The organism is Paenibacillus sp. J22P15 (assembly GCF_056269345.1).
On sequence record NZ_JBWDNT010000003.1, the window covers coordinates 1 to 115343 of the forward strand.

The following is a 115343-nucleotide window of genomic DNA, read 5'->3' on the forward strand; positions in this document are numbered from 1 at the left end:
TGCTCAATTAAATCACTCGGCAACGGAATCTTTAAAAATGGCATCCATTGTCATCACTACACTTCCTATAATGTGTATTTATCCTTTTATACAAAAGTACTTTGTCAAGGGTCTTATGGTCGGCTCAATAAAAGGATAATTGATGAAATTTACCAATAAGGAGAGATTTATCATGAAAAGATTTTTGGTCTTATTTGTAGCTATCATGATGTTAGTTGCAGGGTGCAGTAAGCCAAGCGAATCTGCCAAAACCACAACGTCACAGACATCAGACCCGAATGCCACCGAACAAAAAAATAGCGAAAAGCCCATTGAAGTTTCTTGGTTTTTTAGTTCTAATACCCCATACACTGGCGACGAAGAAATTTTTAAGACAATTCTAAAGTACACAAATATTAAAATCAAACCCGTTAGCGTAGCCCGTGCAGACTATACACAAAAATTGAATACCATGTTAGCATCTGGATCACTACCCGATTTGATGACATTACCAAGAGATAATGCGGACCGTTATGGTCCACAAGGAGCATTCTTAGATTTAACGCCTTATATGGAAGCAGGGAAGCTTGATCATTACAAAGTGATGTTGGAAAAATATCCACCTGCCATGGATCTGACTCGTTCGCCTAACGGCAAATATTATGGCGCCCCAAGAATGTATGATGTGCCATATCGTGCCGACGAAGTTATGTTGGGGAGGACTGATATTTTTGCAAAACACAACTTATCCACGAAGTTCGAAACCTTTGACGATTTATACAATACCTTAGTTGAACTGAAGAAACTCTACCCAGATTCTTACCCCTATTTTGTAAGATGGGGTACGCCTCACTTAATAGGTAATCAAGCTTACTATAGAGGAACGAGCACCTCTTTCTATCTTGACCCAGAACAAGAAAGATATGTATACGGTCCAGAAAGCCAAGCCTACAAGGATACGTTGGTTTACTTGTATAAATTGTATTCCGAAGGCTTATTAAATCCCAACTTTGCTACGATTACAGATGATGAATGGAATGAACTGTTAGCTACAAACAAAGGTTTGGTGACCTTTGACTACCCGCAAGTTGGCGACGAGATTGTTAAACAAATGGGAAGCAAAATTCCAGAGGGCTTTGAATTTACGGCTATGCTTCAACCTGCATACAACAATACAAGAGTTGGTACCGGTGTTTTAAGCGGCTATTTCTCAAGCTACAAAGTGATTTCAAATCAATCTAAATACAAAGATGAATTGGTTAATTTTTTGAATTGGATGTACAGCCCAGAAGGTGTCGATGCCATGCAATTTGGTATCGAAGGCGAATCTTATCAAAAGAATTCCGATGGTACTGTGAAATTTTTGAAGGATTTTCAAACTTCTGCTACACCAAATGGTTCCATCAAGAATGCGGGGCTAAATAACCAAGACCTTCTCAACGTTGTAAATCAAACTGCTATTAATACTTATGAGTTAAATGGTGCTGCCATGAAAAAATCGGTATCATTTTTGGAAGAAAACCAAGCATTCGGCAAGGCGGTCTTTGATGCAAAATTCAACGATACGAATGCGAAAAAAGAATATACCGACCTCAAAACGGCTATTGATACCTACGTAGAGGAAGCTTCGGTAAATGTGATTATCGGTAAGAAAAGCATTGATACCTGGGATGTAGAAGTTATTTCACAGGTTAAAAAACTTGGCTCTGACCGAGCACTGGAACTAATCAATAAAGCCTATGACGAGACTTTTAAGAAATAATGGATATAACTTGAGTTGAACGAAGGAGCGTGACTTCTCACGCTTCTTGTTGTAATTGGATTACGTTTTCGTTTTAGATAAAAATGGATGATTTCTAAAAATGGAGGTCTACGAACAATGAAAAGAAATGTTACAGAAACTGCAAATGGATGGATTACCGACAATGGAAATGGCACCTATACGAATCCAATCATGTGGGGGGACTATCCGGATAATGATGTGATAAGAGTTGGCGATACATACTATATGTCTTCAACAAGCATGCATGTATTTCCAGGCTGTCCTATTATGAGCTCCAAGGACTTGGTGAATTGGGAATATGAAAGTTATGCCGTTGAAAGAATGGAAGGCGACGAGTACGATCTTATCAACGGAGATGTTTATGATGAAGGTCCATGGGCAACGAGTCTAAGATATTATAACGGAAAGTTTTACCTCATGTTTAATATTAATCGAGATGCTGCATATGTAAGTATTGCAGATCAAGCAAGTGGGCCTTGGTCACTCTATAAACTAGAAGATGAACTTTATGATCCGGGCTTATTGTTCGACGATAACGGAAAAATATATGTAGTCCATGGACAAGGGGAACTGTATCTTAGCGAGTTAGAGATCGTGGATGAAGAAACAGGCCAATTATCGATCATATCCAAGCGAGAACCAGGCGCCAAAAGAAACGGCAAAAAGATCTATTCTTACCCATGTCCGGGTCATCGTTACAATGGGTATAACGAGGGAGCCCATGTATATAAAATAAATGGCACTTACTATATTCTAACTACGCCGATTTGGAAGCATGGTTCAAAAAAAGAAGTGGCGGTTCGAACCAAAGATTTAGCGAACGGACCTTATGAAGTCGAGGATATTATGGCAAGCTTTATGAATTTCTGGGGGAATGGAATTCATCAAGGGGGGATTGTCGATGTTCCTCAGGAAGACGGTACCTCGGAATGGTGGGCAATCATATTTCAAGATAGATCTAAACTTGGAAGAGTACCGACCCTGCAGCCAGTTATATGGAAGAATGGCTGGCCATACATGGGGCTGGTAGATGGCGAAAAAGCTGTTGTTACATATAAAAAGCCTAATATACCGAATCTGGAGCATATTGAACCGAAGGCACTTCCATCTTCTGATGACTTTAGCACGAATAAGTTAGGGTTACAGTGGCAATGGAATCACAATCCGGATAACAGTAAATGGAGTCTTGAAGAAAGACCAGGATATATTAGACTTAAAACTTCAAGTGTAACGGATAACTTAACCTATGCGCGAAATACGCTTACGCAGAGGATAGTTGGCCCAGACTGTATTGGAACTGTTAAGTTAGATGTGAGCCATGTGGCCGATGGTGATACGACTGGTCTGTGCTTAATGCAAAGAGATTTTACCTTTATTGGGATCAAAAATGAAGAGGGCCATAAATCTATCGTTATTAATGATAATACGACTGAACATGTATCCGTGAATTTGTCTGCAGGTATTAAGGACGTATGGTTAAGAGCAGAGACTCCAAGGCACGAATATAGAATGGAGTTTTCATATAGTTTAGACGGTATCCGTTTTAAACAACTTGGTGGAAGATACGATATGCGTTACGGTACCTACGTCGGAATGAGATTTGGAATTTTTAACTACGCAACAATAAAGCTTGGCGGATATGTAGATGTAGATTCCTTTGAACTGACAACCTCAGAAAATCAGGGCAATCTATTTGGGATAAATAGAAGAATCGATGCTGCACGCTACGATGATCAAACGTTTGTTTCGGATAAAGAACTCCAAATAAACCCAAGAACAGAATGGATATGCGATGATCCAAACCGTGAATATGATCTATGTATATCGAATCTAAAAGACGGAGATTGGTTGCAATATGATCAAGTCGATTTTGGTGCCGGCGATGCGGAATGGTTTAATGCAAGAGTAGCAAGTTCATTAACCGGAGGAACGATTGAGGTAAGAATTGGTCACATGGATAGTGATTTAATAAGTACACTTCATATTCCCAATACGGGTGATATAAATAAGTATGTAAATATGAAGAGTGACCTTGCAAAACAAGTTACTGGAAAGCAAAAAGTATATCTTGTGTTTAATGGTGCAAGTCAAAATATGTGTAAACTTAACTGGATTATGTTTGGTTCGGGAGAATTTCCTCAGATACCTTCTGTTCCAGAAAATTTGACTATTGTGAGCAAAAGTGAGTCCATTCTAAATATAAAATGGGACGATTCACCAGGAGCACTGCATTACGACATTATGTTTGATGACAGAGTAATAAGTAATGTTACTAGTGAATTCTCGCAGTTAGGTCTAGTACCACGCTCTAGTCATACTGTAAAGGTAAGAGCTAGCAACTTTGCAGGGTATAGTGAATGGAGCAATGAAGTTAAAGTTGAATCCGCAATGTAGATTTTATGACGATACGTTTAACGCGATGGACAGTAGGCACCCCCTGATATCTCTTTTACCGTCCACATTACCATTCGGGGTCATTAAAGGAATCGACATCAGGAACGGCGAATTCAGATTATGGGTACAAAAGGTGAAATTCGCGGCGAGGAAGGCAAAATTACGGTTATGGATTTCGTTACCCACGAAAACACTGAGATTCAAATCCCAGAACAGACGTCGGGGCATGGGGGTGGAGACAGCGGCATTGTCGGAACTTCCTGAAGGAAGTGTCCGGCTACGATGGTAGCGAGAGCCTAACGTCCGCATCGGCTTCGGTACGCAGCCATCTTATGGCGTTTGCAGCGGAGCAATCCCGTTTAAATAATGGCCAATCGATTGAACTTGATGATTTCTATAAGGAGCTATTCGTTCAAGTGTGAAAGTATTAGTTGAAAACTGTAATGATAGAGCAAGAGAGTGTTTGCTGTAGATAAATGAACGGAGGCTAAAACTATGTCAACATTTGTTGTGGAAGGTAACCAATTTGTTTTTGATGGCAAGCCGGTCAGGCTAATTTCAGGTGCAATCCATTATTTTCGCGTTGTTCCCGAATATTGGCGAGATCGTCTGATGAAACTGAAGGCTTGCGGCTTCAATACGGTAGAAACCTATGTACCGTGGAACTTGCACGAGCCAAACGAAGGACAGTTCAACTTTGAAGGCATCGCCGACATCGTCAAGTTTATCGAGACGGCAGGTGAATTGGGGCTGTATGTGATCGTTCGTCCAAGTCCGTATATTTGCGCAGAGTGGGAATTCGGCGGATTGCCGGCTTGGCTGCTGGCCGATCCGGGCATGCAGTTGCGCTGTTTCCATCAACAGTTCATCGATAAAATTGATGCCTATTATGACGTCTTGTTGCCGAAGCTTGTTCCGCTGCTCTGCACGAATGACGGGCCGATCATCGCGATGCAAATTGAGAACGAATACGGCAGTTACGGCAACGACGATCAATATCTTGAATATTTAAGAGAGAGTAAGATCAAGCGTGGTATCGACGTGCTGCTGTTCACCTCCGATGGACCAGGAGATTTCATGCTGCAAGGCGGTATGGTGCCGGGTGTGTTGGAGACTGTAAACTTTGGTTCCCGGCCAGTGGAAGCTTTCACTGAACTGCGCATTTATCAGCCGGACGGACCTATCATGTGCATGGAATTTTGGAACGGCTGGTTCGACCATTGGTTCGAGAAGCACCATACACGCGATGTCGCCGAAGTGGCGAAAGTATTCAACGAAATGCTGGCGATGGACGCTTCGGTCAACTTCTACATGTTCCATGGAGGAACGAACTTCGGTTTCTGGAGCGGCGCTAACGACGACGGCACGTATATGCCGACGATCACAAGTTACGACTACGATGTGCCGATAAGCGAATCTGGCGATTTGACGGACAAGTTCTATGCGGTACGCGAGGTTGTATCCAAATACGTCGACCTCGGACCGCTAGAGTTGCCTGACCCGATCAAGAAGAAAGCATACGGTCAAGTGAATATGTCGCAGCAAGCTTCGCTGTTCGAATCACTCAACAAGCTGTCGACGCCGGTGCAAAGAACTTGCCCGGACCCGATGGAGTTGCTGGGACAAAATTACGGCTTCATCTTATACACAACGAGGATTTCGGGACCGCGCAAAGAAACACGGCTGAATCTGCAGAATGTACACGATCGGGCACAGATCTTTGTCGACGGTGAGTTTAAAGGAGTTGTCGAGCGCTGGAGCAAAGACGCAGAGCCAATTACTTTCAGTATACCGCCTGAAGGAGCAACCTTGAGCGTGCTCGTCGAAAATATGGGACGAACCAACTATGGCCCATACTTGCGAGACGTTAAAGGAATTACGGAAGGGATCCGCTTCGGGGCGCAATTCCTTTACCATTGGACAGTTCACACGCTACCCCTGGAAGATTTGTCGATGTTAGAATATACATCTAGGGAAATGGAATGCGATGGCAAGCCGACCTTCTACAAAGGGACGTTCCAAGTGGATGAGATGGCAGATACGTTCCTCGAGCTGAAAGGCTGGAACAAAGGCGTCGCGTACATCAACGGTTTCAATCTTGGCCGGTATTGGGAAACGGTAGGGCCGCAGAAAACGTTGTACATCCCGGGACCTCTTCTCCGTAAAGGAGAGAACGAACTCGTGCTGTTTGAGCTACATGGTCCCCAAGAGCCGGTAGTTACACTTCGCGACAGCGCTATTCTAGGGTAACATACAAAAGGATGGAGGGCTGATTTGATCAGCACTTCATCCTTTTTTTTACAATCCTATAATAGTGGATATCCACGCATCCTGTTTGGCTTCAATTGCAGGTACGGACGGCAAAACCAAGATCGCATCTCCAATCGTATTTAGAATAACAAGGATGGTAAATTGACGTATACCGATTTTGCCTTTTTCGAGCATCTCCGTTGACTTCCTTTCTGAACCGTTCGATTGTCTCCCCAAGCCGAGCCTAGCTCATTTTGTGATTGTTCCTTTTTTTCGTATTATAGCCACGACTAACAACAATAGCGGTAGAAGAAGCCCTATTGTTAGCAAATGAGGCTGGTCACTGTCCGTTCATATGTAACATTGGGGTACATGATTAAAGAAGTGACCACTAATATTATGCCTAACGGCAATGAAAGCAGCCGGTATTCTTTTATATGTAACGTTTGCGCAAGTCCTAATACAGAAGCATAAAAATAGTAAGTTGTTTTGAAATAGAGAGTAATAAACCATAGTGTAGCGAGTATGGCTTCTATGTATTGAATAAAACCTCCCACATTGACTTTTCTCGCTAGCACATAACTCGGGTACAAATTCCTTGTCAGAAAGTTTCTTAAAAAAACAAAAAAGCCGAAGCGCCAAGAAGGAAACTAAAACTTATAATAAAAGAAACGAGTTTACCCAGCCATTTTCCTAACAGTATTTCATTTATTTCAACCAAAGTCTTCGAGGGAAACCGGGCACAAAGGGTGTTATACAACCATATAAGCAATAATCCAATCATTAATCCAACGCATACGGGAATCCAAGCATCTTGTTTGGCATTAAAAACTAGACCTGATGGTGCGTTTAAGATCGCACTCCCAATTGTAAATAAAGTGACGACGATTATAAATTGACTCGTCGATATTTTCTTATTCCCCTGCATGGACTTTCACCCTTTTCATTCAACACTCACAAATATGATGTACCTAATGCATAAACGCTCATGCTATGGAGGGCGATTCTTCCTTATTTCAAGGCGCTCTCTAAGAAATCACTAAACGGTCGGTAAATGACGGTCAACCAGTCGAGGGGGTTCGGAAGCTTAACATGTAAACTCAATGATATGCTTAAGCCGATTCCTATTACGAGCAAGGCTGAAAATACCCACAGTTCCTTTATTAACTGCTTTCTGAATAACGCAGGGGCTTCGAAGATGAAGATGGCGGCGGCTGCCGCGAGAATTCCTAAGATCGCCCACATGCTCGACTACTCCTTCATTTCCTGCAGGAAAGAATTCGATACGGTCCCTAAGCGTCGGGTCTTTATATCCGCATTCACACTTACCTGCAAATCGTTGGTAAAATACTGGTCCCAATCCTTTTTCAACTTCGCCCATGCCTTGGGATCGGCACGATGAATAGCTTCACCGAATCCGAAAATGTCGACTTTATACTTCTTTTGTACTGTTTCGATCGTGTGTTTGACAAGCTTCTCAACTTTTTGATTCGCTCTCTTATCCAATTCGTCTATCGTCTCCGTCTTCGTTAAGTCGACATTGCATTCCACATCCTGCACATTTTGTTCGATTCGAATATGGATATCAATTTTGGGATGGCCGTTTTCTACTTTTCCTTTCACTTTTGTTTCCGAGCGGATCAACTCGAATGATATTTTACCTCCACCGGGACATGCCAGAACACCGATGGTACGTTCCACTTTTTCCTTGATATAGCTGTACGTTTTGCTTTCCTTTTCGTTAAGCCAGCCCAATAGTTTATCTTTTTTAAAAACTGCGATTCCCGTGTATTGCAAATTAGCTGGAGAATCGATTTTTTCCAGATTTTTATTGCTCGCACCTTGTTTAGGATCGCCCTTAATCTGGATGGTGCTCAATACCGGATGTTTTCCTTCACTAATGAGATCAGACAACAACTCATCCAAATGGATGGGAACGGTAGGTGCCCAAATTTTATTAGAGACCTCAAGCGATTTAAACATTTTATTCGCCGGGAGTTTTTCCAAGGGGGTTAAGAACCCCAATATTTCTCTTGCTGTCGTTCCCTTTGATACAGCAACGTAAAAGTCTGTTCGGAACTCGTGGTACCTCGACAGGAAGTCAAGCGTATCGCGGATGCCTTCCCTCGCCAACTGTTCCCCTAAAATAAGCATCCGAGTATGTGAAAAATAGAGTTGCCTTGGGGCAACCGTTGCCATTCTTCTGACGGCCTCAGACACCGTATCTCCTCTCGCATTATACATCACGGACGGCGTTCGACCGCTGCTTGGTTTCTTTGAGGATACTTCACTCGGATCGATGACTTGGACGGAGAGCTCATATTTGCCCCCCACTTTATCAATACCGATAGCTCCCACAATGGCGAGATCATTGAGCTCACGGCGGCTCCAGCATCCGGTCACAAACATCAGCAGGATAAGAACAAAAGATAACAAGAACGTGTTTCGTTTCACGGTACAACTCCTTCTTATAACATTCGACCCTCATTCTCGCGGTTCTGGTTTCGGAGGCGGAGTATTTTTTCCGCGATTCACATTCGTCTGATTGATGAGGCGAGGGCGGGAAAATAAGGTCCACCTTGGCAACCGGATAACAGCATCCTTTTGATCAGCAGGTACCATCGGAGCAAAAGGACTCATATAGGGAGCCCCAAACGAGCGAAGACTGCACAGATGGAGCAAGATCGCAATGAATCCGACAATAATCCCAAACAACCCAAAGGAAGCGGCAAGCGCCATCATCGGGAACCGAAGAATGCGGAAGGCGTTGGACATGCTGTAGGAAGGAAATACAAAGCTGCTAATGGCCGTTATGGCGACAACGATGATCATCACTGCCGATACAATTCCCGCCTCTACGGCCGCCTGTCCAATGACCAAAGTTCCGACGACCGATACCGCAGGACCAATCGTTCTTGGCATGCGAAGACCGGCTTCCCGTAAGATCTCGAAGGACAGTGCCATGATCAGCACTTCGATGATGGCGGGAAAGGGAACACCTTCCCGCTGTGCCGCCAAACTGAGCAGCAGAGGTGTAGGCAGCATTTCCTGATGAAACGTCGTAATCGCGACATATAGTGAGGGAGCCAGTAACGTGATCATCACACCGATGTAGCGAAGGATTCGAACAAGGCTGCTGATATCCGCACGCTGGTAATAATCTTCTGCGGCATGTAAGAAGGAAATAAACAAAGCCGGGACGACTAGAACGAATGGGGTTCCATCTACCAGAATGGCGACTTTTCCTTCCAACAGTTCGGCTGCAATGACATCCGGGCGTTCCGAATTGTAAACGGTCGGAAAAGGAGTGAATGTTTCGTCTTGAATCAATTCTTCGATATAGCCGCTTTCCAGGATACTATCGATGTCGATCCGGTCCAAACGCGTGCGAACTTCTTCGACCACGCTTTCACTCGCTGTTCCTTTGATGAACATTATTGCTACACTGGTTTTGGTCACCCGTCCGATTTGTTTGGTTTCTAACCATAGATTCGGGTCTTTAATTTTGCGCCTAAGCAAGGCGGTATTCGTGCGCAGCGATTCGGAGAACGCTTCGCGCGGTCCCCGAATGACGGATTCGGTCGAAGGTTCGGTTACCCCGCGGTCTTGCCAGTCCTGTGTACTGGCCGCTACTCCTATCGCATGCCCGTCCAGCAGGAAGACGACCTCTCCGGACAAAATCGAATGGCATAACGTATCAAAATCAGTAACATCTTTGATATCGCCGATCGTGAGGGCGTGGTTCTTCAAAACTTGTATGGCTTCAGGAGGTGATGAAAGCTGCTCAGACGCACCAGTAATATCCAGCATCACCGATTCCATTATAAAATCGTTGATTCCTTTTTTATCCGCCAAGCCATCGGCGTAAAATACCCCCAACAGCTGATTTCCAGATTTCATGTGAACCTCACGGACGATGATATCCGTACTGCTGCCGAAAGTATCATGCACCTTTTGTATGTTTATTTTAAGGCGTGATTGCAGTGGCTCTTTCTCATTTGTCGTCTCTGTTGTAGAGATTTTCGCAGACATCCGTTTAGAAAATTTCATGATTGTATCCTCGGCCGTTGGGTTTGTAACCAATTATTACTTGTGTATAAGAGTTTTAGTCATTTTAAGATAGCCGTTTCTTACGATTAAAGATCTTCGTTGCTCATTTGTTCCGTTATCCAGTGCTGCACATGATACAATCGATGATCGAAAGCTTGTTGAAAGAATCCAGTCAGTCGATATTGGGAAAAATGTGCTTTTTTCAAGTTGGTAAGCGCTTCTTGATAGGAAGAAAAGCCAATCTTTTGAAAAAAAATCACTCAAACGTCAGTTTAATATGTTCAGGATTCTTCCAATAGTTCATCGGGACATTAGAAAATTCCCAAGGTTGAAAATGACCGGGATACGCTGCGTTTATGACATGATAAGGTGAATCTCCAAACATACCCGAAATACCACCCAGTCCTCCTTGGGATACCATTTAAAGCGCGCATTATTCGGCTGTACCAATGATTTGGAGAAACCGTCTCGTTTTTCTTCACATGTTCGTGACCAAATTTTCTTCATCAAATCAATTCCAGTTATCGCCAAAGATAATATCTTATATTCGCTAGTGCGGAAAATATCGTACGAAATACGCGTTTATCTAAATGAGCGTGTGAAAACCCCTTCTGACATTTTCACTAAAGTGAGTCCTCCTAATGGACGGCTATTAAAAAGGTTTTACGTAAGCAATCGAACGGGCTCAGGAAAGCACTAAGAATATATGGTATCGTAGGGCACTTTTCTTTTGCTCAGGTGGAGCCACAGATAGATATTGTGATCGAAAATACCGATTGAAGAATGTATTTTACAGAATGCACAATCTGTTAAATGGGTGAAATGCTTACGAGTAGTCGGAAAGACGGCTGTCAGTAAGCATTTTTTAGTTATTTATCTTCATTTGGTAAATGGCTTGCGCCTATATGTACAAAAATGTTTGTGGCTGAATGCCAGCAGGATAAATATACGAAAAAGCTGACGACGACCGCCTATCTCAAGTTATTTCTGCTTGCGCAGTTGCAAAACCGCGAAGGCTTGCGACATATCGCCGATGATGTCCTTTGCGAGAACTTGCAACATGAGCTCGTCCTGACCTCCATCTCGGCGGCGCAGCTCAGTCGCAAACATAAGCAAGTCGATCCCGAACTGCTGCGGCACGTATTCGAACAATTGGCCACACGTGTTCTATCGCGTCTGGGCCCGCTAGCTCATCGACTCAACAACAGGGACGTTGTGCCTGCAGAAACAAGTGGGCCGAGTTCCGCAAGACCAAAGCGGGCATCAAAATACATATGCGTCTGGCCTTTGTTGGCGAACAGGAGGTCATCCCGGAGAAAGCGACGGTTACCGTAGCCAAGAAAAATGATCGCACCCAGATGAATGAACTCGTTCATGAACCGGGCGTAACATACGTCTTTGATCGCGGTTATATCGACTATGCGGTATTTGATCGCTATTGTCGGGACGGTGTTCGAAGAAAATAAAGTATTAGACTGGAGTTGTTGATTTGACGCGGTTTTTGAGTTTGAAATTCGTCAGCTTTCGGACGTTCTAGCTTAATGGAAACAACTTGCGTGTATTCTAACATCTGAATCCACTCCTATTTATGATATTAGAAAATCCACAACATCATAATGGCTGTGATTTTCAAGTTTGTATCTATAATTGATATAAGGGAGTAAAAGAAAAAGCCGAGCAAGATCAGGTTTGAATGCCTGAAATCAGCTCGGCTTGTAGTCGGACTTTATAAGTTTTATGCAATGTTATTGATAAAAAAGATATAATCATCAAGTGCGGCAATGAATAACAGGAGGTGCTTGAACATGAAGGTCATTCTTGGTTTTATTATGTTTGTTTTGTATGCGCTGGTGACGATGTTTGGGTTAGGTCCGTTGTTGTTTGCCGACGGTAGCCAAAAAGAGCGCATGATCACCCTTGCTGTTGTGATGATCATCTATGTCGCATTAACGATTATCACCTATGTTATATTCCGCCAAAAAAAATAATGAGCGACAGAATGATTACCGCAATTGAATCTGCCTCTTAATGTTAGCAGAAAATAAAGTCCTAGACTGTCGCTGTTTTATTGAACTAACGTTCCGCGTTAGCTTAATCACGTATTGAAAATCGAATGTAGAATAACTTACTTGAGATTATAGAGAATCTCCGTTTCAAGCTTTGATTCATCCTCATTCCAATGTCCGTATATCTCCAATATCGGAGCCTCATGGTGTACTCCTAGAGCTTTTATAGTCGATTGTATGCTCCTATAAGTTTTGTCTAATTCACTATATGGTCCGATGTGCTTACAATAAGCATATTTTTGAAAAATAACATCCCTCGTTACCAATAATGAATCTCCTTTAGGCGGAGAGATCAGCTCGATCCCAGCAAATATACTGTGATCAATATCATATACATGATTTATTCCTGTATGAGAGAGTTCTTTGATTTTTACTTCCTTCCAAACCTGATCCAGCAATTCAAAAATCGTTTCACTATACGCTTTATTTTGATCATGAAGTTTAGAAACGCCGAACAGTGTAAAAGTTTTACTTTGATTTATTATGACAGTCTCCATTATTACCTCCCCTTATCTCGTTTATTTGGTAGCCTTAACGAATACTTCTTCTTTATTCTGCTCCTCTTTCCTCTAAAATTGAATTAAAATTGTTGTTATTGCGCTATTCTGCCCTTTAGCTTAACAAAGAAATGGAGCAGCTGCCGTAGCAAACTGCTCCTTGATTGTTCTACTATCGTACCCGTTAGTTGAATAACGACAAAATCATTCATCTGTTGTGTCGATACCCAATCCACTAATTTGAATTTTCAGACGGGATGGGCGGCGCTGACTCATATCGCCAGGCTCGGGTATAAATTCCTTGTTTTTAAGCCGTGATTCGAAATAATCTTTTTTGACAACTTCTATTTCTTTCAACATTTTGACCATTGTTGTGCCAAAAGCATGACATCCAGGAACCTGCGAATTCGAGAGTATTCGTGAGAAAAACCTTATTCTCCGAGGGAGCGTAATGGGACGTTACCAGTCTAATACTTTATTTTCTCAGTCTAATTCTTTATTTTCTTTTAACAGACGGCATTTTTATTCGTCACGCGGCTCAAAAATAATACGCACATTGAGCCTTTGGAAGAGCAGGAGATCCCGGAGGACAGTCCTGTTGCCGCCGATGTTCTCGTTCGAATCGGCTCACAGCAGAAGAAAATGAAGCATACGCTGCGGATGATTCAAACGGAAGATTCACAAGGCAATTTGCTCTTTCTGGTAACCAACCGATTCGATCTGACCTGCGATGAAAACAGTGAGATGTACCGCTGCCGCTGGGCCATCGAGACATTCTTCAAGTGGATGATGCAGCTAAAGAAAAAACCCAATCGAACATCGAGAGGGCGGCAACGAAAACGAACCAAGTCTTGATGGATAGGAACGTCTGTTTCAACAAAAAGTGAACAGAATTGCATAAATCAACCCAATGGACAAGTTACCTTTAAGAGCTGTCCAACCTTTTTCATTTCTCCCTGAAATTACGTTTTCTGAATATTCGCTATTTTAGAGCATCGCGATTTTATGCAACGCTAGTGTTCTCTGGTATAACACCATCAGTGATATCCGACTATTAAAATTCGAAGATTTAACAATTTTTTGTAGTCCAATTTTGTTAAGAAACGGTGTTAAACTGTTTTTTTTGTGTATTTAGATCGTTAATTTTCGATTTATGATGGGGACATCAAATTCATAGCCGCCACGTAAAGGAGAATGCTTTTCATGCACGCTTGATTCGATACGAATCAAGAGTATGATACGTAATGGATTTGATCGTTTCAGCGGAAGAATACGGGAACTTAATCTACGAAAGGAGGTAAAGGAGTTTGATCAGAATAAGAACGTTAAAAAGATAACTTGTAAGCGTTTTCTAAAAATAATTAGAACGGCTTAAAATGAAATTAGAATAGAGCAAAATGATCTTACAAATACGATTCTACACGGAGGTATCTATGAAAAGATTACGTAAAATCCTACCCGTCGTCGCGGCAACTGCAATGGTAGTTGCAAACTTTGGAGCCAGCGATGTTCTCTTTGGATCTCATGTATATGCAGCTCAAACGAATGTCACAGCAACCGAAGCAGCATCACAGACCTATACAATTGATGCAGGGAAAATGACAATCACTATGAATGAACAGGGTCAAATTATCCATATGGTAAGCAAAATCGATGGAACAGATTATGTAGAACCAAATCATTTGGCACCACTGATTAAACTTATAGCAGACGGTACTGAGCTGGGTACTGATGGTAAAGAATTGCTGCCGACAGCTGTTACATTTGACCAATCTACATCTACATATACTTTTAAATTTACAGACAAGAACACTAATGACGTACAGGTTGATGTCAAGGTAGTGTCAAAAGCGACTTACGCTACATTTGAAGTGACAAATATTACTCAAGGTGCCGGAGTCGATGTTCAAGCCTTATGTTGGGGTCCGATTAGTACAAACATCACGCAGACCCTCGCAGAAACAGCAGGTGTTGCATACGACGACAATTTTGGAATCGGTTTGCACTCACTCAATGATAAGACAATCGGCGGATGGCTGCATGAATATCCAAATCTCGGATATTCCTACACGACAGGATATAAAGGATATGGCACCGCTGATGGTCCACAGAGAATGGGTTATGATCGTAACATAGGTTCAGCTACGCCTTGGGGTACTGCACTGAGAGCATACACCTACGATTATACAAAAGTTAGATACAGACATAATGGTGGCTATCTTCAAGGCTCAATACAACCGATACCGGTATTAGACACAGCTGATGGTAAGCTTATAGGTTCAAAAGTTGCTTTGTTTGGCTCTAGCAACAGCAACATTTTGAATACGCTTTCCGATATCCAAATCGGAGAAGGGCTGCCTCACCGACTTGTTAATGGTCAGTGGCAGAAAACGGCACAGGCATCCAGTCAAAGCTTTTTAGTAACAAATGACGGTTCAATTACCCCAACAAGTGTTAGCACATTAAATAATTATGCCAACGCTGCAGGATTAAATTATATTTATCATTTGCCGAATGCTACAGGTCCATGGGTAACCTACGGAAATTACCAATTTAGTTCAGGCTTTGGCGGTTCTGACACAGGAGCGAAAGCCATTGTGGACAAAGCTACAACTTTGGGAAAAAACATGGGTGTGCATACCATTTCAAATATGGTACAACCTGGTGATCCTTGGATAACTACACGAGATCCCGGTCTTGGAAGAAACAGATTGGTAGGCCTTACGCTTGCAAACCCGATCACTTCAACGGATACAACGATTACAATTAACGGAAATTTCGACAACGTACCAGACAGCAAATTTAAAAATAATTCATACATGCAAATTGACGATGAGTATATCCAATATTCAAGTGTAATGAAATTGGACAACGGTTCGTGGAGCCTTACAGGAGTCAAACGTGCTCAACTTAGCTCAACAGCTGCAAACCATTTGGCAAATTCGTATGTATATCAAATGTATGGTGCCGGATATGCCGGATTGATAGCAAACGATAAATTGTCACTGGACATTTCAACCAGATTAGCGCAAGCTTCAAACAATACCGGATTAAAGTCAATGTCTTTTGATGGTTTTGAAGAAATTCAATGGACTGACTATAGCGATTTGACGGTTAATAAATTTTCAACTAATTTCTTCAATACTTTGAATGATTCAAACGACTTTATTAATGAAAATAGTAATCTATATTCCGGTATTTGGGATGCTACTAGCAGAGTAAGCTGGGGCGAAGCCTATACGGGTATGGATTATGCATATGCAAACATGGCATACATGAAACGTAATTTCATGCCTGTGATGTCCGGGTGGAGCTATGCCGGTAAGCTGACTACTATGGCGAAGCTTGAGTATTGGCTCTCAAAGATGGCAGGCTGGAATGGAGGAACAGGTATTCAGGCTACTTCAGGCCAATTGTCTTCGTGGAATTCTGGAGGACAATTAGCTAAAATTAAGATGTGGGAAACTGCCAGAAATATGGGCGCTTTCACGGAATACCAAAAACAGGAATTGCGTGATACCGGCACATTTTGGACATTATCACAACCGGTCGCAGGTGTTAATAAATGGCTTCTGCAACAAACTGACAGTAACGGAGTTGTTATGGCAGGCACTGCGGAAGATGTATTTGTTGGTCAAGTAGATAATAGACCGTTAAATATTGCACTAGACAAATCGGTTAGAATGATGTCTGACAAAAACCTCAGATTTTCATCCCCATACTATGGCGAAGCATCTGGTCTTACAGACGGTGATAAAATTGGTAACATATCAACTGCTGAAAAAGCTCCGGCTTGGGTGCAAGTTGACCTTGGAAAGGCATATGATCTCAATAAAATTAAATTGATGCATGACGTAAAAACATATCATGACGTTATCATTCAGCTTTCCAACGACAAGACATTTACTACCGGAGTTACAACAGTGTTTAATAATGACACTGACAATTCCACTGGACAGGGGATTGGAACGGATGCGGAATATGCTGACACTCAAGCAGGAACAGCGTACGATTTCCGTACCAACTCAAACATTCCATATTCAGCAGGAAAGACTGTGGACTTCTCAACTACCAATGCAAGATATATCCGTGCTTGGACAGGAACTTCTACAACCGGCACTGCTCCAGTTTGGGTTGAATTGCAAGCATATGCAGCTAACCCTGTTGAAAAACCTATAACAAAAACTACAACAGATGATGCTGCTGGCACAACACTCAGAACAGGTTCGACTGTTCGCTTGATTGATGATGTTAGAGATACTTTTATTTACTATACAACAGATGGATCTGATCCAAAAGACTATACAAAAACACAGCTTTACACAGGAACTCCTATACCTGTAACCGATGGAATGACCTTGAAGTACGTTGCACGTACAGACGGACACCAATTCAGCGAGGTCCAAACAAAAACCTTTACAATTGATCCTGCCAAGACTGCGACTGTAACATACATGGATGGTACAACTCAGTACGGTACGCCACAGATACTTGCAGGTACAGAATCAACTGTTGCATCCATGAATGGAGGTACAGGCAGCTTACCAGGAAATCCGACAAAAGCCGGATATACCTTTAAAGGTTGGTTCCAAGGAGTAAACGCATCAGGATTGTCATTTAACAAAAATACGATTGTAAACGGCGACATGACTGTGTACGCAAAATGGCTAGTGAATGCGCCTCAAATTTCTGATATACCGGTGCCCACCCCGATTATAGGAATAATGAAGGGTTCAGGCAAAACTCCATTTGACCTTAAGCTGCCTACAACGGTTACAATAAACACAGATGCAGGGCCGTTGACTGCAATGGTAAATTGGAATGTTAAAGATTCAAGCTATGACCCGACTAATATGAACGACCAGACTTTCGCTGTCAGTGGTAATGTAGAGTTGCCAATGGGTGTTCAAAACAATGGTGCTGTTTCGTTGACAACAAGTATCAGTGTGTCGGTAACTGAAAATCTTCCACCATTGACGGGCATTATCGATCCTGCGCCGATCACCGAGGTCGCGATCGGAACGCCGAAGACAGCAGCGGCGCTTGACTTGCCCGGCAAAGTAACCATTACATTCGGTGCGTATAAGTTGGATGTCCCGGTGACGTGGGATGTCAGCAGCGCCCAATACGATCCGACGGCGATGAAGGGTCAGACCTTCACAGTACCAGGAACCGTAACTCTGCCTGACGGAGTGTTAAATCCGAACAACGTGCCATTGACAACAAGAATTACAGTAACTGTGAATAAAATCCCAGTAGGGACCGCCACAGTTACCGTATCATCGGTTAGAGATAAAAATGGTAATCCTAATGGAGATAATCAAGATACCCGTTACTTGGGTGAAAAAGCAATTGATGGTGACAAGAGCACAACATGGGCTGCCAAACAGAGTGATAAAAGTCCGTGGATTCAACTTGATTTCGATAATCCTATTGCCGTTAAGAAAATTAACCTCATTGACAGGGGTCACGATGTGAACCAGATTGTAGAAGGGTTATTGGAATTTAGCGATGGAACAAGCCAGGTAGTGAAAGATCTGAAATGGGCAGGGCAACCTGACAATATCATTACTTTGGAACAAGCCAAGACCATAACATCGGTTAAATTCACAATCGATCCAGACAAGAAATACACCCAATCTGGGGCAGAGCGCGGCTTGGCAGAGTTTCAGTTGTTTGCAGATGATACAGACAATACGGAGCCGAAGCCAATCCTAACAGCTTCGGGAGACGCCAGCGTCATTGCAGGTGAGACATTCGATGTGACCTACACGCTCAGCAATGTTGCAGAACACGTGTATGCGCTGGATCAAACGATCCATTATGATCCATCCCAAGTAGAATTCCTCTCAGTCGAAGCTTTGCAAAGCGGATTTTCGATTGTTGGACAGAAAGAAGGAGAAGGTGAGGTTCGCATTCTGATGGCAAGTTCGGGGTCCGGAAGTGCAATTAAGCACACGGCTCCTGTATTGAAACTGAACTTCAAAGCCAAAGAGGCTAGTCAAAACGTAACGAGCCCCATCTTCTTAACCGACGTAGCTGTTGCGGGTGCTGGCGGAAACGAAACGACGGTGAGTAATGGTTCTGCGTACACGATTCAAATTATCGCTGTGGATAAAGCGGCATTACAAGCACTGGTTACGAACGCGCAAGCATCACATGATGCGGCAGTGGAAGGCAATGAAGACGGCTTGTATGCGATTGGCTCCAAAGCGCAATTGAAGTCGGCTATCGATGCGGCTCGTGCGATTGCGAGCGATTCAAATGCGACTCAGCAGCAAGTAGATGATGCGAAAGCCGCATTGGAATCGGCAATGCAAGAGTTCGAAGCGAAGAAAATAACGGCAGATATTAACGGACAAGGCGGTATTACAATCGGAGACCTGGCTATTGTTGCAGGTGCATACGGCAAGCAACAAGGTCAAGTGGGCTGGAACGCGAATGCGGATGTCAATAAAGACGGCAAGATTGATATCGTAGATCTTGCAATCGTAGCCAAAGCGATCTTGAAATAAAAATATTCTTGTAAAATGTTGAAAGGATAGACTGTTCAATTGATCGCATTAGAGAAACACAAGTGCAGTGGTCGAAATTACAAAAACGCAAAGAAGTCCCTAGATTTTGGGGACTTCTTTGCGTGTTTCCTAGGATGATTTGGGGTCCCCGCAAGCTTGGATCGCATTAAAGATATGATGAACGACATCGACAAAGTAATCCAGATCAGCTCCTTTTGTTCTTTAATATGAGAAATGTTTAAAAATCGTAGTCGGCCTGCTCTGGGATTTGGAGGATTATTAGGATATAGTTGTTTACGAAAGCATCGGAGATTGTTATGTTGACAATGTCAACGGAGAAAAGAAGGGATATAGGACAGCAATACCAGATAGAAATCGTAGGCGAAGCCAGCAACGGGGGAAGTCGCTCTATTTCTTATTGGAGGTAGTTAGATTTTGATAAACTTTATGAAACGGTTCAATCACTCTTTGTTCGCGAAAGTTTTAATCGCCGTAATTGTGGTTCAATCCATCCTCATCGTGATCGGAGGACAGCTTAATATCGTTCGCGTTGACCGGTTCATTCAGGAACGGGATTACGAATTCGCCAGAAAGGACATGCTCGATGTCCGGGATGCCTATAACCATAAATTAAAGCAGATTCGCTCGAATGTCTTCTCTTTGTTTTTTGAATCCAATCAAAGCGAATCCATCCTTGAGAAGATCAAGAAATTCAAGGGAACGACCGAAGTCGACGATTTGCGGCTGAAAGCCGAAATCGAGCAATTTTTGCAATCGATGGCTTACACGGACGAAAATACAAGCTCCATTTTGTTCGTCAGGAGCCAAGACGAGGCGAAGTTCGCGTTCGTCAGATACTTCGATCCTAGCCAGATGCCCTCTTTCCGATCCATGCTTTCATTCAAAGAAGAAGAGTTCATAAAAGTATATCCGGTAGAGCGGAACGGCACTGGCGTAACGCCTCAAAACGATATTCTCATTTTCGTCTTGAAGGTAAACGATCCGAATGCGTATGAACAAAGCCAGTCGGCCGGTTACCTCATCGTATGCTTGGATGCCGGATTTTTGCAAAAAGGCGGCGATCATCTCCGAACTGATTCCATTCTTGAATTAAAAAACGCCAACGGCACGATCTGGATGTCCGGGAGTTCCGTTCCTTCGGATGTCGAACGAACCGATATCGAAGCGATCAAAGGCGGTCACGAGCTCTATTCCATTACCAATGTCCATAATACAGGTGACGACATGGTATTTACGATGATGAAATCCAAGAAAAAACTGATCGAAAATATCTTCGCTATGAAGAAAAACCAATGGATTACGTTAGCGGCCATTATCGTTTTAAACGTTTTTGTAGCTTTTTATATCTCGAGAGCGCTTTCAAAGAGGGTGCAATCGTTAACCCGCAATATGAGGAAATATAGTCCCGGAGAATATGTTCAGCCGATTCCCTTACAGAAAGACGACGAATTCACGATTTTGGAGGATACCTACAATCAACTGATCCTCAAGCTATCGGAATACATACAGAAAGAATATGTTCTCGAGCTTAAGTCGAAGGAAGCGGAGCTCCTTCTGCTGCAATCACAGGTCAACCCGCATTTCTTGTCCAATATGCTGGAAATCGCACGGATGCAGGCGATGAAAGAAAACAATATGGAGTTGTCGGATACGATCTATCGATTGAGCGAATTGTTCAGGTGGAACATTCGAAACAAAGAAACGCTCGTGACTTTGTACGAGGAGCTGTACTACGTCGAGTACTACTTGAAGCTGCAAGAAATTCGTTTTCCGAAAATTCGATTCAGCATTGATTTTCCATCCTCGTTGCAAAATGAACGCATCGTGAAGTTTTCCGTTCAGCCGATCGTAGAGAATATTTTTAAGCATGCCATGAATAAAGGCAAAGAAGTCGAAATTCAGATCAGGATAAGGGAAGTATCCAGAAGGATCCAAGTAACCGTATCGGATAACGGAAAGGGCATTATGCGAGATGATTTGAACCGGCTAATAGCCAATATTCAAAAGCCGTTACTCGATTCGAAAGAAGCTCCGTTCGTAGGAATCATGAACGTGCACGCAAGACTTCGACTCCTTTTCGGAGATCCGTTCGGATTGGAAATCAATAGCTCGATAGGAGAAGGGACCATAGTGACGTTACATATTCCGAAACTTGAGGTGATCGCATGAGCTTATTTACGAGGAAAGTTATCATCGTCGATGACGAGCTCTTAATACGGGAAGGCTTGCATTCCATGCTGGATTGGGAAAGCCTGGGCTTCGAAGTGGCCGGCTTGTTCGAGGACGGAGAAGATGCATGGCAATTTCTCCAGACTCACAAAAAGATCGATGTCGTCATCACGGATATTCAAATGGACGAATGCACGGGACTCGAGCTGTTAAGAAGGATAAGAACCTCCGACATGCGGTCAAGAGTTCTGATTATCAGCGGATACGATGAGTTCCGTTACTTGCGCGAAGCTATGATGATGGGGATAGACAACTATCTATTAAAGCCGATCAATAAGGACGAATTAATCGGTTCCCTTGAGCAGATTCAAGAAGGTTTACTTATGGAATACCGGAAATCAAGGGAGTTGTACGAAGGCACGCAGCTCATGAAAAACAATCTGCTGAATCAAATCGTATTGAACAATTACTCCATTCGGGATGTTGTCGAAAAGTGCGAGATGCTGGGCATCGGTATTCATGAGGAAGGGTTTCAGGTCGTCGTTATGGATACGATCGCGAGGCAAAAAAACGTTCCGCTCTTGGAAGAGAGACAGCTAACCGAGTTTGCCATTCGCAACGTTGCGCAAGAGACGATCGGCAGTGACGAAAAAGTATACGTATTCGGCAATCAAACTAATCAAATCGTCTTTCTGTTCGCCGGAACGAACCGGTCCGGACAAGCCGCGATTAATAAGAGGATGGAAGAGACCGCCACTTTGATTGCAAACGTCTTGAAAATCCAGGTCGTCGCTTTCATTGGCAAGCCCTGTGTGACTTGGAGAGATATTCATCGCTCCTATCAAAGCGCGATGGATCAGTACGATTATCGCTATTTCGTCGAATCCGCCTCGGTCATCGATTATACGAAGAAGGACCGAGAATCCATAAAAGAAGCACTTGCCAAAGAGCTGGGCTTCGAACCATTGAATCGGCTGCTTGAAGAGCAGGAGTACGATGATGTTATATCACAGCTGGAGTCAATCGGGACGCGGCTGCAAGAAATTCAGGTGCCGGATCTCCATCTGATTCGCTCCGTCTTCGTCGATTTCGCTTTGTTATGCATGAGCCGGCTCCGGCAAATGGAATTTGAGATTCTTGAGCACGTCAGCCACTTTCCGAAGTCTGTGGACGCGTTGTTTCAAGTCGATTCCAAGGAAAAGCTGTTCGAGCATTTCATGAGCTTAGCGGGTACGTTGCTTCATACGCTTCAAAAGCTAAAGACGAATCGAAATACGAGCATCGTTGATAAAGTAATCAAATACATCGATAACTACTATATGGAAGGCTTGAGCTTGCAGCAATTATCCCAGCAGTTTCATATATCCGCACCTTATCTGGGTAAGCGCCTTAGGATCGAGCTAGGCCGGCCGTTCAACGAGTATTTGCATTGTGTCCGAATTAACAATGCGAAAAACCTTCTGCTCATTACCGATTTGAGCGCCAAAGAGATTGCCGAAAAAATCGGTTACGTGGAGCCGAATTACTTTTACAGTCACTTCAAGAAGATCACCGGCAAATCGCCAATGGAGTTTAAAAAAGGAATTTAGAAACTGCGTTAGTTTTTAGAGTCGATCATTAATTCATGCACTTTTGGCCTCCGGGCGGGGGATTTATTATTAATCATGTAAGAACCAACACTAGACAGGGGGTAATCAATTGAAAAAATTCATGCTTATGGGCTTAGCTTTATCCCTTACGATCGTCATGGCCGGATGCGGCAAGTCGTCTTCCTCCAATGACCCTTCGAACGCGCCTGCGGCTCCTTCGGCGTCGCCTTCCGAGGCTGCGGCGGAAGCTCCTGCTTCCGAACAACCAGCCGAGTTGAACGTGCTCGTGTTCGAAACGCCTAACCTGACAGCGGCTTATTGGGATGCCGCGATCAAGAGATTCACGGACAAGCACCCGAACATCAAAGTGAACAAAATCGTATCTCCAGACGTCGACCGCACGAAATATGCGAAGCAATTGCTTGCGACGGGCCAATTCCCGGACGTGCTAATGTCGGTAACCGTGCAGGAATTCCTGGCCTCCAAGTCGCTCATGGCTTTCGAAGACAAATACGTGAAACAAGTACCGGGCGCGGAATCGATGGCGATCGACGGTAAAGTGTATCTGTTGCCATGGGGCGCACAAACGATCTCTTACATTTACTACAACAAAAAAATGTTCGAAGAGGCGGGCGCGACTGAGCCGAAAACATGGGCGGAATTCGTTGACGTCGTGGGTAAACTGAAGGCGGCCGGCGAAACGCCACTGCTATACGGCGGTGCCAAGGATCCTTGGTCCACGACTTTCCTGCTGGACGGCATTATCAGCACGGACGTCTATAGCAAAGAGCCGAACTGGGTAGACAAACGCAAAAATGGCGAAGTGAAATTTTCCGATCCGCTCTTCAAGAACGCCGTTCAGAAATGGAAGAGTCTCGTAGAAACCAAAGCCTTTAACGATGACGGATTGGCTATCAGTTATTCCCAACTGCAAGACGCGTTCTTGAAAGGCAAAGGCGCTATGTATCCGATGGGATCTTGGTTCATCGCGGCGGCCCTCGGGCAACAGGACATCGATGTCGGCGTATTCCCGATTCCGACGGATGACGGATCGATTGTTACGCCGTATTCCGTAGGCGGACCTGCTTCCGTCAGCGCAACGACCAAATATCCGGAAGCGGCGCAAATGTTCGCAACGGAGTTCGTATTGGATCCCGCAACCGTACTCGATGTCGTGAAATCGGACTCCTTGATTCCATTAGAAGGCCAAACCGTCGATTACGCTTACCCGCCATTGTTCCAAGAGGTTATCGATATGAGCGGTCAAGGCACGAAGGTTAACGCTTTCGGATGGGAGAATGGCGATGCAGCCATGCTTCCTGGAATGGTCGACGAATTCAACAAAGCCGCGCAGAACATGATTCTCGGCAAACCCGTCGATTCGGAATTGGCGGCGCTGGATAAGAAATGGGATGAAATCGCCTCGCGCACGAAGTAAATACGACTATCCATGAACAAGTAGAATAGGAGAGGAGAAACCATTCTCTTCTCCTTATTTTTGAACCAATGAGGTGAAGACACTGAAAAAAAAATGGTCCGACTTCTTACTCTTCGTATCCCACGGCCTAATTATTTATCTCGTATTCGTCATTTTGCCGGTTTTCTTTTGCGTGTACTACAGCTTCACGAATTTTAACCCGCTGTTCCCGGATTTTAATTGGGTAGGGATCGATAACTATAAAGCGCTGGCCAAAGACGGCGAATTCGGACATGCCATCGCCGTGACGTCCATGATCGCGCTTCTTGTTACTTTAGCCTCGAACGGATTGGGGCTGCTGTCCGCTCTTCTCGTGAATTTCAAAGGCTGGGTGTATAACGCCTCCAGAACCATTTTTTTTACGCCTCAAGTATTGAGCCCCGTGATTGTAGGCTTTATCTGGTCGATCATCCTTACCGATGAGGGCGTTCTCAACAAACTGTTGAGTTACACTGGCATAGAAGGTACGAGCTGGCTCGCGAATACGAGCATTGTCATCTACTCCATCATCGGCGTTATCGTATGGCAATCGTTAGGCTTTTGCACGGTCGTCTTCTTGGCTACGCTTCAAAGTATTCCGAGCGACCTGTATGAAGCCGCCAAAATAGACGGTTGCAACCGCTGGCAAAAGTTCAGGCATATTACGTATCCGCTGCTGGCACCGGGAATTACGATCAATACCGTCATGCTTCTGATCTCCAGCTTTAAAGTGTATGACCATGTCGTCGTATTGACGAATGGGGGTCCCGGCACGACGACCGAGACGATCTCGCTCAAAATCATCAACATGGGCTTCGTCGAAAATCAAATGGGTTACGCTTCGAGTATGGCCGTTGTTCTGTTTTTGCTTATCGGAGCCGTTTCCGTCGTCGTCGTCACCTTATTGAAACGCAGGGAGGTTGAATATTGATGACGTCCAAATTATTAGCGAATGCGCATAAGCTGTTTACGATATGCGTGACGTTCGCGTTCTTCCTTCCCCTGTATCTCGTGCTTATTAATGTGTTCAAGGAAAATGACAAGATCATGGCCAATCCGCTCGGTTTTCCGACTCGATTCACGCTTGAAAATCTTAAAGGCATCATCTTAAGGCCCGATCATCTATTGTTTACGAGCATGTGGAATAGCGTCGTCATTACCGGGGCTTCTCTGCTCGTCATCATCGTTTCCTCGTCCATGGTTGCTTATTATTTGGTTCGCAACGACAGCAAGAAGACCAGGCTGCTGCTGCTCTTTTTCCTGTTCGGGCTCATGGTGCCCACGACAATCATATTGATTCCGGTCGTAAAAGTATTGGTCGCGGCGCATTTGATGAGCTCGAAGATTGGCCTTATCGTCTTTTATATGGGCTATTATGTTCCTTTCGGCATTTTCATGTATTCGGGGTTTATTCGGACCATCCCGCGAGAGTTGGACGAAGCGGCATCCATCGACGGCTCCGGTACGTTTAGAACGTTCTGGAGAATTATTTTTCCGCTGCTAGGACCGTGTACCTCGAGCGTCATCATTTTCATCGGTTTGTGGGTTTGGAACGATTTTTTGAATCCTCTCATTATTATCGGACCGATTAAAGGAACGACAATAACGGCGGGCATCTATCGCGTCATCGGGCAATTCTCGGTCAACTGGGGCCAAATGTTCTCGATGATGTTATTGGCTTCGCTGCCGATTATCGTTATGTACCTCGCGCTGCAGAGACAATTCGTCGAGGGAATAACCTCCGGCTCTTTGAAGGGATAACAGGAAGGATGAGGAACGATGTCTAAAATCAAAGAAGTGCTCGTGCTGCACCATAGCCACCTGGATGTAGGTTATACGACTGCGCAGCCGATCTTGCTGGAAATGCAAGCTCGATATATCGACCAAGCGCTGGACCTGTGCGAGATGACGGAGGAGTGGGAAGAGTTCAACCGCTTCCGGTGGACCTGCGAATCCACCCTTCCCGTCCTGCGCTGGCTCGAAACGGCAAAGTCCGATCAGATTGAGCGTTTCAAAAAATATTTGCACAACGGCCAAATGAGCATTTCCGCGTCCTATATGCATATGACGCCGCTTTGCACAGCCGAAGAGCTAGCCAGAACACTTTATCCGATCCGCCGTCTGCAGACTTTGCTCGACTACGAGATAAAGACGGCCATTCACCATGACATTAATGGTCAGCCATGGCCTTATGCACAGTTGCTGCTGGATGCCGGCGTTCAGTTTTTCATTATGGGCATTAATGTTCATTTCGGCGGCGTTCCTTTCAACAGACCGAACGCCTTTCATTGGGAAGCTCTAGATAGCAGAAAATTGCTGACCTTTAATGGCGAACACTATTCGCTGTTCAGCCAAATTTGCGATGTCAACGCCAAAGACACGAACATAATGGCCGAAGGGCTGTCCAAATATTTGCGCAAAATCGAAGCGAACCCTGAATATCCGTTCGACTTCGTTTATTTGACTGCGACGAATTTGCCGCTCTACGACAACAATCCGCCGGATCGGGAATTGGCGGAACTACTGAAAAAGTGGAACAGTGAAGAGCGCGGAATCCGGATTTCGTTCGTCACCCCGGAACAATTGTACGCCAAAGTTCAAGAGCATGCGGCGATACTGCCGACCTATGCCGGGGATTGGACGGATTATTGGAACTTCGGCTCGGCGAGCTCCGCCAAAGAAACGAAGCTGAACCGCCACACGAAGCAAGGCATGAAGGCGGTCGAGCTGCTCGATGCCTTCGGACGGGAGGAAGACCGTTCTTTCTTCGAGCTTAAGAAGCAAGCTTGGAATCAAATCCATTTGTATGACGAGCACACATGGGGAGCTTTCAATTCGGTATCGGAGCCGGATCAATTAAGCGTCGAGATTCAATGGATGCATAAAGCCCATTACGCTTATCAAGCGAACAGCTTGACAGGCCACTTGCTGAACGTTCATCTGGAGAAGCTGGCGAACAATCGGTTGCAATCGGAAGAACCGGAAGGCTTGATGCTTGTTAATCCGTCTTCCGTCGCCGTGACGCACGACATCCGCATTCCATCCAGCTTTCGGATACCGGGAAGACATCTTGGCGCCGATCGGATGCGCCATGTCCTCATGAATAGCGATGTCCATCATCAAGGGAAGAGCTATGGAACGATCGAGCTTCCTCCCTTCAGCTGGCGTAAATTACCGTTCCATACGATGAGGGAAGCGGATTGTTCGACGGATGTTCAGGCGGACGGCGGTACAGTCGGAACGGAAGGGGAAGGGCCTTGGTTCCGGGAGATTACTTTGCAAGAGGGGACGATCGTTACACCGTTCCATACGCTCCGCTTCGACCCTCTGACGGGCCGGATAACGAGCTTGTTCGATAATCAGCAAGGATGGGAAGTGCTCGATTCATCCAGCCCGTGGACGTTGTTCCAATACGTGCAGGAAACGGTCGATCCCATTTATCATCAAAATAATCGCAGCGCTATCTTTCCTAGAGACGTCGATAGAGGAAACAATAGCTTGACTGATTGGAACCATAACTGGAAGGCGAAGAGACAATCGTATACCCGGTTAAATTCCTGCCGTGTCGAAAGAAGCGCGCATAGCGCCACCTTGATTCTGAGCTGGGACGCGCCGGGCGTTGAGCGGTTGGAGCAACGGTACACCTTCTTCAGCTACAAACCGGATATTGAAATGAAGGCCTCTTTCTACAAGCAAGACATTACGACGCCCGAGGGCACCTATTTCGCGATCCCGTTGAACCTGCAAGCGTGGCGCAGCCACTACGATACAGCCGGACAAATGGTCGAATTGGATGCGCAGCAGCTGCAGGGCGTGTGCAGGGATTATATCACGGTGGATAAAAGCGTTTCCGTATACGACGGACGGCATGGCGTGACGATGAGCTGCCCAGATGCGCCGCTCGTGCAGGTGGGGGACTTCAACTTCGGCAAAGAACAGCAGACGATCGAAAAGAAGGAGAACCCCTTATTGCTGGCTTGGCCGATGAATAATTATTGGGACACGAATTTCCGTGGCCGCCAACCGGGTTTTGTCGAGTTTGTATATACTTTATCAACCTTCCAATCCTTCGATCCGGTAATCGCGGCGATGTCGACCGCGAGAGCTTCGGCTTCCGTATACGCAACGCCGGTTGTCGATTGCAAAGAAGAAGAGGCCGGCCAATTCATTCGAATCGAAGGTAACGGCGTTCAAGCCTTCGACGTGAAACCGGCCGAGGAAGGCAACGGGATTGTGGTGCGCCTGATCAACGGTACGGATCATAAGAGGGAGTATCGGCTGCAGTTTCCGAATCGAAAGATCAATAAGGCGTTCAGAACCGATACATTGGAGCAAATTCAATCGGAAGTTGCGGTTGTCGGTATGGATACTTTGGAGGTCACGCTGGAGTCCAGGCAAATGCTGCATTTGCTCGTGACGTTCGAATAGTCGAAGCGTTGTTGCCCGATGGAGAAATTCCATCGGGATTTTTTCGTTGTTTAGAAATGATGCAAACTTAAGCGGATTACAGATCTGAATACGAAAGTTATTACAAGCATTAGAATTTAGATTGAATCGTTAATTTCTGTACTATTTTTAAAACTTGTCAAATTTTATTATAAGAATTGAAATACTAGGTTCCGCAGATAGAAGAGCATGGTAACAAAGGAGGGTACCAACAAATCGATGCACAAGTTCACGTATTCCGCGCCTTGTTGATTTAATCGTAAGTCAAAACCAATCAAGAGGAGGATATATTATGAAACTGTCAAGGACACTGAAACGCCTCGGTTCTCAGTCGCTGATCCTTAGTCTTTGTTTAAGTGCGACGGTCGGGAGTGGGAGTTTGCCATCCGCGCTGGCGGCTGACGGCATCGACGCAGTGGAATCAGGCGATGTCGTTCCGGGAACGCAATTCGCAGCAACAGCGGGTACCGACGACTGGAGAAACATCAGTGAGATCGTAGGCAATATCTACGGAGAATGGAACGGCGACAGTTACAGCGGCGCTTATTCCGACAAAATGCCCAACACGGCGCTGCTTGGCAACGGCGATGTGGGAATAACATCGGCAGGGGCGAAAGGTCAAAAGACGTTTCTAGTCTCAAAATCAGACTTCATTTCAGCGGGAAATCTGCTTGGCGTACATAATAGCGGGGACAATCTAACCAAACCTCTGCCCATCGGCGGTATTACGATTCAGCAGAAATCGATTCAGGGCGATAAATTGAATTTAGCCCCGACTTATAAAGCTGTCACCGCAAGCAGCGACTACGAAACCTTCTATCCAGCGACCGCGGTAAACGGCAATATGCTGACGTCTTCAAGCGGCTATGGTTGGGTGACTAAGGTCGGCAGGACCCACTGGCTGGAGCTTGAGTATGCTTCGCCGATTACCGTGCAACGATGGGTAGTCAAAAACGACGGCGCAGTACGCAGCGGCTTCAGTATGAACAATACGAGCAAATTCCGCTTGCAAGTCAGCGAAACGGGCGGCCCGGACGCTGTATGGACGGATGTGTCCGTGGTCGAAAACAACACTAATGATGTGTACGACGCGAACCTGAACGCTCCGGTCACCTCTGCGCACTTCCGGTTGTACATCACCAACCCGCTGCAGCAGAGCAACACAGATTCCAATCCACGTGCCAGAATCGGACAGTTTGAACTCTATGAGCGTCCTCAGCAAACAACACCTGTTCAAGGGAATCCGAACATAGCGTTGAATCGGCCGGTGAAGGTTGACGATTCCTTGTCCGGCTTTGGTCCGGAGCTGCTGGTTGACGGCATATCTAATGATGTCAATAAGAAATGGTGCACCACAAATCTTGCGACCCCGCACTGGGCGATCATCGATTTAGGAAAGCCTACGTCGATTGCCAGTTACAGTATGTATAACGCAAGCTTGGCGGGTGAATCTATCTCTCGCAACACCAAAGATTATGCGCTGCAATACTTGCCTGACGAGAGCGCCGTTACCTGGGACAATGTCACGACGCAGAGTGGTTGGGTCGACATGGACTCTGTAACAGGCAACAACAACGATATTGTAAACAGAAATCTAGCGGCTCCGGTCACGGCGCGCTATGTGCGGCTATTGGTCACTAAAGCATCTGCTGAGGCGGGCAAAGAGCATGTGCTGCGTATTCATGAACTGGAACTCTACAGCAAACCTCTCAGCAGTACTCCGACATACGAGAAGCAGGATATTTTAAACGCGGAGATCCAGACCAAGCTGAGTATCAGCGGCGTGAATCTGTCTATGCAAACATGGCTATCTTCTTCGAAAAACCTGTTGGTTACAGAGCTCACGTCTTTGGGATCCGAACCGGTGGATCTGGAGGTGAACACTTGGGGCAAGGCGGACAAACATAATTACCCGGCCACTGCAGACAAAGTTGACGGATACGCGGTAGCCACCAGGACGACGTTCAACAACGCGCCGCTTAACCCGAACTCATGGACGTCGAAAGCGGCTCTTGCAACCAAACTGCTGGGCACCGAAAGCACGGTCTCTGCCGACAGTTTGAAAGGCACGAGTACCACAGCGTTTACGCTGGATGCCGGTCAGACGGTACAGATCGTTACAGCGATCGGCGGCGGCGGAAAGACCTACGACGCAAAGAACAATCTGCTCATGACCGATCCGGTCTCGGAGGCGAGCGCTCTGCTGTCGCCGATCAACGGCTCTCAGGAGCTTGAGACCTTGCGGGCAGATCATCAAAGCTGGTGGAAAAAGTTCTGGTCTGCCTCATACATTAACATCCCGGACTACGCCGACGTACAGAAATACTACTACGGAGCACAGTATCTCCTTGGCAGTACCGCCAGATCCGGAAAACTTGCTCCGGGACTTTATGGGGTATGGCACACCACCGACAATCCCAGCTGGTCTTCCGATTACCATCTCAACTATAACTTCATCGCCACGTTCTACGGAACCAACTCCAGCAACCGCAACGACCTATCGCTGCCAGCCGGAGAGGCGATGTTGAGTTTTGTGCCCGAGGGCATGAGACGCGCTGCGGACTCGAATCAGCTCAGACGCATCAACGAAGGATATGTCAACAGCCGTCCGGATCTGCAAAATGGAATCGCTGACGCGATTTTGTATCCGGTAGGTATTGGACCGTGGGGCACTGTCATGGACGATAGTTACCACTCAGAGGCGCTCAATGCGGCTTACAGCAGCCATCCTTTGATTGAATACTATCACTATACACAGGATGAAACATATCTGGAAACCTACGTCTATGACTATCTGAAGAAATGCGTGAACTTCTATGACACATGGCTCGATAAGACGGGCGACACGTATACCTTGTACGCTGGTTATAACGAGGGTTCGTGGGCGAAAAACCCCGCGGTGGAACTTGCGGCGCTCAAGAATGTCTTGTCTGAGTTGATTGCCGCCAGCGTCACGCTCGGCAGAGACGTGGATCAAAGGGCGCACTGGCAGAATCTTCTTGATCACCTCGCTCCGCAGCCAACCAGTGTTTGGAATGGCAAGCAGGTCTATGCCCTCGCGGAAAAGGAGTGGAAGAACGGGCAGTGGGTGGATCTGGCCAATCCTGTCCCGGGTGACGGAAATATCATCCCGCTGGACATCGTTGTCCCGGGCGGTCAACTGGGTTACTACTCCTCGGATAGCGAGCTGCAGATCGCCAGAAACACGATCGACGTATTCGGAACCAGGGCGTGGAGTCAGATCAACAATTTCCCAAGAATCTTCAACGACGCGGTTCGCACCAGATACCCCGCGGATGCTGTATTAGGAAATATGACCAACACGATCAGAGCTCAGATACAGCCTAATCTGCGCATCAGTGATGGTGTGCACGGCGTGGAGAAGATCGGCGCGACCGAAGCGATCAACAGCATGCTGCTTATGAGTGACCAGGGCGTTATGAAGGTGTTCCCGAACTGGGTGAGCGGAAAGAACGCGTCATTTGCCAGACTGCGAGCGCCGGGAGCTTTCGTAGTGTCCGCTGCTTACGACGGAGCGTTGAACGAGGTGCAAAGATTGACTATTAAGAGTGAGGCTGGCAAACCGTTGACCGTCGCTTCTCCCTGGACTGAGGGTGTCGATGTCTTTGACTCATCTGGCCATAAGATTGAAACCACTATTGGAACCGCTCCGAACTGGGCAAGCGAAGCCACTGTTACCTTTAATACCGTAGCCGGAGAGACATACACTTTGCGCAAGCTGGTTCCGGAAAATACGAAGCTGGCGGCCACAATAACCGGACCGCAATCCGTGCAGACGGGCGGCTCGTTTAAAGTGAAGTACGGATTAAGCAAACTGTCGCAACAGATTTTTGCCCAAGATATTACGATTGAATACGACGCGAATCTCTTTGACTTTAAGAATGCCGCCTCATTAATTGAAGGGGTAGGCATTGTGGAGACGAAAGAACTGTCGGCCGGTGTGATGCGCTTCATTATCGCGAGCGAAGGATCGGCGCATGCCGTCGCGGAGGATGCGGATATTCTGGAGCTGACGTTCGAAGCGAAGGACGTGACGAGCAGCCAGATGGGAACGATCGCCGTTTCCGAAGCGTTATTGGGCGACGGCAGCGGGCTGGAAATCGAAGCCGAACCGGCGGCTATGCAAATCGAGGTCACGCAGCAGCCGGGCATGCCGGGCGACTTTAACGGGGATGAGAAGGTAAGCATTGGAGACTTGGCGATGGCAGCCGCTCATTATGGCAAAGACAAGGAAAGTCCGGATTGGAATAATGTCCAGAAATTCGATCTGCATAAGGACGGTAAAATCGACATTATGGATCTTGCGAAGATTGCATCTCTATTGATGGAATAATAAGATCCGTTGATGGTCAGAGAGCTTGGGACGAGATTCGGTTCGGCAAGATGCATTGGATCAGCCGAGCCGGCGTGACGCATATGGCGCTTGCGGTCGTGGATATCACGCCGCAAGCGACAGCCTAATAACTTCATTAGTTAATATAGTTGTGTCGCTCACGACCCTATAATAAGCGTCGTAAAATGAAAACGCTTTATTTCTAGTCTAATTTTAAAAAATTCATAGTTCGACGGAGGTGAAGGGAAATGTAACTTAGTATCTGGCTATTGGAGCTAAGGACATTGATACGCTCTTCGCCATCTCATTAAGCTATTTGTAATAAAAAATTTTATTACGGGAGGAATAGTGAATGAGTAAATATTATAAACAAATCATGTCATTCATAATGGTGTGCGCACTAATGGGTTCAGTAGTAACAGGATTTACTCCGATTGCCGTGCAAGCAGCTGCATTAGAGAATCGCAGTGAATCTGTGAAGGCTATAGTTGGGTCTATTAAGTCCCAATACACAACACCTCCATCTCTTTCGCAGAAAAGAGGCATCCCAGATGGACCGCTTCTCGGAAATGGCGATATTGCAGTTGTTTCAGGAGGATCGCTTAACAAACAAGCATTTCACATTTCTAAAAGCGATCTAAGCCATAACATTAAATATGTAGGTGAGTTGGATCTAGATTTTTTCGATGGAGTTGAGAACCTGGCAACCGGTGCAGTTGCAACGGCTAGCAGTTATGCGAATTTTGGAGCAGCAGGTTCTTTTCCACCATCTATGGTGGTTGATGGAATCCTCAATATAAATACAGATAAAGAGTGGGCATCTAACCCGGGTACAGTGGATGCAACTCATTGGCTGATGCTGAATCTCAAAGAATCAAAAACCGTGGAGGCAATCAAGATTTATCACGACGGTGCCCTGCGACCAGAGCAAAATAAGCTAATTGTAAATACTAATAAATTTAAAGTGCAGTATTGGAAGGGGACAGGAATACCAACGGGCAGTGAAGCCGCTGATTCTGCTGACTGGGTAGATATGAAAGAGTATACAGACAACACAGATGATATTAACCTTATTTCTCTTGAAACAGCTGTTAATTTTCAATATATGAGATTATATATTACACGAAGCGGTAAGAACGCAGATTTTTGGCAAGGAGCTCCCAACAACCGTGCACGAATTCACGAGATTATGCTGTTTGAATCATCCCAATCAGTTGAAAATCCGGTGGATAAGACTTTATATTCTCAAACGCAGAACATATTAAAAGCACAGGTAGAAGCGGTGTTGCCTATTACAACCCAAAGTACTGTTTCAACAACCTCTTGGACAACAGATAATGGAAATTATCTTATTACCCAATTATCTAGCATCGAAGGAGCCCAGCAACAAGTCAAGCTGACTCTAAAGGCTATGGTCAACGGTGGAAGAGTAACCAGTGCAGGAATATTGGATGAAAATAAAGGGGTATGGGTAACCAGAAAAGCAGACGAGACAGTGACAGTGGCATCAAAGGTTATTGGCGCTGATGTAACTGATATACAGTCTAACGCTTCTAGCCAGGGCACCCTGCGCTTTACATTGCCCGCAACAGGGAGTGTGTATGTGATAACAGCAATCGGAGGCGGGAAATTCTCTGCTAAGTCAACTGACCAAGTTATTGAAGAACTGAACGCTATTGCAGACAAATCTGATATTGACAGGTTGTATTCTTTTCATCAGGATTGGTGGGAGAAATATTGGTCAAAATCTTATGTTCAGCTCAACGACGAGCTCTTGATGAAGTACTACTACGGATCCCTTTATGCTTTAGGAAGCGGCTCTAGGGCAGGGGGAGCAGGCATGTCTATCTGTGGTCCTTGGCGTGTAGATGATTCTGATTTGTGGGGAAACGACTACACCACTAACTACAACTTTGAAGCACCGTGGTGGGGCGCTTATTCCAGCAACAGGTATGAAACAGCCATTCCGTATTATGAAGGCGCGCTTAGGGGTTTGCCAGCGGCAAAAAATTATGCAATCCAAAAGGGCTTAACGGGAGCTTTGTATAAAACACAAATTAAACAGTGGTTCAATTTATTTTATGATTGGCAGCAAAAAAGCAATGCAGCCTATATTTTAACAAGTTTTATATGGAATTATCGCATGACCTTGGATGATGATTTCTTAGTTAATACCGCTTGGCCGTTATTAGATGCCACAGCAGAGTTTTGGGAAAACGATAAAAATCTAAAATATAACGCTACCACTCATTATTATGAGGTGATGAATGCTGCAGCTCGTGAAATTACTTCGGATGGTGGAACCGCACCTGACAAAAACTCAGCTACAGATTTAGCACTTATCAATCAATTATATTCTTTTCTAAGTGATGAGGGGGTATTATCTGCACTTCGGGCAGGAGGTATCACAATTTCTGATTCCAGAATGGAAATTTGGAAACATCGCGCAGAAAATCTTGCCCCGCTGCCAACCGTTCAGTTCCAAGGGCAGACTACCTTTAGTGAATCAGAGACTTTGGCTCGAACTGGAAAAATGAGTTTGATGGGCCCTGGGGATAACCCTGTTGTTCTTGATGCGGTATTTCCGGGTAATTATCTAAGTCTAGCCTCTGACCCGAATCTGCTGGAAATCGGAAGAAATACCGTCTCGATGCTCAATAGTGGAAATAATCCAACATGGTATCAGGCCAATGCATTCACACGTATCTTTACCCAGGCCGCCAGAGTTGGATTTGACGGTAACACTATTCTACAAAAACTTAAAGATAGATTAGATGGTTCAGCTCATTATGTAGATGCAAACAATGATGTCGAAAGCTTTAGGAACAATTTGACCATTAATCCCAATCAACATGGCATCGAAGGACTTGCAGCGCTTGAAGCGATTAATACCATGCTCATGCAAAGTCATGACGGAGTAATCCGTTTATTCCCCGTATGGCCAAAGAATCGTAATGCAGAGTTTGTTGATTTAAGAGCCTTTGGCGCATTCTTGGTTTCAGGTAGCTACGATTCACAACTAGGAGAAGTAGTATCTGCCAATATAAAAAGCGAAAAAGGCAAGCAAGTTGTGGTTCAGTCCCCATGGGCATCAGGCATGGTAGTGACCGATAGCCATAATTCACCTGTAGAGATCACCTCGAAAACTGAAGATCATACAGGATTTACTTTATACACGTTCAAAACAGACGCGGGTGAAACATATACTTTCACAAAGCTTAATACTGACCCGAATATAGCAGCGGTTGATGGTGCACTTGCAGCACTAGCATTGAGTGATACAAGCGCAGTTATGGGGGATATCAGCTTGCCAGTAGCGGGTCTAAATAACACCGTTGTAACTTGGTTGAGCTCGAATGACGCTTACATCGGTCATGATGGGAAGCTGCTCGTTCGTCCAACTGCGGCGCAAGGTGATGTCACGTTGACGCTTACGGCGACGGTAACGAAAGGCGCGGTTAGCAAGACGAAAGTATTTAATGTAACGGTTAAAGCGGAAGCTGTGACTCCGACTCCGGATGCGGCCACGATAACCGGACCGCAATCCGTGCACACGGGCGGCTCGTTTAAAGTGAAGTACGGATTAAGCGAACTGTCGCAACAGATTTTTGCCCAAGATATTACGATTGAATACGACGCGAATCTCTTTGACTTTAAGAATGCCGCCTCATTAATTGAAGGGGTAAGCGTTGTGGAGACGAAAGAACTGTCGGCCGGTGTGATGCGCTTCATTATCGCGAGCGAAGGATCGGCGCATGCCGTCGCGGAGGATGCGGATATTCTGGAGCTGACGTTCGAAGCGAAGGACGTGACAAGCAGCCAGATGGGAACGATCGCCGTTTCCGGAGTGATATTGGGCGACGGCAGCGGGCTGGAAATCGAAGCCGAACCGGCGGCTATGCAAATTGAGGTCACGCAGCAGCCGGGTCTGCCGGGCGACTTTAACGGGGATGAGAAGGTAAGCATTGGAGACTTGGCGATGGCAGCCGCTCATTATGGCAAAGACAAGGAAAGTTCGGATTGGGATAATGTCCAGAAATTCGATCTGCATAAGGACGGCAAAATCGACATTATGGATCTTGCGAAGATTGCATCTCTATTGATGGAATAATAGGGGATCCTGCCAAACAAAGAGGTCCATGTGCAGCGCATGGACCTCTTACTATGTACGCTCAGCATGGGCGTGAGATACGAATACTTAACAATTTTTTAGGAGGTGGTGCTTACGGATTGAAATGACCGTTAATTATCGCAATAGACGTTGTGCGATCATGTCGTTATTTGGCCTGCAAAATACATATACACAGGTATCGTCATGATCGGTTTGAGGAGGGATCAGTATAATCTAGTTTTACCAATAACATGGTTTGGAATCTTGGCGCGAAAGTTGCTAGAGAGAGTTGTGAGTAAGCACCTTAAAATATGGAGGTTTTTTCTAGTGAAAAGAATTTTATCATTTACCCTCGTATTAACGATGATGATCGGTATGTTATCGAGCACTGCATACGGTAACTCCTCATTGCCCGCGAACGAAGGATTAAATGCCCCTCCTCTTATGGCATCGATTACATTCGATAATCATTTAAAAGACGATGCCAATCCGGACCAACCGTTGGAAGCGCATGGAGATTATAGTTTTGTAGACGGTGTATTATCCGGGACCAATGCTCTGCATTTAGAAAGCGGAAACGGTAATTATGTCGGAACCGCGAGCAGTATGAATGTAGGTGAAGAAAGCTTCTCCGTATCCTTCTGGTATAAGGGCGATACGAACAATAATCAGGTCATCTTATCCAACAAGGATTTTAGCAACGGCTCTAACGCAGGCTGGGCGATTTACACATCCGCCAATTCGGTCAACATGAACTTTGGATTCCCGACGGCAAAAGTAAAGAACATTTCCTTTGGACGTAACACGTTTGACGCTTCCGATTGGCGCTACGTGACTTTTGTCGTAGATAGAGACAAAATGCTCGCGTCGCTTTATATTGATGCTTACAAAATGGCTGAAACATCGCTGAGGTACGGATCTTTAGATACGTCGAATCCATTGCATATCGGCAGCGACGGACTCGGCAACCACGGCGGCAATGCATTCGATATCACCGATCTGATGATTTGGAAGGGCGCAATCGGCAGTGATGCGATTCAAGCGAATTACAACAGCTACGCCGGACATGAAGTAGATGTGAACGCGCTTAACAACGCAATAGCCGAAGCCAATACCATCTTGGAAGCCGGTCTCGGCAACGGCTTCAGCCAAACCGATTTTGATTATTTGAACAAGGTTCATGATTATGCAAATACGGTTGCAACCACGCGAACCGTAAAATTTTATACACAGGAAACGATCAATTATTACGAACGTGAATTAAACAACGCGATATTCATCTACCAAAAAAGCAATAAAACAGCAACTCCTCCCGATCTAAATGTAACGGTGAACAGCGACACGGAAATCAGCGGCAATCCCGCGGCAATCGCGCGCGTGGAAGAAGACTTCAGAAAAGCGATGGGCGTATTCCCGCAGTCCGATGTCATGTTGATTCCTGGCGACGTTACCGGAGGTAACAATGCCGGTGAATATGTGTGGATGGGCGAGATGAAAAAGGTGTACGAAAAGCTTCAAAATGAGGGTTTATTTGATAAAACAGAGTTGTTGATGGTTAGAGGCAACCATGATATGGGCGGCGCCGAAAACTTAATACCTATCGGTTCGGCGGGCGCGTGGAACGAAGCTACGCAATCGTACGATAACAATTTCTTTAACTCTGCTTATCGGGTCAAGGTAAAAGGATATAATATCGTCGGATTTGACGCGAATTACAACAATCAGAATACAGTAGGGAAAGCCAATAATTATCTCAAGACCATTACAGAAGAAGCAGATTACGATCCGACAAAACCCATATTTGTCATGTCCCACTTCCCTATAAGTGGAACCGTGTGGTCAGAGAGATGGAGCAGCGCGGGAAGTAATGCTGTTGGTAAATATATTGCCGACAATGATTTGTCACAGGTCGTATATTTTTCTGGCCATACGCAATACGACCCGACCGACGAACGCTCTCTCTATCAAGGTTCGGCTACGTATCTCGATTCCGGTGCGTCGTCCTATTCTAGTTACATCGATCCCGGTCCGTACGGCGGATATATAGAAGGATCGTACATTAATTATAAAACGACGCCTCGCATCGTGAATTTCTTAGAGGTGTACGGTCCAAAAATTATTATCAAACAGTATAACTTAAGTACTAATGAATTTGTAGGCATACCTCGTGTCGTAAACTCTGGCAGTGGCAGAAATGCCTTTACTTATAGCCAGAAAGATATAAGAGAACTCATACCTCCGCAGTTTGATGAGCAGATTAAGCTTGATTCCGTCAAGAGCAACGAAGTTAATTTTACAATGAAGCAAGCAGATGATAATGTACGCGTGTTGGAATATAACGTTGAGCTTCTCAACAAGCTCACGGGGGATGTGGACAAATCGTTCAACAGCCTTTCGCTGCCGCTGGACAACCCATTCGATGTATATAGGCAGTATAAGATTCCAGGTTTATTGCCGAAAACACCATATTTACTCAGGGTATTCGCCGCGGATTCCATGTATAACCGTTCGCATCAGGATATTGAATTTACAACCGAGGGTGCGAAATTAAGCAGTATTACTGCTCCTGCAGCGGTATATGCGAGCAATGGATCGCTCAAAACTGCGACAGGTCTTGGATTGCCCATAAAAGTAACTCTTGTAACCGATGGAGGAAATGTGGACACAAGTGTGAATTGGGATTTAAGCGGCGTTAGCTACGATCCGGCTATCAAGACGGTTCAGACCTTCTCGGTTCCAGGGACCGTAACCCTGCTTTCCGGAGCTGATAACCCGGACAACGTGCCATTGACAACAAGCATTGACGTAACTGTTCTTGCGGCTGGAGAAAGATCTTTAATCCTAGACAAAGCCCAGTACATGAAAGGGGAAGCCATTACCCTATCCTATTTTGGAGCAGCATCAAATGGGAAGGATTGGGCCGGCATCTACAGAACCGGAGCTGTTCCTCCAGGTGCCGGTGTATCGATCAATTGGAATTATTTAAGTCCTGGCAACGGGAGAGTGAGTTTAACCAGCGGGCTGGCCCCAGGTATGTATGATGTGCTCTTTTTGCTCAATGACGGTTATACGGTAGTGGATCGCAAGTCATTCGAAGTCGTTCAACCTGTGACGTTAACGAGCATAACAGAGCCCGCGGCCATCCAAGGATTGGCTAACGGAACAGAAAAGACTACGGCAGCTCTTGGCTTGCCTTCCACCGTGGAACTGGTTACCGATGGAGGAAGTAAGAATGCCAATGTGACATGGAATGTAGATGCTGCAAACTATGATCCATCTCAAAAGATAGAACAGACCTTCACGGTAAATGGAACGGTAACCTTGCCTGTAGGTGTGACAAATCCGAACAACGTAACATTGACAACTAGCATCAGCGTAACTGTGCTGTCTGCGCCAACAATGCCTCAGTCTACATTGACAGGTTTACAGCAGGTGAGCCCTGGTCAAACCTTCAATCTGACGATGGGATTGACCAGCGTAACAGAAAGTGTATACGAGCGAATGTATGCCCAAGATTTGACGCTGCACTATGATCCAGCGGATTTGCAATTCGATTCGGTTACATCGTTGAAAGATGGATTCCAAGTCATTGACCAAGAGGAGACAGCGCCGGGTCAAATTCGGATTATTACTGCAAGCGTGGAAGCAAACCAAGGGGTACTTGCCCAAGGCGATCTGCTCTCATTCCAATTTACGGCCAAATCTGTGACTCAGGCAACCAATATGACGACAATTTCTGTCGACAATGTTGTGATTGCCAATGGACAGGGGAATGAACTGCAGGTCGGCGGAGCCTCCCACGAGATACAAATTAGTAAACCTGTAGACAAGTCACTTTTGACCGCTTTGATCGCAAGCGCTCAGGCCAAGTACGATGCAGCAGTGGAAGGCAATGAGCACGGCCAGTATGTGAATGGCTCCAAAGCGCCATTGCAGTCGGCAATCGATGCGGCCAAAACGACTGCAAACGATCCGAATGCCACTCAGCAGCAAGTGGATAGTGCGAAAGCCGCATTGGAAGAGGCCATTCAAGTGTTTGACACCAAGAAAATCAATGCGGATGTCAATGCAGATGGAAAAATTTCTATTGGAGACTTGGCTATTGTTGCAGCGACTTACGGCAAACAACAAGATCAGGCGGGATGGAATGAGAAAGCGGATGTAAATCATGACGGTAAGGTGGATATTGTAGATCTTGCAATCGCAGCTAAAGCGATACTGCAATAAAATTACTATGAAAATGTTTGGGTAAAAAGTCTATGAGAGGAATATCTATTGTCTTCCTCTCATAGACTTGCTCCATTCTATGAAAAGAGGCACAACAGATGACCTTACGAACTATCCTATCCTTGTTAATCATCGTATTATTTTTCGGGACTTCTACACCTGTACTAGCGCATTCTGAAAGTATGGGTTACTCGGCGATAGACGTTAAAGGAAACGAGATTAACTATGAACTATTTTTTGATCAAAGAGACTTGCTTGTGCAATTTGATGCCAACAAGGATAATAATATGGATAACGAGGAACTGTCCTCACAAAAGGAAGGCATCGAAGCGTTTTTACAGAAAGATCTTCGAATAGATGTCGATTCACAGCCCTTGACGATGGAATTGTTTTCGATGGAAGCGGTAACGAAAGGTGTCACAAGAGGCGTAGTGTTGCAATTAAAATTTACTGCCGATGAAGCGATCGAACAATTTTATATGCATTACAATCTGGTGTATGAAGATGCGCCCTTTCATAAGAGTATACTCTCAGTCCGTTCAGGGGATTTTTTCTATCAGGATATTCTTGAAAATAATAGAAAAGATATTCAGGTAACCTTGCCTCTGTCCGAGATTGGCTACTCTATGGGCTCTGTCCTGTGGAAATACTTTTTACTTGGAATCGAACATATTTTAATCGGCTATGATCATTTGCTGTTTTTGTTAGCCTTAGTATTAATCACACCTCGCTTTAAGGATGCGTTGAAGATTGTTACCGCGTTTACAATTGCCCACAGCATTACCCTTTTTTTGGTGGCGTCAGGCCGGATTCACGTCATTCCGTCTTGGGTTGAAGTCTTGATTGCCCTGTCGATCTGTTATGTGGCAGTGGAAAATCTGTTTGTTCAAAAGGCGAAATGGCGGTGGATATTGACAGCCTTATTTGGCCTGATTCACGGCATGGGCTTCGCTGGAGCGCTGGCCGAAAGAGGACTTCCAGAGCACAATCTGCTTGGCTCACTCTTGACGTTTAATTTAGGTGTGGAAGCGGGCCAGCTAATGATCCTATGCCTATTGCTTCCAAGCTTGATATGGCTGCGAAGATTCCCATGGTATCGTAAAATGATGATCTCAACGTCTTGCCTTATTTTTGTACTGGCATTTTATTGGTTTATACAAAGATTGTAATGAGGCATTAGTTGAACAATTTAAGAGAGCCAGCAGTATTCTTGCTTATACAGAGCGTCTGGAGGCATAGCAATTCGGTTATTACAGACTGGAAGATTTGTCGATGTTAGAATATACATCTGGGGAAATGGAATGCGATGGCAAGCCGACCTTCTACAACGGTTTCAATCTTGGCCGGTATTGGGAAACGGTAGGGCCGCAGAAAACGTTGTACATCCCGGGACCTCTTCTCCGTAAAGGAGAGAACGAACTCGTGCTGTTTGAGCTACATGGTCCCCAAGAGCCGGTAGTTACACTTCGCGACAGCGCTATTCTAGGGTAACATACAAAAGGATGGAGGGCTGATTTGATCAGCACTGCATCCTTTTTTTCACCAAAGGGGCGGGTGAGGGGAGTATGGTTATATCTTGCAAGGCGTAAGCATTGCTACTTTTCATTCAGTGTTTGTGGATAATGGTTTTTATTTAATGAGTTATACACAGAAGCAAACTTGTTAAATTCCAAAAATTGTTTAAACTGATCCTTGCTGACACCAGAAGCCATAGCCTCTCTTACCAATTCGAACCATTCATGTTCAAGATGATCAACCTTTTGCTCAGACTGGTCGATATTCAAAAATTCTTCAACTGAAACCTTCAATACAGCGCTTACCTTTTCCAGAAACTGAATCGAAGGATTTTGTTGAAGCCCTCTTTCAATGGAGCTTAAATAAGATTTCGCGACACCGGCTCTTTTAGAGAGCTCGGTCAGTGATAAGCCATTTCTCTTGCGTTGCATCTTAATACGTTCTCCGATCATTGCAACCCCTCCGTCCTCACATCATTGTTGACTACTCTCTATTAAACGAACATTAAGAAACCGCTTAACACAATTTAAGTGGATGATTTGAAGTAGCAGAAAATATTAAAATATTTCTATGCTATATGATTCGGAGAGACCTGAGTGTATAAGGGTGCCACAGTGGTATTTTCATATTTTTTGTCAGAAGAAAATAAAGTCTAAGCCAAAAATTAAGTGTTAGTCTGGCATCACGGCTACTGATTTCCCATCAATTGGATTGAACTGCATAAGTCATGATAGACTCAATCGTACACATAGATTATACTGAACCTAATTGTTCGTGTGACATTAATGTAAAATAAAGGTAATATATGACGACATGTTAAGCTCTAGACGATAAAGTATCAGCTCAAGAAATTGGCAAGGCTAAAGCTGATAATGTCACCTCATGAGATAAACATATCAGTTGGGAGATATATGTAAGCGATTTCAATCGAGGGAAAAGGAGGGAATGCTTTGGCTTTAAAAATAAAACGAATTCGGCGGCCGTTGTTTTGGAAACTATCGATCTCGTACGCTTTGGTATTGATCGTACCGCTTTTGATCGGCAGTTTTGTATACAGTGAAACGGTTCGGACGGTCAAGAATGATGCGATGCAACATAATTTGACTATTCTGGAGCAGACGAAAGAGATTATGGATGCCCGTCTTCGGGAGATTGATGCGATTAGCAGACAAATCTCACTTGGTCCGAAGATGAATTCTCTCATGAACGCCGGGATGATCGAGGAGGGTTCACCGATGTATTATCATGTATGGGAAGCGGTCAACTACAATTCACAATTCATCGGAGTCAATACGTTTATCCCTAATTACTATGTATTTTTCCGCGGCAATTCTTTTGTGCTATCTTCGGATACGGCATTTCCTGATATGGATAGGTTTTGGCAGAGCTTGTTTGGTAAAGATGCATCCCTAGATCGTCAGCAATTCCAACGAATGCTTTGGGACCGTTTTCATATATCTAAATTTTTGCCCGGCGGTCAAGTGACATTGGATCAGAAACAGCGTCAAGTGCTATTTAATCTGCGGTCGTTTCCCCTCAATTCTGTCGGAAATCCGCTCGGTGTCGTTATGGTTCTGGTTGATAAGGAAAAAATCGATCAATTATTGACTCGTCTAGACATTGGAGAAAGCGGATTGGTTTACATTTGTGATGAAGAGGGACGAGTCATCACATCGATTTCTTCAGGAAAGACGAAAGTGACACCGGAGGAGCTTGCCGCTAGTTCTTTCGAAGGAGGGTTCTATAGACCGGCAAGCGAAGAGGAATTGTACGTTTCACGAACGGTTTCTGACCTGAACGGTTGGAGCTATGTATCTGCCATACCTGCGGCTATGGTGCTGTCCAAAGTGAAATACATTAAAGATATTATAGTGACAGCGGCGATCTTGACGCTGGTGTTAGGTATTGTGCTGGCACTATTCCAGGCTTATCGCAACTCGAAACCAATCAAAGAATTGCAGCAGCAGTTACGGGATTGGTTCGGTAGCGAGGAGGAACGATACGCTAATGAATACGATTATTTGAACGATTCCATTTCCCGTTTGATCGGTAATTACCATTTGCTGCATGAGAAGGTAGAAGAGCAAATCCCACTTCTCCGGCAAGCTTTTTTCCGTAGGCTGCTGTATGGCGAATTTGTTGATGACAAAGAAATTGAGATATTCCAAAGGAGGGTCGGCTTGGAAATGACTGCCCGGAAATTCTTCGTGATTCTTTTACGCGTTGATGAAACGGAAAAAATGGCGGACGACCCCCCTCTCGAAGAAGTTCGTATGCTTAACATTGTCATTAAAAATGCAATTGATCGTTCCATGAGTCACTTGACGTATTATTGCTACGATATCGATGAGAATAAATTCGCTCTTATTATCGGATTCAATGACGAAGACAAGGAACGTCAAGATGGAAACGAAGAAGCGCAATTGATTATTGAAAGTCTGTCCCGGAGTATGGATAGTCGAAGCCGATTACAATTGTCTTTTGCCGTTGGTACGGCCTATAAGGGAATAGGAGATATTTGTGTGTCTTATTTCGAGGCGAAGCAGGCGCTTGAATACACGTCAAGCAAAGATCACGGGCAGAGGTTCACCCGTTATGAGGACATTCCAAAAGAAGGTGAAAAGTATTACTACCCAATTGATCTGGAGCTAAGATTGATTACGAGTATAAAATTGGGTAATCGAACGGATGTGGAGCAAGTATTAGCGCTTTTGTATACAGAAAATTTCGAAAAACGGAACTTAACCGTGCTGAATGGTGAGCAGTTTCTCTATTTGGTGATTGGTTCGGTATCCAGAGGGTTGGACCAAACAACAGATACAGCAATTAGTGAACTGACCATTGGAGAGTTGCAGAGAAAAGACAGCATTGAGGAGCTTTTCCAACGGATCGGTGAAGCGTATCTGGAATGCTGTGAAGTGGTTCATGAGAAAAACCAATCTGCCAAAACAGAGCTGCGGGATCAAGTGGAGAACTTCATTCACCAGAACTATACGCGTGACGATATAACCTTGTTCATAGTGGCCGAAGAATTTAGAACAACGGAAGCGACAATGTACCAATTTATTAAAGATCATCTGGGGATGACTTTTAGCGATTACGTGGAAAGTTTACGAATACAACGTGCTTGCGAGCTGTTCCAGAGTCGGCAGGCACAGGTTAAAGATGTTGCGTTGATGATTGGATACTGCAGTGATCGAACATTCCGGAGAGCTTTCAAAAGAGTGATGGGGGTTCCACCCACGACTTATCTCAAATTTTGAATGAAACCAAAGGCGTTTCTCTGTGCGGTCTTGAGACCAAACAGCGGACGCCTTTTTTGTCCGCTTATTAAGAAGTGTCCGCTATGAATTCTGCGATCTGAACCTCTCCAATTTCATGTCCGACGAAAATTGTCCGCTCCTTAAATTAATGACTGTTGCGCAATCTGGCTACTCTTGATATTTTCGAGAGGCAAATTCATATTTAATTTGTGGAAGGGAAGGAGGTGACAATTAACGATGAAAACGAATACAGAAGTTTTGAGTAAATCCCAGTATCAGCCCCCTTCAAAATCAAAACTTGAATACGTTTTCAAGAAAATGCGTACTCACTGGCCATTGTATGTCCTACTTTTACCGCCAATTATTTATGTCGCTCTCTTCAGTTATGTTCCTATGTATGGGGTAGCTCTTGCGTTCAAACAGTTTCAACCGCTTAAAGGTATTCTCGGCAGTCCGTGGGTGGGTCTTGCTCATTTCGAACAGTTTTTCAGTTCGCCTTCCAGCTGGAGAATCATTAAAAACACAGTACTTATCAGCCTATTTTCGCTTGTAGCTGGTTTTCCACTGCCTATCCTGCTGGCTGTAGCACTGAATGAAGTTCGAAATCAGCTATTCAAGAAAACGGTGCAGATGGTAACTTACGCTCCCTATTTCGTATCATCCGTTATTCTGGTCGGGATCGTGATGCAAGTGCTGGATCCCCGTTCCGGTCTGGTGAATCAGTTTGTCGGACTGTTCGGCGGAGATCCAGTGAATTTCATGGGTAAACCCGAATATTTCAAATTGATCTATGTCTTGATGGGGCTCTGGCAAGGGACAGGGTATGGCGCTATCATATTTTTGGCTGCCCTAGCCGGGGTAAGTAAAGATATGCAGGAAGCAAGTATTATAGATGGAGCCAGTAAGGTGAGACGGATATGGCATGTTGACTTGCCGAGTATTCGGCCCACTATTGTCATCATGCTCGTATTAAGCTGCGGCGGCATCATGAATGTTGGTTTTGAGACGGTCTTTTTGATGCAGAACAATTTGAATTTGTCTACATCCGAAATTATATCAACTTATGTATATAAAGTGGGTCTCGTCAACTCAAACTTTGGTTTTTCTACAGCTATTGGCTTATTCAACTCGGTTATTAATCTGGTGTTGCTCGTCATCGCCAATTATACGGCAAAAAAGCTAACAGACTCCGGGCTATGGTAAGCGCGGAACAGGATGAGGCTGTCGGTGACCGTATGTTGCATTTGATATCGCAGCGGGCATTTAAGAGAAAGGAGCAATTATGAACAAATCGATTAAACTTACATACGGAGACCGGACTTTCGACGTATTCATTTATTTATTTTTAGGCGTGAGCTTTATTGTGGTGGCATACCCGCTGCTTTATGTTGTCAGCGCATCCTTTAGTAGTCCGCATGCGGTAATTGCAGGGAAAGTGTGGTTCTTTCCTGAGGAGCCTACCTTGAAAGGGTATTCCGCCGTTTTCAAAAACTCGCAGCTTATTACCGGTTTCATGAATTCTCTGTTTTACATGGTCATCGGTACATTACTGAACCTGGTTATGACGGTAATTGCGGCTTATCCGCTTTCCCGTAGAGAATTGCAGGGAAGAAATGCCGTGATGATGTTTTTCGTATTCACGATGTTTTTTTCAGGGGGATTGATTCCTGGATACTTACTTGTCAAAAATTTAGGAATGCTGGATACCCGCTGGGCGTTGATTATTCCGGCCGCGATGTCCATCTGGAATGTCATCATTACGAGGACGTTTTTCCAAGTAACGATCCCGCAAGAGTTGTATGAAGCGGCGCAAATTGACGGGGCGGGCGATTTCCGCTTTTTGCTCAGTATCGCGATAAAGCTATCAGCACCGATTATTGCGGTAATGGCGCTTTATTACGGTGTCGGCCACTGGAATACGTACTTTAGTGCGCTTATTTATTTGAATTCGCAGGAGCTGTTCCCACTGCAACTTGTATTGAGGAGCATTCTTGTGCTCAACAAAATAGACCCAATGATGATGAAGGATTTTGAAGCGCTGCAACGCAAGCAGGGGCTTGCTGATGTGCTCAAATACGCAGTCATTGTAGTGGCGAGTGTTCCGGTCTTGCTCATTTACCCATTTGTACAAAAGTATTTTGTCAAAGGAGTGATGATCGGTTCGATAAAAGGCTAGATACTTGAGGGCAAATCTTATAAAAGAAAGAAATACTAGAGGAGGTCACTATGATATGAATATGAATAAAAGATTGAACTGGCTTGTTACATTTACCCTTGTCTTTGCCATCATTGCGTCAGGTTGCTCTTCTAATAGCTCAAATAAAGGCAATGCAGGCGGAGAAAGCAGCGAAGCTGCTGCCGGAGAGGAATTCCCGATCGTAAAAAATAAGACGACACTCAGATTTCTTGCCGTACAAGATCCGCTAATTATCGATTTCAAAACGAATACCTTTGTCAAGTGGTACGAGGAAAAGACGAACATTCATATCGAATGGGAGATGATTCCGGCTGATGCTGTAGAAGAAAAGGTGAATCTGATCTTAAACAGCGGCGATTTGCCGGATGCGTTTTTTGGTGTCAGATTTGATGAAGAGCAATATGCTGCCAATCAAGAGATGTTTTTGCCGCTGGATGACATGATTGAAGAATATGCGCCAAATTTCCAAAAAGTATTGGAGAAGCATGATGGGTTGCGCGGCGTTATTACCGCAACAGACGGACGTATTTACGGCTTGCCTTCATGGAATGACTGTTTTCATTGCAGCATGGCGCAAAAGCTTTGGATTAACAAAAGCTGGCTGGATGAACTTGGGCTGAAAGAACCGAAAACGACAGAAGAGTTTTATCAGGTAATGAAAGCGTTTAAGGAGCAAGACCCGAATGGCAACAACAAGGCAGATGAAATTCCGTTTGCTGGTGCTACCAAGGGCTGGTTAACAGACCCTAACGATTTTATTATGAATGCGTTTGCTTATACCAATGCTTATAACAACATGAGGCTTATCGTCAAAGACGGGAAGGTAGAAACGATTGTCAATACGCCGGAATTCCGTGAAGGATTGACATATATTCAGAAATTGTATAAAGAAGGCCTGCTTTATAATCCTTCATACACACAAAATAACGATCAATTGAGGCAATTGGCCGCCAATCCGGATGCTGAAATATTGGGTGCCTTCACTGCCGGAGCGAATATTGGCATTATCGATCCTGCATCCAATCCAGAGCGGTATAAGCATTACGTCGCACTGGCGCCGCTGGAAGGTCCGAAAGGCGTCCGACACGCGACTCACTTCAAGTATGATTCCGCAGTCCCGGGGGCGTTCTATATTCCGGCAACGAGCAAAAACCCGGAGGCTGCACTTCGTTGGGCTGACTTCATGTATAGTCTAGAAGGAGCTGCAACGAAAGGAATGGGGATAAAGGGAATAGAATGGGACGATCCTCAACCAGGGGATGTAGGATTGAACGGGGAACCAGCTTTAACGAAAAGACTTACTCCGTATATTGAAGAACCGCAGAACGAAGCACTAATGCAGAATGGAATCAACTATGCGCCTAATGAGTTCCGTCTCGGTGCAGCGGTGGATCCGAACGTCGATATTTTTTCAATAGAGGGACTTGAGAAATTATTGCTAGATGAAACAAAAAATAAATATGAGCCGTATATTCCGCAGAACGATTCATTATCTGTACTTCCGCCGATCAAGCTTCATGCTGAAGAAAGCCAACAAATTCAGACGATATCGGTCGAGTTGGCCAACTATTTTACAGAATCAACCATTCGCTTTGTTACAGGAGATATGAGTCTGGACAAAGATTGGGACAAATATGTAAAAAGTTTGAGTGATATTGGACTGGAGAAATATTTGGACATCTATCAGCAAGGTTACAATCGTCAATATAAATAGTAGAACCTGTGTCCTCGGACTAACATCCGGTTCCCGGCAGCTTAGCGCATCCGTTAAGCTGCTGGGAACTCCTACTGCAGGGACGTGAATCTAATTTAGCAACTGTTGTTGATGAAGACGTGACTTTCGGAAGGAGAGAGAACAGGTGAGTAAGAACGAGCTGTATATTTCTACACGAGGTAACGATAACTGGACAGGCAGACTGCCAGAGCCTAATGAGGATAAAACGGACGGTCCCTTGGCAACGATCACCGGAGCGCGGGATACCATTCGAAGGCTGAAGCAATCTGCTAGGCTCCTGGGACCGATCACGGTATGGCTTCGCGGTGGCCATTACTATCAGGAGGAGCCGATCGTGTTTTCACCAGAGGACTCGGCCCCCGTTACCTTTACCGCTTATCCAGGAGAACAACCTGTTGTGGATGGAGGTGTTCGGATAACGGGCTGGCGGGAGGAGACGGTAGGCGGCATTGCAATGTGGGTCGCCGATGTGCCGTGTGGCGCCGAAGGAAATCGTTACTTCCGGCAGATGTTCGTAGACGGAGAGCGCCGCATGCGGACACGTCTTCCCAAACAGGGCTTCTACTGGATGAAGGATGTGCCGGGAACGGAAATTTATAAAGAAGGGATGACCAGCGGTCTGTTTGCAGGAACGGATACGTTCGTGTGCGCACAGGGCGACATCGACGCGTCTTGGAGCAATATGAATGACGTGGATATCGTCGCCGTGCACTATTGGATCGAGGAAAGAATGCCGGTGGAATCCTTCAACCCGTTATCAGGAGAGGTTAAGTCCAGCCGTAAGAGCATGTTCGTGTTAAAAGACGATGTTGCCAAGCGCTACGCTAAATATTATGTGGAGAACGTATTCGAAGCCTTAACCGATCCCGGTCAGTGGTATCTCGACCGTGCCGCCGGCAAAGTCTATTACATCCCGCTCCCGAGCGAAACTTTGGAGGAGACGGAGTTTGTCGCCTGCTCGGCCCATCAGCTGCTGAAGCTTGCGGGCAAGCCGGAAGAGGAGAAATACGTCGAATACGTATCGTTCAAAGGATTGACCTTTGCGCATACGGATTGGATTCAGCCTAAGGGAGGCGGGGAACGCTTCGAGCTGCCAGGCATTGATTTTGCCGCAGCTCCGCAAGCGGCCTTTCATATTCCCGGAGTGATCCATATGCGTGGAGCCCGTTATTGTTCGATTGAGGATTGCCGGATCGAGAGAATCGGTTGGTACGGTATCGAATTGTCCGAGGGCTGTACGTCCAACCGGATTGTCGGCAATTCGATTACCGATATGGGAGCAGGCGGGATTAAACTGGACGGGGCAGATGCCAGAGGCTCCACACTGCTGCGAACGGGAAGCAACCGCATCACGGACAATAATATTCATGCCGGAGGACGTGTTTTTCACAGCGCTGTTGGTATTCTCTCGGCCCATTCATCTTATAATGTCATCTCGCACAACCATATCCATGATCTCTATTACACGGGGATCTCCTGCGGCTGGGTATGGGGCTATGGAGAGAATGTATCGAAGGAAAACAAGATCGAGAAAAATCATATTCACGATATCGGTCATGGCCTTCTTAGCGATATGGGCGGAATCTATACCCTCGGTGTCCAGCCGGGTACGGTCATTCGCGGCAATCTCATTCATGATATTGAAAAATGCAATTACGGGGGTTGGGCGATTTATCCGGACGAAGGGAGCGCTCATCTTATTATCGAGAACAACATATGCTTCAAGACTAGCAGTCAGGTGTTCCATCAACATTACGGTCGGGAAAACATCGTGCGCAACAATATATTCGCTTTCGGCCGCGAAGGCCAGTCCGCCCTTAGCCGAGTGGAGGCTCATCGTTCCTTTACGTTCGAGAAGAACATTATCATCTCCGATGGACAGCCCATGTTTGTCGCGGGATATGCCAGCGATTTTGACAAGAAGGGATTTTACAGCGACCTAAACTTGTTCTGGGACATCTCCGGCAATGAGTTGGTATTTGGCAAACAACATTCCGATGAACAGGCGAATTTTTCATTGAAAGACCCGCGATCGTTGGAGGATATGAAACAGCTCGGTTATGATCTGCATTCCGTTCATGCCGACCCACTTCTAGTAGACCCGGCAGGGGGAAACTTCATGCTGCAGGAGGATTCGCCTGCTTTCGCACTCGGTTTTCAACCGATTGATTTGTCCGATGTTGGTCCGCGTTCCGCAGCTGATAGGGAATAGCGCAATTACCATCCCAGGAGATGTCTTGTAGCCCAAATAAGAAAAGCGTCTCATTCCATTTTCAGGATGAGGCGCTTTTTCGGCTGTTACCTGATCGTGCGAACGAACTTCAGGTTCTTTCGTTGCTGTGCGGAGATTTGCGCTCTTCTTTTTTAAAAACTTATTGAATTACCCCGCAAGCTATGCGGTTGCCAGAGTTTCCAGAAGGGTCGGTAACATAATCATCCTCTTTCTCATGGATAACTATAGCTGTACCGCCGTCATGCAATAAGGAATTTGGTTTGCCTTCCAGAAGTGTTACATCACTGCTTACAAGATCGGCCACGACCTTACCGTCCGCACCTACCATAATATTAGGGAGATCACCGTTATGGTAGCCTTTTGGATTGTTAAAGCCATGCAGCTTGCTTGCGGGATTGAAATGAGCCTCTGCTGTTTTGAAATCAGGCGTATCGCATTTACCGACGTTATGAAAGTGAATACCATGCTTGCCAGGAGGGAGTTTTTCCGCTTCAATATGTAGGTATACCTTGTCTGCTTTTTGGGTGAGCTGAGCGGATCCAATATGCTGGCCTTCACCGTTAATAATAGTGACAAGTATTCCAGCAGGTTCAGAGTTTGTATGCGCCATAACAGCTCCAAATGTTTGGGTTAGGAATAGCACACAGATTAATAAAACGATTTTTTTCATCGTATTCATCCATTCATCATTTTTTAGTTTTATCCGTATCGAAAACGGCAATAAACATATGGTGCACAATAAGATTGATTTTATACAAAAAAAACCAATGGACGCTATCTCAGATCGTTGTGGATTAACGTTGAAAGGAAAGAGTGTAATGGAGATCAGAAGATTTCTAGAATCAGACATTAACCAAATCGTTTCATTGTTTTATGGAACGGTACATGTCATCAATAAACAAGATTACTCGCAGGAGCAGCTTGACGTTTGGGCTCCCTTAGATGAAATGAGTCTCAAACTGGAATCATGGAAAGCAGCTATGCGGCAAAATATCACCTTTGTAGCCGATTACAGCGGTCAAATTGTCGGTTTTGCTGATATGACATATGAGGGGTATTTGGATCGATTGTATATTCATAAGGATTATCAGAGACGAGGTATAGCTTCAGCTCTGTTAAACAAACTCGAAGCTGAAGCTTATCGGCTAGGGATTGCGGAGTTAGGTACAGATGCAAGCGTAACAGCAAAACCTTTCTTTGAACGATACGGATTCCGAGAAATCCAGTCACAGATCGTAGAGCGAAAAGGTGTGAAATTAGTTAATTTCAAAATGACTAAAAAGCTGTAAACCTAATGATAGATCAAGATTGTTAGCCTTCAAAACCTTCTGTTGCATTCGCATGTACACTGTCTTCTTCATTATCCCGAATCGTCTTCTGCAGGACAAGACATGTCACGATTAGAAAAGCGCCGGCAATCGCGTAGTATCCTTTCACGTAAAGCGGCTCTTCCAGCGTGTAGATTCCGATATATTGAGCAAGAACGGCGATGATAAAGCCTGCCCATGCCATGAACGTAAACGCGGAAGTGTTGCGGTTCCTATAACCAGGCTGGTATTCTTTGAGAAATTTATCCTCGTCGTTATCACGGGCTACCTTTTGCAAAAGGAATGAAGTAATGATTAAGAGAACGCCGGTTACGGCGTAATAACCTTGTACAGACATAGCCTGTTTAAGTGTATAAATACCAATGAATTCGAAGCCGCATGCGATGAGAAATGCTGCCCAAGCCATAAAGGTATAAGTGGGTGTGTTGCGGCGGCGATAAAAATTAGCGGGTCTGCGTACTTGCATCGTTTCTATTTTTTCCATTTGAGAGTGCCTCCCGAATCGATTTGTTGTTGATGTCTTTAGTTTACAGCATATTCCTAATACCAAAAGTACCAACTTATCATGGTACCAGGTACTAGTGCGGAGTGCTCTGAATAGACCGATCTTTTCAAAGCAGGAAGAAAGAAATTGACATTGAGAATGATTATCATTAGAATGCTTCTTAATACATGCTGCGCTGAAGTTATAGGAATAAATGGATCGTGCACCAAGGAGCCGTTTTTTCTCCGAACGAACGGTAAGAAGGCGCAAGCAAGCTTTAGAGGAGCTGATATGACAAGATGGAATGGAATGATCTAATCAAGCTGTGGAACCACGCCTCCATTAAAGTGCTTGATGTTCGCCATAAAACGATGAAGCAGGGCGAGGGGCTTTGCGCTTATAAACTGCCAGCCAGCGGATTTTTATATTCCACAAGAGGAAGCGCCAAGCTTCGTTTGGACGGTCAGCTGCACGAGGCGGAGCGGTTCCATGTGCTTCATGGCGGCAAGGGAATGTGCTTGGATATTGTTTTGGCCGAGGAAGAGTTTGAGTATTATTTCATCTTCTATAAGGCGATTATATCGCAGCCTTGCAGACAAGAGATTTTGTCGCTTGCTGATAAACATAACCCGTTTCAAACACAATACGGCTTTGCTCCGCAATACCCGATTTCTTTATTTCAAACCGTTAAAGCAATGGCTGAGGAGTGGCGAGTATCGCATTCGTTGGAGCGGTTTCATGTGAATACGCTATTTCACCAATTTGTATATGAGCTGTTTCACCAATTGCAGGAACAGGGCATGCAAAAGGTGAAGCAAGGTCTTACAGCACAAGCGCTCCATTACATTCATCAGCATTATAGGGAGCCTATTACACTGGATCAGCTGGCAAAAACATTAAATTACAGCGCCAAAAATTTGTCTAAGGTTTTTAAGAAGGAGACGGGATACAGCCTCATTGATTATGTCATTCAGGTGAGAATGAACAACGCCAAAGAGCTGTTGGAGCATACGGATGCTACGATTAAGGAAGTTGCCGAGAGCGTCGGTTATTTAGATCGTTTATATTTCACCCGAATGTTTAAGAAGCACACGGGCATTTCACCAGGAAGCTACATAGAGAGGTTGAAAAAACAGAAGAGCGGGGCAGATCGTCTATATCGATCGAGCCGATCCTCCATTGTTCCAGGCAAAATACGGGGTTACAATGTTTATCGTTATGATAATCATTATCAATACGAAGGAGAGAACAAATTACCCATGTACAAAGGTCTGAAATTATCGATGGCAGCAACTCTATTGTTTTGTTTTGCTTTATTTATGAGCGCTTGCTCTACGGGAGCTTTAAACACGAATACGGCAACCGTAGAATCGCAAGTGACATCCAACTCCAGCGGTGAATCATCTCCCTCCAATACGGCTGAAGCTCAAGCCCAGACTCGAGTGATTGCTACGATTAAAGGCGATATAGAGATTCCTGCCAAGGCTGAGCGAATCGTAGTCGATTTGTACTTAGGCAGCTTTATTGCACTTAATGTGAAGCCGATCGGAACGCCGGAGCTGAATTTTAAAAATCCATACTTTGCAGAGGCACTTGCAGGAGTTGAAAATATCGGTGAATACGAAAGCGTGTCACTGGAGAAAATCGTCGATCTCCAGCCCGATTTGATCGTTTCAGGCAATGCGGAAGCTTACGAGCAATATAGTAAAATTGCGCCGACGATCGTTGTGCCTTTTGGAGAGCTGAAAAATGCTCATGAGGAGCTCACTTATTTTGGAAAAGTGCTAGGTAAAGAGGAAGAAGCAAAAGCGTGGTTGGCTGATTACGACAAGCGTATTGCAGCAGCCAAAGAGAAGGTAGAGGGAGTTATACCAAGCGAAGCTACTTTTTCCGTTATGCAGGATTGGGGAGGGAATACAGGCGTATTCGGCGACAATTTCGGCAGGGGCGGCCAAGCTGCTTATCAAGCTCTTGGGCTTAATCCTCCATCCGAAGTAGCTGAACAGCTGATGAAGGAACAGATTGTTGAAGTCTCAGGCGAGAAACTATCCGATTTTGCAGGCGATTATATTATTTTTACGTCAGATACGCTAACGCTTGCCGATTTGAAAGCAGATCCGATTTGGAAAATGCTCGATGCCGTTAAAAATGATCGCGTATATATTTGGAGCAAGGAACGCTCTTGGTACTTCGATCCAATTGCTACGTTGTCGCAGACGGAGGAGCTGGCTGACTGGCTGGCAGGAAAGTAAACAATTTATTGAATGATAGTGAGAATCAATATCAATAAAGTCATATGTGACGGTTGGAGGCAAACGATGAACGAACAATTGGAACTATACGATGTAACGATTATTGGCGGAGGTCCCGGCGGTTTATATACGGCTTTTTATAGCGGCATGCGTGATTTAAAAACTAAGCTGATTGAAGCACAGGATCAGCTTGGCGGGCGGATGCTTACTTATCCAGAGAAAATTATTTGGGATGTCGGCGGAATTACCCCCATTCGCTGCGAACATTTAATCGCTCAATTGATCCAGCAAGCGAAAACTTTTGATCCAACGATCGTGCTTGGCCAGCAAATTACGCAATACGAGCGGCAGGCGGATGGAACCTTTATTTTAACGGCATTAAGCGGCGAACGCCATCATACGAGAACGGTCATCATGGCTATCGGATATGGCATCAAGAAGTTGGCGAAGCTGGAGATCGAAGGGGCTGACCGCTACGAGGTAACCAATCTTTATTACACGGTGCAGGAGCTGGAAAAGTTTCGCGGCAAGCGGGTGCTGATTTCCGGCGGCGGTGATTCAGCGGTAGACTGGGCGAACGAGCTGGAATCCATTGCAGCAAGCGTAACCGTCGTGCATCGGCGCGACAGCTTCGGGGGACATGAGAGAAACGTTTCCAAGATGAGAGAATCCTCGGTGAACGTACTGACGCCATATCAGGTGCTGGCGCTTCATAGCAGCAATGGGGAAAGCATCGAGGAAGTGACGATTGCGCATATGGATACGGAGGAAAGCAAGCGGCTCGTGGTAGATGCGGTTATCGTAAACCATGGCATGAAGAGCGATTTTGGACCCATCCGTGACTGGGGCATTGACATGGGGGTATGGAACGCTAACGTAGGCGAGCGGATGGCGACCAACATTCCCGGTATCTTCGGTGCAGGCGATTTCGTGGACTATGGCAGCAAGGTAGGGCTAATCGCAGGGACGTTTACCGATGGCGTGTTGGCGCTTAACAGCGCTAAGCTGTACATGGACCCGGAAGCACCGACGATGGCCTATGTTTCTTCCCATAATGAGCGGTTCAAGGAGAAAAATCGGGAGCTTGGCGCAGTAGAGGAAGAAGAAGAAGAATTCGTTTAAGCGAATGGCGGCTCGCGGGAGCGGAACTAATGCTCGGTGTCAATGCAACGGCGTCATCCCATCATGTTAACAATCACATGACGGGATGACGCCGTTTTTTGCTGTGGCTCAGCGCTTTCTAAGTACAAAAAATTCGCATTCTTTCCGGTTATGATAGGTAATATCGCTTACTCCCGATTGGGTTACGATAATGTTATCGTCAAACCTCACAACGAGCGAGCTGGAATCGATGAGTTGATTGTCTTGAAACACCCGAATACGATGCTGAAGCTCAATGACCTCTTCAAAATCTTGATCGGTGCTAAGTCGTCGGTTTATGGCCATGTGGATACTCCTTCAATACGGAAAATGATTTCTTATAGTCTATCTCATGTAAGATCGCGTTGCAAAGTGCTTAGCATGCCATTGCTCAGGTCGTCTTCTTTTTTGGCCGAGTTCTGCATAAATATGGGTAATAAAGCGGCTAGCTAGATACGGGGGGATTGATTTGGCGAAATGGGGAAGGCGCGGCTGGCGTTTTCGAGGGTTAGGCGGGGACCGAATGCAGTTGTGGTCTGGTCGTCCATTGTCAAAAATAAAAACGGTCAGCTGGGGCAGTCGAGGCAGCTCATCGCCATCTCGTTCAGCACCGAAAAAATGGGGCAGCCGTTCAAGCGGAAGCGGCGGCAAATGGAACGTTCAGCGCCCGTCAGTGAAATTCAGCAGTACTCGAAGCAGCGGCAACAGCAATAGCAACGGCGGTTCAGGCATCGTATGGGGGTCTGGTCCAGCCAAGCCTCGGATACGTCGCCGCACAATCCTTATTGTTGTACTTCTTCTAATGATGGTTTTCTCGATACAATCCTTCGTATATATTGAGAAGAACTTACGTCCTCCGCTTATGAATATCGCGAAAATTAGGGTGAAGCAAATCGCGACACAGGCCATCAATAAAGCGATAACGGAGCAGGTCGCCAGCCGATCGGACAGCAGTAACTTAATCGATTGGAAAATGAACAGCAACGGAAAAATATCCGGATTTATGCTTAATTACGCCGAGCATATGAGGATCACTTCACAAACGATCAATACCGTTCAAAAAACATTAAATGATATGAAGGATATTCCAGAGCATATCCCGATTGGGCATGCGCTTAATAGCGCCATCATTTCCTCTTACGGTCCAAGAGTACCGGTCAAGTTCGAGCCAGTTGGGGCGGTTAAGGTCGATCTGAGTACACGTCAGAAGGACGCCGGCATCAATATGATTTTGGTCGAGGTCTATATTCGGATTATAGCGGAGGTAACGATTATTATTCCGTTTGATACGGAGCCTGAGCTCGTAGAAACGGATATCCCTATTTCATATTTGCTCGTGGTTGGCGACGTGCCTATGTACTATTATGACAATACGGGGAAACCGGTTGGCGAATCGGCAGCGCAAGCGCCCAACATCTCTGTTCCGCTTGGCGAAGGTTCAGGCGGCGGCGTTACGTCCAGTCCTCAAAACAAAACGAATGAGGAGTCTCAAGGCGCTGGAGCATCTAATTCGGAGGGAACGACCGAAGGATCGACTGAGGAATCGAACCATTCGAACAGTTCTAATTCTGCTTCTAATAATACAGGCAATACATTTGCGGAGTAGATTGCAAAATAAAAGCGACTTTATTGTCCTCTAAGAGAAGACGATAAAGTCGCTTTTTTGTTACAGCGTTTATTTTCCGGAACGAATTCGTTTGCGCTCCGCCTGCTCCCAGCGACGAAGCATCGGATACGGATCAAACGACCATTCGATTAAGCCTCGATCACTGTACACCCCATAATGCAGGTGAGGAGGGAACTTCCCCTGCGTCCCCGGTTTGCCATAGCCAGAGCTGCCTACCCAACCTACAACCTGACCGGGCTTAACGACATCACCAATACTAACGGTTTTATCAAAGCCGGATAGATGAGCGTAATAATGGTAGAAGTTGTTCAGATCACGAATACCGATGCGCCAACCGCCATAGGGGTTCCAGCCCTTTACTTCGACGATGCCGTAGCATGTGCTGCGAACAGGAGTCCCATGGCCTACGAAAATATCTGTACCTTCATGGGTACGTCTACCTCCCCAGCTTCGCCCAGTTCCCCAGGTGCTGTTGTAGGCGTAGTTAGTGCCGATTGGCAAAGGGAAAGCATGTTCAAACAAATCAAGCTGACCAAATGCTGCATAAATACGAGCAAATTGCTGAATGCGCTGAACAGATCGGTTGTTTTGGTAATATTCCCAAAGTCCGATTGAGAAATCATCATCCGATATACCGTAGGCAGCAACACGGCTAACAAGTGAATAGAGAAGGTCAACATCACTTGTGCGCTCCGCTTGACCATTTCCATCACCATCACGACCGATGCCGTTAAAAAAGTGAATGGAAGCCGGTGAGCTGTCTTCGATATTTGGATTCAAAGGGCCGGCCCAGAGTTCTTGATCAATGAACACCCCGACAGTACTGCCGAGCATGGGCCGAGCTTTTGGACGTGCCTTAGACAAGGATCGCTCATACTGATCGATAGCAGCGATCCAATACCAAGGGATTTCGGTAAATAAGCTTAATTTGTCATATAAGCCTCTTCTGGCTGGAAGAGGATCGGGCTCAGCAGTTGATGCTTGCTCATGCACCGTATCGTTTTGCCTTTTGAAAGCAGAGGCTGCTCCTGCAGGGCTGACGGGCAAGACAAGTAACAACGAAGCTGCTGTTAGTGCTGCGACAATAGGAATAGTCAGTTTCATACGTCTCACCCTTCCAAAGCATGACGGTTATAACGTTATGTTTTGCAAATCATTGGTTTTTATGCGAAACATGTTATAATAAACGCATGAGTTTAGGAATTATATATGAACTTGAAAGCAGGTAATCCCTTATGAAACAGCAGGAAAAACTAAAAAAGCCTGATTGGCTTCGTATAAAATTAGCAACAGACGGTAATTTTGCCGAGATAAAAGATATGATGCGCTCCAAAACGTTACATACGGTTTGTGAGGAAGCACGCTGTCCAAACATTTATGAATGTTGGTCGAATCGTACCGCTACATTTATGATACTGGGTGATATTTGCACGCGCGCTTGTCGTTTTTGTGCTGTTAAGACAGGCATGCCTACTGAACTCGATTTGGATGAACCAGAACGGGTAGCAGAGGCAGCAGAGCAAATGAACCTACAGCACTGCGTCGTTACTTCGGTTGCGCGTGATGACCTGAAGGATGGAGGAGCATCCATCTTTGCAGCTACCGTGCGTGCGATACGCAAACGTATGCCGTTCTGCCGCGTTGAAGTGCTTATTCCCGATTTCTTAGGCAATAAGGATGCGCTTCAAATTGTGATGGATGCCAATCCGGATATTCTGAATCATAACGTTGAGACGGTGGAGAGACTTTCAAACCGTGTTCGGGCTAAAGCCAAATACAGCCGTACAATGGAGTTGTTGAAGCGCGCCAAAGAAATGAAACCAAAAATCCCGACCAAATCGAGCATCATGCTTGGCGTGGGTGAAGAATGGGATGAAATTTTGCAGACGATGGATGATCTTCGTGCTAACGATGTGAATATTTTGACATTAGGTCAATATTTGCAGCCTTCATCTAAACATTTAGAAATCGTACGTTATGTCCACCCAGACGAATTTGCAAAATTAAAAGAAGAAGGGCTTAAGCGCGGATTTAGGCATGTAGAATCCGCTCCATTAGTACGCAGCTCTTATCATGCACATGAGCAGACCGACTCAGCTCACGCAGCAATTGCTGCGGAAGCCGAAGAAGAGGCAATAAACCGTGGAATTTCTTCCGGTGCTTGCTCGAGCAGCTTGTAACTGACGCTCAAGATGAGGTGGAGAAGATGGCTTTGATTCATATCGGCGGAAAATCTTATGAAATAGTTCTTGAAAATAGGAACGGCTGGAATCCAGAAGCATTTCGTGATCGATACAGTGAAGTGCTGGAGCGTTATGATTACATCGTTGGTGATTGGGGCTATGGTCAGTTAAGGCTGAAGGGCTTTTTCCGTGATAATCATCAGAAGGCAACGAAGGAAAGCAACTTATCCGGGATGCCCGATTATATCAATGAATATTGCAATTTTGGCTGTGCCTATTTTATTCTTGAAAAAACACAAAGTGCGGTACGGGAGCCAGGCGACTACGATTTGGACGCGGATGACGAGCGGCCTCGTATCGAAGCAGCTGATCTTCTTGCAGCAGCTGCGGGGTTCGTGGACGTTTCTGATGGTCTTGATGTGGAGTTTGATGAGGTTGCCAGCGCAAAGGAAGAAAGTGCTGCCCCAGCACATGAGAGACATAGCCGTCATCATACAAGAGAAAATCGCCATAGAAGCGCTAACCGCAACAAAAATGAAAACAACGGTGACAGCGCTAATGCTGGAGAAGGCCGAAAAAACAATGAACAACAGGGCAGCGGGAAGCGTGAGCAACAACAGCAGCGTAAAGGCGGCTACAAAGGCAACGACAACCGCGCCAAAAAACCATTTCGCCTAGCAGCAAATGAAACTGCAGCTGCATCTGCGGAAACGAATAAACCAAATAAAAAGGACACGGAGCGCTTGTAAAAGCGCTGCGTGTCTTTTTTTTGGCTAAATAGAAGTATTCTCTTTAGATTGATTAATGCACGTCATAGCCAAGGAATGCTTCGCGCACACGATTCCAGAAAGGAAAGGGCCGGTATCGTGCGAAGCTGACCTTACGGCTGGATACGCTGCAGCGAATAGAGCGGATGTCGCTGCGCATGATACTGATATGGTCGATAGCAAGCTGGAGACGCTGTTCTTTCTTGGAAATAATATCGCAATGATGATGCTGCGGCAGCAGGACAGATGAACCGAGTGTACGGTATACCCTGTTGTTGATTGAAGCGATCTCTGCGATTTGCAGCGATTCTATCGATGGATGAACAATTGCACCGCCTAAGCTTTTGTTGTATGCGGTACTTCCCGAAGGCGTGGAGATAACAATGCCATCTCCTCGGAACATCTCGAACATCTCATCATTTATATTAATTTGAGCAACCAGCGTCCCGTCGACGCCTTTCAACGTGAATTCATTCAAGGATAAGTAATGGCTTCTTTCGCTTGGCGTCTCCAGTTCAATCTCAGCAAGCGGGTATCTAACGATTCGAGGAGTTTCCTCAGCCATCATTCTTACAAGCTCTTCAAGCTCATCTGCTTGCCAGTCGGCATAAAAGCCGAGATGGCCGGTATGGATGCCGACAAATGCGACATTGGTAATTTGATCAACATATTTATGAAAAGCAAGCAGGAGCGTTCCATCTCCTCCGATGGAAATTACGATTTCTGGTGCTTCATCCTGCCGGATGAAGCCTCGCTCCCCAGCTAATGTATGAAATTTTTCCGCTAACGATTTGGATAGCGTATCGCCTCGATCAATAACCGCATACTTCAAAGGTAAATCTCCTTCCGATCTCCATAGTACTTAAGATGATAAAGGATATTGACTTTAAATTCAATGATCGAGGGTTATCAAGGGCCGAGCCAGCCCCATAATAGGTAGACAAGAACCATCGCAATAAAACCATGCAGCAGTCTAGCCAATAACAAAGGACGATAGCGCATATCCGTTTTGCTGAGCAGGCTTGCTATTTGTGCATGGACAGATAAGCCGCCCCACGAGAGTATCCATGCAGCAATGGCGGCTTGATGCATGAGTCCTGTACCTGCTGTCCCAGCTGCGCGAGCGCCTAATGTTACCTCGAATAATCCAAATATGCCGGCGTCAGCAAGGGGCTTTGGCAAACCAATCACACCAAATATAAATCGCAGCGCTTCTGCTAACGCTTCAACGATACCCGCATGAGTGAGCATCTCCATCACAACTGAGAAAAAAACGACGAGTCCGCCTACCACGATCATGAGTCGGAGTGCGGATTGGATTGAATCTTGCAGTAGTCGTCCAAGCTCTCGACCATCTAGTAAACGGGCCTCATGCATCGCTTTAAGCGCTTCGGCGATTCGCGAAGGTTTGCGTTTTCTAATTCCGTTTCGGGCTTCTGTGTTTTTTTTCATGGAAGAAGGCGGAGCATGTCTGTCGTGAAATCGCATGAGGAAGCCAATAAGCAGTCCGCCTCCATAGTGGGCAGCAGCAAGTACGGGAGCAATCGCAACATTTTGAAAGAAACCAATAGAAACTGCACCAATAAGGAAAATAGGATCAGACGTCGTCGTAAAGGCGACTAAACGCTCTCCTTCCGCTCGATTGATGAGCCGCTGCTCCAAGAGCTGTGCGGTGAGCCTTGCGCCAACAGGATAACCAGAAATGTATCCCATCGTTACAACAAAGCCACCGATACCTGGTAGTCGAAACAAAGGTCTCATGAGCGGGTCCAGCAGCCTTCCAAAAAAATGCACAATGCCAAAACCAAGCAGCAGTTCCGATATGACGAAGAAAGGGAACAACGCTGGGAATAATACTTGCCACCAAATAGAAAGACCACGAAGTGAGGCATGAAGTGTTTCTGTAGGAAAGACAGTCATTAACAGCATGATTATAAAGGCGCCAAGCGCGGTTAGAGATAAGGGATGGACAAACGTTCGCAGCAGATAGACCGCCTCCTCATTTATGTAGAAGGGGTATATAGGATGACGAAATGAGATGCTGTACAACCCCTCCTACACATATATGTATGAATAGGGATATCCATCACTGGAGATGCTGTAAAAATAAATAATATCGTCAAAGAAAACGCTTGCAAAAACGCTGGATTCCTTATTTTTTTATGGTACAATGGAATTACCTTTGAAACGGTTGGAGTGATGGATATGAGTATAATCGCTGGCATCTTAGTATGTGCTTTCGTCTATGTCATTCGAGAATCTCTCACAGCACCAGGGGAAGAGGATTATGAAGGTTAATGAGTAATACGTACTATACGACGAGCCCCGCATATGCATGCTGCGGGCTTTTTTTTATTCAATGCAGAAAATAAATTTATTAAATAATACTAATTACCTACATTTTGGAGATGGTTTTGACGATAAATAGGTATATGAGCCCGTGATTCACAGACTATCCGGACCTGCACACGACATTGTAAACACATCTAAAGAGGAGACGTGATTGTTGTTATGGAACCACTCTACCTATCCAAGATCAACTGCATCTGCTGTGAGAAAACATTTATGACTTCACGTGTTAGACCGAGCTTCAAAAGGGCATCAAGAATGGATACTGACTTTTGCGGATATTATAAAACGGATGCAAACCCTGATTTTTATGTTGTACGGGTTTGCCCAAATTGCGGCTATGCTTCAACTGAGAATGGTTTGGAGCGGTTAAACGATAAACAAAAAAAGAAATACCATGAGCAAATCGGCATTCATTGGAATAAGCAAGATTATGGCGGTGAGCGTAATCAGAAGCAGGCGATGGTCACTTACAAGCTCGCCCTTCTATCTGCGCAAGCAGTAGACGAGAAGGATCGTATACTTGCTGGTATATTGCATCATATTGCTTGGCTGTACCGTTATGAAGGGAATTCAATAGATGAGAAGCGTTTTTTAAGCTTTGCACTACAGGCCTATATTCGCGTGTATGAATCAGAGGGCGTAGCGCTTAATAATGCGAAACTAATGTTTCTAATCGGAGAATTGAATCGGCGTACCGGTGAATTAAACGATGCTGTACGATGGTTTTCTCGCGTGGTGAACGATAAAAAAATCGTTGATGCTACAATGATTCGTGCGTGTCGTGAGCAGTGGCAGCTTATTCGTGAGGAGATGGAAGCCAGACCGAAACAGACATCTGGCAACACTTCTCCAAACGAAAGCACAAGCTTGTCAGAGCAGACGATTTATACAACCGCTTAACGGATCGCTTTTTTGAGAACACGATCGGTTAGCAAATAATCATGGTCTGCATCTACTAAGGTCACTTTGTTTCGGCAGCATGGGAACACGAGCAATCGCTTCGTACCATCCTGTATTTCTTGCAGCTCTGCCGGTTTTACAGGAAGCAGTACATTGTCTGCATGGCAGAAGGGACAGCTTGATACATAAAGATCACCCATAATAATGTCATAAGGCCATGCTTTTTCGAAAGGAATCATAACTTTTTATCGCTATCAGCAGCTGGTGCTGAATCGGACTTGGCAAGCTCGGAGAGCTTTTGCAATAATATATGGCGCGGCATATGCATTAAGTGCTCTATCGGTACGCCAAGCTGCTCTGAAAGCTTAATAGCGGTATCAGCAGAAATCTGCAATGGTTTAGACATGGTGAAATTCCTCCAATCTGGATATAATTAAGTTATACACTGCCGAGAAGGTTTGCGCAAATAAAAAAAGCGGCCTCATCTTGGCTTTTTTTATGGAGGAGAGGATGGAAGCAGATGAATAAGGGATATCCGCAAAGCTGGGATTTAGACGTTTTCTATGAGGGGGGCTCAAACTCGGCAGCCTTCTTGCAAGAGTTGAAAGGGATTGAGGAGGATATCGAGAAGCTCGATGCCTCGCTTTTAAAGGAAGCAAACACTGCCTCATCTGAAATCGTGACAATGACGAAGCTGTTGCAAAGCATCATTATCAGACTGCGTGAATCTGAGTCGTTTGTTTCTTGTTTATTGGCTCAAAATATTCGGGACGCAGCGGCAAGCTCACGGAGTGATCGTGTAAAGACGTTGTCTGCGAAGTTTTTGGGTGTACTTACTCGCTTCGATAATCTGCTGCGTGGACTTGATGATCAAGAGTGGGAAAAGCTGCTTGAGCATGAACAGCTCGCAGAGGTTGCGTTCAGCTTAGCTGAGCGTCGTGAGCTAGCTAAGCAAAAAATGGCTCCAGAGCTGGAGGCTTTAGCCGGCGATCTAGCAGTTGACGGTTACCATGGCTGGGGCGATTATTATAATGTTATCGTATCCAGAGCGAAATTTAACGATGTTGGTGCAGACGGGGAGAAGAAAGTATTATCCGCAGGTCAAATGCATAACCGTTTATCTGACGGCGATCGTGATGTTCGAAAGGTGGCATTTGCAGAGTGGGAGCGCGAATGGTCGGAGCAGGCTGATTTGTGCGCAGAGACACTAAATCGGATTTCAGGCTTTAGATTGAAGCTGTACGACAAGCGCGGCTGGGAATCTGTGCTGCAGGAGCCGCTGCAAATGAACCGCATGAGTGAGGCTACACTGCAGGCGATGTGGTCAGCTATACAAGAAAGCAAACAGGTGCTCGTTCGTTATCTAGCGCGCAAAGCGAAGCTGCTCGGTGTTGAGAAGCTGGATTGGCATGATGTTGAAGCGCCAATCGGATCAGCAACAAAGACGATACCCTATGACGAAGCCGCTGCTTTTATCGTAGAGCAATTCCGAACGTTTAGCCCGGAGCTGGCTGAATTCTCAGAGCTTGCCTTCCGTGATGGATGGATCGAGGCTGAAGATCGCCCTGGGAAGCGTCCAGGCGGATTCTGTACTGCTTTTCCTAAGAGCGGTCAAACTCGTGTATTTATGACTTATTCGGGTTCTGCTTCAAACATATCGACGCTGGCACATGAGCTGGGTCACGCCTATCATCAGCATGTCATGAATGATCTGCCGGCCTTGTCGCAAGAATATGCGATGAATGTAGCGGAGACGGCTTCTACATTTGCGGAGCTGATCGTTTCTGATCGTGCGCTTAAAACAGCAGTAGAGGATGATGAGAAGCTTGGACTGCTTGAGGATAAAATCCAGCGGTCAGTGGCGTTCTTTATGAATATTCATGCACGGTTTTTGTTCGAAACTCGTTTTTATGCTAAACGCAGTGAAGGGCTAGTATCTGTTGAGGAGCTGAATGCCTTGATGGAAGCCGCACAGCGTGAAGCTTATTGTGATATGCTCGGTGAGGTGCATCCTCATTTCTGGGCTTCAAAGCTGCATTTTTACTTAACTGATGTACCATTCTACAACTTCCCTTATACATTCGGTTATCTATTCAGTGCGGGCATTTATGCGAAGTCGCTGCAGGAAGGACCGGATTTTAAAGATCAATATGTTGCTCTGCTCCGCGATACCGGCAGGATGACTGTAGAGCAGCTCGCTAAGGTGCATTTAGGTGTAGACCTTGAAGCGATGGACTTCTGGCGCGACGCGGTTGCTCTGACAGCAGTAGATGTCGAGCAGTTTATCGAAATGACAAACGACTAAATTGTATAGTTAGACAGAATGGTTATAACAGTAGCCGGAGACAAAAGCAGGTTTTTGTCTTCGGTTATTTTTTATGCGATCTATGCTTTATACTGTGTGGCATACTGTGAGCCTGGAAGTGCCGCCATGTTAGTTGGAAGCAGTGCTGATAATATTATAATATGGATATATTCAATTATCGGATAGAGAAGAGAGGCGGAAATGAATTGGAAGAGCAATCTATCAATAAGAATCGTGTCGTTGGGTTTATCGGAACAGGGATTATGGGTGCAAGTATGGCGGGTCATTTGCTTGATAATGGTTTTAAAGTAAATGTGTTTAATCGAACGCAGTCAAGAGCGGATTCACTGGTTTCGAGGGGGGCTATTTGGCAGGAGTCGCCGAAGCTCGTTGCTGAGAACTCTGATGTGATTATTACGATGTTAGGTTATCCCGCGGATGTAGAAGAGATATATTTTGGTGCTGCAGGTCTTCTTCAGAATGCGCGCTCTAATTCAATCCTTATTGATATGACCACTTCAAGTCCATCCCTCGCCAAGCGCATTGAGCTTGAGGCTCGCGACAGAGGACTAATGGCGCTTGATGCACCCGTCTCTGGAGGTGATGTGGGCGCTAAGGAAGCTAGACTTTCCATCATGGTTGGAGGAACGGAGCAAGCATATCAAGCTGTATTGCCGTTGTTCGCACTGATAGGCAAAAACATCGTTCACCAAGGTGGAGCAGGTGCAGGACAATTTACGAAAATGTGCAATCAAATTGCAATTGCCACTAACATGATTGGTGTGAGTGAGGCTCTTGCCTATGCGAAGAAAGCGGGATTAGAGCCTAGTAAGGTACTGAAAAGTATCGAAGCAGGCGCTGCGGGAAGCTGGTCTTTATCGAATTTAGGCCCTCGTATTATTAATGGAGATTTTGCGCCAGGTTTTTATATTAAGCATTTTATAAAGGATATTAAAATTGCGATCGAATCGGCTGATGAGATGGGACTTCCCTTGCCGGGCTTGGCGCTGGCGCGCTCTTTGTACGAGCAGCTCATTACACTAGGAGAAGAGAACAGCGGTACACAAGCATTATATAAAGTGATATTTAAGGAGCAGGACAACTAAATATTGTGCGTAATTCGTTAATGTGATATATTATTTCTCAAATAAAGGTACTATTTCTTATGATTATGACTCATATAAAGGTTGGAGGAGAGTACGATTCAGTTATCAACACGGCAACTGGAGCTTCTTGAGCTCGTGAAGAGGCATGCGCCGATTACTGGCGAGCAGTTGGCTGAATATTTAGGTGTCAGCAGGCCCACGCTGCGCTCAGATCTATCGCTTCTGGTCATGCTTGGCTTGCTTGATGCGAAGCCCAAGGTCGGTTATTTCCTAGGCAACACCTATCGATCGAGCAGTGAGCCCTTGCAGCAATTCAACAATATGAAGGTAAGAGAAGTTCAAGGGGTTCCCGTTAATGTTCCGGACTCGTTGTCCGTCCATGATGCCGTTATAACGTTGTTCACCGAGAATGCGGACACCCTTCTGGTCGTTAATGAACAGAAGCGCTTTGTTGGAATCGTTACACCTAAGGATTTGCTCAAAATAACGCTTGGTAACGCTGGCGCTGCATCTATTCCCGTCAGTATGGTGATGACCCGTTATCCTAATATTGTTACGCTAATACCCGACGAATCTGTGATGGATGCGATTAGAAAGATGTCACTCCATCAAGTAGATTGTTTACCAGTCATCATTCCTCGAGAAGATCAGGTGCTCGATCCTGAGGTGGCAGGTTGGGTATCGAAGTCGAACATAATACGCCTGATGGCGGACATCGCGATGGATGGGAAATTGGGGGAGCCAGAGTTATGAAACAGCAGATCATTTATGTATGCTCCGATGCTGTTGGTGAAACAGCGGAAGCGGTTGCTAAGGCAACCTTGCGTCAATTTTCATCGGAGCATGTAAAAATTAAGCGTTACGGTCATATCAAGTCTGAGGATGAAATTTTGCGTATCGTCGCTGAAGCAGCGAGTACAGGTGGATTTATCAGCTATACACTCGTCCAGCCGGAGCTTCGGGAACAAATGAAGGAAGAAACGTTTAGAGCTGGTGTTAGAGCGGTTGATGTTATGGGACCAATGATGCAAGCCTATGTTGATACGTTTGGCACCTTTCCTAAGCGTGAGCCCGGGCTATTGCATTCTATCGACGATGCGTACCATCGTAGAATGGATGCCATCGAGTTTGCGGTGAAATACGATGATGGCAAGGATGCGAGAGGCTTCATACAGGCGCAGGTCGTATTGATTGGCGTATCGCGAACGTCTAAGACGCCGCTAAGTATCTTTTTGTCCCATAAAGGAATAAAGACGGCAAACCTGCCGCTTATGCCAGAGGTTAATCCACCCGAAGAACTGAAGCCTGCTTCTGATCGACTTATAATCGGTTTAACGATGCAGGCTGATCATCTTCTTGAGATCCGTTCTGAACGATTGAAGACGCTTGGACTTCCAGCATCCGCACAATATGCGACAAGGGAGCGTATTCAAGAAGAGCTTGATTATGCAGAAATAGTTATGAAATCGTTGAATTGTCCTGTTATAGATGTTACAAATCGGGCTATTGAAGAGACAGCGGGCATCATTATTGAATGGCTTAACAAATAATTGGATATACCGATAGAGACAAGGGGGATTCAATATGGATAGAACGTTTGTAATGGTTAAACCGGATGGTTATGCACGCGGTTTGGTGGGACGCATTGTTGCTCGATTTGAAGAAAAGGGCTTTAAACTAATAGATGCAAAGGTGATGCAATTATCAAGAGAACACGCGGAGCAGCATTACGATCATTTGCGTTCAAAGGTGTTTTTTGACGAGTTGGTAGACTTTATCATTTCGGGACCTATATTTGCAATGATATGGGAAGGCAAAGATGCGATCATAAACGCACGTTCACTTATTGGCGCAACGAATCCTTCTGAAGCTCTTGCCGGTACAATCCGTGGAGATTTTGCAATCGATGTAGCTAGTAATATCATTCATGGATCTGACTCTTATGAAAATGCCGAGAGTGAAATCAAACACTTCTTCCAATAGTGAAATCCTTGGTTGACGAATGGAAGAAGATTATGGTAAATTTTATACAAAGTTAATGAATGAACACGGAAGCACCGTATTAGGCCGCAGATAACTGCGCCTTCTACGGTGCTTTTTTTGTGTTTTCATAGCGGAAGGGATGGTGACCCCGTTGAACAAATATCAACTGGCTATAGCGGTGAAGGAGCCGGAATATTTGAAGCGATTTGCTGACTATATTCACGATAGCAAGCTTGGAGAGCAATGGCAGATCATTGCCTTCACGCATGCAGATGCTTGGAAGCGCTATGTGAAGCAAGGCTACAAAATCGACTTATTGGCCGCACAGCCCGATCTGCTTGCCGAGATGAAAGCTGAGCTTCCGAATATTCCTGTCATTGCACTTGTATTGCAACTAGGAGAAAGCAATGAGATGTACGAGCTTCATCAATACCAGCCCATTCCTCAGCTGCTGCAGAGCCTATCGGACATTTACATTAAAGCGACAGTACACGCTGCTCTGCCACTTAGAAACGCTGAAAGGCCGTCTGGGGTAAAGGTTATTTCCGTTTATTCAGCTTCAGGCGGAATAGGAAAAACAGCCTTGTCGCTGCATTTAGTACATGCAGCAAGTATGCATCAATGCCGCACCTTTTATTTAAACCTTGAAAGGTGGAACACCTCGGAATCATGGCTTGGCTCGCAGCAATATGCAAGCGGTGTGAAGACGGGGGAAGCAAAGGAAGAAGGATTATCTGAGCTGTTGTATGGACTCAAGGCTCAGCCAGGGCAGTCGGTGGAATGGCTCTTGGAGCACCGGAAACGTGATGCGCAGCTTAAGGGGGATTACTTAGCTGCTTGTACAAACTTGGAGGATCGAGTGACGCTCAGTGAGGAAGATGCGGTCGGCTTAGTGGATACTATTGCTCGCAGCGGACAGTATGATCTGATTGTCGTTGATATGGATTCCGGACTGGATGAGCTGCAGCTTGCTATTTTTGAACAGTCAGATCAGGTGCTTTGGGTAGTGAACGAGGATGCTTCTGTACGAAATAAACAAAAAATGGCTCTTCGTTATGGAGAGCAGAAGTGGAGCCATAGATTTAGTTTATTGTCCAATAAATTCATCGGGGTAAAAAATTATGTTGCTCTGCCCGCACATGCCATTAGCAACGATGTAGAAGGCATGGCATACGCCAAGGTGGCACTTCCAGAAATTCCAGAATGGCGGGGAGCAAGTCATGTACCGCTGTTGTCATCACCCTTATTTAGGGCAGCAGTCGAACAATTATTCAAACAGCTTTACAAGGAAGGAGGAGGACAGGTTGCTGAGCGATGAGACGGTGTTAGAACTTCGCAACAAGGTACGCGCAAAAATTGATTTTAGCGGTTCTCTATCAGATGACAGTCTGATGAGAATTGCTGAAGAGATTGTATTCGAATGGTGCGACACTCATCCCCTCACTGCAACCGAGAAGGTGAAACTTGTACGCAGGCTGTTTCATTCCTTTCGAGGGCTTGATATTTTGCAGCCGCTGATGGAGGATGCTTCAATTAGCGAAATTATGATTAATCATCATGCAGAAATATTTGTTGAGCGGAGAGGAAGAATGACCTTGCTGCCGGTTTCATTTGAGAGCAGAGAACGGTTAGAGGACCTGATTCAGACCGTCGTCGCTAGTGTGAACCGCGTCGTCAATGAGTCTTCGCCAATCGTTGATGCGCGTCTTAAGGATGGCTCTAGAGTACATGTCGTACTGCCGCCAGTAGCATTGAAAGGACCATGCATGACGATTCGAAAGTTTCCTGACCAGCCGCTAACGATGGAGGAGCTCGTGTCTATCAACTCGCTCTCGGCAGAAGCGGCATCATTTCTGAAAGAGATGGTCGGGGCGCAGTACAACATGTTTATAAGCGGAGGAACGGGAACGGGTAAAACCACCTTTTTAAATGCATTGTCGCAATTTATTAAGGAGGACGAGCGAATAGTTACGATTGAGGACTCCGCAGAGCTGCAAATTCGTGCGATTCCAAATTTGGTAGCGATGGAGACACGAAATGCGAATACGGAGGGGAAAGGCGAGATTACGATTCGTGATCTCATAAGGGCATCGCTTCGGATGAGACCTAACCGTATTATTGTCGGTGAGGTGCGTGGCGGTGAGGCTTTGGATATGCTGCAAGCACTTAATACCGGTCATGCCGGAAGCATGTCTACTGGCCACAGCAATGGTGCAAAGGATATGATGGCTCGACTTGAGACGATGGTGCTAAGCGCTGCTGAACTGCCTATTCAGGTTATTCGTCAGCAAATTTCTTCTGCGATCGATATCGTCATTCATTTATCGAGGTTTCGTGATCGGTCTCGCAAAGTAACAGAGATTTGTATAATGACAAAAGAGTTGATCCTAAGTAATTAATGTAGGTCCCAAATAAATAAAGTAGGTCTCTTCAAAATAAAGTTGATCCTTTAAGGTTTAGGTGGGAGAAAGTGTTCTAAAGTCATCAACAGGAATTTTTCTGTAGGTGACTTTTTTATCGAGTCCGAGTCTGTATTGGAGTGAAAAGAAAATAGCATGCAAGAACAAGTAAGGATGTGGGCAGGGTTTGATTAATAGCGGACAAATACCGGATGTGTGTTCTATTCTAGGGTGCTAAAGCTTTACGATTCAAAATTACCGATATTCCATCGATAACAGTAGCGATTCACCCATTTTTCTGAGGGAAGATAGAATTAGCCAAAAAAACTTTCATCAAAGTGTTTAAAATGGGCTAAAATGGTAATATTAATGGTATTGCCATCAATATTTAGCTAACTTATTTAAAAGGTCGAGTACATAGAACTCCATTAGAGGGGGGAACTATGTACTCGACCTTTTTTTGTTCGTATGGAATTTACTCTTTAGTATAAGTAATTGAAAAAACTGGAGGTGGAATTTTGACTAGTCCAAGAATGTATTGGAGCGAGAAAAAGATCAAGCGCCATATTAAGGAAGGCTACGGTCAGGGATATGGGCGAAAATACAAGCCGTGGTTTACTGTTGAATCGGGTTATTCATCCGGATTCCAAAATAAAGTGCCCGGTTTGAAAACTAATCGGATCCATCACTTGGTATCAAACATTGAGTACCATTATTATTTATTACTTGAATGGAACGATAAGGTGGTTGATATTCGTGAGCGATATCCACTCTTTGATAGGGTCGAGACGATTGAAATCGCAGAAAGCATTAACTTGAAGTATCCGATAGACCTGAAGACAGGAACGCCCAAGATTCTTACAACTGATTTCATGATTACAACGTTTGAAAATGGGCGGTATAAAAATATCGCGAGGTCCATTATTCCACAAAGCAAGAAAAGTGATCGGAGTGCACTAAAAATGATGCTTTTAGAGCACACATATTGGTCCCGACGAAAGATCGATTTTGCTGTTGTGACAGAAGCACAAATGAACATGAGACTGATTTCAAATTACCTTTGGTTTCGAACCGCCTATACCCTACAATCCAGTGAAGAGCTCAGCATTGGAGAATTGAAGCAAGTGATACCGGTTCTGATACATGCGCTGAAAACGTCGCCTAAAGGTCATGAGGTCAGCGATGTTTGCACTAAGCTTGATTTTCGTGAAAATTTGCCACTAGGGACGGCATTGTATCTATTCCGCCATTTATTAGCTCGTAAAATAGTACGAGCGAGTATGGATGGGAGTATATGCGAATCATGCCTTATCAAGGAAATCTCATTTTACGAGGAGGTTTAAGATGACTGAGGTTATCCCGCAATTACGAGGTATTTATCAGATCACTCAAGAGGACAAGGAGATAATTGCGAGGTTGATTCACATTGATAATGAAGAAAGGGTTATGTATTTCTTCAATATCGATGATAAAAAATCAGGTTTTCCTTTTCAATTGAGACTGGACGCTTTTATAAATCTGGCGGAAGCAGATCTTATCGAGCGATTAGACGACGATCCATTCGTTATGTTGGTCGATGAAGATACATTAGACCAAAAAAGCAAAGATCGTCGAGATCGTTTATGGAAAGTATTTGAGCCATTTTCGCGATACGAGTCACATTGCCTGCTTCTTGATGAAAAAGAAAGGAGTAAAATTATTAACCAAATAACTGTCGAGCTTGATAGTAATAAAAGAACGGTAAGAAACTATCTGCGATTATTTTGGCAAAGGGGTATGACAAAAGACGCTTTTCTATACGATTACTCAAATTGCGGAAAAGCTGGCGCTTCAAGAACACAGCCACAAAACGGAAAGAAGAGGGGACGAAAACGTAAACATCCCGATGTATTGGGCGATGGGATTTTTATATCGCCAACAATAAAGAAGTATTTCCGTTTTGCAATTGATGAATGGTATAGGAGCAAGGATGAGCCTAGTTTATCAGCTACCTATATCCGAATGATCAAAGAATTCTTTACCGAGAGACAAGATGATAAACTGCCGAGTGTCAAAAAGGAAAAACCTTCAGTAAAGCAGTTCACTTATTGGTATGAGACTGAAGGTAAAGATGAGATTGAGGACTATAAATCCAGACGTGGAGATAAAGCATATGATTTATTGAAACGTCCTTTAAATAGTAACTCAATGAAAGGAGTTACATCTCCAGGACAGGTGTATCAAGTTGATGCAACAATCGCAGATATCTATTTAGTTAGTCGCAGTAATCGAAGTTGGATCATTGGTAGACCTGTAATATATGTTGCAATTGATGTGTTTTCTCGCTTAGTTGCCGGCGTTTATATAGGATTAGAGGGTCCATCCTGGGATGGCGCAAAAATGGCATTAGCAAATGCCTCTACAGATAAAGTAGCTTTCTGTAAAGAGTTTGGCATAGAAATCTCAGCTGAAATGTGGAATTGCAGCCATATTCCAGAGAAAATTGTCTGCGATAATGCAGAGCTTAAGAGCACATTGATTAACAATTATATTACTGCCTTCAATACTACTATAACTGTGGCTCCTCCCGGTAGGGGTGATTTGAAGGGCATTGTGGAGCGGTACTTTAGAACCATACAGGGGTCAACACTACCGTTCACTCCTGGACGAGTTATTCTCGATTTAAAGGAAAGAACAGGGCAAGATTATCGATTTGATGCAATGTTAGACATTCACGAGTTTCGTCAAAAGATTTTGAGGTCAGTGGTTTTACACAATACCACTGTACTGCAAAGTTACAAGAGAACTCGTGCAATGATCGAAGAGGACATCAATTCAAAACCATACGAGATATGGAACTGGGGAATCCGTAAATACCAGGGTATTATGCGGTGGCACAAAGAAGATACCGTAAGGTTGAACCTAATGCGTGCAGGGAAAGGAAGTGTAACAGAGTCAGGAATTGAGTTTAGGGGGATGAAATATACTTGTGAAACCGCAATAAGAGAAAGGTGGGATGCAAAAGCCGCAATGAAAGGGCGTTGGAAAGTAGATGTTTCGTTTGATTTTACCAGTAACATGAATCACATCTACATTCGTTCCGCAGGGGGAAAAAGTTACGAAAAATGTTATCTCAAAGACACTGAGTCGAGGTTTAAAGACTTGGATATCGCGGAGGTAATCTATTTGAACGAATTTGAAAGTCGAAGAAAAAGCATTGGGAAAGAAGAAGCATTGGAAAAGCAAATTGTTGTACTTCACGAAGATGAAGAGCTAGTGAAACAAAGCGCTAAAAAAGCCAGAGGGAAGAAGGTGGAGAGTAAAGCTGGAAAAATCAAAAATCTCCCGGAAAGAAGAGCGATTGAGAAGCAAGAATTGCGGGATGAAGAGTTTTTCGAATTGCCTGCTGAGCAGGAAAACGTAGGATCTACACATGCGGATGAAATATCTGTTCCAAAATTGAAAGAAGTAGTGGTTGAATCTGAGCCACAAGCGGGAGTTGTAGACACAGGCGAAGCTTCTTCAAAGCATAAAACCTTTGCTGAAAAACTTGCCTTGCTCCAAAAACAGCGCAAAGCTGAAGTATTTAAATAGAAAGGGATGATTGTATTGGTAACAGCAGAATACACAGATCAGTTGGTCACAGAATATCAGGGGAATCCATTAATTGAGGCTCTTCCGGAAATATTGGATGAGGAAAAGGTTATAACCAGCTTACTCACTTACCCCGCATTCGATGAACGCGAAAAAGAATTGGAAGCAGTTCACCGTATGCATTGTATCCCACGTGTTTTTAAATATTTCCTTCCGTTTCAGAAAAATATTGATTTGGAGAGAGATATTTCGCTAATAATGCGCCAAGCCTATTGCACTAGAAGCCCACTTGGTCTGGAGCATGTTAAGCGATCACGTGATGCATTTGATCAGCTGAAGACGGGAAAATATGAGCTAACGGAAGAACACATGAATCCTTCTCTTGGATTTACGATTTTAGGCATTTCTGGTGCCGGTAAATCAAAATCACTCGAAAAGGTGATTAATCTCTATCCAAGCGTTATTGAGCACAGTAAGTATAAAGAGAAGCATTTGGTCATGTACCAAATCCCATTTTTAAAATTAGACTGTCCACATGATGGCGCATCGTTAAAGGGATTATGTATGAGCTTTTTTGAGAGGGTTGACAAAATTTTAGGTGAGAGGTCGTCGTACCTTGACAAGTTCGGAAAAAGTAGTTCATCAACAGAAAAAATGATGACGCAAATGATTCAGATAGTTAATAATCATAGCATCGGAGTTTTGATTGTTGATGAAATACAGAATCTCTCAGGATCGAGGGATGGCGGACAAAAAATGCTTAGGTTTTTCGTAAATATGGTCAATCGACTAGGCGTTCCAATCATTTTTGTAGGCAATTACGAAGCTGCAAAAGTTATTGGAGGACAGTTCAAGATCTTGAAGCGAGGAACTGGAATGGGGTCGTCGCCTTGGGGACGGCTCCGGCGAGACAATGAGGAAGAGTGGAACGACTATAATATGTTCCTTGATGGGCTTTGGAACTATCAGTGGACAAAGAAAACGACAGAACTGACTGATGAAATGAGGGAGCTCATATACGATGAAACCCAAGGGATATTGGATTTAGTGGTGAAGTTGTTCGCCATCAGCCAAATCCATGCCATATCAACGAACCAAGAGATTCTTACGCCAAAGTTGATTTCACAAGTGGCAAACAAAAATTTCAAGCCACTACAAGAAGTAATAGAGGCGCTTCGCACCGGTAACGAGGAACTTTTAATGAAGTATGGCGATATTCTCCCGCTTGATATCGAAGAATTAATCAAAAGTAACTCGCCTAAACGAGGCAGTAATCGAGCAAAAATCATCAAGGAAGCTAACGAAAAGTTGGCGGAAGAGGAATCGTTGCCTCATATTAACCAAGTAATCAATAAATTACTTGTATTCGATGATAGTATCAGCGCGAAAAAGGCTGAGAAAATTGCATTAATTGCAATTAAAAGTATTAAAGAGTACAACAAACCGCTTGATGTTAATATGGCTGCTCGAGAGGCGCTGAGGTTGCTGGATGAAGAAATAGAACATAAACCGGCAGCTACAAAAAGAAAGGCAAAAGAAATAGATGTTTCAGAATTAGAAGGAAAAGGTCTGTTCAGTGACCGACTTATTGACGAACTGGACGAACTGACGAGCTAAATGGCTCGCTAGTTTACATATATAGGTTGTATTGAAGCATTATTTTTATTATTTTCCAGTAAGCTAGCATTATCTGTTGTTTTAAATCGTCTCCGTTTTTATCCCCGCAAAATCTTGTTCTAAAATGATTACTCACTATGCAAAATTTGCCCGCTATATTACAAAATTTTTGATCCTATCTATTTTCATAAACTTTTTAGCTCCTTAAAAATATGTTATTTAAGTTTGGTTTCATTGTTGGAAAATATGAACAGACTTGAAATAAATACTTTTTAAAGAGGTGTTTGAGATGGCGGCAGCTACGTTCTTACCTACAATTTATCCCGATGAGTTATTTTATAGTGTTGTTGCAAGGTATCATGCCCGTTCAGGTAATGATAGTACCAGCGCAACATTTGAGGATCTCTTTAATAAGAAAAAAGCATCCATATCATTTGATCTTCCGTGTGGGATTGTGACTTTTATAGAAAACTTGCCAGGACCTACTAAGTTAGATGCGAGTGAGATTATTGTTAACCATACGTTGTATCCGTTTTATGCAGCCTTTTTAAACGAAGATAGAGCTGCACGAATATATGCGGCTATGATGGATTCTGATGGTCATGGTATCCATGCATTTACAGGTATTGTAGCGTCCACCATTAGCAATCACTATTATTTACGATATTGTCCAAACTGTGCTGAGGAGCAGTTAGCACAATATAATGAAATGTATTGGAGAAGGCTGCATCAAATTCCTGGGGTAATCGTATGCCCACATCACAAAATACCTTTACAAAATAGCAATATTCCAATTGTAAGTATCAACCGGAATCTAGTTGAAGCAAATCTTCATAACTGCCCGTTGGAGCTGGACGAGAATATATACTCGGATAGAATGATGAACCAATGTACTGATCTTGCCAGAGATATAAAGTGGCTGATTGAAAATTGGGGATTGGTAAAAGAACAATCCTGGATAAATGAACAAATAAAGGCTCGTTTGAAATCAAAAGGACTAGCCGCTAAAGACAGGGTGAGACAAGACAAAGTACGTTCCGAGTTTGTTGATTATTACGGAGAGGATTTTTTAAAACTTGTCCAGTGTCAATTGAGTGAAAGCCAAAGTAATAATTGGATGAACAAGCTCCTACGAATGGATGATAATCGCTCTGTACATCCTCTTCATCAATTAGTATTTACACGTTTTTTAATTAAAGCTCCATATACAGATTTCTTGCAAGAGCAAGAATACGCACCATTTGGCAAAGGTCCGTGGTTATGCTTAAACGTTGCAGCTGATCATTATAGAAAAGAAGTAATTCAGGATATGATTATCAGCATCGATCAAAAATCGAAAGAGCCTGTAGGCACATTCGCATGTGAATGTGGATTTGTTTATTGTCGGATAGGCTTTGAAAGAAACGAAAGTGATAGGTACGACATCAGCAAAGTTAAGGAGTTCGGACATGTGTGGAATAGCAAATTAAAGGAACTTGTAGATAAACGTTGCTATACGCTAAATGATTTGGCACAGCAGCTTAATACATCCAGTACAACAATAAAAAAGTACATACTCTTAAACAGTTTAAAATTCCATAAGGGTTTAAAGAAAACAAATATAAAGCCCTTGCAGGAAGATAAATCAAGATTCGTATTTAACGAGCGTGTACGAGATGGTTACCGTAACCGTTGGTTAAAAGCCAAACAAACAAGTCCTAATGCCACCATGAAAGAACTACGTGAGTTGGCAAGCAAGGATTATACTTGGTTGAAACGGCATGATGCGGAATGGTTTGAAGAAAACTCCACTACCAATCAAAGTCAGGTAACATATATGGGCGACAGAGTTGATTGGAAGAAAAGAGATTTAGAATTCTTATCCATGATCCAAACGGCGGTAGATGGAATCTTGGCTTTGAATGAAAAGCCGCAAAGGATAACCAAAAACCGATTAGGTAATATTCTAGGTATAATCGGGGTCTTGGCTAGTCAAATTGATAAACTTCCTCTGACAAAAGCCTTTTTGGACTCCGTTGTTGAAGACAGGGACACTTTCCAAAAACGTCGTTTAAGATGGGCTGCTAGTACGCTTGATAAAAGTGGAAACGAAGTGACCAGGACAACTTTATTGAGCCAAGCTGTTTTGGGAAAAGAACGCTCAATTTCTGTAGAAGAAGAAATTGATAAACTAATTACGCAGTATAGCATCTTTAAAAATGCGTGAGTAACAACAAGAATAGCCTAATTGTCGGCTCTTGTTGTTTATCTTTGTAAGTTAGATATACTCCTTTCGACCTGCATATACTAGGTAGAAAGGAGTTTTAAAAGTATGCCTAATTTTTTCCCGACGCCGTATCCAGATGAGCTTCTCTATAGTATTTACGCCAGATATCATATCCGATCGGGAAATGATTCATTGACGAAGACGGCTGAGGACTTGTTCGGCAAACGAACTATACCGAGTTCGATTATTCTTCCGAGTCATCTCAATAGTCTTTGTGAAAGAATGAATGTATCCTCTCAAATTACTCCACAAGAGCTGATAGATAAACATACCGTATTTCCTTATTATCGGTATTTTTTACCTGAGGAACGTGCTGAAATCATTATGGAAGGAATGAAGGGGACAGAGGGCTGGAAAACAATTATTTCTTCAGGCATTACGCAAAGCTTGATAAGACCTCCTCAGTATTTGCAATTTTGCTTAAAATGCGTAGAAGCCGATCGACAACATTACCATGAAGCATATTGGCATCGTGCGCATCAATTACCTGGTGTAAAGGTATGTGTAATACACCAAAAAAGATTAATATCTAGTCCAGTGCATTCAGTACCATCAATGAGAGAAATTGGATTTCGCCACGATATATATGATTTGGAGAGAATTTTGAGTAACACTCAATATTTAATTGAACCTTATGATATCAATCAAGTCACGGATAATGATATTTTTATTTCAAAGGCTAGTTATGAATATCTACAAGATGGGGTTCCGTTTCTTACACGTGATGAATTACGATTAAGGTATATGCATTATCTGAAACAAAAGGGTTATGTCATGTTAAGCAATAGAATAAAAATTAAGAAGTTAGCTGACGATGTAGAAGCCTTTTTTGGTATAGACTATCTAACTGAGATGAAATGTAGCGAAAAGCAACCCCCATGGCTCTATAGTTTGTTTAGACCGTCCGCTGTTAACTATGTTCAACCTCTTCGACATTTATTAATGATGGCTTTTTTAGATATATCGCCAGAAGATTTTTGTAAAACAGTTGTCACTGATGCTAAACCATTCAGTGAATCTCCTTGGATATGCTTAAATCCAGCGGCTAACCATTACCATCAGCCCGTTGTAACTCAATGTGATATTCAACGACACACGATTACAGGTGACTTTTTAGGTGTATTTACTTGCAACTGTGGTTTTGTTTATACGAGAAGCGGCGCGGATATTTCTGATTCGGATAGGTATCGCTTGGATACAGTTCGGCAATATGGAACTGTATGGGAACAAAAGCTTATCGAGTTTAAACAAAAGGATAAACTAACGTATGCGCAAATTGGACTGAGATTAGGGATAACAGCGAAGGCTGCCAGTAAATATTATCAACGAAAAGTTGCTGGTATAGCTGTAATCCCGCATCATACTCGAGATAACAGTCGATTTGAAGAACTACGTAGGGAAAACCGAGCAAAGTGGATGGAAGCACGAAAAAATTATAGTAATGAAGGTATACACTTTCTTGCTAAACGTGCTGGAACCGGCTATGTTTGGTTATATCGGCATGATCGTGAATGGCTAAGAAATAATGCCCCGGAAAAAAAGGGGCGTAAATCATCATTGATAGCTTGGGATGAAGTGGACCGAGAGCTAGTGGAAAAAATCCAAACAGCTGCAAAACGAATCCAAGATAAAGAAAGTTATCCCATTCGTGTTACAAAACTCAGCTTAGTTAAAACAATCGGTCAAGACTTCCGTTCAAACTTAAATCGTCTGCCTCTTTCATTTAAGAAATTAAATGAGGTAGTGGAGTCAGTCAAAGAATATCAGATTCGTAGGATTAGATGGGCAGCAAAACAATCTTATGAAAATGGTCAACGTCTCTCTTGGTACCAGTTGAGAGAAGCTGCTGCAATTCCAATTAAATCAGTTAAAGAGCTGATGAGCATTATACAGGAAGAGATTCAAAAATATGAGCAAAAAAAATGACACGGGAAGTAGCTGTGTCATTATGACCAGGTTTTTTTTGTGAAAATGATGACCAATTATCGTGTCAAATTGCTTGCAGTTAGATTTTGCCCATTATTCCCCTAATGTGCATCGAGATTGGATATGTTACGTTATTGTTGGTGATTGCTATGCTCTTAGAACCAATTAAACCAATGCTCCTTCATAAAAGAAGCGAGGATGTCCCAAACGGCAATTATATTCATCAAATGAAGTTTGATGGTCATCGCGCTTTATTGCACTTATCCGAAGATGGGTTCAAGATTTATACCCGACATGGGACGGATTGCACGAAACAATATCCCGAGCTGTTAGATGTCGAAATAAATGCCACAAGCGTTGTTTTAGACGGAGAAATGATCGCTTTTGATGAATCAGGCAAGCCATGCTTTGAATTTGTTATGGAGCGTTTTATGGCTCGTAGCGGTCAGAAGAAAAGTGCTACACCTGTTCATTTTGCAGCATTTGATCTTCTTTATATGAATGGCGAATCTGTGATGGATAAGCCGCTTTACAAAAGACTTGAGCAGCTAGACAATGTAGTCGTTCCAAGCAATGTCATTTCTGTTGTTCCAAGTTATGAGGATGGGGAAAATCTATTTTCACAAGTCAAAGCCATGGGTTTGGAAGGCATCGTATCCAAAAGACGCGAGAGCAAATATCGGATCGACTTCCGCTCCCAAGATTGGTTAAAAATAAAGAACTATTTGTACGAGACGGTGTCCATTGCTGCAATTCGTAAAGGCGATTTCGGTTGGAGTCTTATGAAAGATCAAAAGTATGTTGGGCTAACCGAGTTTGTTCCGCCGCAAGCGCGAAAAGCGTTCTCTGGCGTATACGAGCAACTGGTGACAGGCGAGGATAAGGATTGGATCTATCTCGACCCAAAGCTTTCGTGCCGAGTGAAGTTTCAGTGCTGGACAAGAAAAGGGCTCATGCGAAGTCCTAGTTTTGTAGAATTTGTCCTCTAACAAATAAAGCTGTGCTCCCTTGAGCGCAGCTTTATTTGTTTTTAGAATAATCCTTTTATATATTGACCAATCATCTTGCCGATGTGATCTTTCGCGTACTCCCGTGTAATGGCAAAGGCGCCGTTGTGACTACGGCATCTGTACGAGTATGACGCTACTCCATCGATGCGTTCGCCAGCGATAACGGTGATATTCGCCCGCTTCAGTTGTTGTTTTATTTCCTCTAAATCGGCTTGCATGCGACCAAGAACAATATCGGTCGCCTTGGTGAATAGGTCGCGAAGTAACCGTGCCTTCTCTTCGACCTGTCTGCGATTTTTCTCGGCTATCGTGTAAGCCATCGGAAGCAAAACAAAGTCATGCATCATCTGCAGCTCCTCACGTGACGCCGGAGGCGTTTCAGGCTTTAGCCCAGCTGCTTTTATGCGATCCCTCTGCATGAGCTCGATATACTGCTCGCGGTGTTCTGGAAGCATCATACGCGATGATTCCCATCGACCATTGCCATGAAGTTTCTTACTGTTCACGCTCATAACCACAAATCACCTCATGGTTATTGTATGAGAACATACGTTCTTTAGTCAAAGGATTTGTTCTTATCCTATCCGTTACTTCAATAAAATAGGGAGCAACGCGACGGCGTCCTGCTCCCTGTTTTAACTTATTCACCTACCATTCCGTCACCATCACGATCATCCATATATTTGTACAGCCAGTGGTCACTCATTATTGGCATACTATAACCGGCTGCCTTCGCTTCTTTAATCGTTACCTTTCCATTTCCGTTTGTATCGACACTAGAAAGATCCTCTGAACTGGTTGAATCAGAAGAATCACTGCCTGATAATCCAAGTGATTCATTTACTTCATCAGGATTCACGTTGTCAAATTTATCAACGATCACATTCCCCTTTAATGTATAGGTGTATTGATAACTTGAAGGAATTTGGGTCTTTGTATTCGGATAGGTGATAATCGCTTCAAAATTCGTTGCTCCGCCTGCTTTGCGTATCGTATCTTCCATATACGCTTGGTCACCATGCCGGTTAAGCGTGCTATCTTGCGGGGTAATATTATAGGCATTCGATACCCCTCCGAGAGAATCAGCAATTACATGCCCTTCATCTAAAACATCACTTTCAACACCAGGAACCTTTGCTTCGTCGGGGTAATACCTGCCAGATGATAATACCGGTTCGTTTTGGTCGTCTTGCAAAATAAGTTTATCGGCAATGACGCGCACTAATTGCCCATATTCATTGGTAAATGCCCAATATTCACGGTCTCCGTAACCAATGTCAACAACAACATTAGGTTCACGATGCCCAGACAAATCACCACCATCAACCTCGATAAGCTTGTATCCTAAAAACAATTCGTTATTTGGTTGTGTTGATGTTTCCTCTCCTACTGGTTCATCAACAACCGCTTTGACAGCTTCTCTTTTTTCACTATTTTTATTTGTTGTATCTGTGGTTACTTCTTGTGAATCTGTTTCTACATCTGTACTGGATGTATCTTCTAAATTGGTACAACCAACCATAAAAATGATCGTTAAAATTAAAATTAAATAGTTCATTTTCTTTTTCATTTTAGGACTCCTATAATTTCATACTGTTCATTCTAAAAACGACGACTTTAAATTTATCTTATCTTGTAAAAAAAGCAGCCGATCGTATGACCAGCTGCACAGGATCTTATTCAGCTAACGTTTCCCTGTTAGTTGAAGTGAGATTCTCTGTGTGAGTTGATTTTCTTTGCTGCCCAGAATCCTCCACCTACTAATCCTCCAACTATGAGACTACCACTCACCAACATCCACTGTTTGAACTCCGTATCTTTTTTTAAAGCTCGATCAACCATTCGTTCGATTCGATAATTCAACATTTCTCTTTCTTCTGGAGTTGAATTTGGATTCTTTATTTGGTCTGCAAAAATATCCATTGCTTTATCGATAGTGCTAAATACTCTTTTCTGTACTTTGCTACCTTCTTGAATGAATTTGGTAGATACTAATAAAGCAGGGGCAAATTTTTGTAAAATTTCAAGTTCTTCATCAGTCAATTTTGTTGTATCGTATTGGGTGCCTTTGAACTTTGTAATAGCATTTTCAATCGCATTGATTTCGCTCATTGAGTAGCCTCCTATTATATCCATTACTTTTCGTTATCTTTAATTTATCACTAATAATTTACTGAAACTACAAAAAGTTTTTTTCCATTAATCTGCCAGTTAGCTTAACGGTATCGGATCCTTCCAAAACGCTTCCCGCTTCGCATACACGAGCATACAGTTGCGCTTAATATATCGCTCACCGACGATAAAGACGATCTCTTCACGATCTCCGTTATCTACCGTTATTTCTTTGAAAGCGTCGATAGCGCCACTCCCAATGAGCTCGAAATCTTGAAAGACGAGCACAGACGTTTTTTCGATAACAGCCGTATGAATGTGTAGGTTTGTCATCAACTTGCGAAAGCCTAAGTGACGTGAGTTCAATCTTTTCTTTTTCCCCTGCATACCTTAACCCCACTTATATGTTTTTTAGTACCGAGTTTAAACGCTTGTCTCCGGATTATTTCCTTTATTTTACTATGTTAAAGAATAAATGGCGATACGAAAATATCCACCTATACGCGTGAATCGAATCTCCTTTTATATTCGCTCCAGCATATCTTAGTATGTGGAATTAGTATGTGGAAAGGAGATGATCTTTTTTGAAAGAGAAGAGGCGCCGCCAAGGCGTGCCAAAAGCGCATGTATCAGTAACGTATAAGAAATTAATGATGACGGTTCCAGAGGCTCCTGTGTCCGAAGCAATGCCAGAAAAAATGATTTTTTATGTGGATACAAGGTTTACGACAGCACCAATTAATCGTATTCGTACTTTGATTGCTGGCGTATTAGGCTTTTGGCGGGAGCATTATCAACAGGTAGATGAAATTGGAATTTCTAACTATCAAAAATGTGTTAACAAATATGCTAAATTTAATTTATCCCCCGTTTGGTTTGAAGGAAAACTTGCAAACGGCAGAGCAGCAGCATCTGTACAGATGGATAGCCTTACGACACAGATTGCGGCGAACGGTTTCGGTCGAGCCGGCAAAGCCTATATTATGTACCAGAAATCAGGCAGTTTTAATATTAGAGGGGTTAATGCCTCCTATCCAGAAACCAACTTATTAACCGTCACAATTAATGCGACTGAAATTAGCAACACTGGAATTGGTAATGCTACTATGATGGGTTCTCTTGCTCATGCCTGGCTACACCGCGGAGGCTATCGCCATCCGGCAGGTAAGTACACATTTTATTTTGCTGGCGAAGCCAGTATGTGCATGATGCGAGGAAATAAGGATAAACTTCCCGGACAAAGCGATAGCACGTTTACGAAGTATTTGGATTAACAAAGAAAGAACTGCCCAATTGCGCGGCAGTTCTTTCTTTGTTGCAAGCTGTTGTCAAATGCTAAACCTGATCTCCAGCCATGCTTGAACTGACGGAAATAGCTTCAACGCTTTTTCGATTTTGCCATTTACGAGCACAAAATACTCGTCATTAAACAAGTTGATCTTGATATCAATCGTATCCTCTCGCAGCACGATTCGAACATGAAAACGATGGAAACGCTCATAACTTCCGCCAATGCTGAGGATCCAATTCTTAAATGAAAGCAGCTGGCTGTCAAGTTCAGCCTTCGATGTTCCTTCGGACTTGAACACCATCAGGTTCTCCATAAAAGAGGGGATTACCGCATCTAACGATTCTCCCTCTTTAAACCTACGTCTCATCAACTTATTTAAGTTATCCGCTGCTGGCGCCTTCGATATCTTACTCATTGCTCTCCTCCATATGTCACGGCTCCGCTACGACATTGAGTTTGCGACTTTAATGATTATCCGTTTCATTTTAGCCGTACTTACCGCTTTCAAGCCCATACCAAGCGTATTCTCATTCATTCGAACTCCTCAGGATTATTTTGGCAAACTAAGTTTGCCACATACGAAATGATCCTATTCATTAACATTTAACAGCCCCCCGATACGTCGGGGGGCTGGCTAGCTATATATGGGATGAGGAGTCTGCTAATCGATCACCTCCTCTCCTTGTTCGAAAGTTTCTTCAATTCTTCATAGGCAAGTTCAAGTGTTCCGAAAACGTGTAAATCGTATGGCTCTCCGTAATTATCAGCGATCTGTTCCGCCTTATCGTTTATCGTTCTAATGAGTGCTATTTCATCACACGATGTAAAATGGATTAAATACCAGCATAGTGGTTCATCCTCAACTGGTCCGTCATCTTCATGGTCCATCAATTGATGCTCAATTGCGAATAAAGGGCACTCGAAATGTAAGCATGCACCCATGAACAATGGGCAGCTATTCGTGCAATAATGTTCAATTGAGCGTTTTATCCGCAGAAAAGTATCTTTCGGTATGGAAACTGTATCTTTCATTACTATCACCTTTATCTCATCATTCACCCGGGCTGACTATATCGTAATAGGCGCGGCACTACATCGTCAATCGCTAGATAGGGCAAGAAAAACGCATATTCTGAAGGGGAAATAAAATTAATACGAACATTTCAGCCATAAAGCTTGTTCTATTCCATTAAATTCAGAGCCTACATCATGGACAACTCCAAGCTTTGGCTTACTGTTTATTCTTAGTTAGTAATATGAAATTACTTGGGAATAAGAATTATGTCGAATTTAGTAGAGGATTATAGTAATATGAAATGGCTAATATTTCTATTTTATTAATTAAGCGCAAAGGAGAACTGCTTGGTGAAAAAATCAGTTGCTACAATAATAACCATAATCCTTTTATTTTCTATCCCTCAATTTACTTATGCGCAAATAAGCATCGGAAGGCATGTCTCGGCAGTAACAACAAGTGGTAATGTTGTAAGCTGGGGATTTGCCTATGCATTCGGTGATGGGCTTCTTTCTGATATAGGCGATAATAAAAAAGCGTCCATTTCGAATGTGAAGTCCTTGGCAGTCTGTAAAAATGGAGAAACACTAGCAGTAAAGAGAGACGGAGAGTGACGGAACAGTTTGGGAATTAGGGCGTCGATATGGAGGTCATGTTGACATCGATAATCCAGAAATTCCAACACCGAGAAAAATCAGTACATTGAAGAATATTAAAGCTATTTATACAGATCAGGATTCGGCATACTCCGTTGATTCTGCCGGAAAAGTCTGGCAGTGGGGTATAAACGTGATGAATACAAACCCAAGTAATCATTATTTTAAAAATCCAGTAATAAAATCAAATATAAAAAATGTGTCTACGGAGAGCAGAATTAAGGTGATGCAAGATGGCTACTTCATACTGTCAGAGGTAGATCCTGTAAGTTATAACGGTTCAATTTATCTTCACTCGAAAATGGTAAATAAAATCGTAGGTACGTCAATGAATTGGGATCCAACAAAAAAGGTAATTACATATAAGAAGAACGATAAATTAATAATAACAGCAACGGTAGACTCTAAATACATCCTTGTAAATGGTACAAGAAAAGAGCTTAACAATCCGGTAAGGATGATAAATGGTACGGTCATGGTCCCAAGCAATATACTAAAGATAGGTTTTAATACAAAGCTCATATGGAATTCATTCTATAGTATTTTATACCTAGGATTGGATGGGAAAGAACCTAAACAAGTTTATCAATTCTGGGAGAAGCCAATTGTTAATTCGGATGTGACTTTTTATGACGATATTCTGCGCAGCCTAAAATGGGATGATGATAATACATTCCACCTGAAAACACCATCAACAAATAAATATAAAATGACAGCTTCGTACTTAGAAAACGACAAGTCAGTTCAATTAGTTTTGGAGAATGGTAGATCATATTCCATGAAAATTGATGACGGAATTTATATTCAGTTTTTCGATTCCAATCAGCAACTTATTGATTATTTTTCAGTGGATACTAGGGAAAAGCTCGATTATGTTGGATATATAAATCAAATCCCTATTAAATATAGTAAAATCTTCACTGACAAACAGGGTAATATAATACCTCTTGAGTTATTGAATGAGAAGTATTCTCTTGATTAATGAGGTAAACCGAAATAACGTAAGCAACCAAAAGAATAATAAAGTAGCCACCTATACTGGTGGCTACTTTATTATTCTTCATATTCAATATTATAAGTTCGTCTAATGTATAAAAACCGATGTTTTGTTTTATGATCCTCCTTATCGAAAAGAACGGAAATATCCGGTTCATCAAAGTCTTCTATATTTATTGGGTTTTTCGCATGGGGGTTCAAAAGTATATACATGCCATCTAGCAATGATTCGTGATATTTTTTATGTGGAGTTGTTTCATGGATAGTATTCATAGCATATTTATTAAACCTTACTGTTTCAAAAAAAGTATGCTTATTTTTTTTATTTTGATAAGCTCTTACTTTTCCGATTGTTGCAATTGGATTGAAGATCACTGCGCTTAACATTTCATATTTTTTGTCATTAAACAAACCAATGTCAATTAATGACCCATTATGCTTAGTTGTTTTTGAACCATATTTTATTTCTGGTTCATTATTTACGTATTTCGCACTTTGCAGTCCATAAAGAACTCTAGAAATTGCAGCTGATTTTTGTTCATAAAACAATGGTTGTTCAAATGCACCTATTGCAAGAATAAAAGGTTTATCTTTTACATAATCCAATTGTTGATATTTAGTGAGGTACTTATTATCATATTTCTCGCGTATGCTTTGACTTATTCTTTCAGTAGCCATAGAAATAATTTCATCGTGTAATTTCTCTGCATCAGATTGAAATTTAATCTTTTGCATAACTTCCTCAAGTATATTAATTCGTTCATGTTCCGGGGTTTGCGATTGGGCATTTCGGGTAGTGACAGCTTCAATTATGTAATCACGTTTGTTTTTAGTTACTATAAAGTCCGGCGTTTCTTTAGTAAAGTCAAACTTAAAATTCATTTTGTCTAAACAAGCATATAGATAAATTTCCCAAAACGATGAATTAAATGTTTCTTGAAACTGCTTCACGATTTTGTTATCACGATCAACAAAACCTTTAGACCATTTTTGGATTACCTTTATTAAATCTTGATCATTCATAATTTGGAGAAAATTTGGATGAAGTCGATGATCAGGAATCTGAGGTTTAAAAAAATCTAGATCCAAAAAATATCACGCCTTTTATATTGGAATTGTTATGCTTGTTACATGTATTTCTTTTAGTGGATAAAAACAAAAATAATCATAAATAGAATATATTTCATGTTGTAATTTTTGTCTAGTCAATAGTGACCATTTTAACTACCTAATTTAAATAGGGGCAAATTGTAAGTTTTCTATTGCGTTATTGCCAAAATATGTGCAAAATCAGGAGATAGATAGTTTTGTCGAACTAGATTGGTTCGAGAAAGGTGAGACTAATGGTTGATATTTTATTTCCTGATAAGTGTACACTACGGTTATTCTCAAAAGTATGTCAATTGCTTGTGGAAAAACAAAACAATCTCGTACAAGCTAAAAATATTAAATTGGATTTAAGTCGTACTAAGTTTATTGATCCGTTTGGAATGGTAACTCTTCTTAGTATATGTAGACATTTTTATAACATATATGATGCTCATTCGATAATAGTTCTGCCAGAGGAGAATGCAGGCTCGTATATGGAACGGGCAGGATTTAATACATTGAATGATCACTTTATTGAGGTACAACGACCTAAGAAGAGCATCATGAATTTCCTGAAAAAAAATGAGAACATGGGCGTTCTAAGGTTTTTTCAATCTGAAGCAGACATTAAGAATATAAATGATGAATTCGAAAACTGGATGAGCAAAAACGGATATTCTGAATATGAAAAAAATAGCTTAACAACATTTGTTTCTGAAATGATACAGAATGTGTGTCAGCATAGTAAAACAAAACAATTTGGAGTAGTCTGTATCCAAGCATATACAAGTAGCAATGGTGATTCATTTCTATCGTGGGCTATAGGCGATTCCGGAATCGGTATCCGTCAAAGTTTAATTCAAGCAAAAGTCCAGGACATTGGTTTTATGTCAGATGAAAGGGCAATAAGAGAGGTGATTACGAAGGGAATATCGCGACATAAAGATGATATAACTCGTGGAAACGGTCTTTCCAGGTTATATCATGGAGCACAAAGAAGAGGGGCTTCTCTTTACATTCAGTCGAACTCGGGTTTATTCGGAATGGATTTTGACCAAAGTAAACATACAAAATTTGAAACGCAGATTCCTTTTTCTATTAATGGAACAAATATTGGCTTCTTTCTTCAAGGCAAGCACTTGACAAGCAATTAGGCAGTTCGGTATAGTAATGGTACAGCTTCACGGAAACAGATGAAGGAGAATGCATCATGGAACGCTTTGAAGTTAATATTGCAGAAATATATGGAGATAGCTTATGGGGAAGAGAACTGGGTAGATCGGTGCGCGACAGGATCCTAGAAGATTTTTCGAAACAGTCCAAGAGGGCTTTGTTATTGAATTTTTCAGGTGTAAACCGTATTGATTTTTCATGTGCAAGTGAGATTGTATCTATTCTCATCTTACGATTAGCTGGAGAGTTAAAAGGGAATCATGTTTTGCTGTACGGTTTGAGTCAATTTGTTGAAGAGAATGTAGATGCTGCATTACATAAAGCAGAATTGTGCGGTTTAATTGTTGAGGAAGATGGCAAATGGAGAATGATTGGAAAATATAGCGATACGTTGCAACAAACGCTATCAAAAGTAATCGAGATTGGACAAGCAGATACGCCAACTCTCGCTGCGGCGTTAAACATTGCAGTAACGAGCTGCAACAATCGTTTAAAAACATTAGTTACACTTGGTATGGTAGGAAGAGAAGAGCAGACATCTCCAACAGGTGGGAAACAATTTATATATAAATCAATAATCTAATTTTTTTATAGTCTGATTCATCTGATAAAATGAAACAGGAAAAACAAATGAAGCTGGAAAGGAGGTGAGATTACATGGGTTACTCATATAGGAGCAATTCAGGATTCAGGATTTTTAATGGTTTAATCGGTTTGATACTATCCTTTTGTGTTGTTATTTGGATAGCCATTCCGACTTTTACAAACACATTTAATAATACTTTTGCAGTTAGTGTGACGAAAAAAAATACAGCGAAAGTAGTGGAGGTTCTATCAGATGAACGTGCGATCGTTCAATGGAAGGAAAGAAAGCTTTTTGTTTCGAATACTGACACCATTAGACAGATTCAAATCGACATAGCAAAATATCGTTTCGTGAAAGCTGGCGATACGTTTGATATAGCGGTTACTTCACCAGGGGCGCTTTACCAATATGGAAATACCAAAAATGAAACAGTCGAAGTAAAAGAACGAAATTTAAGTAAGTTGACGTATGTATGGCGTTTAACCAAGTATCAAATCACTAATTGGCTTTAACTAAGGAGGTTCTATTTTGGGGATGCAATACAAAATTCTCTCCATCGATGGCGGAGGAATAAAAGGCTTATATTCAGCAGTGATTTTAGATCAATTTGAAAAAAAGTATGGTCCAATTCATCAGCATTTTAATCTTATCTGCGGCACTTCAACGGGAGGAATTATAGCATTGGCATTAGCTGCAGGAATTCCTGCCTCACAGATCGTGGCGTTTTATAAAGAGAAAGGACCGAAGATTTTTCCTTACATGGCATCATGGAGGAGAAAAATTCATGGATTTAAAGCGGTATTGTTTTTCTCTAAATATAAAAATAAACAGCTGAGAGCTGCTTTGGAAGAAGTATTCCAAAATAAGAAAATTAAAGATTGTTTCTCAGATGTTATTATTCCATCGGTTAATATTACTACCGGCAAGCCGTATGTATTTAAATCCGATTATTTACCTAAATACACGAGGGACAGTGAGCGTTCGTTAGTTGAAGTAGCGCTTGCTACATCCGCAGCTCCAACATATTTTCCCATTGTTAATCTTATGACAAATGAAGGTTTGCAGCAGTTCGTTGATGGAGGATTGTATGCTAATAATCCAGCCTTATACGGGATTCAAGAGTTTTTAGCGAATAAAGAAGCAATAGGGTATTCGGATTATCGATTATTATCGGTATCCTCGCTCCACGAAGGAACAGCTATACCTATTGCGAAGAAGATTCGCAAGCCATTCTGGGGCTGGAAAGAACAGTTGATTTCTTTGATGATAGATTCGCAAAGCGTAGCAACTCACTTTCATATCGAGTATTTACGAAAGTTTGCTGGCGGCGATTACACTCGTATTCCAAGTGCAAAATTATCAGAAAAAGAAAAGAAATTTATCGAGTTAGATTTTGCTCACAAAAACTCTATTGATGTGATGATCAGTAAAGGTGAGCAAATGGCGACAGAATGGATTAATGAAGATGAAATTTTACTATTCTTTAATAACAAAACAGAGGAGGCGTCAGCCTAATGTCTAATTGCAATGATTTATTCACAGAGTTTCATGGGAAGATCTATCTTACGGCAGAGAAGAAAAAAAGTCTTCGTACATCCAGAAATGCTATTCGGGATAAGATCAAAAAGTATTTTAAGGACGAGCTCGGCTTAACCGAACCCAAGTTCTATGGTCAAGGCTCCTATATGATGAATACAACTGTCGTACCTATAGATGGTGAGTTTGATATCGATGACGGAGTTTACCTTGAACATTTAAAAAGTAAGGATGAAAAAGATTGGGCAACTCCAACTACAGTTCATAATTGGATTTTAAAAGCTGTAGAGGGGCACACTTCTACTTCTCCCGTCGATAAAAACACCTGTGTACGAGTAATTTATAAAAATAATTATCATGTCGATCTTCCTGTTTATGTGAAGAATGGTGATCATCCCAAATTAGCTCATAAGTCAAAGGGCTGGATTGATAGCGATCCGAAGGAATTGACAAAATGGTTCAACGATGAGGTTGTGACTAAAGGAGATCAACTGAAAAAAATCGTTCGCTACTTTAAAGCATGGAAAGACTTCAAAGACGGTGACACCAAATTGCCAAGTGGCATGGTGCTTACAATTTTGGCGGCGAATCACTTTGCATCAGATTATCGAAACGATGATGACAGAGCCTTTGTTGAAACGGCACGAGCAATCCATAAGGCTTTAAATGACTCATTTTCACTTGTCCGTCCGGTATTTCCAAGTGAAGAATTAATAAATGATTGGTCAGATACTAAAAAAGAAAACTTCCTTTCCAAGCTCGATAGCCTTATTAAGAAAGGTGATCAGGCGATAACGGAGACTGATAAAACAAAAGCATCAAAAAAATGGATTGAAGTGTTCGGTGATCGGTTCCCAGAGTACGAAGCACCTAAGGCACAATTAAGTACAGCATTCAAATCCACGGCTCCAGCGATCTTGGGTAATCATGGACGATCAGCTTAGATTACTCAACTTTTATGATGAAGTGCTACGAAAAGTAGCACTTCATCTTGTCGAAATGCACGGTGCCGATGAAGTCGAAGTTAAGGACAGAAACAAATATTCTGGTGCTTTTAATATAAAAAAAGACGATCAAGTTATTACTTTATTATTTCCATTTCAATTTCCGGATGTCTTTCCGAAGGTGTTTATTCCTGATCCGTATTTCACTCGTCTTTACCCGATACCACACTTGGATATTGATCATTTTCTTTGTATTTATGATTCGGAAGAAGCGCATCCGAATCCGGAAAATCCATATGGTGTTGTAGACGCTGTTATTGAACGAGCTTTCTTTCTAATTAATGCAGGTAGAAAGAGGGAGAATATCAGTGATTACACAGACGAGTTTGATTCATATTGGCGGCTGCATGGCAATGGTAACATATTATCATTAATTGAAATTACGGACTGTGCTAAGGAAATCACCTTGATAGGAACTGATCTGCCAAACATAGGGCATAGATACTTAGCTGTGGATACAGTTGCGGATGGAATTAGGTGGATTAAACAAGCCGGTGGAGAAGATTTGGGAGAACGTAGAAAATCGATTTATCTACCTTTAAAATCATTGGGCATTCCGCCGTTCCCAAGTACAAATAATGCAATTTTAAAACAATTGCGATTAAGCAGCCCGGATGTCATAAACCCTTTATATGATTATCTAGATAAGGTCTCTCGACCCTCATTAGTGATGTTTTCAATTTCTACGACTAATGGGCATATGCTCGGAGCTTGGGAACATCAAAAGCCAGAACAAATAAAAGCGAATGCTTACTTACCTAAACGTAAATATCAGTCAGCTCTAAATGGCTTTCGTAAAGGGCATAAAAATGCGCGAATGGAACTTAACCACTTTGGTCTTGTAAATATTAAAAAGTATTCTGTTACTCGTGTTGACCGGAATAGATTATTAAACCGCGGCGGTGACGGAACCCATATGCATTCATCCAGGGTGGGTATTGTTGGGTGTGGTTCTGTTGGCAGTCATATCGCCAACTCTTTAGGTGATTTAGGCATAAATGAACTATTCCTAATAGATAAAGATATTTTGAATTTTGAAAATGTAGCAAGACATCTTTGTGGAGCTTCTTACGTGGGGAAAAATAAAGTAGATGCAGTCAATGAGTATCTTTCTTCTCATTTCCCACACAGTAAACACACTTCATACCATGAGGACATACTGAATATCTTACGTTATAATGAAACATTTCTTAATCGCTGTGATCTAACTATTGTTGCGACGGCGCACCCATCAACAGAGTTTCGTTTAGATAAACTACAGAAGTGTGGAATTATTGAGACCCCATTACTTTATGTTTGGGTAGAGCCATATTTAGCCGGTGCTCATGCGGTGTATATTAACCCCAAAAATCAAGGTCAATTTAGAGATCTGTTTGATGAAGATAACAGATTTAAATATTGTATTTTAAAACCGGGACAGTACACAGTTAGAGAAGCAGGTTGTCAAAGCACTTATGCTCCTTACAGCGTTTTTGAGGTTAAAAGATTTGTCTATGAGCTGATGTCATATGTCCATAGAGAGATTCTAAATGGCGATAATAACGACAATATAATTTTTAGCTGGTTAGGAAATGCATCTTTGCAGAAGTCTAATGGGCGCGGGGTCGAAGAGAGATGGAATGGTATGAACGATTACAGCGTTTTGGTGACGAGAGTTGCTGATACTACTGAAGCTGAGGTAATGCAAGTATGATCAAGTATTATTTTGAAGACAGAGAGATACACATCTTGCAGTCAGTTGTTGATACTTTTGATTGTTATCGTCAAAATACCGCCCGGCAACACGAGTCGGGCGGTATTTTACTTGGTCGAATTTATTCAGAAAAAATTGTGATAGAGAAAGCGAGTGTCCCCAATAAGAATGACAAGTCAGGACGGTATTTTTTTGAGCGAAATGTGAAAGCAGCGCAGAAAATTGTAAATGACCATTGGAAGGAATCAAGTGGTGAAGTTGTTTATCTTGGTGAGTGGCACACACACCCTGAAAACAATCCGAAACCTTCACTCATCGACAAGAAGCTACTCTCGAGTATGTTAAAAGATACAAAAATGGAAATTGAATTTCTTATTATGATCATTGTTGGTACGACAGATTATTTTGTTGCAGTTCAGAGAGGAAAGGATGATTTGACAAGGCTTACTTCAATAAATGAATAAATAATTAAAATCACTTGTTATTATTAATACGTGATTTTAATTATTTTAAACGGAAGTTCTGATAATAATCAGAACTTCCGTTTTTAGTTATCATGCAATTGTATCTAGGTTTCTTGTTATTTATATCTTTTTTTGAATTTAAAAATAATGAAAGTAATCTCGATTGTTACAAATGATGCTGATAAATAGGCAGGTAATGATTGAAACAGAATAACAATCATCATTAGAGAAACTAAAAAAATTGTTATAAAAATATAAATCAATCTAAACTCAAAACGATGATTTAAAGCTTCGTTATGTAAAGAGAGCAATGAATTCAAATAGAGTTGGAATAAATAAATATAAATCTGCATAATTAAAAATGTAATAATGAAAATTTGGATATAATCACCCTCGCGGAAGATTAACTGTTTATTTAGCGTATGTCAAGAAAAATAATAGAAGCTTTATATATAACTACTGGTAATGAAGTGAATCCAGTAATCAGGTAATAAATAAACGGTGTATCTTTTGAGTATTTTTGAATAATAGTATTAAATTTAACATTTACATGACTAACGAAGTCTACATAATTTCGAGAATCATTATTTGCTTGAAAGATGTTTGATGCATGCAATTCAATTTGCTTTATAGCTTCAACATTTGCATAATTCTCGTCATCAACTTTTATTTTAGTTAGAGTCCTAGTCAAAAAAAGAATAAGTGCGATCATTAACAGAACACTGATAATGCTTATAGTGATACCTTTCGAGAATATTATTAATAATAAACATACGATTTCAACACAAAAAAGGGCTACCAGTCTATATTTTTGTCTACTTACTATTTTAAAACGTTCGGGATAAATTGAATTACTAAGATAATGACCTACCTCATGCGCAGCTATTGCAAGTTTTTCATCAGTTTGATTATCACTGTTCAATAAGATATGAGAAGTTCCGTTGGGGTTATAAATTGTTTCGCTAGCCTTAATAGAGTTTAGCGAAATGACATCGCACTCTTTTTGTTGGATACCGTTAATCTTGAGCAATTCATTAGCAAATTCCTCACCTGTCATTTTCATCCCACCCTCAGTTGATAAGAATAAATTTATTATAATGGTTTCAAATCATATTACATTTTTATAGTATATTAAAGACAATTTACTATTCAATATAAAATAACAAGGTTGATTCTTGTTAGAATGTAATTTTGAGATAGTTGATAAGAAAATCATCGCTGTTCCTGTATTATGGGAACAGCGATAGTTTATTAATCATTATCAGGGAAAACAATGCCTTTCATCTGAGGGTATTGTTTATTAAGTTCACCATACTTAACAGCCGAATCCCAACCCTGGAATCCAGGAGTATCCTTGTCCCTAGATGATGCCGATGGTTTGGAACGCCATTCTCGAAGAGCATTGTACATTTGTTTAGCTTGAGGGTCTATGGAATCTTTAATGATTCTTAACGCGTCCTGATAAGTAACTACTCGTTTATTATTTTGGACAAGTCCGGAGGATACGAGATCAGCCAGAAAACCTTGTCCGTCCCTATCGTAACTTTCGATAAATCCCATTGTTCCGAGCAGCATGACTTGCGCTTTGGTTAATGACAGTTGATCTGCAACTTTTTCAACTCGAGCCATCAGTTCCTGTGGGATATTTAAATTAAATCGAACTTGGTCTTCTTTGCTCAAAATATTCACCTCTAAATCAAATAATAAACGGGCTAAGTCAAGTCAACTTAACCCGTCCTCTATCTTAAGCGTAGTATCTGTCATAAATTGTGCGGTGTTCCTTCCGTGCCAAAACGCCGTCAGCTCCTGAGCGTCCATTCTTTGCAATATAATCCTTCATATCTGCCAGTGCTTCAGCTGCACCGACAACACCATCTTGAGAATCTCTAGGAAGCTTCTCCATTAAATCATCAACCGAATACCGTGGTTTTGTCGGCATAAACACTCTCCTATAAGTGGTTTATAAATGAGTACGTTATAAGTATAATTTAATCCACTTTATTTTGTCAACACAAGTTTTATTGTCTTTTCACGGTCGCAGCAGAGTACAAGCCACCGCCAAAAACACCGTTAAATGTGATTAGGTTTAAGTTGTCGACACTAAGCAATAATACATTAACAAAGAGTTGTAATTGAAATACGGCTACGAGTTTCGTATTGAAATAGAATATAAAATAACCCTCCCATTAATTCCGAATCGGAATTAATGGGAGGGTTATTTTATATTCTAACGTGTTGTTTTATTCAACAAAGGAACCAACTATTTGTATGTTGGTTTTGACTTGGGACCAACTATTTGTATAAGTTTTTTTAACATGGGACCAACTTTAATTTATTTGACTTAATTTAGGGGCGTTGATTTATCAATGGTTACGTTCTTCTTAAGGGATCAACTTATTTGTATTTTTACAAGATTTGTGAGGTCATTGGTGTAGAAGCAGGCGAAATAGTACTTAATCCACTGTTTATTTATGAAGAGGAGGGTGAACGAGAAGGGAGAGTACTCGGCAGGCTTATACGAACAGTGAATCCGCTTATGGGAATGGACAAACTGTCTTTGGCGGGGAAAAGAATAGGCGAAGGAGTGGCGATATGAACAGCTTAAGCGGCGGTAATAAAGTAGACAGCGTACATCGGATGAGCGGCGGAAGATTGCAAAGAATGCTTACATGGTGCGGCTGGGAAAGCGATGCAACGATGGCTAATATTCGTGCGGGCCGTACCCTTACGGATTACGGGCAATACCGCCTTAACCGGAAACAGTTTATTACCGCAGCTGTCGGAGCAGCTTTGCTTTTGTATGGAGCAGTCTATTTATTCTATCACTCTGTGCTCCTATCTTTTGCAGCAGCGGCTTTTGGCTTAATAGCACCTAGAATTAGACGTGAATCGCTGCTGCTGCAGCGGAAAGAGCGGTTGAAGCTGCAATTTAAGGAAGCATTATTTTCACTGACATCTTCACTTGCAGCTGGTCGATCGCTCGAAAATGCTTTTTTATCCACTCATGATGATTTGAAGCTGATCTATCCTGATTCACGAACAGAACTTTTGTTAGAGTTTCAAATTATTCGTTTCCGCTTAGATAACGCCGAGCCTTTAGAATACGCGCTGCGTAATTTCGCCAATCGTGCAGGCATCGATGAGATTACTCAGTTCGTCGATGCGTTGGCAGCTTGCAAGCGTTCGGGAGGTGACTTGTTGGAGGTGATGAAAAAAACCTCGATCATTATCGGAGAAAAGCTGGAAATCGAGCAGGAAATTGCCGTCATGATCGCTCAAAAGAAATTCGAGGGACGAATCATGATGGCTGTGCCATTTGTTTTTTTGGCTTTCCTGAGCCTAGCCGCTCCTGATTATATGGCTCCCTTATATGGAGGGATCGGTTATTTATTGTTAACGGCAGCTCTGCTGCTTTTACTCTTCTGTTTTTGGGTAATGAGGAAAATGATGAATATTCAAATGTAGCAGAGAAGGGAGGGAAAGCATGGTTGCGGCAATTGCGGCTGTTACCCTAACGGTGTTGTGGATTTATTTGGCAGGAGTAGGGGCGCTGCGTGCTATCTGGGTTCAGCTAATGGGGAAAAAACGAGCACATGATCAAACGAGGCAGCAGCTTGTCCAGCTAAGCTTGATCGATCCATTTATACGTGTACTCGAGAGGTATCATCTCTTTGATACGCTTCATATGCCAATGGCCAGCTACCATATGAAGCTGCTCCTATTAAAGGATAGCAATTGGTCAATAGAGCGGACGAAGGTAGAAGCAACAGTCGCTTTAGGTACTGGCTATGCAGCTTTAACGGGATGTGCATGGCTGAGTCTGCTCGGTCAGGAGCCCATATTATTAATTATGGGTGTCGTTTTTGGCACTATATTAACGATTAGGCCCTTCATAGAAGCAGGACGGCGTGTAGCGGAGCGGAAGCAGCAAATGATCGTTGAGCTGCCTGTCATGCTCAGCAAGTTGATGCTTCTCGTAGGCGCTGGAGAAACCGTACAGCAAGCACTGGCAAGATGCTTGGAGGGGAAGGAGAGTATGAATCATCCGCTCTATAAAGAATGGAGCGAGACGGTGTCGATGCTTCGCAATGGTCAATCGTTCAGCACAGTGATGGAGCGGTTTAACCGTAGATGCGCTGTGCAGGAGGTGTCCATTTTCTCAACAGTGCTGCTGCTGAATTACCGGCGTGGAGGAGAGCATTTCATACTTGCATTGCGAGAGCTCTCCTATACCTTGTGGGAGAAACGCAAGGCCATCGCTAGATCGCGCGGGGAGGAAGCTTCTTCAAAGCTTGTATTTCCGCTAGTAGGCATTTTGCTAGTATTAATGATTTTGGTAGCTGCACCAGCAGTGCTGCTCATGTCTTAACTAAAACCGAGAGGAAGATGGAAGATGAAAAAGGTAGGTCAAGCTATGCGCTCATTTTGGAAAGAGGAAGATGGTTTAGGAACGCTGGAGATTATTTTGATTATTGCGGTCGTCATTATTATTGCCCTGTTGTTTAAAGATTGGATTATTGAGCTAATTGAACGGTTGATGGGGAAAGCGGATGATGAGGCGGACAAAATCTTTAGTTAGCAGGTGGGCTTATGAACAGGTCGAGAAGAAAAACAGAGCTGCTGCAATGGCTGAAGAAAGAGCAGGGAAGCTTCACGCTGGAGTCTACGATCGTATTTCCAATGCTGTTCGGGCTTATCTTATTGTTTATTTTGTTTGGAATGTATATGTACGAGAAGGTGGTCCTTTATTACGCAGTGTCGGCAACTGCGGAGCGTGCTGCTTTCAACTGGGACAACAGCTATCGAGATGCAAGGAGCGGTATGCTTATTGAACCTAGTTATGACGGCCTTTATTGGCGAATTGGCGAAGATGGGATGCTTGGCAGCCTATTTGGTTTGAGAGGAGGGAATGAGGCTGCAAAAGTCGTACTCCCCCTTAAAGACGCAGATGATCAAAGCAATTATGCTTTATCTGTGCGAAAAATGGAGCAGTCCGCTAGATGGATGGGAAAAGCAGACTTAGCATATGAAGGAGAGATGAGCTATTCGCCTGGTATTCTCAAGAGAGTAATTACGGTCAAACTGAAGGAGCCCTTATCGGTTGAATATGTAGAGCGGAGCTGGTTGAGGAGAGAGCCTAAGTCCGTGTCAATCGCGACAGTTGTTGATCCTACTGAATTTATACGCAGCGTTGATCTTGTTCGCTATTATTCGTCGAGGTTTGTTAATCGGCCGGGCGGGGCTATTCAAGCGAAGGCACAGGCGGGACAGGTACTGGATTCTTATAAAGATGCTGCAAAGGCGCCAAAGCCTTAAATATTAGCAGCATGCTTTAGATCGTGATAGGTAAGGATGGAGGTGCAAGTCTGCTGTGATCGTAAAGAAGGGATGGGGACTCAGACAAAAGCTATGCAAGGGCGGGCTCTTGTTTCAAGAGGACGGGGCAGTAACGGTGTTTTCGGTCATTGTTCTATCCGCGCTGCTTTTATTTTTTTCTTTGCTTATAGATTATGCACGAATTGCGGCTTTGCATAAATTGACTGAGGATGCAGCAAGGTCCAGCGTAAGATCTGTGCTGTCAGCTTATGATGCTGCTTTATATGAAAGATATGGGCTGTTTGGCCGTGGTGGTACGGATGGTCAAACCATCTTTACGGAAATGATGGCAGCTAATACGGAAACGGCTGACGGTTCGGCGCGAACAGGCATGAAGCTTGTTCGAGCGAGGTCAGAGACTTCGTTACTGCATACGGCAGCGTTTCTGGGCAGCCATAACGTGTTTGCAAGACAAGTGCTGGAGGAGATGAAATATAAAGCGCCAGTAGATTTTACTTTGGAGCTCGCTGCGAAATTTGTGCCGATGGCAGATGCGATGAAGGAGTCCTCAATTACAATAAGCCTGCTTGCGAGTATGCGCAAATTGTATGAGAAGCGCGAGGCTCATCTAGCCAATGTGCTTCAGTTGCAGAGACAGATGGCCTCAACGATAAGTGGAAGCGGTATACCTATGTTAATTCCGATTCAGTCAGAAGTCATCACAATAAAAGGCGATACTGCCATGAGTGTCGCAGGTGAATATGGTGCCTATGCAGCAATGGTTATTTATAATCAATCGTTAGCTGCCGAGGCGGAGAAGCAGCATACTGCTGAAATAGCAGCTTACGAAGAGAAAGCCAGAGCGCTTGCTATGGAACTGCGAAGAGTGAGTGATGAGACGCACAGTCAGCATGTAAAGCTATATGGGAATGCAATTCAGGAGCTGGAAGCTGCAAGGGGATTAAATGAACAGATGCAGAGGCTTGCTCAACAAGCAAATCAACAGCCTCAGAACAGTGGGTATGATGTTGTCTCCAAATATAAATCTACTAGTGTTGAACAGCACCAGATTCCAACTGATGCAGCTTCCGATATTGAACAGGTGAGGAAAGCGGCGGATGAACTTGTTAAGCCAGACAGCTGGTTCATTGAATATCGGCAGGAGCTGGAGGGGCAAAGCTCGTCTGCAGCTGCAATTGATATGGAAGCGGGAAGTTATCAAACCAGTAGTCTAGCTTCTTTAACGAAGCCTATTAAAAGTACAACTGCTGATACTTTACTTGAAGGTGTGACTAGCTTGAGACTTGCCTATGGGGGCTACGAACAGCAATTCATCCGTCCTGCAGTTGTAATTGTTGAGCGTCAGTCAGCACTTGAACAGGGTTCGATAAAGACTCAGCTGAAGCAGCAGAAGGAGCAAGCTGATTCGTTGTGGAAACAGGCTCGGGGCTTGCTTCATGGACTTGCCGTTATTCCGCAATCCGAAGAGCATCAAAAGGTGTTCGAACAGGTCAAGAAGCGGTATAACGATAACCTGTTATTCAATGAGCAATTAGATGAAGCAGCTGAAGCAGCGAATATGGATCAGGCAAGTGATGCTCACAAAGCCGCTGAGCAGTCTACCGTGTTAATGGGCGGATTATTTACCGGGATGGCAGGGATGCTGGAGCGCACAAGAGACTCTTTATATTTTGGCGAATATGTAATTCATCGTTTTACCTCGTTTGCACCGCAGCATTTACGTTCCATGATGACCAGTGGAGATTTATCAGAACTAACACATGCCGTCTCATTTAACAACCAAGAAGCGGAATATATCATTTATGGCTTTCACAATACAGTAGGGAATATAGCTGCCGCCTATGGAGAACTGTTTGCGACTCGTTTAGCCATTAGAACGATGGAGGGGCTGCTTGAAAGCAGATCATTAGGCCATCCCTTACTAATTTTATCAGCAGCACTTATTTATGGATTAGAGAAATCGATCGAGGACATGCTTGCCTTCAAGGAGCGAGGATCGGCTCCTTTGTCTAAGTATGTAAAAGCAGAGCTTACCTATTCTGATTATTTAAGGCTCTTTATACTAATGCACGGTGCGGATGATGGGGCAAGCCTCGCCCGTATGATTGCAGTCATTGAGCAAAACAGCGGAACGACGCTTTCAGCCGTTCCAAGCGGAGTGACTGGCGAAGCGGGTGTTTCGATGGAGCTATGGTTTATTCCCGGCTTAATTCGGACGCTTGGCAAATTCGGACTTTTGGAAGGAAAGGTTGTAGGCAACCGATATGAGACGACTCAAACGATTGGCTGGTCTTATTAAATGCCGACGACTTAAGAATGAACAAGGCTCAATCGTCGTAGAAGCTGCGTTAGTTATGCCAATGGTTATTGTTGTGCTTCTCGTATTTGTCATGCTTATTCGTTTATGTGCAGTACAGATGGCACTGCATTCTGTCGCATCGCAGACAGTTAGGCAAATCGCAGCACATATTTACCCTGTAGAGCTGGCCTGGCAGCAAGCATCAGCCAGTATTCCGTCCCCTGCCCAAGTGAAAATACCGTTGTCCTCATGGAGTGAGATTGCAGCTGAAGCTTCGGAATGGCTGCCTTCACCAGCCGGGTCATTAGTATCATCCGCTTTGAAAGGAGATTTTCGTCCGATTCAAAATATGGCTGCAACGGAAATAGGAAGAGCGGTTATCGAGCCGCTAATAAGGGAGTACGCTGATGCTGCGATTATTGATCCTGAAAGGCTGAGTCTGAGCTATTTGTCGCTGCCTGATTTAGCAAAGAATAATGAGCCTTATTTGGTTATTCGGGTGGATTATGAATTTCCAATAAAGCTGCCCTTCTACGGTAAGCCAATTGTTTTTAAGGAGCAAGCTTCTGAACGAGTATGGATAAGTGATACAGCTCCAGCGAAATATGGTGAAGCGGAAAGTGAGCAATCGAATATTCCGATACAAATCGTGGCTATCGAGCCGACGCCGCTTCGGCCAGGGAAGAAAGCTACTGTTACAGTGAAAACGCTGCCGGGAGCCGCCATTTCGTTGGGTGTTACCTATAAGAGCGGCTCAAGTGAAGCGAAGCATCTTGGCAAAGCAGTTGCTGATGCCGATGGCTATGTGAAATGGACCTGGCATGTATCAGGAAATACGACTCCCGGGATATGGGAGCTTACAGCCTCTGAGGTAGAAAAAAAGGCGAATCAAGTATCGATGCATTTTGTCGTTGAGAAGAGCAGCAGAGGAAATTAAGGCGAAGAAAAAGCTGCGACAGAAAGGGGAGTGTCATGGATTTCATTCAAACAGCTGCATTATTTGTACTTTTAGTTGCGGCTCTTTTTACGGATTTAAAAGCTCAAATTATACCTAACAGGCTGACAGTAACTTTTTTTATTGCTGCATTTATTTATCAAATTACGATGAACGGAATTCAAGGGGCTGCAATAGCAGCCGCTGGAGCGGCTGCAGGTTTTTTTCCTTTGCTGCTGCTTCATTTAGCGCGAGGAATAGGGGCAGGTGATGTAAAGCTGTTTGGAGCGTTAGGCGCATGGATTGGTATGTGGATGGTGCTGCAATTGATGCTCTACGCGATTTTGTATGCGGGTGCAATTGGCGTCTGTCTTATCATTATTAATCGTGCTTTCGGGAAGAAGGTTATTGCAGGAGCAACAGCTATTCTTACTCCTGTGGCGGTGGGGAGAAAATTTCAGTGGCTGCACTGGGTAGAGTCAGGCAAGAAATTCCCATTTATGTTGGCGGTTGCGCCGGCAGCTATTACGGTATGGTCTATGTTTGGTTAAGCTAGCAGGCCAGAAGGGAGATATGAGTGATGCAAAGCTATCGAATTGATTTTGCTATGGATCAAGCACATGAGATGATTATTGATCGAGAGTGCGGCTTATATAGAAGCGAGCTGGATGAGCTTGAACTCCATATGCTTCATAGTGAGCGGATCCCTTATTTGCTGCCCATAGATTGGTTCGAGCTGGACAGTAAGGTTACATTTCGGTATAAGCTGTCGGGCATGAGAATTCTTCTGCATAGGCTGCAGCAACAGCCGCTAACTATGCAGCAATACTACTCTCTTATATTAGGCATAGCTGATGCGCTATATGAATGCAAGCACTATATGCTGCGACCAGAGGGCTGTCTGCTTGATGAACAATTTATTTTTGTAGGTGAGAAGCTGCATGACATTCGACTCGCTTACTTGCCTATTAAGGCAGATACCGAGGAGCAAACAAGGGGAGCGGGTGACCTTTTGTCGCTAATCGTACGTTTCACATCTTATGTAGACAACATAGATGGTGAGGGCTTAAAGCGAGTGCTGCAGCATGTAACCGGAAAAAAGCGGCCTCTTGAAGAGCTGAGGTCGACGCTGCTGGATTTAATAGGAGAGGCATCTTTAAAACAGAGAAGCGGAGTAGAGCTGAGTGTTGATAAACAGCAAGCTTCAAAGTCGCTTCAGGAGGAGAAGAATGAATCTCCAGAATCACATCCACGATTTGAACGTCCATACGTGGAGGAGCAATGGCAGTATCAACCGGGAAGTCCTTCAAGAAGTCCCTATATATCAATTCCGAATAAGGACGAGCTCAGTGAGCAGTCACTCACTTCAACTAATCAGTTTTCTGGTCCACATTACATGGAAGAGGAAGCTGGGTCTGAATCCAAGAAAAAATGGATCATAGCAGCGTGTCTTCTCGTTGCACTAGCATGTGTATGGAGATTTGTCTATTTGGAGTCAGCTACAAGGCAGAGCTTGTTGATATGTTCAGGCATATCCTTGCTGCTTCTAGCAGCTGTTATGCTGGGTTGGAGAAAGAGTAAGAATCGGGACGCTGCCTATGATGAATTAGACGAGGAGTTTGGAGAGCCGGCATTTGACTCAGGACTATTTCCGCGGCCGGATAAAGCCTACGCAGAGCATCATGCAAGTGATGAGACTGATCTCAAAAAACAGGCAGATCCAAATCACTTAATCGAAGTTCAAATGCGAGCCCCGCTGCATGTGGTTGCAGCACAACAAGCTGCTTATATAGCAGAACCAACAGTTCTGCTTGGGAGCAATCCGTCAAAGGTGTTTTCTGCTGATACTGCAATATGGCTTCAAAGAAGGTGGGAGGGTCAGGATACAAGGTTAGAATTAAGTGATGGGTGCTTTAAAATAGGACGTATGGGGGAGCAGGTAAGCTACGCGGAGGTTGCAAACGGCATATCGCGTCTTCATTTGGAAATTGAGAGCTTGGAGGGACAATATAAAGTGAAAGATTTAGGCTCAAGAAATGGAAGCCTGCTCAATGGACAAATGATGATTCCTTATAAGAGCTATAAGTTTATGACCGGAGATGTGATCCATCTAGCAGGCGATCAAGGACCCGCCTATGAGCTGAAATCGGGATGATGCGGAGAACTAGCGATGTCCTACTAAATCAGACATAGCGCTATCAACAGTAGGATATTTGAACTGGAATCCATTCTCAAGTGCTTTGCTCGGTAGAGCCCGTTGTCCATCAAGCAGAAGCGTTGACATCTCGCCGAATAAGGTTCGCATGACAAAGGCCGGAACTGGGAACCAATGAGGTCTTCCCATGGCTTTCCCAATCGCTCGCCCAAATGAATCATTTGTCACAGGATCAGGCGAAGAAGCATTGATGGGGCCATAAATATGTTTGTTGTCCAAAATAAACAGAATAAGACGAATCATATCTTCGAGATGAATCCATGACAACCATTGTTTCCCGCTGCCAATCTTACCGCCTCCGAACAAGCGATACGGCATAGCCATTAAAGGGAAGGCGCCTTCTTTCTTATCCAAAACGACGCCGACACGAAGCTTAACAAGCCGCTCGACGGGAATACTGTCTGCGGCCTGCTCCCACTTCTGGACGACTTCGGATAGATAATCAGTAACCTTAGTCGGGCTTGATTCATCAAAAACACCATCCGTCGACATGCCGTACGCAGAAATGCCAGATGCGTTAACGACAAGCGGCGGCTTGTGCTTGAGTGATTTCATTAGCTTTGAGATACGGGCTGCTGCTATTGTTCTTGAATCCATGATGCGCTGCTTGGCAGCTGAATTCCAGCGCTGGTTAATCGACTCACCTGTGAGATTGACTATGGCATCAATGCCCTCGAGCAATGAGGGAGAAGCTTGAAGCTCATCCCATGTGATTTGGTTAAGGCCAGAGCGTCTGGATGAATCCTTCAAGCTTCGTCTAGAAATAATCCATACTTCATCATTTCTCTCGAGTAAAGCTTCTGTTAGCGCACTTCCGATAAAGCCTGTTCCACCAGCAACAGCAACCCGCATCCCCGTTCGCTCCTTCACTTCACTCTTTATTTGATTTGTTCTATCTTAACCAGCCAATTTTGTTTGAGAGTGGCCTCGCCCTCGATTGCTTTTTCGGAATATTCAAATTTAACCTTTGCATCATCTGGCAGTGCATCTAGAGTATTCTTTTGGTCATCTGTAATTTGAAGTGCTATCGCACCTTCAGCCGTTTCAATTTCTATGGAGTGCGAGTCGCTTAGACCGCTATAAGTACCTTCACTTATTTTGTTTGGGGCTGCAGGGTCCTCGATTGTGCCATTGTTGTTTGATGGATTATCAGTCGTCTCAGGGACAGGTACTTCAGGATCGACTACACCGCTTTCTTCAGGCAACTGTGTGACAACGGGTCCGTCGGTTGCTCCCGGTTGTTCGTTTCCTGCATTTTCATTGTTAGCGTTAGATCCGCCACAAGCTGATGTTGCGAGCATAACAGCTAGAAGAACTGCTCCTGCTGTAACTGCTTTTTTGTTTCTTCTTCGCTTCGATGAGTTCATCATTTGAACCACCTCCTGTATTTATTAACGAAATAGAGTGCTGTTAGGTTACACTTTTATATATAACCACAAAATAAGAGTATGAAGCATGTAATGGATTGAGGTTATTAAAGCTGCTGTAAATATAAATGAGTTTAAGCCGCACTTGTGCGGCTTAAACTCATTTATTAAGTAGATGCTTATAGGGAGTATAATCGATTTCTTGACGGTCAAGAAATGTAATTAGACTACGGTAATCACGTTTGGGGGTAGCTCGTATGTAACCTTCGATGCAATGTTCGCGCGTCACGGAGGCTGCTCCGTGTTCAATTGCCACCTGGCCAATTTTGGCTGCGATGGAATGTTTAGCTATATCGCGAAAAGCGCTTGGCACTGGGGAAACAAGCTGATCGAGCAGCTCCTTGGATTCATCGTTCCACATGCTGCGGCTGCGATCTACCCAGTAGTTTTGCCAATCGAGCTTAGACTTGCCGTCTCGCATCGGAAGCACCTTGAGAAATTTTCGAAACATGAAAAATCCGCCAATCGACATAGCCACAACCATGACGATTGCCCAAAAAACGATGAAATACATAAACCAATCAGGGGCAACTTTCATACGCGTCTTTCACCTCAATAATGAATTATACCGTATTCCTAGATTTATTTCGACATTCCTTGTAAAATAAGGTTTGATCAACCGAAAGGGGCGTAATATTTATGTTGAAAATAGGTTCCCATGTATCATTTTCGGACAAGGGGCTGCTAACTGCAGCACAGGAGGCCGTATCCTACGGCTCAGGCACATTCATGATTTACACCGGCGCGCCTCAGAATACGAGAAGGAAGCCGATCGATAGCTTATATATTGAAGAAGGCAAGGCGCTTATGGAGCAATCGGGCATTAATGAGATTGTCGTTCATGCGCCTTATATTGTAAATTTGGGCTCCTATAAGGATTCAACGTTCGAGCTCGCGGTTTCATTCTTACAGGAAGAAATTCGCAGAACCGATTACATCGGTGTTCGTAATATTGTCCTTCACCCAGGTGCTTATACGGATAAGGATGCTGAATATGGCATCGCGCGTATAGCCGAGGGCCTGAATGAAGTGCTTGCAGGCACGAAAGAAACGAATGTTAACATCGCGCTTGAGACGATGGCTGGCAAAGGCACAGAAATTGGACGCAGCTTTGAAGAGATTGCGGCTATCATAGACAAAGTTCAAGATAATGAGCGGCTGACTGTATGTATGGATACTTGCCACATGCATGATGCTGGCTATGACCTTATTAATGATCTGGACGGCGTGCTTGAGCAGTTCGATCGTTTGGTTGGCCTAAACCGCGTTGCAGTTGTTCACGTGAATGACAGCAAAAACCCGTGCGGAGCGGGCAAGGACAGGCATGCTCCGGTTGGCGCCGGCTGGCTTGGACATGATGCGATTAATCGAATCGTTCATCATGAAGCTCTCCAAGGGCGTCCGTTTATTTTGGAAACGCCATGGATCGGCAAAGAAGACAAAACGGAGCGCCCGATGTACGAAACGGAAATCGCCTTGTTAAATGGCAACGGAAGAAGCCGCCTCGGCGAATCGTTCTTCGAGGACGTTGAGCGACTTCATCATTTCTTCGGCAAGCAAGAAATCGACCCTAGAGTTTTTGTATTATCGACTTGGGAATTGCTGAAAAATGACGCTAAAGCGAAAAAAGCCGATCCGCGCGAGCCGATGGAGCGTCTATACGACCTCGTGGCCGCAGGAGCGCCATTATCTTCCGAATTGACGGAAGAACAAATCAATCAGCGTATTACAGCTTGGTTTGGCGGTAAAGAGCTGCTTGCTAGAATTTAATATCAGTTAAAGATTATTTCATATAGATCATTTCGAAAGGAAGTTTGAAGTCCATGTCATCACCATCCACCCTATCTGAAAATATTATTGAAGCAGGTGGAAAGAGCGGGCGTGCGCGCATGCTTATTTCTTGTCCGGACCGTCCGGGTATCGTAGCTGCTGTTTCTCATTTCTTATATGAGCACGGAGCTAATATTGTACAATCTGATCAATACACGATGGACCCTGAAGGCGGTATGTTCTTCATCCGCTTTGAATTTGATCTGATTGATCTGGATAAGGAGCTTCCAGTGCTTATGGAGGACTTCACCAGAGTAGCGGATCGATTTGATATGAAATGGCACACTTTCCGTGCCAGCCGCAAGAAACGTCTTGCTGTTTTCGTATCCAAAGAGGATCATTGTTTGCTTGAGCTGTTATGGCAGTGGAAAGCCGGCGACCTCGATGCCGATATTTCAATGGTGTTAAGCAATCACCCGGATATGCGTGAGCTGGTTGAATCCTTTGGTATTCCCTACCACCATATTCCAGTTACAGCGACTACAAAAGCTGAAGCGGAGCGCAAGCAGATGGAGGTTGTTGCAGATAAAGCGGATATCATTGTATTAGCCCGCTATATGCAAATCATTTCTCCAAAGTTTATCGAACAATTTCCAAATCGGATTATTAATATCCATCACTCGTTTCTTCCAGCATTTGTTGGCGGCAAGCCCTATGCACAGGCTTATACACGCGGCGTAAAAATTATCGGGGCAACCGCACATTATGTGACGGAGGAATTAGACGGAGGGCCGATCATTGAACAGGATGTTCAACGTGTCAGCCACCGTGATAATGTCGATGACCTGAAAAGAATAGGCCGAACGATTGAACGGGTTGTACTTGCTAGAGCTGTAAAATGGCATATTGAAGACCGTGTAATCGTGCATAATAATAAAACGGTTGTATTCAATTAACTGTATTTTTATGCGGGATTTCTATTTTTTTGATGGAAAACAAGCATTCAGAGTGATACAATATTCAAAGTTATTGCGTGCTGGTATGACGCGGTATCGTTATTTTTAATCCATACAACGAGACGAAATTAGATACGATTAGACTATAGGAGGAAATTGGAATGACTGTTACACAAAAATCGGTTGAACAACTATCTATCGATACGATTCGTACACTTTCGATCGATTCAATTGAAAAAGCGAAGTCAGGTCACCCAGGTATGCCTATGGGTGCTGCACCAATGGGCTATCAATTATTTGCAAAAAATATGAAGCACAACCCTTCGAATCCTACTTGGGTAAACCGCGATCGTTTTGTTTTGTCAGCAGGTCACGGTTCGATGCTGCTTTACAGCCTACTTCACCTTTCTGGTTACGACTTGCCAATGGATGAACTGAAAAACTTCCGTCAATGGGGCTCGCTAACACCAGGACATCCTGAGTTTGGTCATACTGCCGGCGTAGATGCAACGACTGGTCCGCTTGGACAAGGGATTGCAATGGCGGTTGGTATGGCGATTGCAGAAGCCCAACTAGGCGCTACTTACAATAAAGAAGGCCATGAGCTTATTAATCACTTCACATACTCTATTTGCGGCGACGGCGACTTGATGGAAGGCATCTCTCACGAGGCTGCATCCTTCGCTGGTCACTTACAGCTTGGCAAATTAGTTGTACTATATGATTCAAATGATATCTCACTTGATGGCGAACTTAGCCTTTCATATTCCGAGAGCGTTCAAAAACGTTTTGAAGGTTATGGCTGGCAAGTGCTTCGTGTAGAAGATGGAAACGACCTGGATGCTTTGTCCAAAGCAGTTGCTGAGGCACAAGCGGATCTGTCCAAACCAACTTTGATCGAAGTAAAAACAGTTATCGGTTTCGGCAGCCCGAACAAAGGCGGCAAAGGCGGACATGCTGGTCCTCACGGATCACCGCTGGGCGCTGATGAAACAAAATTGACTAAACAAGCCTATGGCTGGTCAGAAGATCACCAATTCCACGTGCCTGACGAAGTTCGCGCTCATTTTGCAGATGTGAAAAGCAGCGGAGAGCAAGCAAATGCACAGTGGGATGCTGCTTTTGCTGCTTATAAAACAGCTTTCCCTGAGCTTGCTGCTCAGTTCGAGCTTGCTATTTCTGGCGCATTGCCAGAGGGCTGGGATGCTGATCTTCCTGCATACACAACAGCAGACAACGCGGTTTCAACTCGCGTAGCTTCCGGAAACGCGCTTAATGGACTTGCGAAAAACGTACCAACTATCTTTGGCGGCTCTGCTGACCTTGAGAGCTCGACAATGACTCACCTAAAAGGTTTGACGCAATTCAAACCAGGCAGCTACGATGGCCGCAACCTTTACTACGGCGTACGTGAATTCGGTATGGCTGCTGCAATGAACGGTATTGCACTTCATACTGGTTTGAAAGTATTCGGCGGTACGTTCTTCGTATTTACTGATTACCTTCGTCCTGCGGTTCGTCTTGCTGCATTGATGAAACTACCTGTCGTTTATGTATTGACGCATGACAGTATCGCAGTTGGCGAAGACGGTCCTACGCATGAGCCAATCGAGCAGCTTGCTTCGATCCGTATCATTCCTGATTTGACTGTTATTCGTCCGGCTGATGCCAATGAAACATCTGCTGCCTGGGCATATGCGGTTGAGAACACTGGCAACCCAGTAGCACTAGTACTTACTCGTCAAAACCTGCCGATCCTTGAAGGCACAGTGAACGATGTTCATGAGAACCTGCGTCGCGGCGCTTATGTTGTATCTGATGCAGCTAATGGCAAGCCGCAAGCACAAATTCTTGCAACAGGTTCTGAAGTTCAACTTGCTGTTGCAGCTCAAAAAGCGTTGGCAGAAGAGGGCATTGAAGTACGTGTTATCAGCATGCCAAGCTGGGATTTGTTCGAGAAGCAATCGAAGGAATACAAAAATTCCGTTATTCTTCCTGAAGTTAAAGCACGCCTTGCAATCGAAATGGCTCATCCATTCGGCTGGGAGCGTTATACAGGAGATCAAGGCGATATTCTTGCTATCGACCGTTTCGGCGCATCAGCACCTGGCGATCGCGTAATCAAAGAGTATGGCTTCACGGTTGAGAATGTAGTTAGCAAAGTAAAAGCATTGCTGTAGTAGCATTATTAAGCTTTAGCATCCGATAAATAAGGGGAAACGGCTACCATGTCTCAATTTGATCAAGTATCCATCATCAAGAAGGCTAATGTTTACTTCGACGGTAAAGTAACGAGCCGCGCTGTATTGTTCGCGGACGGCACCAAAAAAACACTCGGCATCATGCTGCCGGGCGACTATGAGTTTGGAACGGACTGCCTCGAAATCATGGAGATTTTGGCTGGCGATTTGAAAGTGCTGCTACCTGGCGAATCGGAGTGGATTCACATTCAAGGCGAAGGCGAATTCAAAGTGCCTGCGAACACGAAGTTTAAGCTTCAGGTTGCTGAAGTGACTGACTACTGCTGCTCCTATATTTACGAGTAAGCACAATTTAAGTAAAAAGGCTGCTTCGCTACGGCGAAGCAGCTTTTTTTTGCTGTCTGTTCGCAGCATTGACTTATAATATTCGTTATTTCGTGACAATACTGGTTCAAAGCGAATTGTTTTGAGGAGTGGAATCGGATAAAGTTAATTCATATGCACTGTATTCCATGACTGGA

General features: G+C 43.7%; 94 protein-coding genes and 6 pseudogenes. 69 read left to right on the plus strand and 31 right to left on the minus strand.

Going from position 1 to position 115343, the window contains the following annotated elements:
• The 5 genes and pseudogenes from AC0YN6_RS08335 to AC0YN6_RS08355 all read left to right on the plus strand — a co-directional run.
• Nucleotides 1-139, plus strand: a pseudogene (locus tag AC0YN6_RS08335) (carbohydrate ABC transporter permease); the annotation flags it as partial.
• 33 nt (nucleotides 140-172) lie between these two features.
• Entirely contained in the window at nucleotides 173-1741 is a 1569-nt protein-coding gene (locus tag AC0YN6_RS08340; RefSeq protein WP_475746303.1) for an extracellular solute-binding protein, read from the plus strand.
• Nucleotides 1742-1858: 117 nt separating this feature from the next.
• The gene (locus AC0YN6_RS08345) at nucleotides 1859-4156 is read left to right on the plus strand and encodes a family 43 glycosylhydrolase (RefSeq protein ID WP_475746304.1); all 2298 of its coding nucleotides are present in this window, start codon (nucleotides 1859-1861) and stop codon (nucleotides 4154-4156) included.
• Nucleotides 4157-4255: 99 nt separating this feature from the next.
• Nucleotides 4256-4578, plus strand: a pseudogene (locus AC0YN6_RS08350) (gfo/Idh/MocA family oxidoreductase); the annotation flags it as partial.
• A 73-nt stretch (nucleotides 4579-4651) separates the two neighbouring features.
• Nucleotides 4652-6406, plus strand: coding sequence for a beta-galactosidase (locus tag AC0YN6_RS08355; protein WP_475746305.1), 1755 nt, complete (start codon nucleotides 4652-4654; stop codon nucleotides 6404-6406).
• Between the two features lie 48 nt (nucleotides 6407-6454).
• On the opposite strand, the gene AC0YN6_RS08360 is transcribed toward AC0YN6_RS08355, so the two are convergent.
• The 6 genes from AC0YN6_RS08360 to AC0YN6_RS08385 form a co-directional block, all read right to left on the minus strand.
• The gene (locus AC0YN6_RS08360) at nucleotides 6455-6601 is read right to left on the minus strand and encodes a GerAB/ArcD/ProY family transporter (protein ID WP_475746306.1); all 147 of its coding nucleotides are present in this window, start codon (nucleotides 6599-6601) and stop codon (nucleotides 6455-6457) included.
• A 128-nt stretch (nucleotides 6602-6729) separates the two neighbouring features.
• Nucleotides 6730-6984: a GerAB/ArcD/ProY family transporter gene (locus AC0YN6_RS08365; RefSeq protein WP_475746836.1), complete on the minus strand. Its 255-nt coding sequence runs from the start codon at nucleotides 6982-6984 to the stop codon at nucleotides 6730-6732.
• A 35-nt stretch (nucleotides 6985-7019) separates the two neighbouring features.
• Nucleotides 7020-7334, minus strand: coding sequence for a GerAB/ArcD/ProY family transporter (locus AC0YN6_RS08370; protein WP_475746307.1), 315 nt, complete (start codon nucleotides 7332-7334; stop codon nucleotides 7020-7022).
• Nucleotides 7335-7417: 83 nt separating this feature from the next.
• Entirely contained in the window at nucleotides 7418-7651 is a 234-nt protein-coding gene (locus AC0YN6_RS08375) for a hypothetical protein (protein WP_475746308.1), read from the minus strand.
• Nucleotides 7652-7657: 6 nt separating this feature from the next.
• The gene (locus AC0YN6_RS08380; RefSeq protein WP_475746309.1) at nucleotides 7658-8860 is read right to left on the minus strand and encodes a Ger(x)C family spore germination protein; all 1203 of its coding nucleotides are present in this window, start codon (nucleotides 8858-8860) and stop codon (nucleotides 7658-7660) included.
• A 30-nt stretch (nucleotides 8861-8890) separates the two neighbouring features.
• Nucleotides 8891-10456 carry a spore germination protein gene (locus AC0YN6_RS08385; RefSeq protein ID WP_475746310.1) on the minus strand — a complete coding sequence of 522 codons (1566 nt, stop codon included), beginning with the start codon at nucleotides 10454-10456 and terminating at the stop codon, nucleotides 8891-8893.
• A gap of 915 nt (nucleotides 10457-11371) precedes the next feature.
• Between AC0YN6_RS08385 and AC0YN6_RS08390 the strand changes: the two are divergent.
• Nucleotides 11372-11437 (plus strand): annotated as a pseudogene (locus AC0YN6_RS08390) (hypothetical protein); the annotation flags it as partial.
• Here AC0YN6_RS08390 and AC0YN6_RS08395 read toward each other — a convergent pair.
• On the minus strand, nucleotides 11438-11608 hold the full coding sequence (locus AC0YN6_RS08395; protein ID WP_475746869.1) for a hypothetical protein: 171 nt from the start codon (nucleotides 11606-11608) through the stop codon (nucleotides 11438-11440).
• 17 nt (nucleotides 11609-11625) lie between these two features.
• Between AC0YN6_RS08395 and AC0YN6_RS08400 the strand changes: the two genes are divergently transcribed.
• Nucleotides 11626-11922, plus strand: a complete 297-nt coding sequence (locus tag AC0YN6_RS08400) for a transposase (RefSeq protein ID WP_475746838.1) — start codon at nucleotides 11626-11628, stop codon at nucleotides 11920-11922.
• A gap of 339 nt (nucleotides 11923-12261) precedes the next feature.
• The gene (locus tag AC0YN6_RS08405; protein WP_475746311.1) at nucleotides 12262-12444 is read left to right on the plus strand and encodes a DUF6954 family protein; all 183 of its coding nucleotides are present in this window, start codon (nucleotides 12262-12264) and stop codon (nucleotides 12442-12444) included.
• A 137-nt stretch (nucleotides 12445-12581) separates the two neighbouring features.
• On the opposite strand, the gene AC0YN6_RS08410 is transcribed toward AC0YN6_RS08405, so the two are convergent.
• Nucleotides 12582-13019: a GyrI-like domain-containing protein gene (locus AC0YN6_RS08410; protein WP_475746313.1), complete on the minus strand. Its 438-nt coding sequence runs from the start codon at nucleotides 13017-13019 to the stop codon at nucleotides 12582-12584.
• Between the two features lie 537 nt (nucleotides 13020-13556).
• Here AC0YN6_RS08410 and AC0YN6_RS08415 point away from each other — a divergent pair.
• The 13 genes and pseudogenes from AC0YN6_RS08415 to AC0YN6_RS08475 form a co-directional block, all read left to right on the plus strand.
• Nucleotides 13557-13874: pseudogene (locus tag AC0YN6_RS08415) on the plus strand (transposase); the annotation flags it as partial.
• Between the two features lie 578 nt (nucleotides 13875-14452).
• A complete protein-coding gene (locus AC0YN6_RS08420; protein WP_475746314.1) occupies nucleotides 14453-19534 on the plus strand; it encodes a DUF7402 domain-containing protein in 5082 nt (1693 codons plus the stop codon).
• 435 nt (nucleotides 19535-19969) lie between these two features.
• A complete protein-coding gene (locus AC0YN6_RS08425; RefSeq protein ID WP_475746315.1) occupies nucleotides 19970-21724 on the plus strand; it encodes a sensor histidine kinase in 1755 nt (584 codons plus the stop codon).
• Nucleotides 21721-23313 (plus strand): response regulator, encoded by a 1593-nt coding sequence (locus AC0YN6_RS08430; protein WP_475746316.1) that lies wholly within the window; start codon nucleotides 21721-21723, stop codon nucleotides 23311-23313. Before AC0YN6_RS08425 ends, AC0YN6_RS08430 begins: the two co-directional genes overlap by 4 nt.
• Before the next feature lie 109 nt (nucleotides 23314-23422).
• On the plus strand, nucleotides 23423-24751 hold the full coding sequence (locus AC0YN6_RS08435) for an ABC transporter substrate-binding protein (protein ID WP_475746317.1): 1329 nt from the start codon (nucleotides 23423-23425) through the stop codon (nucleotides 24749-24751).
• A gap of 73 nt (nucleotides 24752-24824) precedes the next feature.
• On the plus strand, nucleotides 24825-25700 hold the full coding sequence (locus tag AC0YN6_RS08440; RefSeq protein ID WP_475746318.1) for a carbohydrate ABC transporter permease: 876 nt from the start codon (nucleotides 24825-24827) through the stop codon (nucleotides 25698-25700).
• Nucleotides 25700-26530, plus strand: coding sequence for a carbohydrate ABC transporter permease (locus tag AC0YN6_RS08445; RefSeq protein WP_475746319.1), 831 nt, complete (start codon nucleotides 25700-25702; stop codon nucleotides 26528-26530). The genes AC0YN6_RS08440 and AC0YN6_RS08445 overlap by 1 nt, the downstream gene beginning before the upstream one ends.
• Nucleotides 26531-26572: 42 nt before the next feature.
• Nucleotides 26573-29197 (plus strand): glycoside hydrolase family 38 N-terminal domain-containing protein, encoded by a 2625-nt coding sequence (locus tag AC0YN6_RS08450; protein WP_475746320.1) that lies wholly within the window; start codon nucleotides 26573-26575, stop codon nucleotides 29195-29197.
• Nucleotides 29198-29507: 310 nt separating this feature from the next.
• Complete coding sequence (locus tag AC0YN6_RS08455; protein ID WP_475746321.1) at nucleotides 29508-33569, plus strand: discoidin domain-containing protein; 4062 nt, start codon at nucleotides 29508-29510, stop codon at nucleotides 33567-33569.
• 352 nt (nucleotides 33570-33921) lie between these two features.
• Nucleotides 33922-37680, plus strand: a complete 3759-nt coding sequence (locus AC0YN6_RS08460) for an immunoglobulin-like domain-containing protein (protein ID WP_475746322.1) — start codon at nucleotides 33922-33924, stop codon at nucleotides 37678-37680.
• Between the two features lie 327 nt (nucleotides 37681-38007).
• Nucleotides 38008-41907, plus strand: a complete 3900-nt coding sequence (locus AC0YN6_RS08465; RefSeq protein ID WP_475746324.1) for a cohesin domain-containing protein — start codon at nucleotides 38008-38010, stop codon at nucleotides 41905-41907.
• A gap of 98 nt (nucleotides 41908-42005) precedes the next feature.
• Nucleotides 42006-43076 carry a HupE/UreJ family protein gene (locus AC0YN6_RS08470; protein ID WP_475746325.1) on the plus strand — a complete coding sequence of 357 codons (1071 nt, stop codon included), beginning with the start codon at nucleotides 42006-42008 and terminating at the stop codon, nucleotides 43074-43076.
• Nucleotides 43077-43230: 154 nt separating this feature from the next.
• Nucleotides 43231-43398 (plus strand): annotated as a pseudogene (locus tag AC0YN6_RS08475) (hypothetical protein); the annotation flags it as partial.
• A 104-nt stretch (nucleotides 43399-43502) separates the two neighbouring features.
• Here AC0YN6_RS08475 and AC0YN6_RS08480 read toward each other — a convergent pair.
• The gene (locus AC0YN6_RS08480; protein WP_475746326.1) at nucleotides 43503-43874 is read right to left on the minus strand and encodes a helix-turn-helix domain-containing protein; all 372 of its coding nucleotides are present in this window, start codon (nucleotides 43872-43874) and stop codon (nucleotides 43503-43505) included.
• Nucleotides 43875-44372: 498 nt separating this feature from the next.
• Here AC0YN6_RS08480 and AC0YN6_RS08485 point away from each other — a divergent pair, with 498 nt between their 5' ends.
• The 5 genes from AC0YN6_RS08485 to AC0YN6_RS08505 all read left to right on the plus strand — a co-directional run bounded on the left by AC0YN6_RS08485 (nucleotide 44373) and on the right by AC0YN6_RS08505 (nucleotide 52829).
• Nucleotides 44373-46685, plus strand: a complete 2313-nt coding sequence (locus tag AC0YN6_RS08485; RefSeq protein WP_475746327.1) for a helix-turn-helix domain-containing protein — start codon at nucleotides 44373-44375, stop codon at nucleotides 46683-46685.
• Nucleotides 46686-46922: 237 nt separating this feature from the next.
• Entirely contained in the window at nucleotides 46923-47888 is a 966-nt protein-coding gene (locus AC0YN6_RS08490; RefSeq protein ID WP_475746328.1) for an ABC transporter permease, read from the plus strand.
• Between the two features lie 76 nt (nucleotides 47889-47964).
• Entirely contained in the window at nucleotides 47965-48861 is an 897-nt protein-coding gene (locus AC0YN6_RS08495; protein ID WP_475746839.1) for a carbohydrate ABC transporter permease, read from the plus strand.
• A 55-nt stretch (nucleotides 48862-48916) separates the two neighbouring features.
• Nucleotides 48917-50596 carry an ABC transporter substrate-binding protein gene (locus AC0YN6_RS08500; protein ID WP_475746329.1) on the plus strand — a complete coding sequence of 560 codons (1680 nt, stop codon included), beginning with the start codon at nucleotides 48917-48919 and terminating at the stop codon, nucleotides 50594-50596.
• 145 nt (nucleotides 50597-50741) lie between these two features.
• Entirely contained in the window at nucleotides 50742-52829 is a 2088-nt protein-coding gene (locus AC0YN6_RS08505; RefSeq protein WP_475746330.1) for a right-handed parallel beta-helix repeat-containing protein, read from the plus strand.
• A 160-nt stretch (nucleotides 52830-52989) separates the two neighbouring features.
• Here the strand turns inward: AC0YN6_RS08505 and AC0YN6_RS08510 are convergent, their stop codons facing one another.
• Nucleotides 52990-53520: a superoxide dismutase family protein gene (locus AC0YN6_RS08510; protein ID WP_475746331.1), complete on the minus strand. Its 531-nt coding sequence runs from the start codon at nucleotides 53518-53520 to the stop codon at nucleotides 52990-52992.
• A 148-nt stretch (nucleotides 53521-53668) separates the two neighbouring features.
• Here AC0YN6_RS08510 and AC0YN6_RS08515 point away from each other — a divergent pair, with 148 nt between their 5' ends.
• Entirely contained in the window at nucleotides 53669-54139 is a 471-nt protein-coding gene (locus AC0YN6_RS08515; RefSeq protein WP_475746332.1) for a GNAT family N-acetyltransferase, read from the plus strand.
• A gap of 22 nt (nucleotides 54140-54161) precedes the next feature.
• Here the strand turns inward: AC0YN6_RS08515 and AC0YN6_RS08520 are convergent, their stop codons facing one another.
• Nucleotides 54162-54362, minus strand: a complete 201-nt coding sequence (locus tag AC0YN6_RS08520; RefSeq protein WP_475746841.1) for a YiaA/YiaB family inner membrane protein — start codon at nucleotides 54360-54362, stop codon at nucleotides 54162-54164.
• Between the two features lie 60 nt (nucleotides 54363-54422).
• Nucleotides 54423-54644: pseudogene (locus AC0YN6_RS08525) on the minus strand (YiaA/YiaB family inner membrane protein); the annotation flags it as partial.
• Nucleotides 54645-54961: 317 nt separating this feature from the next.
• Between AC0YN6_RS08525 and AC0YN6_RS08530 the strand changes: the two are divergent.
• Nucleotides 54962-56914, plus strand: coding sequence for an ABC transporter substrate-binding protein (locus AC0YN6_RS08530; RefSeq protein WP_475746333.1), 1953 nt, complete (start codon nucleotides 54962-54964; stop codon nucleotides 56912-56914).
• 66 nt (nucleotides 56915-56980) lie between these two features.
• The gene (locus AC0YN6_RS08535; protein ID WP_475746334.1) at nucleotides 56981-58036 is read left to right on the plus strand and encodes an NAD(P)/FAD-dependent oxidoreductase; all 1056 of its coding nucleotides are present in this window, start codon (nucleotides 56981-56983) and stop codon (nucleotides 58034-58036) included.
• 108 nt (nucleotides 58037-58144) lie between these two features.
• Here the strand turns inward: AC0YN6_RS08535 and AC0YN6_RS08540 are convergent, their stop codons facing one another.
• Complete coding sequence (locus tag AC0YN6_RS08540; protein WP_475746336.1) at nucleotides 58145-58360, minus strand: hypothetical protein; 216 nt, start codon at nucleotides 58358-58360, stop codon at nucleotides 58145-58147.
• Between the two features lie 163 nt (nucleotides 58361-58523).
• On the opposite strand from AC0YN6_RS08540, the gene yunB reads away from it, so the two are divergent.
• Nucleotides 58524-59660, plus strand: coding sequence for a sporulation protein YunB (yunB, locus tag AC0YN6_RS08545; protein ID WP_475746337.1), 1137 nt, complete (start codon nucleotides 58524-58526; stop codon nucleotides 59658-59660).
• A 69-nt stretch (nucleotides 59661-59729) separates the two neighbouring features.
• Here yunB and AC0YN6_RS08550 read toward each other — a convergent pair whose 3' ends face one another.
• The gene (locus AC0YN6_RS08550) at nucleotides 59730-60785 is read right to left on the minus strand and encodes a M23 family metallopeptidase (RefSeq protein WP_475746338.1); all 1056 of its coding nucleotides are present in this window, start codon (nucleotides 60783-60785) and stop codon (nucleotides 59730-59732) included.
• A 131-nt stretch (nucleotides 60786-60916) separates the two neighbouring features.
• Here AC0YN6_RS08550 and lipA point away from each other — a divergent pair, with 131 nt between their 5' ends.
• Both lipA and AC0YN6_RS08560 read left to right on the plus strand, forming a co-directional pair.
• A complete protein-coding gene (gene lipA, locus AC0YN6_RS08555; RefSeq protein ID WP_475746339.1) occupies nucleotides 60917-61861 on the plus strand; it encodes a lipoyl synthase in 945 nt (314 codons plus the stop codon).
• Nucleotides 61862-61887: 26 nt separating this feature from the next.
• Nucleotides 61888-62613 carry a YutD family protein gene (locus AC0YN6_RS08560; RefSeq protein ID WP_475746340.1) on the plus strand — a complete coding sequence of 242 codons (726 nt, stop codon included), beginning with the start codon at nucleotides 61888-61890 and terminating at the stop codon, nucleotides 62611-62613.
• A gap of 52 nt (nucleotides 62614-62665) precedes the next feature.
• Here the strand turns inward: AC0YN6_RS08560 and AC0YN6_RS08565 are convergent, their stop codons facing one another.
• Together AC0YN6_RS08565 and ylbJ are read right to left on the minus strand one after the other, a co-directional pair.
• Complete coding sequence (locus AC0YN6_RS08565; protein WP_475746341.1) at nucleotides 62666-63463, minus strand: NAD kinase; 798 nt, start codon at nucleotides 63461-63463, stop codon at nucleotides 62666-62668.
• Nucleotides 63464-63540: 77 nt separating this feature from the next.
• Entirely contained in the window at nucleotides 63541-64560 is a 1020-nt protein-coding gene (gene ylbJ, locus AC0YN6_RS08570) for a sporulation integral membrane protein YlbJ (protein ID WP_475746843.1), read from the minus strand.
• A gap of 582 nt (nucleotides 64561-65142) precedes the next feature.
• Between ylbJ and AC0YN6_RS08575 the strand changes: the two genes are divergently transcribed.
• Nucleotides 65143-65883: a DUF2225 domain-containing protein gene (locus AC0YN6_RS08575; protein WP_475746342.1), complete on the plus strand. Its 741-nt coding sequence runs from the start codon at nucleotides 65143-65145 to the stop codon at nucleotides 65881-65883.
• On the opposite strand, the gene AC0YN6_RS08580 is transcribed toward AC0YN6_RS08575, so the two are convergent.
• The gene (locus AC0YN6_RS08580) at nucleotides 65880-66122 is read right to left on the minus strand and encodes a hypothetical protein (RefSeq protein ID WP_475746343.1); all 243 of its coding nucleotides are present in this window, start codon (nucleotides 66120-66122) and stop codon (nucleotides 65880-65882) included. The genes AC0YN6_RS08575 and AC0YN6_RS08580 overlap by 4 nt on opposite strands.
• Nucleotides 66119-66289: a YycC family protein gene (locus AC0YN6_RS08585; protein ID WP_475746344.1), complete on the minus strand. Its 171-nt coding sequence runs from the start codon at nucleotides 66287-66289 to the stop codon at nucleotides 66119-66121. Before AC0YN6_RS08585 ends, AC0YN6_RS08580 begins: the two co-directional genes overlap by 4 nt.
• Nucleotides 66290-66403: 114 nt before the next feature.
• Here AC0YN6_RS08585 and AC0YN6_RS08590 point away from each other — a divergent pair, with 114 nt between their 5' ends.
• The 13 genes from AC0YN6_RS08590 to AC0YN6_RS08650 all read left to right on the plus strand — a co-directional run bounded on the left by AC0YN6_RS08590 (nucleotide 66404) and on the right by AC0YN6_RS08650 (nucleotide 84047).
• Nucleotides 66404-68188 carry a M3 family oligoendopeptidase gene (locus AC0YN6_RS08590; protein WP_475746345.1) on the plus strand — a complete coding sequence of 595 codons (1785 nt, stop codon included), beginning with the start codon at nucleotides 66404-66406 and terminating at the stop codon, nucleotides 68186-68188.
• Between the two features lie 206 nt (nucleotides 68189-68394).
• The gene (locus AC0YN6_RS08595) at nucleotides 68395-69294 is read left to right on the plus strand and encodes an NAD(P)-dependent oxidoreductase (protein WP_475746347.1); all 900 of its coding nucleotides are present in this window, start codon (nucleotides 68395-68397) and stop codon (nucleotides 69292-69294) included.
• Between the two features lie 81 nt (nucleotides 69295-69375).
• Nucleotides 69376-70047, plus strand: a complete 672-nt coding sequence (locus AC0YN6_RS08600) for a CBS domain-containing protein (protein WP_475746348.1) — start codon at nucleotides 69376-69378, stop codon at nucleotides 70045-70047.
• Nucleotides 70044-70844, plus strand: a complete 801-nt coding sequence (locus AC0YN6_RS08605) for a pyruvate, water dikinase regulatory protein (protein WP_475746349.1) — start codon at nucleotides 70044-70046, stop codon at nucleotides 70842-70844. The genes AC0YN6_RS08600 and AC0YN6_RS08605 overlap by 4 nt, the downstream gene beginning before the upstream one ends.
• A 34-nt stretch (nucleotides 70845-70878) precedes the next feature.
• Nucleotides 70879-71277 carry a nucleoside-diphosphate kinase gene (gene ndk, locus AC0YN6_RS08610; protein WP_475746350.1) on the plus strand — a complete coding sequence of 133 codons (399 nt, stop codon included), beginning with the start codon at nucleotides 70879-70881 and terminating at the stop codon, nucleotides 71275-71277.
• Between the two features lie 151 nt (nucleotides 71278-71428).
• Nucleotides 71429-72595, plus strand: a complete 1167-nt coding sequence (locus AC0YN6_RS08615; RefSeq protein ID WP_475746351.1) for a P-loop NTPase family protein — start codon at nucleotides 71429-71431, stop codon at nucleotides 72593-72595.
• The gene (locus tag AC0YN6_RS08620; RefSeq protein WP_475746844.1) at nucleotides 72585-73676 is read left to right on the plus strand and encodes a CpaF family protein; all 1092 of its coding nucleotides are present in this window, start codon (nucleotides 72585-72587) and stop codon (nucleotides 73674-73676) included. The genes AC0YN6_RS08615 and AC0YN6_RS08620 overlap by 11 nt, the downstream gene beginning before the upstream one ends.
• A gap of 518 nt (nucleotides 73677-74194) precedes the next feature.
• A complete protein-coding gene (locus AC0YN6_RS08625) occupies nucleotides 74195-75019 on the plus strand; it encodes a TnsA endonuclease C-terminal domain-containing protein (protein ID WP_475746352.1) in 825 nt (274 codons plus the stop codon).
• Between the two features lies 1 nt (nucleotide 75020).
• Nucleotides 75021-77249: a hypothetical protein gene (locus AC0YN6_RS08630; RefSeq protein ID WP_475746353.1), complete on the plus strand. Its 2229-nt coding sequence runs from the start codon at nucleotides 75021-75023 to the stop codon at nucleotides 77247-77249.
• Between the two features lie 15 nt (nucleotides 77250-77264).
• Complete coding sequence (locus AC0YN6_RS08635) at nucleotides 77265-78866, plus strand: ATP-binding protein (RefSeq protein WP_475746354.1); 1602 nt, start codon at nucleotides 77265-77267, stop codon at nucleotides 78864-78866.
• 289 nt (nucleotides 78867-79155) lie between these two features.
• Entirely contained in the window at nucleotides 79156-81072 is a 1917-nt protein-coding gene (locus tag AC0YN6_RS08640) for a TnsD family transposase (protein ID WP_475746355.1), read from the plus strand.
• 105 nt (nucleotides 81073-81177) lie between these two features.
• Nucleotides 81178-83058, plus strand: coding sequence for a TnsD family Tn7-like transposition protein (locus AC0YN6_RS08645; RefSeq protein WP_475746356.1), 1881 nt, complete (start codon nucleotides 81178-81180; stop codon nucleotides 83056-83058).
• Between the two features lie 149 nt (nucleotides 83059-83207).
• Entirely contained in the window at nucleotides 83208-84047 is an 840-nt protein-coding gene (locus AC0YN6_RS08650; RefSeq protein WP_475746357.1) for an ATP-dependent DNA ligase, read from the plus strand.
• A 41-nt stretch (nucleotides 84048-84088) separates the two neighbouring features.
• Here the strand turns inward: AC0YN6_RS08650 and AC0YN6_RS08655 are convergent, their stop codons facing one another.
• The 4 genes from AC0YN6_RS08655 to AC0YN6_RS08670 form a co-directional block, all read right to left on the minus strand.
• On the minus strand, nucleotides 84089-84580 hold the full coding sequence (locus AC0YN6_RS08655; RefSeq protein WP_475746358.1) for a YhjD family protein: 492 nt from the start codon (nucleotides 84578-84580) through the stop codon (nucleotides 84089-84091).
• Nucleotides 84581-84708: 128 nt separating this feature from the next.
• Complete coding sequence (locus tag AC0YN6_RS08660) at nucleotides 84709-85638, minus strand: DNA/RNA non-specific endonuclease (RefSeq protein WP_475746359.1); 930 nt, start codon at nucleotides 85636-85638, stop codon at nucleotides 84709-84711.
• Nucleotides 85639-85766: 128 nt separating this feature from the next.
• Nucleotides 85767-86180, minus strand: a complete 414-nt coding sequence (locus AC0YN6_RS08665) for a hypothetical protein (protein ID WP_475746360.1) — start codon at nucleotides 86178-86180, stop codon at nucleotides 85767-85769.
• A 99-nt stretch (nucleotides 86181-86279) separates the two neighbouring features.
• Complete coding sequence (locus AC0YN6_RS08670; protein WP_475746361.1) at nucleotides 86280-86546, minus strand: hypothetical protein; 267 nt, start codon at nucleotides 86544-86546, stop codon at nucleotides 86280-86282.
• Between the two features lie 218 nt (nucleotides 86547-86764).
• Between AC0YN6_RS08670 and AC0YN6_RS08675 the strand changes: the two genes are divergently transcribed.
• A complete protein-coding gene (locus AC0YN6_RS08675; protein ID WP_475746362.1) occupies nucleotides 86765-87454 on the plus strand; it encodes a hypothetical protein in 690 nt (229 codons plus the stop codon).
• A gap of 54 nt (nucleotides 87455-87508) precedes the next feature.
• Here the strand turns inward: AC0YN6_RS08675 and AC0YN6_RS08680 are convergent, their stop codons facing one another.
• Entirely contained in the window at nucleotides 87509-87886 is a 378-nt protein-coding gene (locus AC0YN6_RS08680; protein WP_475746363.1) for a hypothetical protein, read from the minus strand.
• Between the two features lie 254 nt (nucleotides 87887-88140).
• Nucleotides 88141-88503, minus strand: coding sequence for a hypothetical protein (locus AC0YN6_RS08685; RefSeq protein WP_475746364.1), 363 nt, complete (start codon nucleotides 88501-88503; stop codon nucleotides 88141-88143).
• 333 nt (nucleotides 88504-88836) lie between these two features.
• On the opposite strand from AC0YN6_RS08685, the gene AC0YN6_RS08690 reads away from it, so the two are divergent.
• Nucleotides 88837-89100, plus strand: a complete 264-nt coding sequence (locus AC0YN6_RS08690) for a hypothetical protein (protein WP_475746366.1) — start codon at nucleotides 88837-88839, stop codon at nucleotides 89098-89100.
• A gap of 88 nt (nucleotides 89101-89188) precedes the next feature.
• Nucleotides 89189-90124, plus strand: coding sequence for a copper amine oxidase N-terminal domain-containing protein (locus tag AC0YN6_RS08695; protein WP_475746367.1), 936 nt, complete (start codon nucleotides 89189-89191; stop codon nucleotides 90122-90124).
• 71 nt (nucleotides 90125-90195) lie between these two features.
• Here the strand turns inward: AC0YN6_RS08695 and AC0YN6_RS08700 are convergent, their stop codons facing one another.
• Nucleotides 90196-91227 carry a hypothetical protein gene (locus AC0YN6_RS08700; protein WP_475746368.1) on the minus strand — a complete coding sequence of 344 codons (1032 nt, stop codon included), beginning with the start codon at nucleotides 91225-91227 and terminating at the stop codon, nucleotides 90196-90198.
• A gap of 254 nt (nucleotides 91228-91481) precedes the next feature.
• Between AC0YN6_RS08700 and AC0YN6_RS08705 the strand changes: the two genes are divergently transcribed.
• The 7 genes from AC0YN6_RS08705 (at nucleotide 91482) to AC0YN6_RS08735 (ending at nucleotide 97683) form a co-directional block, all read left to right on the plus strand.
• Nucleotides 91482-92381, plus strand: a complete 900-nt coding sequence (locus tag AC0YN6_RS08705) for a hypothetical protein (protein ID WP_475746369.1) — start codon at nucleotides 91482-91484, stop codon at nucleotides 92379-92381.
• 56 nt (nucleotides 92382-92437) lie between these two features.
• Complete coding sequence (locus AC0YN6_RS08710) at nucleotides 92438-92983, plus strand: hypothetical protein (protein WP_475746370.1); 546 nt, start codon at nucleotides 92438-92440, stop codon at nucleotides 92981-92983.
• Between the two features lie 74 nt (nucleotides 92984-93057).
• Nucleotides 93058-93498 carry a hypothetical protein gene (locus AC0YN6_RS08715; RefSeq protein ID WP_475746371.1) on the plus strand — a complete coding sequence of 147 codons (441 nt, stop codon included), beginning with the start codon at nucleotides 93058-93060 and terminating at the stop codon, nucleotides 93496-93498.
• Between the two features lie 22 nt (nucleotides 93499-93520).
• Nucleotides 93521-94501, plus strand: a complete 981-nt coding sequence (locus AC0YN6_RS08720; RefSeq protein WP_475746845.1) for a CBASS cGAMP-activated phospholipase — start codon at nucleotides 93521-93523, stop codon at nucleotides 94499-94501.
• On the plus strand, nucleotides 94501-95466 hold the full coding sequence (locus tag AC0YN6_RS08725; RefSeq protein ID WP_475746372.1) for a CBASS cGAMP synthase: 966 nt from the start codon (nucleotides 94501-94503) through the stop codon (nucleotides 95464-95466). Before AC0YN6_RS08720 ends, AC0YN6_RS08725 begins: the two co-directional genes overlap by 1 nt.
• Nucleotides 95450-97219, plus strand: a complete 1770-nt coding sequence (locus AC0YN6_RS08730; RefSeq protein WP_475746374.1) for a ThiF family adenylyltransferase — start codon at nucleotides 95450-95452, stop codon at nucleotides 97217-97219. Before AC0YN6_RS08725 ends, AC0YN6_RS08730 begins: the two co-directional genes overlap by 17 nt.
• A complete protein-coding gene (locus tag AC0YN6_RS08735) occupies nucleotides 97216-97683 on the plus strand; it encodes a Mov34/MPN/PAD-1 family protein (RefSeq protein WP_475746375.1) in 468 nt (155 codons plus the stop codon). The genes AC0YN6_RS08730 and AC0YN6_RS08735 overlap by 4 nt, the downstream gene beginning before the upstream one ends.
• A gap of 415 nt (nucleotides 97684-98098) precedes the next feature.
• Here AC0YN6_RS08735 and AC0YN6_RS08740 read toward each other — a convergent pair whose 3' ends face one another.
• From AC0YN6_RS08740 to AC0YN6_RS08750, 3 genes are all read right to left on the minus strand, one after another.
• Nucleotides 98099-98746 carry a zinc metallopeptidase gene (locus tag AC0YN6_RS08740; protein WP_475746376.1) on the minus strand — a complete coding sequence of 216 codons (648 nt, stop codon included), beginning with the start codon at nucleotides 98744-98746 and terminating at the stop codon, nucleotides 98099-98101.
• A gap of 188 nt (nucleotides 98747-98934) precedes the next feature.
• Nucleotides 98935-99363 (minus strand): hypothetical protein, encoded by a 429-nt coding sequence (locus AC0YN6_RS08745; RefSeq protein WP_475746378.1) that lies wholly within the window; start codon nucleotides 99361-99363, stop codon nucleotides 98935-98937.
• Between the two features lie 64 nt (nucleotides 99364-99427).
• The gene (locus AC0YN6_RS08750; protein ID WP_475746379.1) at nucleotides 99428-99622 is read right to left on the minus strand and encodes a hypothetical protein; all 195 of its coding nucleotides are present in this window, start codon (nucleotides 99620-99622) and stop codon (nucleotides 99428-99430) included.
• 459 nt (nucleotides 99623-100081) lie between these two features.
• Between AC0YN6_RS08750 and AC0YN6_RS08755 the strand changes: the two genes are divergently transcribed.
• Genes AC0YN6_RS08755 through AC0YN6_RS08795 form a run of 9 tightly spaced genes read left to right on the plus strand, consistent with a single transcriptional unit; the run spans nucleotide 100082 to nucleotide 108408 of the window.
• Nucleotides 100082-100279, plus strand: coding sequence for a hypothetical protein (locus AC0YN6_RS08755; protein ID WP_475746380.1), 198 nt, complete (start codon nucleotides 100082-100084; stop codon nucleotides 100277-100279).
• Nucleotides 100276-101148: a type II secretion system F family protein gene (locus AC0YN6_RS08760; RefSeq protein ID WP_475746381.1), complete on the plus strand. Its 873-nt coding sequence runs from the start codon at nucleotides 100276-100278 to the stop codon at nucleotides 101146-101148. Before AC0YN6_RS08755 ends, AC0YN6_RS08760 begins: the two co-directional genes overlap by 4 nt.
• Before the next feature lie 19 nt (nucleotides 101149-101167).
• Nucleotides 101168-102052, plus strand: a complete 885-nt coding sequence (locus AC0YN6_RS08765; RefSeq protein WP_475746382.1) for a type II secretion system F family protein — start codon at nucleotides 101168-101170, stop codon at nucleotides 102050-102052.
• Between the two features lie 24 nt (nucleotides 102053-102076).
• A complete protein-coding gene (locus AC0YN6_RS08770; protein WP_475746383.1) occupies nucleotides 102077-102262 on the plus strand; it encodes a Flp1 family type IVb pilin in 186 nt (61 codons plus the stop codon).
• An 11-nt stretch (nucleotides 102263-102273) separates the two neighbouring features.
• Nucleotides 102274-102999, plus strand: a complete 726-nt coding sequence (locus AC0YN6_RS08775) for a TadE/TadG family type IV pilus assembly protein (protein WP_475746384.1) — start codon at nucleotides 102274-102276, stop codon at nucleotides 102997-102999.
• A gap of 55 nt (nucleotides 103000-103054) precedes the next feature.
• Complete coding sequence (locus AC0YN6_RS08780) at nucleotides 103055-105319, plus strand: hypothetical protein (protein WP_475746385.1); 2265 nt, start codon at nucleotides 103055-103057, stop codon at nucleotides 105317-105319.
• Nucleotides 105285-106256, plus strand: coding sequence for a TadE/TadG family type IV pilus assembly protein (locus AC0YN6_RS08785; protein ID WP_475746386.1), 972 nt, complete (start codon nucleotides 105285-105287; stop codon nucleotides 106254-106256). Before AC0YN6_RS08780 ends, AC0YN6_RS08785 begins: the two co-directional genes overlap by 35 nt.
• A 35-nt stretch (nucleotides 106257-106291) precedes the next feature.
• The gene (locus AC0YN6_RS08790) at nucleotides 106292-106804 is read left to right on the plus strand and encodes an A24 family peptidase (RefSeq protein WP_475746387.1); all 513 of its coding nucleotides are present in this window, start codon (nucleotides 106292-106294) and stop codon (nucleotides 106802-106804) included.
• Between the two features lie 29 nt (nucleotides 106805-106833).
• Nucleotides 106834-108408 carry a DUF6382 domain-containing protein gene (locus AC0YN6_RS08795; RefSeq protein ID WP_475746388.1) on the plus strand — a complete coding sequence of 525 codons (1575 nt, stop codon included), beginning with the start codon at nucleotides 106834-106836 and terminating at the stop codon, nucleotides 108406-108408.
• A 9-nt stretch (nucleotides 108409-108417) separates the two neighbouring features.
• Here the strand turns inward: AC0YN6_RS08795 and AC0YN6_RS08800 are convergent, their stop codons facing one another.
• From AC0YN6_RS08800 to AC0YN6_RS08810, 3 genes are all read right to left on the minus strand, one after another.
• Entirely contained in the window at nucleotides 108418-109320 is a 903-nt protein-coding gene (locus tag AC0YN6_RS08800; protein ID WP_475746389.1) for a TIGR01777 family oxidoreductase, read from the minus strand.
• 26 nt (nucleotides 109321-109346) lie between these two features.
• Nucleotides 109347-109838, minus strand: coding sequence for a hypothetical protein (locus tag AC0YN6_RS08805; RefSeq protein ID WP_475746390.1), 492 nt, complete (start codon nucleotides 109836-109838; stop codon nucleotides 109347-109349).
• Between the two features lie 157 nt (nucleotides 109839-109995).
• Nucleotides 109996-110433, minus strand: coding sequence for a DUF2621 domain-containing protein (locus tag AC0YN6_RS08810; RefSeq protein ID WP_475746391.1), 438 nt, complete (start codon nucleotides 110431-110433; stop codon nucleotides 109996-109998).
• A 101-nt stretch (nucleotides 110434-110534) separates the two neighbouring features.
• Here AC0YN6_RS08810 and AC0YN6_RS08815 point away from each other — a divergent pair, with 101 nt between their 5' ends.
• The 4 genes from AC0YN6_RS08815 (at nucleotide 110535) to ppnP (ending at nucleotide 115167) form a co-directional block, all read left to right on the plus strand.
• Entirely contained in the window at nucleotides 110535-111665 is a 1131-nt protein-coding gene (locus AC0YN6_RS08815; protein ID WP_475746392.1) for a deoxyribonuclease IV, read from the plus strand.
• A gap of 53 nt (nucleotides 111666-111718) precedes the next feature.
• Nucleotides 111719-112621 carry a formyltetrahydrofolate deformylase gene (purU, locus tag AC0YN6_RS08820; RefSeq protein WP_475746393.1) on the plus strand — a complete coding sequence of 301 codons (903 nt, stop codon included), beginning with the start codon at nucleotides 111719-111721 and terminating at the stop codon, nucleotides 112619-112621.
• 161 nt (nucleotides 112622-112782) lie between these two features.
• Nucleotides 112783-114801, plus strand: a complete 2019-nt coding sequence (gene tkt, locus AC0YN6_RS08825; RefSeq protein WP_475746394.1) for a transketolase — start codon at nucleotides 112783-112785, stop codon at nucleotides 114799-114801.
• A 48-nt stretch (nucleotides 114802-114849) separates the two neighbouring features.
• Nucleotides 114850-115167 (plus strand): pyrimidine/purine nucleoside phosphorylase, encoded by a 318-nt coding sequence (gene ppnP / locus AC0YN6_RS08830; RefSeq protein ID WP_475746395.1) that lies wholly within the window; start codon nucleotides 114850-114852, stop codon nucleotides 115165-115167.
• Nucleotides 115168-115343: the final 176 nt, after the last annotated feature.

Bases quoted from the DNA above. Each gene is read 5' to 3' on its own strand.
- AC0YN6_RS08340 (WP_475746303.1), top strand. From the start codon at position 173: ATGAAAAGATTTTTGGTCTTATTTGTAGCTATCATGATGTTAGTTGCA.
- AC0YN6_RS08345 (WP_475746304.1), top strand. From the start codon at position 1,859: ATGAAAAGAAATGTTACAGAAACTGCAAATGGATGGATTACCGACAAT.
- AC0YN6_RS08355 (WP_475746305.1), top strand. From the start codon at position 4,652: ATGTCAACATTTGTTGTGGAAGGTAACCAATTTGTTTTTGATGGCAAG.
- AC0YN6_RS08360 (WP_475746306.1), bottom strand. From the start codon at position 6,601: ATGCTCGAAAAAGGCAAAATCGGTATACGTCAATTTACCATCCTTGTT.
- AC0YN6_RS08370 (WP_475746307.1), bottom strand. From the start codon at position 7,334: ATGCAGGGGAATAAGAAAATATCGACGAGTCAATTTATAATCGTCGTC.
- AC0YN6_RS08375 (WP_475746308.1), bottom strand. From the start codon at position 7,651: ATGTGGGCGATCTTAGGAATTCTCGCGGCAGCCGCCGCCATCTTCATC.
- AC0YN6_RS08385 (WP_475746310.1), bottom strand. From the start codon at position 10,456: ATGAAATTTTCTAAACGGATGTCTGCGAAAATCTCTACAACAGAGACG.
- AC0YN6_RS08405 (WP_475746311.1), top strand. From the start codon at position 12,262: ATGAAGGTCATTCTTGGTTTTATTATGTTTGTTTTGTATGCGCTGGTG.
- AC0YN6_RS08410 (WP_475746313.1), bottom strand. From the start codon at position 13,019: ATGGAGACTGTCATAATAAATCAAAGTAAAACTTTTACACTGTTCGGC.
- AC0YN6_RS08420 (WP_475746314.1), top strand. From the start codon at position 14,453: ATGAAAAGATTACGTAAAATCCTACCCGTCGTCGCGGCAACTGCAATG.
- AC0YN6_RS08430 (WP_475746316.1), top strand. From the start codon at position 21,721: ATGAGCTTATTTACGAGGAAAGTTATCATCGTCGATGACGAGCTCTTA.
- AC0YN6_RS08445 (WP_475746319.1), top strand. From the start codon at position 25,700: ATGACGTCCAAATTATTAGCGAATGCGCATAAGCTGTTTACGATATGC.
- AC0YN6_RS08455 (WP_475746321.1), top strand. From the start codon at position 29,508: ATGAAACTGTCAAGGACACTGAAACGCCTCGGTTCTCAGTCGCTGATC.
- AC0YN6_RS08460 (WP_475746322.1), top strand. From the start codon at position 33,922: ATGAGTAAATATTATAAACAAATCATGTCATTCATAATGGTGTGCGCA.
- AC0YN6_RS08470 (WP_475746325.1), top strand. From the start codon at position 42,006: ATGACCTTACGAACTATCCTATCCTTGTTAATCATCGTATTATTTTTC.
- AC0YN6_RS08480 (WP_475746326.1), bottom strand. From the start codon at position 43,874: ATGATCGGAGAACGTATTAAGATGCAACGCAAGAGAAATGGCTTATCA.
- AC0YN6_RS08490 (WP_475746328.1), top strand. From the start codon at position 46,923: ATGAAAACGAATACAGAAGTTTTGAGTAAATCCCAGTATCAGCCCCCT.
- AC0YN6_RS08500 (WP_475746329.1), top strand. From the start codon at position 48,917: ATGAATATGAATAAAAGATTGAACTGGCTTGTTACATTTACCCTTGTC.
- AC0YN6_RS08510 (WP_475746331.1), bottom strand. From the start codon at position 53,520: ATGAAAAAAATCGTTTTATTAATCTGTGTGCTATTCCTAACCCAAACA.
- AC0YN6_RS08515 (WP_475746332.1), top strand. From the start codon at position 53,669: ATGGAGATCAGAAGATTTCTAGAATCAGACATTAACCAAATCGTTTCA.
- AC0YN6_RS08520 (WP_475746841.1), bottom strand. From the start codon at position 54,362: ATGGCATGGGCAGGCTTTATCATCGCCGTTCTTGCTCAATATATCGGA.
- AC0YN6_RS08530 (WP_475746333.1), top strand. From the start codon at position 54,962: ATGGAATGGAATGATCTAATCAAGCTGTGGAACCACGCCTCCATTAAA.
- AC0YN6_RS08535 (WP_475746334.1), top strand. From the start codon at position 56,981: ATGAACGAACAATTGGAACTATACGATGTAACGATTATTGGCGGAGGT.
- AC0YN6_RS08540 (WP_475746336.1), bottom strand. From the start codon at position 58,360: ATGGCCATAAACCGACGACTTAGCACCGATCAAGATTTTGAAGAGGTC.
- AC0YN6_RS08550 (WP_475746338.1), bottom strand. From the start codon at position 60,785: ATGAAACTGACTATTCCTATTGTCGCAGCACTAACAGCAGCTTCGTTG.
- lipA (WP_475746339.1), top strand. From the start codon at position 60,917: ATGAAACAGCAGGAAAAACTAAAAAAGCCTGATTGGCTTCGTATAAAA.
- AC0YN6_RS08560 (WP_475746340.1), top strand. From the start codon at position 61,888: ATGGCTTTGATTCATATCGGCGGAAAATCTTATGAAATAGTTCTTGAA.
- ylbJ (WP_475746843.1), bottom strand. From the start codon at position 64,560: ATGCTGTTAATGACTGTCTTTCCTACAGAAACACTTCATGCCTCACTT.
- AC0YN6_RS08575 (WP_475746342.1), top strand. From the start codon at position 65,143: ATGGAACCACTCTACCTATCCAAGATCAACTGCATCTGCTGTGAGAAA.
- AC0YN6_RS08580 (WP_475746343.1), bottom strand. From the start codon at position 66,122: ATGATTCCTTTCGAAAAAGCATGGCCTTATGACATTATTATGGGTGAT.
- AC0YN6_RS08585 (WP_475746344.1), bottom strand. From the start codon at position 66,289: ATGTCTAAACCATTGCAGATTTCTGCTGATACCGCTATTAAGCTTTCA.
- AC0YN6_RS08590 (WP_475746345.1), top strand. From the start codon at position 66,404: ATGAATAAGGGATATCCGCAAAGCTGGGATTTAGACGTTTTCTATGAG.
- AC0YN6_RS08605 (WP_475746349.1), top strand. From the start codon at position 70,044: ATGAAACAGCAGATCATTTATGTATGCTCCGATGCTGTTGGTGAAACA.
- ndk (WP_475746350.1), top strand. From the start codon at position 70,879: ATGGATAGAACGTTTGTAATGGTTAAACCGGATGGTTATGCACGCGGT.
- AC0YN6_RS08630 (WP_475746353.1), top strand. From the start codon at position 75,021: ATGACTGAGGTTATCCCGCAATTACGAGGTATTTATCAGATCACTCAA.
- AC0YN6_RS08640 (WP_475746355.1), top strand. From the start codon at position 79,156: ATGGCGGCAGCTACGTTCTTACCTACAATTTATCCCGATGAGTTATTT.
- AC0YN6_RS08645 (WP_475746356.1), top strand. From the start codon at position 81,178: ATGCCTAATTTTTTCCCGACGCCGTATCCAGATGAGCTTCTCTATAGT.
- AC0YN6_RS08650 (WP_475746357.1), top strand. From the start codon at position 83,208: ATGCTCTTAGAACCAATTAAACCAATGCTCCTTCATAAAAGAAGCGAG.
- AC0YN6_RS08655 (WP_475746358.1), bottom strand. From the start codon at position 84,580: ATGAGCGTGAACAGTAAGAAACTTCATGGCAATGGTCGATGGGAATCA.
- AC0YN6_RS08660 (WP_475746359.1), bottom strand. From the start codon at position 85,638: ATGAAAAAGAAAATGAACTATTTAATTTTAATTTTAACGATCATTTTT.
- AC0YN6_RS08665 (WP_475746360.1), bottom strand. From the start codon at position 86,180: ATGAGCGAAATCAATGCGATTGAAAATGCTATTACAAAGTTCAAAGGC.
- AC0YN6_RS08680 (WP_475746363.1), bottom strand. From the start codon at position 87,886: ATGAGTAAGATATCGAAGGCGCCAGCAGCGGATAACTTAAATAAGTTG.
- AC0YN6_RS08685 (WP_475746364.1), bottom strand. From the start codon at position 88,503: ATGAAAGATACAGTTTCCATACCGAAAGATACTTTTCTGCGGATAAAA.
- AC0YN6_RS08705 (WP_475746369.1), top strand. From the start codon at position 91,482: ATGGTTGATATTTTATTTCCTGATAAGTGTACACTACGGTTATTCTCA.
- AC0YN6_RS08710 (WP_475746370.1), top strand. From the start codon at position 92,438: ATGGAACGCTTTGAAGTTAATATTGCAGAAATATATGGAGATAGCTTA.
- AC0YN6_RS08715 (WP_475746371.1), top strand. From the start codon at position 93,058: ATGGGTTACTCATATAGGAGCAATTCAGGATTCAGGATTTTTAATGGT.
- AC0YN6_RS08720 (WP_475746845.1), top strand. From the start codon at position 93,521: ATGCAATACAAAATTCTCTCCATCGATGGCGGAGGAATAAAAGGCTTA.
- AC0YN6_RS08725 (WP_475746372.1), top strand. From the start codon at position 94,501: ATGTCTAATTGCAATGATTTATTCACAGAGTTTCATGGGAAGATCTAT.
- AC0YN6_RS08730 (WP_475746374.1), top strand. From the start codon at position 95,450: ATGGACGATCAGCTTAGATTACTCAACTTTTATGATGAAGTGCTACGA.
- AC0YN6_RS08735 (WP_475746375.1), top strand. From the start codon at position 97,216: ATGATCAAGTATTATTTTGAAGACAGAGAGATACACATCTTGCAGTCA.
- AC0YN6_RS08740 (WP_475746376.1), bottom strand. From the start codon at position 98,746: ATGAAAATGACAGGTGAGGAATTTGCTAATGAATTGCTCAAGATTAAC.
- AC0YN6_RS08750 (WP_475746379.1), bottom strand. From the start codon at position 99,622: ATGCCGACAAAACCACGGTATTCGGTTGATGATTTAATGGAGAAGCTT.
- AC0YN6_RS08760 (WP_475746381.1), top strand. From the start codon at position 100,276: ATGAACAGCTTAAGCGGCGGTAATAAAGTAGACAGCGTACATCGGATG.
- AC0YN6_RS08765 (WP_475746382.1), top strand. From the start codon at position 101,168: ATGGTTGCGGCAATTGCGGCTGTTACCCTAACGGTGTTGTGGATTTAT.
- AC0YN6_RS08770 (WP_475746383.1), top strand. From the start codon at position 102,077: ATGAAAAAGGTAGGTCAAGCTATGCGCTCATTTTGGAAAGAGGAAGAT.
- AC0YN6_RS08775 (WP_475746384.1), top strand. From the start codon at position 102,274: ATGAACAGGTCGAGAAGAAAAACAGAGCTGCTGCAATGGCTGAAGAAA.
- AC0YN6_RS08785 (WP_475746386.1), top strand. From the start codon at position 105,285: ATGAGACGACTCAAACGATTGGCTGGTCTTATTAAATGCCGACGACTT.
- AC0YN6_RS08790 (WP_475746387.1), top strand. From the start codon at position 106,292: ATGGATTTCATTCAAACAGCTGCATTATTTGTACTTTTAGTTGCGGCT.
- AC0YN6_RS08795 (WP_475746388.1), top strand. From the start codon at position 106,834: ATGCAAAGCTATCGAATTGATTTTGCTATGGATCAAGCACATGAGATG.
- AC0YN6_RS08800 (WP_475746389.1), bottom strand. From the start codon at position 109,320: ATGCGGGTTGCTGTTGCTGGTGGAACAGGCTTTATCGGAAGTGCGCTA.
- AC0YN6_RS08805 (WP_475746390.1), bottom strand. From the start codon at position 109,838: ATGATGAACTCATCGAAGCGAAGAAGAAACAAAAAAGCAGTTACAGCA.
- AC0YN6_RS08810 (WP_475746391.1), bottom strand. From the start codon at position 110,433: ATGAAAGTTGCCCCTGATTGGTTTATGTATTTCATCGTTTTTTGGGCA.
- AC0YN6_RS08815 (WP_475746392.1), top strand. From the start codon at position 110,535: ATGTTGAAAATAGGTTCCCATGTATCATTTTCGGACAAGGGGCTGCTA.
- purU (WP_475746393.1), top strand. From the start codon at position 111,719: ATGTCATCACCATCCACCCTATCTGAAAATATTATTGAAGCAGGTGGA.
- tkt (WP_475746394.1), top strand. From the start codon at position 112,783: ATGACTGTTACACAAAAATCGGTTGAACAACTATCTATCGATACGATT.
- ppnP (WP_475746395.1), top strand. From the start codon at position 114,850: ATGTCTCAATTTGATCAAGTATCCATCATCAAGAAGGCTAATGTTTAC.